At 65.2% G+C, this 113,926-nt stretch carries 99 protein-coding genes (2 of these 99 only partly in view); 60 read left to right on the plus strand and 39 right to left on the minus strand.

From position 1 onward, the window contains the following. A protein-coding gene (locus AC3WUM_RS03150) for an AMP-binding protein (RefSeq protein WP_492408644.1) crosses the window boundary here: on the minus strand, positions 1-849 show its 5' portion. It extends 708 nt beyond the left edge of the window; 849 of the gene's 1,557 nt are visible here — the first part of the coding sequence; its start codon is at positions 847-849; its stop codon lies beyond the left edge, outside the window. A 125-nt stretch (positions 850-974) separates the two neighbouring features. Here AC3WUM_RS03150 and AC3WUM_RS03155 point away from each other — a divergent pair, with 125 nt between their 5' ends. After that, on the plus strand, positions 975-2,150 hold the full coding sequence (locus AC3WUM_RS03155; RefSeq protein ID WP_492408645.1) for a thiolase C-terminal domain-containing protein: 1,176 nt from the start codon (positions 975-977) through the stop codon (positions 2,148-2,150). Positions 2,151-2,157: 7 nt separating this feature from the next. After that, positions 2,158-3,615 (plus strand): aldehyde dehydrogenase family protein, encoded by a 1,458-nt coding sequence (locus tag AC3WUM_RS03160; RefSeq protein ID WP_492408646.1) that lies wholly within the window; start codon positions 2,158-2,160, stop codon positions 3,613-3,615. A gap of 21 nt (positions 3,616-3,636) precedes the next feature. Here the strand turns inward: AC3WUM_RS03160 and AC3WUM_RS03165 are convergent, their stop codons facing one another. Then, positions 3,637-4,419: an SDR family NAD(P)-dependent oxidoreductase gene (locus tag AC3WUM_RS03165; RefSeq protein WP_492408647.1), complete on the minus strand. Its 783-nt coding sequence runs from the start codon at positions 4,417-4,419 to the stop codon at positions 3,637-3,639. Positions 4,420-4,612: 193 nt separating this feature from the next. Between AC3WUM_RS03165 and AC3WUM_RS03170 the strand changes: the two genes are divergently transcribed. Together AC3WUM_RS03170 and AC3WUM_RS03175 are read left to right on the plus strand one after the other, a co-directional pair. Next, positions 4,613-5,836 carry a cytochrome P450 gene (locus tag AC3WUM_RS03170; protein ID WP_492408648.1) on the plus strand — a complete coding sequence of 408 codons (1,224 nt, stop codon included), beginning with the start codon at positions 4,613-4,615 and terminating at the stop codon, positions 5,834-5,836. Beyond that, entirely contained in the window at positions 5,833-6,999 is a 1,167-nt protein-coding gene (locus AC3WUM_RS03175; RefSeq protein WP_492408649.1) for an epoxide hydrolase family protein, read from the plus strand. Before AC3WUM_RS03170 ends, AC3WUM_RS03175 begins: the two co-directional genes overlap by 4 nt. Before the next feature lie 301 nt (positions 7,000-7,300). Here AC3WUM_RS03175 and AC3WUM_RS03180 read toward each other — a convergent pair whose 3' ends face one another. Further along, on the minus strand, positions 7,301-9,394 hold the full coding sequence (locus tag AC3WUM_RS03180) for a 3-hydroxyacyl-CoA dehydrogenase NAD-binding domain-containing protein (RefSeq protein ID WP_492408650.1): 2,094 nt from the start codon (positions 9,392-9,394) through the stop codon (positions 7,301-7,303). A gap of 156 nt (positions 9,395-9,550) precedes the next feature. Further along, positions 9,551-9,754 carry a hypothetical protein gene (locus tag AC3WUM_RS03185; protein ID WP_492408651.1) on the minus strand — a complete coding sequence of 68 codons (204 nt, stop codon included), beginning with the start codon at positions 9,752-9,754 and terminating at the stop codon, positions 9,551-9,553. Between the two features lie 40 nt (positions 9,755-9,794). On the opposite strand from AC3WUM_RS03185, the gene AC3WUM_RS03190 reads away from it, so the two are divergent. The 11 genes from AC3WUM_RS03190 (at position 9,795) to AC3WUM_RS03240 (ending at position 22,220) form a co-directional block, all read left to right on the plus strand. Then, positions 9,795-10,946, plus strand: a complete 1,152-nt coding sequence (locus tag AC3WUM_RS03190; protein ID WP_492408652.1) for a LacI family DNA-binding transcriptional regulator — start codon at positions 9,795-9,797, stop codon at positions 10,944-10,946. Between the two features lie 17 nt (positions 10,947-10,963). After that, the gene (locus AC3WUM_RS03195) at positions 10,964-12,067 is read left to right on the plus strand and encodes an NAD(P)/FAD-dependent oxidoreductase (RefSeq protein ID WP_492408653.1); all 1,104 of its coding nucleotides are present in this window, start codon (positions 10,964-10,966) and stop codon (positions 12,065-12,067) included. 22 nt (positions 12,068-12,089) lie between these two features. Next, on the plus strand, positions 12,090-13,706 hold the full coding sequence (locus AC3WUM_RS03200) for a GMC family oxidoreductase (RefSeq protein WP_492408654.1): 1,617 nt from the start codon (positions 12,090-12,092) through the stop codon (positions 13,704-13,706). A gap of 140 nt (positions 13,707-13,846) precedes the next feature. Further along, positions 13,847-14,653 (plus strand): crotonase/enoyl-CoA hydratase family protein, encoded by an 807-nt coding sequence (locus AC3WUM_RS03205; protein WP_492408655.1) that lies wholly within the window; start codon positions 13,847-13,849, stop codon positions 14,651-14,653. Between the two features lie 24 nt (positions 14,654-14,677). After that, complete coding sequence (locus AC3WUM_RS03210; RefSeq protein ID WP_492408657.1) at positions 14,678-15,466, plus strand: enoyl-CoA hydratase; 789 nt, start codon at positions 14,678-14,680, stop codon at positions 15,464-15,466. Between the two features lie 18 nt (positions 15,467-15,484). After that, on the plus strand, positions 15,485-16,672 hold the full coding sequence (locus AC3WUM_RS03215) for an acyl-CoA dehydrogenase family protein (RefSeq protein WP_492408658.1): 1,188 nt from the start codon (positions 15,485-15,487) through the stop codon (positions 16,670-16,672). Between the two features lie 20 nt (positions 16,673-16,692). Then, positions 16,693-17,850, plus strand: coding sequence for an acyl-CoA dehydrogenase family protein (locus AC3WUM_RS03220; RefSeq protein ID WP_492408659.1), 1,158 nt, complete (start codon positions 16,693-16,695; stop codon positions 17,848-17,850). Between the two features lie 8 nt (positions 17,851-17,858). Beyond that, positions 17,859-19,046 (plus strand): acyl-CoA dehydrogenase family protein, encoded by a 1,188-nt coding sequence (locus AC3WUM_RS03225; protein WP_492408661.1) that lies wholly within the window; start codon positions 17,859-17,861, stop codon positions 19,044-19,046. A 3-nt stretch (positions 19,047-19,049) separates the two neighbouring features. Continuing rightward, the gene (locus tag AC3WUM_RS03230) at positions 19,050-20,168 is read left to right on the plus strand and encodes an acyl-CoA dehydrogenase family protein (protein WP_492408662.1); all 1,119 of its coding nucleotides are present in this window, start codon (positions 19,050-19,052) and stop codon (positions 20,166-20,168) included. An 8-nt stretch (positions 20,169-20,176) separates the two neighbouring features. Then, positions 20,177-20,971 (plus strand): enoyl-CoA hydratase/isomerase family protein, encoded by a 795-nt coding sequence (locus AC3WUM_RS03235; protein ID WP_492408663.1) that lies wholly within the window; start codon positions 20,177-20,179, stop codon positions 20,969-20,971. Positions 20,972-21,008: 37 nt separating this feature from the next. Beyond that, on the plus strand, positions 21,009-22,220 hold the full coding sequence (locus tag AC3WUM_RS03240) for a CaiB/BaiF CoA transferase family protein (protein WP_492408664.1): 1,212 nt from the start codon (positions 21,009-21,011) through the stop codon (positions 22,218-22,220). A 46-nt stretch (positions 22,221-22,266) separates the two neighbouring features. Here the strand turns inward: AC3WUM_RS03240 and AC3WUM_RS03245 are convergent, their stop codons facing one another. Further along, on the minus strand, positions 22,267-23,454 hold the full coding sequence (locus AC3WUM_RS03245; protein ID WP_492408665.1) for a citrate synthase: 1,188 nt from the start codon (positions 23,452-23,454) through the stop codon (positions 22,267-22,269). 294 nt (positions 23,455-23,748) lie between these two features. On the opposite strand from AC3WUM_RS03245, the gene AC3WUM_RS03250 reads away from it, so the two are divergent. The 6 genes from AC3WUM_RS03250 to AC3WUM_RS03275 all read left to right on the plus strand — a co-directional run bounded on the left by AC3WUM_RS03250 (position 23,749) and on the right by AC3WUM_RS03275 (position 31,640). Next, positions 23,749-26,724: a TonB-dependent receptor domain-containing protein gene (locus AC3WUM_RS03250; protein ID WP_492408666.1), complete on the plus strand. Its 2,976-nt coding sequence runs from the start codon at positions 23,749-23,751 to the stop codon at positions 26,722-26,724. Positions 26,725-26,741: 17 nt separating this feature from the next. Next, the gene (locus AC3WUM_RS03255; protein ID WP_492408667.1) at positions 26,742-27,740 is read left to right on the plus strand and encodes an amidohydrolase family protein; all 999 of its coding nucleotides are present in this window, start codon (positions 26,742-26,744) and stop codon (positions 27,738-27,740) included. Then, positions 27,737-29,092 (plus strand): CitMHS family transporter, encoded by a 1,356-nt coding sequence (locus AC3WUM_RS03260; RefSeq protein WP_492408668.1) that lies wholly within the window; start codon positions 27,737-27,739, stop codon positions 29,090-29,092. Before AC3WUM_RS03255 ends, AC3WUM_RS03260 begins: the two co-directional genes overlap by 4 nt. Then, positions 29,082-30,443, plus strand: coding sequence for an acyclic terpene utilization AtuA family protein (locus tag AC3WUM_RS03265; protein ID WP_492408669.1), 1,362 nt, complete (start codon positions 29,082-29,084; stop codon positions 30,441-30,443). Before AC3WUM_RS03260 ends, AC3WUM_RS03265 begins: the two co-directional genes overlap by 11 nt. A 24-nt stretch (positions 30,444-30,467) precedes the next feature. Continuing rightward, entirely contained in the window at positions 30,468-30,773 is a 306-nt protein-coding gene (locus AC3WUM_RS03270; protein ID WP_007183886.1) for a DUF4387 domain-containing protein, read from the plus strand. A 180-nt stretch (positions 30,774-30,953) separates the two neighbouring features. Beyond that, positions 30,954-31,640, plus strand: a complete 687-nt coding sequence (locus AC3WUM_RS03275) for a TerC family protein (protein ID WP_492408670.1) — start codon at positions 30,954-30,956, stop codon at positions 31,638-31,640. Positions 31,641-31,757: 117 nt separating this feature from the next. Here AC3WUM_RS03275 and AC3WUM_RS03280 read toward each other — a convergent pair whose 3' ends face one another. Then, positions 31,758-33,206, minus strand: a complete 1,449-nt coding sequence (locus AC3WUM_RS03280; RefSeq protein ID WP_492408671.1) for a FadR/GntR family transcriptional regulator — start codon at positions 33,204-33,206, stop codon at positions 31,758-31,760. Positions 33,207-33,399: 193 nt separating this feature from the next. Here AC3WUM_RS03280 and AC3WUM_RS03285 point away from each other — a divergent pair, with 193 nt between their 5' ends. Continuing rightward, positions 33,400-34,527 carry an amidohydrolase family protein gene (locus AC3WUM_RS03285; RefSeq protein WP_492408672.1) on the plus strand — a complete coding sequence of 376 codons (1,128 nt, stop codon included), beginning with the start codon at positions 33,400-33,402 and terminating at the stop codon, positions 34,525-34,527. 94 nt (positions 34,528-34,621) lie between these two features. Next, positions 34,622-35,650: a phytanoyl-CoA dioxygenase family protein gene (locus tag AC3WUM_RS03290; protein ID WP_492408673.1), complete on the plus strand. Its 1,029-nt coding sequence runs from the start codon at positions 34,622-34,624 to the stop codon at positions 35,648-35,650. A 432-nt stretch (positions 35,651-36,082) separates the two neighbouring features. Here the strand turns inward: AC3WUM_RS03290 and AC3WUM_RS03295 are convergent, their stop codons facing one another. From AC3WUM_RS03295 to AC3WUM_RS03315, 5 genes are all read right to left on the minus strand, one after another. Next, positions 36,083-36,532 carry an acyl-CoA thioesterase gene (locus AC3WUM_RS03295; protein ID WP_492408675.1) on the minus strand — a complete coding sequence of 150 codons (450 nt, stop codon included), beginning with the start codon at positions 36,530-36,532 and terminating at the stop codon, positions 36,083-36,085. 28 nt (positions 36,533-36,560) lie between these two features. Then, positions 36,561-37,787 (minus strand): cytochrome P450, encoded by a 1,227-nt coding sequence (locus AC3WUM_RS03300; protein WP_492408677.1) that lies wholly within the window; start codon positions 37,785-37,787, stop codon positions 36,561-36,563. Positions 37,788-37,827: 40 nt separating this feature from the next. Beyond that, positions 37,828-39,201, minus strand: coding sequence for a spinster family MFS transporter (locus tag AC3WUM_RS03305; RefSeq protein ID WP_492408679.1), 1,374 nt, complete (start codon positions 39,199-39,201; stop codon positions 37,828-37,830). Positions 39,202-39,370: 169 nt separating this feature from the next. Beyond that, a complete protein-coding gene (locus AC3WUM_RS03310; RefSeq protein WP_492408681.1) occupies positions 39,371-40,717 on the minus strand; it encodes a hypothetical protein in 1,347 nt (448 codons plus the stop codon). Positions 40,718-40,728: 11 nt separating this feature from the next. Continuing rightward, positions 40,729-41,580 carry an oxidoreductase gene (locus AC3WUM_RS03315; protein WP_492408683.1) on the minus strand — a complete coding sequence of 284 codons (852 nt, stop codon included), beginning with the start codon at positions 41,578-41,580 and terminating at the stop codon, positions 40,729-40,731. Positions 41,581-41,706: 126 nt separating this feature from the next. On the opposite strand from AC3WUM_RS03315, the gene AC3WUM_RS03320 reads away from it, so the two are divergent. Next, positions 41,707-42,726: a GlxA family transcriptional regulator gene (locus AC3WUM_RS03320; protein WP_492408685.1), complete on the plus strand. Its 1,020-nt coding sequence runs from the start codon at positions 41,707-41,709 to the stop codon at positions 42,724-42,726. Positions 42,727-42,741: 15 nt separating this feature from the next. Here the strand turns inward: AC3WUM_RS03320 and AC3WUM_RS03325 are convergent, their stop codons facing one another. Continuing rightward, entirely contained in the window at positions 42,742-43,584 is an 843-nt protein-coding gene (locus tag AC3WUM_RS03325; protein WP_492408686.1) for a helix-turn-helix transcriptional regulator, read from the minus strand. Between the two features lie 77 nt (positions 43,585-43,661). Here AC3WUM_RS03325 and AC3WUM_RS03330 point away from each other — a divergent pair, with 77 nt between their 5' ends. After that, on the plus strand, positions 43,662-44,549 hold the full coding sequence (locus tag AC3WUM_RS03330; RefSeq protein WP_492408687.1) for an SDR family oxidoreductase: 888 nt from the start codon (positions 43,662-43,664) through the stop codon (positions 44,547-44,549). A 15-nt stretch (positions 44,550-44,564) separates the two neighbouring features. Here the strand turns inward: AC3WUM_RS03330 and AC3WUM_RS03335 are convergent, their stop codons facing one another. Genes AC3WUM_RS03335 through AC3WUM_RS03355 form a run of 5 tightly spaced genes read right to left on the minus strand, consistent with a single transcriptional unit; the run spans position 44,565 to position 50,822 of the window. Then, a complete protein-coding gene (locus AC3WUM_RS03335; protein ID WP_492408688.1) occupies positions 44,565-45,998 on the minus strand; it encodes a DUF1254 domain-containing protein in 1,434 nt (477 codons plus the stop codon). A 12-nt stretch (positions 45,999-46,010) separates the two neighbouring features. Next, positions 46,011-47,291 carry a sulfotransferase family protein gene (locus AC3WUM_RS03340; RefSeq protein ID WP_492408689.1) on the minus strand — a complete coding sequence of 427 codons (1,281 nt, stop codon included), beginning with the start codon at positions 47,289-47,291 and terminating at the stop codon, positions 46,011-46,013. Positions 47,292-47,327: 36 nt separating this feature from the next. Then, on the minus strand, positions 47,328-48,617 hold the full coding sequence (locus AC3WUM_RS03345; RefSeq protein ID WP_492408690.1) for an MFS transporter: 1,290 nt from the start codon (positions 48,615-48,617) through the stop codon (positions 47,328-47,330). 29 nt (positions 48,618-48,646) lie between these two features. Beyond that, positions 48,647-49,360 carry a hypothetical protein gene (locus AC3WUM_RS03350; protein WP_492408691.1) on the minus strand — a complete coding sequence of 238 codons (714 nt, stop codon included), beginning with the start codon at positions 49,358-49,360 and terminating at the stop codon, positions 48,647-48,649. A 19-nt stretch (positions 49,361-49,379) separates the two neighbouring features. Further along, positions 49,380-50,822, minus strand: a complete 1,443-nt coding sequence (locus AC3WUM_RS03355; RefSeq protein ID WP_492408692.1) for a phenylacetate--CoA ligase family protein — start codon at positions 50,820-50,822, stop codon at positions 49,380-49,382. A gap of 187 nt (positions 50,823-51,009) precedes the next feature. Between AC3WUM_RS03355 and AC3WUM_RS03360 the strand changes: the two genes are divergently transcribed. Further along, on the plus strand, positions 51,010-52,566 hold the full coding sequence (locus AC3WUM_RS03360; RefSeq protein WP_492408693.1) for a FadR/GntR family transcriptional regulator: 1,557 nt from the start codon (positions 51,010-51,012) through the stop codon (positions 52,564-52,566). Between the two features lie 27 nt (positions 52,567-52,593). Here the strand turns inward: AC3WUM_RS03360 and AC3WUM_RS03365 are convergent, their stop codons facing one another. Next, positions 52,594-53,388 carry an SDR family NAD(P)-dependent oxidoreductase gene (locus AC3WUM_RS03365; RefSeq protein ID WP_492408694.1) on the minus strand — a complete coding sequence of 265 codons (795 nt, stop codon included), beginning with the start codon at positions 53,386-53,388 and terminating at the stop codon, positions 52,594-52,596. A 117-nt stretch (positions 53,389-53,505) separates the two neighbouring features. Here AC3WUM_RS03365 and AC3WUM_RS03370 point away from each other — a divergent pair, with 117 nt between their 5' ends. Then, complete coding sequence (locus AC3WUM_RS03370; RefSeq protein WP_492408696.1) at positions 53,506-54,294, plus strand: enoyl-CoA hydratase-related protein; 789 nt, start codon at positions 53,506-53,508, stop codon at positions 54,292-54,294. 3 nt (positions 54,295-54,297) lie between these two features. Continuing rightward, positions 54,298-55,518 (plus strand): DUF1214 domain-containing protein, encoded by a 1,221-nt coding sequence (locus AC3WUM_RS03375; protein WP_492408697.1) that lies wholly within the window; start codon positions 54,298-54,300, stop codon positions 55,516-55,518. On the opposite strand, the gene AC3WUM_RS03380 is transcribed toward AC3WUM_RS03375, so the two are convergent. The 3 genes from AC3WUM_RS03380 to AC3WUM_RS03390 all read right to left on the minus strand — a co-directional run bounded on the left by AC3WUM_RS03380 (position 55,515) and on the right by AC3WUM_RS03390 (position 57,412). Continuing rightward, on the minus strand, positions 55,515-55,994 hold the full coding sequence (locus AC3WUM_RS03380) for a hypothetical protein (RefSeq protein WP_492408698.1): 480 nt from the start codon (positions 55,992-55,994) through the stop codon (positions 55,515-55,517). The genes AC3WUM_RS03375 and AC3WUM_RS03380 overlap by 4 nt on opposite strands. Continuing rightward, positions 55,991-56,410, minus strand: coding sequence for a PaaI family thioesterase (locus AC3WUM_RS03385; RefSeq protein ID WP_492408699.1), 420 nt, complete (start codon positions 56,408-56,410; stop codon positions 55,991-55,993). Before AC3WUM_RS03385 ends, AC3WUM_RS03380 begins: the two co-directional genes overlap by 4 nt. A gap of 87 nt (positions 56,411-56,497) precedes the next feature. Then, a complete protein-coding gene (locus tag AC3WUM_RS03390; protein WP_492408700.1) occupies positions 56,498-57,412 on the minus strand; it encodes an SDR family NAD(P)-dependent oxidoreductase in 915 nt (304 codons plus the stop codon). Positions 57,413-57,562: 150 nt separating this feature from the next. On the opposite strand from AC3WUM_RS03390, the gene AC3WUM_RS03395 reads away from it, so the two are divergent. The 6 genes from AC3WUM_RS03395 to AC3WUM_RS03420 are packed head-to-tail and all read left to right on the plus strand — an operon-like array spanning position 57,563 to position 62,707. Beyond that, positions 57,563-58,393, plus strand: a complete 831-nt coding sequence (locus AC3WUM_RS03395) for an SDR family NAD(P)-dependent oxidoreductase (RefSeq protein ID WP_492408701.1) — start codon at positions 57,563-57,565, stop codon at positions 58,391-58,393. Position 58,394: 1 nt separating this feature from the next. Continuing rightward, positions 58,395-59,177, plus strand: a complete 783-nt coding sequence (locus AC3WUM_RS03400) for an SDR family NAD(P)-dependent oxidoreductase (protein WP_492408703.1) — start codon at positions 58,395-58,397, stop codon at positions 59,175-59,177. Then, the gene (locus tag AC3WUM_RS03405) at positions 59,174-59,926 is read left to right on the plus strand and encodes an SDR family NAD(P)-dependent oxidoreductase (RefSeq protein ID WP_492408704.1); all 753 of its coding nucleotides are present in this window, start codon (positions 59,174-59,176) and stop codon (positions 59,924-59,926) included. Before AC3WUM_RS03400 ends, AC3WUM_RS03405 begins: the two co-directional genes overlap by 4 nt. A 21-nt stretch (positions 59,927-59,947) precedes the next feature. Next, positions 59,948-61,114 carry a sulfotransferase family protein gene (locus tag AC3WUM_RS03410; protein ID WP_492408706.1) on the plus strand — a complete coding sequence of 389 codons (1,167 nt, stop codon included), beginning with the start codon at positions 59,948-59,950 and terminating at the stop codon, positions 61,112-61,114. Next, positions 61,111-61,890 carry an enoyl-CoA hydratase/isomerase family protein gene (locus AC3WUM_RS03415; protein WP_492408707.1) on the plus strand — a complete coding sequence of 260 codons (780 nt, stop codon included), beginning with the start codon at positions 61,111-61,113 and terminating at the stop codon, positions 61,888-61,890. The genes AC3WUM_RS03410 and AC3WUM_RS03415 overlap by 4 nt, the downstream gene beginning before the upstream one ends. Before the next feature lie 10 nt (positions 61,891-61,900). Continuing rightward, entirely contained in the window at positions 61,901-62,707 is an 807-nt protein-coding gene (locus AC3WUM_RS03420; protein ID WP_492408709.1) for an SDR family oxidoreductase, read from the plus strand. 2 nt (positions 62,708-62,709) lie between these two features. Here the strand turns inward: AC3WUM_RS03420 and AC3WUM_RS03425 are convergent, their stop codons facing one another. Genes AC3WUM_RS03425 through AC3WUM_RS03435 form a run of 3 tightly spaced genes read right to left on the minus strand, consistent with a single transcriptional unit; the run spans position 62,710 to position 65,330 of the window. Further along, positions 62,710-62,853, minus strand: coding sequence for a hypothetical protein (locus AC3WUM_RS03425; protein ID WP_492408711.1), 144 nt, complete (start codon positions 62,851-62,853; stop codon positions 62,710-62,712). Between the two features lie 47 nt (positions 62,854-62,900). Then, positions 62,901-64,127 carry a DUF1214 domain-containing protein gene (locus tag AC3WUM_RS03430; RefSeq protein WP_492408713.1) on the minus strand — a complete coding sequence of 409 codons (1,227 nt, stop codon included), beginning with the start codon at positions 64,125-64,127 and terminating at the stop codon, positions 62,901-62,903. 9 nt (positions 64,128-64,136) lie between these two features. Further along, on the minus strand, positions 64,137-65,330 hold the full coding sequence (locus AC3WUM_RS03435) for a sulfotransferase family protein (protein ID WP_492408714.1): 1,194 nt from the start codon (positions 65,328-65,330) through the stop codon (positions 64,137-64,139). A 413-nt stretch (positions 65,331-65,743) separates the two neighbouring features. Here AC3WUM_RS03435 and AC3WUM_RS03440 point away from each other — a divergent pair, with 413 nt between their 5' ends. The 8 genes from AC3WUM_RS03440 to AC3WUM_RS03475 all read left to right on the plus strand — a co-directional run bounded on the left by AC3WUM_RS03440 (position 65,744) and on the right by AC3WUM_RS03475 (position 75,130). Continuing rightward, positions 65,744-67,177, plus strand: coding sequence for an MFS transporter (locus AC3WUM_RS03440; RefSeq protein ID WP_492408715.1), 1,434 nt, complete (start codon positions 65,744-65,746; stop codon positions 67,175-67,177). A 45-nt stretch (positions 67,178-67,222) separates the two neighbouring features. Then, positions 67,223-67,990, plus strand: coding sequence for an SDR family NAD(P)-dependent oxidoreductase (locus AC3WUM_RS03445; RefSeq protein WP_492408716.1), 768 nt, complete (start codon positions 67,223-67,225; stop codon positions 67,988-67,990). 38 nt (positions 67,991-68,028) lie between these two features. Next, positions 68,029-68,736, plus strand: a complete 708-nt coding sequence (locus AC3WUM_RS03450) for an SDR family NAD(P)-dependent oxidoreductase (protein WP_492408718.1) — start codon at positions 68,029-68,031, stop codon at positions 68,734-68,736. A 37-nt stretch (positions 68,737-68,773) separates the two neighbouring features. Continuing rightward, on the plus strand, positions 68,774-70,252 hold the full coding sequence (locus tag AC3WUM_RS03455; protein ID WP_492408719.1) for a FadR/GntR family transcriptional regulator: 1,479 nt from the start codon (positions 68,774-68,776) through the stop codon (positions 70,250-70,252). Between the two features lie 162 nt (positions 70,253-70,414). Beyond that, a complete protein-coding gene (locus AC3WUM_RS03460) occupies positions 70,415-71,767 on the plus strand; it encodes a hypothetical protein (RefSeq protein ID WP_492408721.1) in 1,353 nt (450 codons plus the stop codon). 115 nt (positions 71,768-71,882) lie between these two features. After that, on the plus strand, positions 71,883-73,277 hold the full coding sequence (locus AC3WUM_RS03465; RefSeq protein WP_492408722.1) for an acyl-CoA reductase: 1,395 nt from the start codon (positions 71,883-71,885) through the stop codon (positions 73,275-73,277). A 10-nt stretch (positions 73,278-73,287) separates the two neighbouring features. Next, the gene (locus tag AC3WUM_RS03470) at positions 73,288-74,082 is read left to right on the plus strand and encodes a metalloregulator ArsR/SmtB family transcription factor (RefSeq protein ID WP_492408724.1); all 795 of its coding nucleotides are present in this window, start codon (positions 73,288-73,290) and stop codon (positions 74,080-74,082) included. A 22-nt stretch (positions 74,083-74,104) separates the two neighbouring features. Next, the gene (locus AC3WUM_RS03475; RefSeq protein ID WP_492408725.1) at positions 74,105-75,130 is read left to right on the plus strand and encodes an enoyl-CoA hydratase/isomerase family protein; all 1,026 of its coding nucleotides are present in this window, start codon (positions 74,105-74,107) and stop codon (positions 75,128-75,130) included. A gap of 28 nt (positions 75,131-75,158) precedes the next feature. Here the strand turns inward: AC3WUM_RS03475 and fgd are convergent, their stop codons facing one another. Then, on the minus strand, positions 75,159-76,166 hold the full coding sequence (fgd, locus tag AC3WUM_RS03480; RefSeq protein WP_492408727.1) for a glucose-6-phosphate dehydrogenase (coenzyme-F420): 1,008 nt from the start codon (positions 76,164-76,166) through the stop codon (positions 75,159-75,161). Positions 76,167-76,372: 206 nt separating this feature from the next. Between fgd and AC3WUM_RS03485 the strand changes: the two genes are divergently transcribed. After that, complete coding sequence (locus AC3WUM_RS03485) at positions 76,373-77,779, plus strand: nicotinate phosphoribosyltransferase (RefSeq protein WP_492408728.1); 1,407 nt, start codon at positions 76,373-76,375, stop codon at positions 77,777-77,779. Positions 77,780-77,873: 94 nt separating this feature from the next. On the opposite strand, the gene AC3WUM_RS03490 is transcribed toward AC3WUM_RS03485, so the two are convergent. After that, entirely contained in the window at positions 77,874-78,803 is a 930-nt protein-coding gene (locus AC3WUM_RS03490; RefSeq protein WP_492408729.1) for an AraC family transcriptional regulator, read from the minus strand. A 138-nt stretch (positions 78,804-78,941) separates the two neighbouring features. On the opposite strand from AC3WUM_RS03490, the gene AC3WUM_RS03495 reads away from it, so the two are divergent. Together AC3WUM_RS03495 and AC3WUM_RS03500 are read left to right on the plus strand one after the other, a co-directional pair. Beyond that, positions 78,942-79,688, plus strand: a complete 747-nt coding sequence (locus AC3WUM_RS03495) for an SDR family NAD(P)-dependent oxidoreductase (protein WP_492408730.1) — start codon at positions 78,942-78,944, stop codon at positions 79,686-79,688. A gap of 2 nt (positions 79,689-79,690) precedes the next feature. Then, the gene (locus AC3WUM_RS03500; protein ID WP_492408731.1) at positions 79,691-80,098 is read left to right on the plus strand and encodes a VOC family protein; all 408 of its coding nucleotides are present in this window, start codon (positions 79,691-79,693) and stop codon (positions 80,096-80,098) included. Here AC3WUM_RS03500 and AC3WUM_RS03505 read toward each other — a convergent pair. From AC3WUM_RS03505 to AC3WUM_RS03515, 3 genes are read right to left on the minus strand one after another with little or no spacing between them, the layout of a single operon-like run. Further along, positions 80,088-81,023 (minus strand): alpha/beta hydrolase, encoded by a 936-nt coding sequence (locus AC3WUM_RS03505; protein WP_492408732.1) that lies wholly within the window; start codon positions 81,021-81,023, stop codon positions 80,088-80,090. The two genes, AC3WUM_RS03500 and AC3WUM_RS03505, sit on opposite strands and share 11 nt — an antisense overlap. Positions 81,024-81,028: 5 nt before the next feature. Continuing rightward, positions 81,029-81,946 (minus strand): SDR family NAD(P)-dependent oxidoreductase, encoded by a 918-nt coding sequence (locus tag AC3WUM_RS03510; RefSeq protein WP_492408733.1) that lies wholly within the window; start codon positions 81,944-81,946, stop codon positions 81,029-81,031. Between the two features lie 8 nt (positions 81,947-81,954). Continuing rightward, positions 81,955-83,211, minus strand: coding sequence for a cytochrome P450 (locus AC3WUM_RS03515; RefSeq protein ID WP_492408734.1), 1,257 nt, complete (start codon positions 83,209-83,211; stop codon positions 81,955-81,957). Between the two features lie 191 nt (positions 83,212-83,402). Between AC3WUM_RS03515 and AC3WUM_RS03520 the strand changes: the two genes are divergently transcribed. Together AC3WUM_RS03520 and AC3WUM_RS03525 are read left to right on the plus strand one after the other, a co-directional pair. Continuing rightward, entirely contained in the window at positions 83,403-83,936 is a 534-nt protein-coding gene (locus AC3WUM_RS03520) for a TetR/AcrR family transcriptional regulator (RefSeq protein WP_492408735.1), read from the plus strand. A 386-nt stretch (positions 83,937-84,322) separates the two neighbouring features. Beyond that, positions 84,323-87,478, plus strand: a complete 3,156-nt coding sequence (locus tag AC3WUM_RS03525) for a multidrug efflux RND transporter permease subunit (protein WP_492408736.1) — start codon at positions 84,323-84,325, stop codon at positions 87,476-87,478. Positions 87,479-87,526: 48 nt separating this feature from the next. Here the strand turns inward: AC3WUM_RS03525 and ilvD are convergent, their stop codons facing one another. Next, entirely contained in the window at positions 87,527-89,362 is a 1,836-nt protein-coding gene (gene ilvD, locus AC3WUM_RS03530) for a dihydroxy-acid dehydratase (protein ID WP_492408737.1), read from the minus strand. A gap of 117 nt (positions 89,363-89,479) precedes the next feature. Here ilvD and AC3WUM_RS03535 point away from each other — a divergent pair, with 117 nt between their 5' ends. Further along, entirely contained in the window at positions 89,480-90,367 is an 888-nt protein-coding gene (locus AC3WUM_RS03535; RefSeq protein ID WP_492408738.1) for a LysR family transcriptional regulator, read from the plus strand. A gap of 208 nt (positions 90,368-90,575) precedes the next feature. Here the strand turns inward: AC3WUM_RS03535 and AC3WUM_RS03540 are convergent, their stop codons facing one another. Further along, entirely contained in the window at positions 90,576-92,546 is a 1,971-nt protein-coding gene (locus AC3WUM_RS03540; protein WP_492408740.1) for a pyrroloquinoline quinone-dependent dehydrogenase, read from the minus strand. Positions 92,547-92,809: 263 nt separating this feature from the next. Between AC3WUM_RS03540 and AC3WUM_RS03545 the strand changes: the two genes are divergently transcribed. Continuing rightward, entirely contained in the window at positions 92,810-93,100 is a 291-nt protein-coding gene (locus AC3WUM_RS03545; protein ID WP_492408741.1) for a hypothetical protein, read from the plus strand. A 5-nt stretch (positions 93,101-93,105) separates the two neighbouring features. Here AC3WUM_RS03545 and AC3WUM_RS03550 read toward each other — a convergent pair whose 3' ends face one another. After that, positions 93,106-93,993 carry a LysR family transcriptional regulator gene (locus AC3WUM_RS03550; RefSeq protein WP_492408742.1) on the minus strand — a complete coding sequence of 296 codons (888 nt, stop codon included), beginning with the start codon at positions 93,991-93,993 and terminating at the stop codon, positions 93,106-93,108. 116 nt (positions 93,994-94,109) lie between these two features. Between AC3WUM_RS03550 and AC3WUM_RS03555 the strand changes: the two genes are divergently transcribed. Further along, positions 94,110-94,808 carry a CoA transferase subunit A gene (locus AC3WUM_RS03555; protein WP_492408744.1) on the plus strand — a complete coding sequence of 233 codons (699 nt, stop codon included), beginning with the start codon at positions 94,110-94,112 and terminating at the stop codon, positions 94,806-94,808. Positions 94,809-94,831: 23 nt separating this feature from the next. Beyond that, positions 94,832-95,488 (plus strand): CoA transferase subunit B, encoded by a 657-nt coding sequence (locus AC3WUM_RS03560; protein WP_492408745.1) that lies wholly within the window; start codon positions 94,832-94,834, stop codon positions 95,486-95,488. 52 nt (positions 95,489-95,540) lie between these two features. On the opposite strand, the gene AC3WUM_RS03565 is transcribed toward AC3WUM_RS03560, so the two are convergent. Further along, entirely contained in the window at positions 95,541-96,185 is a 645-nt protein-coding gene (locus AC3WUM_RS03565) for a TetR/AcrR family transcriptional regulator (RefSeq protein ID WP_492408746.1), read from the minus strand. Positions 96,186-96,392: 207 nt separating this feature from the next. Between AC3WUM_RS03565 and AC3WUM_RS03570 the strand changes: the two genes are divergently transcribed. The 6 genes from AC3WUM_RS03570 to AC3WUM_RS03595 are packed head-to-tail and all read left to right on the plus strand — an operon-like array spanning position 96,393 to position 103,911. After that, on the plus strand, positions 96,393-98,828 hold the full coding sequence (locus tag AC3WUM_RS03570; protein WP_492408747.1) for a TonB-dependent receptor: 2,436 nt from the start codon (positions 96,393-96,395) through the stop codon (positions 98,826-98,828). A 28-nt stretch (positions 98,829-98,856) separates the two neighbouring features. Then, positions 98,857-100,101 carry a cytochrome P450 gene (locus AC3WUM_RS03575; RefSeq protein WP_492408748.1) on the plus strand — a complete coding sequence of 415 codons (1,245 nt, stop codon included), beginning with the start codon at positions 98,857-98,859 and terminating at the stop codon, positions 100,099-100,101. Positions 100,102-100,106: 5 nt separating this feature from the next. Then, positions 100,107-101,300 (plus strand): acyl-CoA dehydrogenase family protein, encoded by a 1,194-nt coding sequence (locus tag AC3WUM_RS03580; protein WP_492408749.1) that lies wholly within the window; start codon positions 100,107-100,109, stop codon positions 101,298-101,300. Continuing rightward, positions 101,297-102,367, plus strand: coding sequence for a phosphotransferase (locus tag AC3WUM_RS03585; protein WP_492408750.1), 1,071 nt, complete (start codon positions 101,297-101,299; stop codon positions 102,365-102,367). Before AC3WUM_RS03580 ends, AC3WUM_RS03585 begins: the two co-directional genes overlap by 4 nt. A gap of 27 nt (positions 102,368-102,394) precedes the next feature. Beyond that, the gene (locus tag AC3WUM_RS03590; protein ID WP_492408751.1) at positions 102,395-103,192 is read left to right on the plus strand and encodes an enoyl-CoA hydratase/isomerase family protein; all 798 of its coding nucleotides are present in this window, start codon (positions 102,395-102,397) and stop codon (positions 103,190-103,192) included. Next, complete coding sequence (locus AC3WUM_RS03595; protein ID WP_492408752.1) at positions 103,192-103,911, plus strand: helix-turn-helix transcriptional regulator; 720 nt, start codon at positions 103,192-103,194, stop codon at positions 103,909-103,911. The genes AC3WUM_RS03590 and AC3WUM_RS03595 overlap by 1 nt, the downstream gene beginning before the upstream one ends. Here the strand turns inward: AC3WUM_RS03595 and AC3WUM_RS03600 are convergent. Genes AC3WUM_RS03600 through AC3WUM_RS03610 form a run of 3 tightly spaced genes read right to left on the minus strand, consistent with a single transcriptional unit; the run spans position 103,893 to position 108,030 of the window. Beyond that, positions 103,893-105,410 (minus strand): acyl-CoA synthetase, encoded by a 1,518-nt coding sequence (locus AC3WUM_RS03600; protein ID WP_492408753.1) that lies wholly within the window; start codon positions 105,408-105,410, stop codon positions 103,893-103,895. The two genes, AC3WUM_RS03595 and AC3WUM_RS03600, sit on opposite strands and share 19 nt — an antisense overlap. Positions 105,411-105,442: 32 nt before the next feature. Next, positions 105,443-106,540, minus strand: a complete 1,098-nt coding sequence (locus AC3WUM_RS03605; protein ID WP_492408754.1) for an NAD(P)-dependent alcohol dehydrogenase — start codon at positions 106,538-106,540, stop codon at positions 105,443-105,445. 26 nt (positions 106,541-106,566) lie between these two features. Further along, a complete protein-coding gene (locus tag AC3WUM_RS03610) occupies positions 106,567-108,030 on the minus strand; it encodes an aldehyde dehydrogenase family protein (RefSeq protein WP_492408755.1) in 1,464 nt (487 codons plus the stop codon). Between the two features lie 165 nt (positions 108,031-108,195). Here AC3WUM_RS03610 and chrA point away from each other — a divergent pair, with 165 nt between their 5' ends. Then, positions 108,196-109,557 carry a chromate efflux transporter gene (gene chrA, locus AC3WUM_RS03615; RefSeq protein ID WP_492408756.1) on the plus strand — a complete coding sequence of 454 codons (1,362 nt, stop codon included), beginning with the start codon at positions 108,196-108,198 and terminating at the stop codon, positions 109,555-109,557. A gap of 172 nt (positions 109,558-109,729) precedes the next feature. Here chrA and AC3WUM_RS03620 read toward each other — a convergent pair whose 3' ends face one another. Then, a complete protein-coding gene (locus AC3WUM_RS03620) occupies positions 109,730-111,151 on the minus strand; it encodes a heavy metal sensor histidine kinase (RefSeq protein ID WP_492408757.1) in 1,422 nt (473 codons plus the stop codon). Beyond that, entirely contained in the window at positions 111,148-111,843 is a 696-nt protein-coding gene (locus AC3WUM_RS03625; protein ID WP_492408758.1) for a heavy metal response regulator transcription factor, read from the minus strand. Before AC3WUM_RS03625 ends, AC3WUM_RS03620 begins: the two co-directional genes overlap by 4 nt. Before the next feature lie 190 nt (positions 111,844-112,033). On the opposite strand from AC3WUM_RS03625, the gene AC3WUM_RS03630 reads away from it, so the two are divergent. Then, a complete protein-coding gene (locus AC3WUM_RS03630; protein WP_492408759.1) occupies positions 112,034-112,534 on the plus strand; it encodes a hypothetical protein in 501 nt (166 codons plus the stop codon). A gap of 30 nt (positions 112,535-112,564) precedes the next feature. Here the strand turns inward: AC3WUM_RS03630 and AC3WUM_RS03635 are convergent, their stop codons facing one another. Continuing rightward, positions 112,565-113,206, minus strand: a complete 642-nt coding sequence (locus tag AC3WUM_RS03635; protein ID WP_492408760.1) for a TetR/AcrR family transcriptional regulator — start codon at positions 113,204-113,206, stop codon at positions 112,565-112,567. Between the two features lie 47 nt (positions 113,207-113,253). On the opposite strand from AC3WUM_RS03635, the gene AC3WUM_RS03640 reads away from it, so the two are divergent. After that, positions 113,254-113,926, plus strand: the 5' portion of a protein-coding gene (locus AC3WUM_RS03640) for an oxidoreductase (protein ID WP_492408761.1). 161 nt of this gene lie beyond the right edge of the window; only the first 673 of its 834 coding nucleotides appear in the window; it begins with the start codon at positions 113,254-113,256; the stop codon falls past the right edge of the window.

Genomic DNA, 113,926 nt, shown 5'->3' on the forward strand with positions numbered 1-113,926 from the left:
GCATTTGAGATCGTAGAGACCGCCGCGATTGAGTTCGACGATTTCGTGCTGCGTCTTGCCGACGAGGAAGGCCAGCGTGCAGCGATGATTGTGAATGTGCTCGGCCACCGCGCGCGCATCGGTGCGGCGGATGAAGACGTTGGTTCCGCCGACGTGGAACACGGCGGTGCTGACCATCAGCGTGCCGATGTGGAACAGCGGACCGGAGTTCAGGAACACGGTTTCGCTGCGCAGCGCCTGGATGTCGACGAGCGAGAGGTTCTGCCAGAGCAGGGCGGTCTGGCTCATCATCGCCCCGTTCGGTCGTCCCGTGAACGCGGCCGTGTACATGATCATGCACGGCAGCGAGGGATCGCTGGTTCGGCCTTCGGCGGCCATCGCATCGAAGCGCGAGCCCGAAGCGACGTAGGCATCGTAGGAATCCGATCCGTGCGAGTCGAAGGCGACACAGGTCGCCGGCTTGAAGCGCGCGGCCTCGCGCGCGGCCAGCACGGTGGCGCCGATCTCCTGGTCCTGCCAGATCGCGACCTTGGGCTCGAGATCGTCGATCACGAAGGCGATCTCGGCCGCGGTCTGCCGCCAGTTGAGCGGGCAGAACTGGGCGCCGATGCGTGCGCAGGCGATCAGCAGCTCGAGAACCGCGTGCGTGTTCTGGCCCATCCAGAGCACGCGGTCACCGATGCCGACACCCGAAGCCTGCAGCGCGTTGCCGAGCTGGATCACGCGATCGGCGAGCTGTGGATAGGTGAAGACGCGATGTTCGAATACCGCGGCGATGCCATGGGGATGCGTGCGGCGATGCTCTTCGAGCAGGCCGTCGAGCGTAAGGGAATGCAGGACGTCGTTCATCGGAAGGACTCGGTGCGACCGCCGGCGGTTGGCATGTCGTGATTTGAATAGGATACCATTTAGACCAACAGATTCCAGAGCCTGGTCGCAGGGCCTGGCCACCCAACGATTGGAGGAGATTTCCAGTGTCCCAGGCCTATATCGCCGGCGTCGGCATGATTCCGTTCCTCAAGCCCGGCAAGAGCGAAACCTACGAGAAGATGGCCGAAGCGGCCGTGCGCGCCGCACTCGCCGACGCGGGCATCGACTATTCGCAGATTGAAGAAGCCGCCGTCGGCTACACGATGGGCGATTCCTGCAATGGCCAGGAGGCCTTGTACCGCCTCGGGCTCACGGGCATTCCGATCGTCAACGTCGAGAACGCCTGCGCGTCCGGCTCATCCTCGGTCTATCTGATGCGCCGAGCGGTCGAAAGCGGCGACGCCGACATCGCCATCGCGGTCGGTTTCGAGCAGATGCCGCAGGGCTCGCCGATGAATTCGTTTGCCGATCGTCCGATGTTCTCGAAGATCAAGGAGGCGACACGCGCGATCCAGGGCTGGGAAGAAGACACCGCGATTCCGCTGCAGGTGTTCGGCGGCGCCTACAACGAACTCAAGCGCAAGTACGGCTACAAGGACGAGACGTTTGCGATGCTCTCGGTGAAATCGCGTGCGCATGCGCAGCACAATCCGTATGCGCTTTTCCGTGAAACCACCACGGTCGAAGCGGTGCTCAACTCCAAGCCGATCTGGGGGCCGCTGACGCTGTTCCAGTGTTCGCCTTCGACCTGTGGCGCGGCGGCGGCGGTCATCGTCTCGGAGCGCGTGAAGCGTCGTCTGGGCCTCGATCGTGCGGTGCGTATCGCCGGCCAGGCGCTTGCGACCGACGTCGATGAAAGTTTCGCTTCGATGAGCATGTGCGACGTGGTCGGCGCCAAGGTCTCCGCGCGCGCTGCGGCCAAGGCTTTCGACTTGGCTTCGGTCGGGCCGGAAGATGTCGACGTGGTCGAGCTCCACGACTGCTTCACTCCAAACGAAATCGTCTGCTACGAAGCGCTGGGCTTCACCAAGCCTGGCGAATCCGAGCAGTTCATTGTCGAAAAGCAGAACACCTACGGTGGCCGCGTCGTCGTCAATCCGTCGGGCGGCCTGCTGTCGAAGGGGCATCCGATCGGAGCGACCGGCATCGCGCAGATGTGCGAACTCGTCTGGCAGCTGCGTGGCGAAGCGGGCAAGCGCCAGGTCGAGGGCGCGCGCGTCGCGATGCAGCACAATGTCGGTCTCGGCGGTGCGAGCGTCGTCACCATCCTGCGCAAGTGAGCACGACATGAGCTTCGAAATCGACTATCGAATCGGCGTCAACTGGGAGAAAGGCGAGGCCGGCGAGCCGATCGACGACTTGAACCCCGCCAATCAGAACGAAGTGCTCGCACGCTTCAGGCTTCTGAGCCGCGAGCAGCTGAGTCGGGCGATGGATGCAGCCGCCAAGGGCGCCGTGATCTGGCGCAAGACCTCGGCGATCTCGCGTGCGGGCGTGCTCAGCAAGGCCGCCTTGACGCTGCGCGCGCAGCGCGACGAGATCGCGCGTGTGATCTCGCTCGAAAACGGCAAGACGCTCGCCGAGGCGAGTGTAGAAGTCGAGAAGAGCGCGGACTTTCTCGACTTCTACGCGGCGACTGCGCGCCTGCCGCAAGGTGGACAGATCGCCGACGGCCGTGCCGGTACGCACGCGATGGCGATGGTCGAGCCGATCGGCATCGTCGTCATGATCACGCCATGGAACGATCCGATGCTGACGCCAGCGCGCAAGCTCGGCCCCGCACTGATCAGCGGAAACGCGGTGGTGCTGAAGCCGGCGCGCGAGACGCCGCTCGCGGCCTGGTATCTGGTCAAGGCGCTCGTCGATGCGGGCCTGCCCGAAGGCGTGCTCAATCTGGTCATGGCCGATCACGCGGCGCTCGACGAACTCATGCTCGGGGATGCGCGCATCGCGGCGGTGACGTTCACGGGTTCGACCGAAGTGGGTCTTGGGCTATCGCGCAAGCTCGCGGGTCGCAACGTGCGCCTGCAGGCCGAAATGGGTGGCAAGAACGCATCCGTGGTGCTCGCCGATGCCGATCTCGATCTCGCGGTGACGACGATCGTCGGTGCCGGCTTCGGGCAGGCCGGACAGCGCTGCACGGCGACGAGCCGCGTCATCGTCGAAGCGTCAGTGCACGATGCCTTCGTCGCCAAGCTCGCCGATGCGCTCAAGGCGCTCGCGCTCGGCGCCGGTACGCAGGCCGGGACCAAGATCGGTCCGGTGGTCAGCCGTCGTCATCAGAAGGAAGTGCTTTCGCACGTGCAGGGCGCGCGTGAATCGGGCGCGACGATACTCGTCGGCGGAAATGCGCCGCAGGGCGAGTCGCTGAGCCAGGGCTGTTTCGTCGAGCCGACGCTGATCACCGGTGTGACCGAGCAGATGCCGATCTGGCGCGACGAGGTGTTCGGCCCCGTCGTCGCGGTGCGTGCGGTTGCCTCGTTCGATGAGGCCATCGCCGCGGTCAACGACTCGCAGTACGGCCTGTCGGCTGCGCTGTTCACGAATTCGCTGCGTGACTCACAGCGCTTCCTCGATGAAGCCGACACCGGCCAGGTCAGCATCAATCTGCCGACTTCGGGCTGGGACGTGCATCAGCCCTTCGGTGGCTTCAAGGATTCGGGCTCGGCGTTCAAGGAGCAGGGCCTCGAGGGCCTGCGCTTCTACACGCGCACGAAGATGGCGGCGATTCGCTTCGAGTGGTGAATCGGCGGTCGATGGCGACTTTCAGCTGACCAGAAAGCCGCCATCGACCGCGAGTGTCTGTCCGGTCGTGTAAGCCCCGCCGGCACCCGCGAAGAACAGCACGGCCGCCGCGACTTCGTCGACCGTGCCCATGCGGCCGGTGATCCAGCGTTGCGGGTTCGCGGCCGGTCCGAGCACCGGAGCCGCGGTCGGGTCGCGCGGACCGTCGCTCGCGATCGGCCCGGGCAGGATCGCATTGACGGTGATGCCCTTGGCCGCGAATTCGAGCGCAGCACCCCGCGTGAGCGCATTCACGCCGGCTTTCGCCGCGCTGTAGTGCGCATTGCCGAAGGTCGCCGGATGCACGGACGCGACCGACGAAACATTGACGATGCGTCCACCTCGTCCAGTCTCGAGCATGAGGCTGACGGCCTGCTGCATGCAGACGAACAGGCTGCGTAGATTGAGTTGATGCACCGCGTTCCACTGCTCGGCGGTGATCTGCAGGAAGTCGTACTTCGGATAGCTGCCCGCGTTGTTGACGAGAATGTCGACGGTGCCGAAATGGGTGCGAGCCGCGTCGAACATCGGCCCGATCTCGCTCTCGTTCGTCAGGTCGATGATGTAGGCGCGGGCCGCACAACCGGACTCGCGCAACTTCGCGACCGCGATCTCGGCTGCCTGCGCATCGCGATCGGCGATCACGAGCTTCGCGCCGGCCAGGGCGAGCGCGCGTGCGATGCCGAAGCCCATGCGCGCGGCTCCGCCGGTCACCAGGGCGGTGCGGCCTTGCAGCCCGAAGAAGGTGTCGAGAATGGAATTCATGTGAAGACCGCCGTGGTGATCGACCGATGCGACTTAAAGCCCGTAAATGCTGGACTCCGTATCGATAGTGCACTATATAAGGAGACAAGAGAAGCGCGGCCAGAAGCAGCCGGCCGAACGCTGAAACTCACCATAAAGCGGCTGTTGAAGATCGCAGTGCATCGAAACGATGCGGCCCTACGAGGAGAGAAGCATGGCTGATTCACCTGTCGGCACGTCCGCGACCCAGGTCTTGGTTCCGCCGCACGTTCCGTCGCATCTGGTCGTCGATTTCGATTACGTCAACGATCCCTTGTTCAAGCAGGATCCGCGCGCGGCCTACATGCGTCTGCGTTCCGGGCCGGACATCGTCTACACGCCGCATCAGGGCGGACACTGGATCGCCACGCGCCGCGAGATCATGAGCGAGGTGTTTCAGGATCACGATGCGTTCACCACGTTTCCGTATGTGATTCCGCGCAGCGCGTCGAGCCCGACGCCGGTGCCGTTCACCGAAGTTCCCGCGCCCGACAGCCTCAAGTATCGTCGCCTGCTGTCTCCGCTGACGACGGCCAAGCAGGTCTCTCGCTTCGAAGACTATGCGCGTGAGCTCATGCGCGAAATCCTCGACGAGGTGCAACCCAAGGGCAGCTGCGATTTTGCGGTCGAAGTGGCTCAGAAGCTGCCGATCTTCATCATCATGCGCTGGCTCGATCTGCCGTTCGAGGATCGTTTCCTGCTCATGAGCAACGTCGACAACGTGCTCTCGCATCCCGATCCGGCCGAGCGCAGGAAGGCGCGGGAATTCACCGTGCGCTACGTGACGGACGTCGTCGCCGAGCGCCAGCGCAACCCGGGCGAAGACCTGATCAGCCAGCTCGTCAACGGCATCGTCGATGGGCGCAAGGTCACGCTCGAGGAAGGCGTGTCGATGGCGCGCAATCTCGTGCACGGCGGGCTCGATACCGTGCGCAACGCGATGTCTTTCTTCGCCTGGTATCTCGCGCAGAATCCGCAGCAGCGCAAGCTACTCGTCGAGGATCCGTCGCTGATTCCGGCGGCCGTCGAAGAACTCATGCGCGTCTACGCGATTCCGAACATCCCGCGCAGTGTCGTGCGCGACATGGAATTCCACGGTGTCTCGCTCAAGCAGGGCGATCAGATTCTGCTGCCGCTCGTGCTCGCCGGGCTCGACGACAAAGCCTACGACGATCCGCTCGCGGTCAACTTCAAGCGGCCGAACCTGCGCCACATCAGCTTCGGTCTCGGTGCGCATTCCTGCGCGGGAGCGAATCTCGCGCGCGTTGAGCTACGTGTGTTTCTCGACGAATGGATGCGCCGCATTCCGGACTTCCGGCTCGTGCCGGGAACCCAACCGACGACGGCGGGTGGCATCGTCCTGGCGGTGCGTTCGCTGCAGCTGGAGTGGAATCGATGAGCGCTGCTCTCATCGCACGGCCGCAGGCGTTTCGCGTCGCGGTCGAGCCTTCGCAGATCGACGATCTACGCACGCGGCTTGCGCGTACGCGCTGGCCCGATCAGCTGCCTGAGGCCGGTTGGGATTACGGCGTCGAGCTCGGAGCACTGCAATCGCTCTGCCGCTACTGGGAGCGCGATTACGACTGGCGCGGCTACGAATCCCGCTTCAACGCGCATCCGCAGTTCACGAGTGAATTCGAAGGCCAGCACCTGCACTTCTACCATCGGTGCTCGCCCGAGCCCGATGCGAAGCCGTTATTGCTCGTGCACGGCTGGCCGGGCTCGGTCGTCGAGTTTCACGACGTCATCGGCCCGCTCGCCGATCCGCGCGCGCACGGCGGCGATCCACGCGACGCGTTTCATGTGGTCGTGCCTTCGCTGCCGGGCTATGGCTACTCGGGTCCGACGACGCGCCGCGGCTTCGGCGCGGATGACATCGCCAAGACCTTCGACGCGATCATGCGATCGCTCGGCTACGCGCGTTATTTCGTGCAAGGCGGCGATTGGGGCACGCTGATCGGCACCTTGCTGGGCGCGAACTGTTCGGCGCGAGTCGAGGCCCTGCACCTGAACGTGGCGAGCGCCCCGCCCGCCGATCCGGCCGATCCGCGCGCCGGACTCGATGCGGCCGCGCTTGCCGACGTCGAGCACAACGCGCGCTTCTTCAAGACCGAGATGGCCTATCGCGAACTGCAGTCGACCAAGCCGAGTTCGCTCGCGGTCGGGCTCATGGATTCGCCGGCCGGGCTGGCCGGCTGGCTGCTTGAGAAGTTCCGCACCTGGAGCGACTGCGACGGCGATCCGCTGCGCGCGTTCACGATCGACAAGCTGCTCGACAATCTCTCGCTGTACTGGCTGACGGGCACGATCGCCTCGTCGATGCGGCTCTACTTCGAGGACGCGCATCCGGACCGGCGCCGCACGCAGCTGCCCTCGGTGAGCATCCCGACCGGCATGGCGCGTTTCCCGGCGGAATTCCTGCGCTTTCCGCGGGCTTGGCTGGAGCGCAAGTACAACATCGTGCACTGGAGCGAGATGAAGCGCGGCGGGCATTTCGCCGCGATGGAGCAGCCGCTGGCTTTCGTCGACGACCTGCGGCTGTTCTTTTCGCGTTTCCGCTGAGGCGAACACTCTCCGTGCGGCTGTCGCCGCCTGCACAGGGCGCTGGTTCTCCCACCAGCCCCTCTCCCGGTCCTGCGGACCACCCTCTCCCGCAGGCGGGAGAGGGGACTGCAAGGGAGCGATCGCGTTGCGCGGTTTCCGCCGATGTTCCTCTCTCCCGCTTGCGGGAGAGAGTTCCCGCGTAGCGGGGGAGAGAGGGGCTTTAGTCTTTCGATGTCGGGACGATGAATCGAACGCCGAAAGCCCCTCTCCCGCACGCAGGAGAGGGGACGCTAGTTAGCGAAATGCGCCTAAAGCCGTCTCAAAGCCCGGCCGCATCCTTCCAGCTGGTTTTACCTGCCTCGACGATCTTCTCGAGCAGTTCGGCCGGTTTCCAGAACTCGCCCTGCTCGGCGTGGTAGGCGCGAATCTTTTCGAGCACCTTGTCGAGGCCCTGCTGCTCGGCCCAGAACATCGGCCCGCCCTGATGGCGCGGGAAGCCGTAGCCGAACACGTAGGTGACGTCGATGTCCGACGCGCGGATCGCGATGCCTTCGCCGACGATCCTCGCGCCCTCGTTGACCATCACCGACAGCACGCGCCAGACGATTTCCTCGTCGCTGACCTTGCGGCGCTCGATGCCCAGATCCGCCGATACCTTGACGATGAGCGCTTCGATTTCCGGATCGGGCGTGGCACTGCGGCCGTCGTACTTGTAATAGCCGGCACCCGTCTTCTGGCCGTAGCGGCCGAGTTCGCAGATGCGATCGGCGATCGGCGAGTAGCGTTGCGTCTTGTCACGGAACTGCTCACGGTACTGGCGGATGCGCCAGCCGACGTCGAGGCCGGCCATGTCGCGCATCAGGAACAGGCCCATCGGGAAGCCGAAGCCCTGCAGCGCGGTGTCGATCTGCCACGGTGTGGCGCCTTCCTCGAGCAGGAAATCGCACTCGCGGCCGTAGGCGGCGAGGATGCGATTGCCGATGAAGCCGTCGCAGTTGCCCGCGAGCACCGGCACCTTGCCGATCTGCTTGGACACCGCCATCGTGCGGCCGATGATCTCGGGCGAGGTCTTGGCGCCGCGCACGTTCTCGACGAGCTTCATGACGTTGGCCGGCGAGAAGAAGTGCATGCCGATCACGTCCTGCGGACGCTTGGTCACGTTGGCGATCTGGTCGATGTCGAGGGTCGAGGTGTTGGTGCCGAGGATCGCGCCGGGCTTCATGACGCCGTCGAGCGTCTTGAACACGCCCTGCTTGATTTCCATGTTCTCGAACACCGCCTCCACGACGATGTCGGCGTCGCCGATGTCGGCGTAATCCGTCGTGGTGCTGATGCGCGACAGGCGCTCGTCCATCTGCGCCTGCGTGGTCGATCCGCGCGAAACCGAGGTCGCGTAGTTGCCCTTGATGCGGGCCAGGCCGGCGTCGAGCGCTTCCTGCTTGAGCTCGAGAATCTTGACCGGAATGCCGGCGTTGGCGAACGACATCGCGATGCCGCCGCCCATGGTGCCGGCGCCGATGACGGCGGCCGACTTCACGGGAGCGGGCTTCAGGTCACGCGGCACGTCCGGAATCTTGGCGGCTTCGCGCTCGGCGAAGAACATGTAGGTCAGCGCCTTGCGCTGCGGGCTCGCCTGGGTTTCGCGATAGACCTTGAACTCGAGTGCCGCGCCTTCGGCGAACGGCAGCGTGCAGGCGGCCTGCACCGCCTCGACGATCTTGTACGGAGACAGCAGGCCCTTCCACTTCTTCTCGTTCTTCTTGATCGCGTCGGCGAAGATCGCCGGATCGGTGTTCGCGACCTTGTCCTGCAGCTGGCTGGTCACGCGCAGCGGACGGCCTTCGGCGATGATCTTTTTGGCGAACGCAATCGCACCGGCCAGCAGATCGCCTTCGACGAGCTCATCGACGATGCCGAGTTCGAGCGCCTTGCTGCCGTTCACCGGCGCGCCGCTCAGGATCATGTCGAGCGCCTTGGCGCCGCCGACGAGGCGCGGCAGGCGCTGGGTGCCACCGGCGCCCGGCATGATGCCGAGCGACACCTCGGGCAGGCCGAGCCTGGCCTTGGCCAGCGCGACGCGCCAGTGCGCGGCGAGCGCGATCTCGAGGCCGCCGCCGAGCGTGTTGCCGGCCAGCGCGGCGACGATCGGTTTGGGCGAAGTCTCCATCGCGGTCAGGCCTTCGATCGTGGTCGGCGGCGGCAGCGGCTTGCCGAACTCCTTGATGTCGGCGCCGGCGACGAAGGTGTCGTTGGCTCCGATCAGCACGGCCGACTTGACCGACTCGTCGGCGGCCAGGCGGCCGACCGATTCGAGCAGCCCGACGCGAATCCCCTGGTCGATCGCGTTGACGGGCGGGTTGTTCAGGGTGATGACGGCGACGCCGTCGATGACGCGATAGTCCACGGTGGACACGAGAATCTCCTCGGGGCGGCCGCAGCGTGCCGGCGGGCGGCGTCTGCGTGGCGGTTTTCTGATGGGCTTTCGAAGCTTGAAGCGATGAAGCGCTTCTAAATGGGATACTAAAACAATCCGCCGGCTTTTCCCACTGGTGATGGACAGGGTCGTCCCTCACTCGCTGGAAAGTTTCAAACAGGATGCTAAAAAATAGGCCGCGAGGGTCGCCCGGACGATTTCGTCGATGATCGGCGCTGTAATTTGTAAACGCTTCAAGTAAGATCGCCGGACGGCACGGAAGACAGCGGCCAAGGCTGCGACCCAGAAGAGAAACCCGAAAGTCGCCGAGCCGATGAAACGATCATCAAATTCCGCCACGAATCGCTCAGGAAGGGCGGCGACAGGGACTCAAGGACATATGAAGCGCACGAAGGCATCAGGCTCGCGCACGGCAGCGGCAGCTCTGGTCCGCAAGGCCAAAGTCAAGGCGAAGGTCGAGGCGCCGGTGGAGCCGGAGATCGAAACGACCGTTCCGGACGACGAGCTCGACGAGGCCGCCGCCGGCCGTCCGCGGCTCATCGACGTCGCCCGGCTCGCGGGTGTCTCGCTCGGCAGCGCCTCGCGTGCGCTGTCGTCGCCCGACGCGGTGCGCGCCAACACCCTGCGCAAGGTGCGCGAGGCGGCCGACCGGCTCGGCTACGTGCCCGACGGCGCCGCGCGCGCGCTCGCCCTGCGCCGCAGCATGACCATCGGCGCGGTGCTGCCGACGATCAACAACCCGATCTTCTCGGACTTCGTGCAGGCCCTGCAAAAGACGCTCGGCCGAGCCGGCTATCACCTGCTGATCGCGACGCACGAATACGATCTCAAGGAAGAAGCCGCCGTGGTCGAGCGGCTCGTGCAGCGCGGTATCGACGGCATCGTGCTGATCGGTACCGATCATCCATCCGCGATCTTCCGGCGCATCGAGCAGGCGCGCCTGCCTTACGTCTGCGCCTGGTCGGTCGACGAGGCCCGCGCGCATCCTTGCGTAGGCATCAGCAACCGCCGCGCGATGCATCGAGTCGTGCGGCATCTGCTCGATCTGGGTCATCGCCAGTTCGCGATGGTGTCCGGCGATCCGGAGCACAACGAGCGCGCGCGCTCGCGCATCGAGGGCGTGATGGATGCCTTCGCGCTCGCCGACGTCGAGTTCAAGCCTGATCGCATCTATTACGGCCCGTACTCGATCGAGGCCGGGCGCGAGGCCCTGCGCAAGGCGATGGCGCTCAAGACGCGTCCGACCGCGCTGATCTGCGCCACCGACCTGCTCGCCGCCGGTGCCCTCGCCGAGGCGCGTGCGATGGGCATCCGCGTTCCCGAGCAGCTGTCGATCTCGGGCTTCGACGACATCGAGATCGCCTCGCTGCTCGACCCGCCGCTGACGACGCTGCAGGTGCGCACGAGCGAGATCGGCCGGCTGTCGGGCGAAGCGCTGCTCGCCACGATCAAGGGCAAGACATCGCCGACCGTGGAGATCGAAACCACATTGAAAGTGCGCGGCAGCACCGGCCCCGCGCCGCAACGCTGACACGACGGAGAGCGGGATTGGATTCTGTCGACTGCATCGTCATCGGCGCTGGCGTGGTGGGGCTCGCGATCGCTCGCGAGCTCGCACGGGCCGGCCACGAAACCATCATCATCGAGCGCGAAAATGCGTTCGGCACCGTCACGAGCTCTCGCAACAGCGAGGTCATCCACGCGGGCATCTACTACCCGCGCGGCTCGCTCAAGGCGCAGCTTTGCGTGCGTGGGCGCAACCAGCTCTACGACTATTGCGAGCGCTACGGCGTCGAGCATCGGCGCAGTGGCAAGCTCATCGTCGCCACGAACGAAGCGCAGCATGGCGAGCTCGAAAAGCTGCGCCAGGCCGCGATCGGCAATGGCGTCGACGACCTGCGCCTGATCGACCGCGCCGAGGCTTTGAGCCTGGAGCCGGCGCTCAACTGCACGGCCGCGCTGATCTCGCCGTCGACCGGCATCGTCGACTCGCACGGTTACATGCTCTCGCTGCTCGGCCAGGCCGAAGCGGCCGGCGCGATGCTCGCGTATCTGTCGCCCGTCACGCGCCTGGTGCCGACGGCCGAAGGCATCGAACTGCATGTCGGCGACGAGCCGGCTTTGCGTGCGCGCCACGTGATCAATTCGGCCGGGCTCGATGCGCCCGCGATCGCGAGTCGCGTCGAAGGTCTTGCGTCCGCGCACGTGCCGAAGGCCTATTACGCCAAGGGCTGCTACTTCACGCTCGGCGGTCGCGCGCCGTTCTCTCGGCTGATTTATCCGGTACCCGAGCCGGGCGGGCTCGGCGTGCACCTGACGATCGACCTCGGTGGACAGGCGCGCTTCGGCCCTGACGTGGAATGGGTTTCCGAGCCCGATTACCAGGTCGATCCGCGTCGCGCCGACCGCTTCTACGACGTGATCCGCCAGTACTGGCCGGCGCTGCAGGACGGCAGTCTCGCGCCCGGTTACGCCGGCATCCGCCCCAAGATTTCCGGTCCCGGCGAGCCCGCCGCGGACTTCCGCATCGAAGCTTCCGGCACGCATGGCGTGACCGGACTCGTCAACCTGTTCGGCATCGAATCGCCCGGACTCACGGCCTCGCTCGCGATTGCCGAAGTCGTCGCTTCGCTGGTTGAACAGGCGGGCTGAAACGCACATTGAACAGGCGCGCATGAACGACTTCGGCAGTTTCGACTACATCATCGTCGGCGCAGGTTCCGCGGGCTGCGTGCTCGCGAATCGCTTGTCCGCGGACGGCCGGCACCGCGTGCTGCTGCTGGAAGCCGGCGGCCGCGACTGGAATCCATGGATCCACGTTCCGCTCGGCTACGGCAAGCTGTTCAACGACGCCTCGGTGAACTGGCTGTATCAGACCGAACCGCAGCAGCACTTGAACGGCCGGCGCATCAGCCAGCCGCGCGGCAAGGTGCTCGGCGGATCGAGCTCGATCAACGGCCTGGTCTACATTCGCGGCCAGCGCGAGGACTTCGACGGCTGGCGCGACGAAGGCAATCCCGGCTGGGGCTACGACGACGTGCTGCCGTACTTCAAGCGCGCAGAAGACCAGCAGCGTGGGGCCGACGACTATCACGGCGTCGGCGGCCCGCAGGCGGTATCGGACCAGACCGAGCCGCACGAGCTCTGCGACGCCTTCGTCGCGGCCGGCGAGCAGGTGGGCCTGCCGTTCAATCCGGACTTCAACGGGGCGCGCCAGGAAGGTGTCGGCTACTTCCAGACCACTTCGCGTCGCGGGCGTCGTTGCAGCACCGCCACGGGTTACCTGAAGCCGGCGCGCAAGCGGCCGAACCTGCACGTCGAAACGCGGGCGATGACGACGCGGCTACTGCTCGAAGGCAAGCGCGTGGTCGGCGTGGAGTTTCGTGACCGCGGCGGCCAGCTGCGTACGGTGAAGGCGGCTCGCGAAGTGCTGTTGTCGGCCGGCGCGATCAACTCGCCGCAGTTGCTGATGCTGTCCGGAATTGGCTCTGGGCAAAACTTGAAGCGCTTCGAGTTGGAGGTTGCTCACGAATTGCCGGGTGTCGGCGAGCATCTGCAGGATCACGCGCAGGTGCGGACCACTTATCGCTGCACGCGTCCGATCACGCTCAACGACGACATGGCGAGCCTCTGGCGCCAGCTCTGGATCGGCCTGCGCTACGTGTTCCTGCGCAAGGGGCCGCTGACGGTCAGCGCGGGCTACGGTGGAGCGTTCTATCGCACGCGGCCCGAGCTCACGCGGCCCGACGTGCAGATTCACTTCATCACCTTCAGCACCAACAAGATGGGCGATGCGCTCGATCCCTGGTCGGGCTTCACCGCCTCGGTCTGCCAGCTGCGCCCCGAAAGCCGCGGCAGCCTGCGCCTCGCGTCGCCCGATCCGTACGCCGCACCGCTGATCGATCCGAATTACTTCGACACCGAGACCGATCGCCGGGCCAACGTCGACGGCCTGCGCGAGCTGCGCCGCATCATGGGCGCGCCGGCGATGGCGGCGATGATCGAATCCGAAATCGAGTCCGGCGTGAATCGCACCGACGATGCCTCGCTGCTCGAATACTGCCGCGAGCGCGCCGCCTCGATCTATCACCCGAGCTCGACCGCGCGCATGGGCAACGGCCCGCTCGACGTCGTCGATGCGCGCCTGCGCGTGCACGGCCTGGCGGGTCTGCGCGTGGTCGACGCTTCGATCATGCCGGCGGTGGTCTCGGGCAACTGCAATGCGGCCGTCGTCATGATTGCCGAGAAGGCGGCCGACATGATTCTAGAGGACGCGCATCGGCCGCTCTGAGGCACGGCATCGCCGCGAACAGGTGCCCATTCCATAACTTGAACTAAATGGGATACTATTAGTTGCATCGATAGCCGATCTGGTGATCGTGCAGCGCCGGTCGACGATGAAACCGGCGCCACCCATGCGAGGAGAATCCGATGTCCCCCCCGTTCGTGCGCTACGAAAAGAACGGCGCCACCGTGACGTTGACGATGGACCGCGCCGAGTCGCGCAATGCCATCGCCACGCATCAGGACTGCGCCGATCTGGTCGCCGCGGTTCAGCGCGCCCAGGACGATGCGAGCGTGAGCTGCGTGATCCTGACCGGCGCGGGCAGCGCGTTCTCGGCCGGCGGCAATCTCAAGGCGATGAAGGAGCGCAACGGCATCGGCCCGCTCGATGCGCCCGACGCGACGCGCGCCAACTATCGCCGCGGCGTGCAGCCGATCGCGCAGGCACTGTGGAATTGCGAAGTACCGATGATCGCGGCGATCAACGGCCACGCCATCGGCCTCGGTCTCGATCTGGCCTGCCTCTGCGATATCCGCATCGTCGCCGAAGGCGCCAAGCTCGCCTCGAGCTTCATCAAGATGGGCATCGTGCCGGGCGACGGCGGCGCCTGGATCCTGCCACGCGCGGTCGGCCTGTCGAAGGCTGCCGAAATGATTTTCACGGGCGACACCATCAGTGCGGCCGAAGCGCTCGCGCATGGCCTCGTCTCGCAGGTGCTGCCGGCCGATCAGCTGCTCGGTGCCGCCAACGCGCTCGCCGAGCGCATCGTCTGCAATCCGGCCAAGGCGCTGCGCTTGTCGAAGCGCCTGCTGCGCGAAGGCCAGCAGCAGCGTCTGTCCGACGTGCTCGAACTTTCCGCAGCCTTCCAGGCACTCGCGCACGAAACGCGCGATCACGCCGAAGCCGTCGACGCCTTTCTCGAAAAACGCTCGCCTGTCTTCACGGGCAAGTGACACCAACGTCCAGCAGGAACGAACATGACCGACAAGCTCATCATCAAGAAAGAAGGCCCGATCGGCTACATGATCTTCAACAATCCCGAGAAGCTCAACGCGATCTCGCTGGATATGTGGGAAGGCATGAGCACCGGCATGAAGCAGCTCGAAGCCGATGACGAGGTCAAGGTCATCGTCATCAAGGGCTCGGGCGAAAAGGCTTTCATCGCGGGTGCCGACGTCTCCAAGTACGAAGAAGAGCGCATGGGCGACAACGCCCAGGAGCATTACGCGCAGACCGGCTGGGAAGGCATGATGGCGGTCTACAACAGCAGCAAGACCACGATCGCCGCAATCAACGGTTACTGCTACGGCGGCGGCATTTCGGTCGCGGTCTGCTGCGACATTCGCTACGGCTCATCGACGACGCAGGTCGCGCAGCCGGCGCTGCGTTACGGCATCGGCTATCGCTACAAATCGCTGCGCCTCGTCGTCGACGTCGTCGGCGCCGCACCGACCAAGGAGCTGCTGCTCGGCGGCGCGGTCTGGAACGCCGACGAATGCTACGACCGCGGCTTCATCTCCAAGGTCGTGCCGGCCGGCGAGGAATTCGACAGCTTCATCAAGAAGACCGCGGAACGTATCGCGGTCGGCGCTCCGCTGACGGCCAAGCAGGTCAAGTTCGCGATCAACCAGATCGTGCTCGACCCGGACAAGCGCGATCTCGACAAGGCCGAGGAAATGTTCCTCGCCTGCTATGCGAGCGACGACTACAAGGAAGGCGTGCGCGCGTTCGCCGAGAAGCGCAAGCCGGTCTTCAAGGGCCGCTGAGCCAGATCGAGACTTCGCATGGACCTGCGTTTCACCGACGAAGAGAACGCCTTCCGCGCCGAAGTGCGTGCCTTCATCCGCGCCAAGCTGCCGGCCGACATTCACGCGAAGATGCTCGAGCATCGTTCGCTGAGCAAAGAAGACGTCGTCAGCTGGCAGCGCATCCTCAATGCGCGCGGCTGGGCCACACCGAGCTGGCCTAAGGCCTGGGGCGGGCCGGGTTGGGATGCGGTGCAGCGCTATATCTTCCTCGACGAACTGCACCAGGCGCCGGCACCCGAGCCCGTGAGCTTCAACGTATCGATGATCGGCCCGGTCATCGGCACTTTCGGCAGCGACGAGCAGAAGCAGCGCCTGCTGCCGCGCATCGCCAATCTCGACGACTGGTGGTGCCAGGGCTTTTCGGAACCCGGCGCGGGCTCCGATCTCGCGGCGCTGTCGACTTCGGCGGTGCGCGAGGGCGACGACTACGTCGTCAACGGAACCAAGATGTGGCAGGGCATGGGCCATCGCGCGGACTGGATGTTCACGCTCGTGCGCACCGATCCGACCGCGAAGAAGCAGGCCGGCATCACCTTCCTGCTGATCGACATGAAGTCGCCGGGCTTGTCAGTGCAGCCCATCATCACGATCGACGGACGCCACGAGGTCAATTCGGTGTTCCTCGACAACGTGCGCGTTCCGGTCGCGAATCGGGTCGGCGACGAGAACAAGGGCTGGGACATCGCCAAGTTCCTGCTCGGCAACGAGCGCACGGGCATCGCGCGCATCGGCATGTCCAAGCATCTGCTGAGGCGCGCGAAGAAGATCGCCGCCGAGACGGGTGCCGACGATGCGGATTTCAGGCTGCGCTGCGCCGAGATCGAAGTGGAACTCAAGGCGCTCGAGATCACGCAGATGCGCGTGCTCGCGGGCATGAAGGAGCACAGCGAGAAGCCCGATCCGCGTTCGTCGATCCTCAAGGTACGCGGCGTCGACCTGCGTCAGTCCGCCTCGGAACTTATGCTGCGCGCAGCCGGGCCGTATGCGCTGCCGACAGAAGGCGAGTACGACGAACCGAACCCCGATGCGCCGCTGGCCGGCAGCACCTGGGGCAGCACGATCGCGCCGGTCTACTACATCCTGCGCGCGGCCTCGATCTACGGCGGAGCGACCGAGGTGCAGAAGAACATCCTCGCCCAGTCCGTGCTCGGCCTGCCGAAATAACCAGCGCTCAAGAGTCTGCGATGGACTTCAATTTCAACGAAGAGCAGGGCCTGTTCAAGGACGCGATCGACAAGTTCGTCGCCAAGCAGTACGGCTTCGAGCAGCGTCGCAAGTATCAGGCTGAGTCCGAAGGTTTCAGTCGCGCCATCTGGGCGCAGTTCGCCGATCAGGGCTTTCTCGCGATGCCGTTCGACCCTGCTTACGGTGGGCTCGGTTACGGCGCAGTCGAGACGATGATCGTGATGGAGGCGATGGGCCGCGGGCTCGTCGTCGAGCCTTATCTGGCCAGCGTCGTGCTCTGTGGCAGTGCGCTCAGCGCGTGCGGCAATGCCTCGTTGCTCGAGTCTCACGTACCTGCCATCGCGAGCGGCGAAGCGGTGTTCGCGTTCGCCCATTCGGAGCGCCAGTCCCGCTATCGCCTGTCCGATGTCGGCCTGCGTGCGATGCGCACGAATGAAGGCTATGTGCTGAGCGGCGAGAAGACCGGCGTGCTGAACGGCAACGCGGCGGATCGTTTCATCGTCAGCGCGCGCACCTCGGGCGAGCGCCAGGATGCGCGGGGCATCAGCCTGTTCGTCGTCGATGCGCAGTCGGCTGGCCTGAAGCGTCGCAGTTATCGCACGCAGGACGGTTTGATGGCGGCTGATCTGCGGTTCGACGGCGTCTCGGTGAGTGAAGCCGATCTCGTCGGCACGCTCGATCAGGGCCTGTCGCTCGTCGAGCGCGTTTCCGATTGCGCGATCGCGGCGCTTGCCGCCGAGGGCGCCGGCATCATGCAGGCCACGCTCGATCTGACCGTCGACTATCTCAAGCAGCGCAACCAGTTCGGCGGTCCGATCGGACGCTTCCAGGCCTTGCAGCATCGCGCGGCCGAAATGCTCATCGAGCTCGAGCAGACGCGCAGCATGGCCTGCTACGCGGCGCTGATGCTCGACGAGCCCGATTGGGTCGAGCGCCGCAAGGCGCTGTCGGCGGTCAAGGCGCAGATCGGCAAGGCCGGTCGCATCGTCGGCCAGCTCGCGATCCAGTTGCACGGTGGCATCGGGGTGACCGAGGAATACGCGGTGGGCCATTACTTCCGTCGACTGTCGATGATCGAAACGAGCTTTGGTGACAGCGCCTGGCACTTGCAGCGCGTTGCCGATGCGGGCGGATTCGTTTCGGCCGAACTGACCTGAGCACGCACATGCATTTCCGACACGATCCCGAAGACGAAGGCTTTCGCGAAGAAGTGCGCGCCTTCCTGCGCGCAAAGCTTCCGGCCGACGTTGCGGAACGCAACCGACGCGGCTTTCATCCGACCAAGGAGGACGAGCTCTGGTGGACGAGCGTGCTCTACGAGCGCGGCTGGTCGGCTCCGCACTGGCCGGTCGAATACGGTGGTACCGGCTGGTCGCCGTTGCGTCGTTTCATCTTCGAAGAAGAGTGCTTTCTCGCCGGCGCTCCGCCGACCTGCGCGGCCGGTTTTTCGCTGCTCGGCCCGGTGCTCTATACCTACGGCAACGACGATCAGAAGCAGCGCTTCCTCGAGCCGACGCGGCGCGGAGACATCTTCTGGGGACAGCTGTTCTCGGAGCCGAACGCCGGCTCCGATCTCGCCTCGCTGAAAACCACCGCGGTGCTCGATGGCGACCATTACGTCGTCAACGGCCAGAAGACCTGGACTACCGAAGGCCACTACGCCGACTGGCTATTCTGTCTCGTGCGGACCGATACGGAAAGCAAGCCGCAGCGCGGCATCTCGTTCCTGATCATCGATGCGAAGGCGCCCGGCGTGACCGTGCGTCCGATCATCTCGCTCGACGAATCGCACAGCCTCAACGAGACCTTCCTCGACAATGTGCGCGTTCCGGTCGCGAATCGCATCGGTGAGGAGAACAAGGGCTGGTCGTACGCCAAGCTGCTGCTCGAGCACGAGCGCGCTTTCTCGGCCGAAGTGCCGCGCAACAAGCGGCTCATGGCCCAGCTCAAGCAGATCGCGAAGACCCAGCGCAGCGGGTCGGAACGCCTCATCGACGATCCGGTGTTCTCGGCGCGCATCGCCGAGGCCGAGATCGAACTGCGGGCGCTCGAATGGCTCACCTTGCGTGCGCTCGCCGACATGGATCACGGCGCCGATCCGACCAAGCCGGTCGGCTCGGTGCTCAAGGTTCGCGGCTCCGAGCTGATCCAGAAGCTCGGTGCGCTGATTGTCGAAGCGCTCGGCGAGCATGGACAGACCTACTATCCGGAACACGGTTTCGAGTCGCTGCCGGGCCCGATCGAGGCCCCCGGCCAGGTCGCCGATTTTCTCTATCGCCGCGCGGTCACGATCTACGGCGGCACCAATGAAATCCAGCGCAATCTGATTGCGCGCGGCCTGCTCGGACTCTGAGTCATGGACTTCACTCTCGGCGAAGAACAGACGATGTTGCAGGACAGCGTGCGCCGCTACGCGGAGCGCGACTGCGAACTCGAAACACGACGCGCGCTGATCGCCGCAGGTGGCTTCGAGGTCAAGCGCTGGAGCGCGGTCGCCGAAATGGGCTGGCTCGCGGCCGGACTGCCGGAGGAGCAGGGCGGTTTCGGCGGCGGCCTCGTCGACGAGGCCGTGCTGCTCGAAGAAATCGGCCGCGGCATCGTGCCCGAACCAGTGCTCGCCTGCGGTCTGCTGCCGGCGCGCCTGCTCGCTCGGCATGAAGACTTGCTTGCGTCGCTGCTGTCCGGCGAGGTCGTTTACGCAGTCGCGCACGGCGAAGCCGATGCGCGCGGACGCGCGCTCTGGGTCGAGACGCGCGCCGAACGCAGCGGCGCCGCGGGTTACAGGCTCGATGGCCGCAAGACGCGGGTGCTCGGCGGCTCGGCGGCACAGCGTTTCCTGGTTTCCGCCCGCTTCGATGGTGTGGCAGACGCGAGCGATGGACTCGGCCTGTTTCTGGTCGAGCGCGGTAGCGCGGGGTTGCGCGTGCATGACTATCGGCTCGTCGACGGAACGCCGGCCTGCGATCTCGAATTCGATGCGCTCGAACTCGAAAGCACGGCGCTGCTCGATAACCAGGCCGGCCCAGCGCTGATCGGCGTGCTCGAAGCCGGCGCCATCGGCGCTTGCGCCGAAATGGTTGGCGCAATGGAGCAGGCCATCTGGATCGCACGCGATTACCTGCGAACCCGCAAGCAGTTTGGCGTGGTCATCGGCAGTTTCCAGGCGCTGCAGCATCGCATGGCCGATTGCTACATGGCGCTCGAACAGGCGCGTTCGATGCTGTATCGCGCGCTGTCGTTCGTCGATGGCGATGAAAATGCGCGTGCCGTCGCGATCAGCGCCGCGAAGGCGCAGGTCGGCCGCAGCGCTCAATTCGTGGCCGCGCAAGCCGTGCAGCTGCACGGCGGCATCGGCGTGACCGACGAATACGTCATCGGCCACTACTTCAAGCGCCTGCTCGTGCTCGAAGCCGCCTACGGCAACAGCGCGTTTCATCTCGGCGTGGTCGCTCGCAGCCTGCGTGAAGCGGCCTAGGAGCTCGCATGTACGAACACTACGAAAGCCTGAAGATCGAGCGTCGCGACCACGTGCTCGTAGTGACGCTCGACAATCCGCCGACCAACGCGGCCGACCTCGGTACGCACCGCGAGCTGTCGACGATCTTTGAAGACATCGCGCGAGACGAGCAGACGCGTGTCGTCATCGTCACGGGCGCGGGCAAGCGTGCGTTCTCGGCCGGCGGTGACATCGATGTGATGCTGCAGCAGATCGCCGAGCCCGAGGGGCGCCGCGTGCAGATGGCCGAAGGTATTCGCATGCTGCACTCGCTGCTCGCGCTCGAGAAGCCACTGATCGCGCGCATCAACGGCCATGCGATCGGCTTCGGAGCGACGCTCGCGGTGTTCTCGGACATCAGCTACGCCGTCGAGACCGCGAAGATCGCCGATCCGCATGTCGGCGTCGGCCTGACGGCTGGCGACGGTGGCGCGCTGATGTGGCCTCTGCTGATCGGCTACGCGCGCGCCAAGGAATTGCTGCTGACCGGTGACGCGCTCAACGCGAAGGAGGCGGCCGCGATCGGCCTCATCACGCGCGCCTACCCGAGCATCGAAGCGCTCGACGAGGCCACCTACGCGATGGCCGACCGGCTCGCGAGCGGAGCGACCCGCGCGATCAATTCGACCAAGGCCGCGATCAATCTCGTGCTGCGCAAGCAGATCGAGTCTCTGATCGAATCGCATATCGGTTTCGAATTCATGAGCGCCTTCAGCGAGGATCATCGCGAGGCCGCGATGGCGTTCAAGGACAAGCGCAAACCGCAGTTCACCGGGCGCTGAGCAGGCACTGCTGCAACGGAATCAACACGAGGCATCCATGGCTTCCATCGCACTCAAGGGCATTCGCGTACTCGATCTTTCGCGCGTGCTCGCCGCCCCGCTCGCGACGCAGTTGCTCGCCGATCTCGGCGCCGAGGTCATCAAGGTCGAGCGTCCGGGTAGCGGCGACGAGGCACGCACCTATGGCCCTCCGTTCCTGAAGACGAGCGAAGGCGAGACCACCGACATCGCTGCGTTCTATCTGGCCTGCAACCGCAACAAGCAGTCGATCACGATCAATCACGCGGTGCCCGAAGGTCAGGCGCTGATCCGCCAGCTCGTTGCGCAATCCGACGTGCTTGTCGAGAACTTCCGCGGCGGCGTGCTGAAGAAGTACGGGCTCGATTACGCGAGCCTGCGCGAGATCAACCCGCGCCTGATCTATCTATCGGTCACCGGCTTCGGCCAGACCGGGCCTTACAGCCATCGTCCGGGTTACGACGGCATCTTCCAGGCGATGGGCGGGCTCATGAGCGTGAGCGGCCATCCGAACGAGCCGATGAAAGTCGGCATCAGCATGGTCGACATCCTCACGAGCTTCTATGGCGCGACCGCGATCCTCGCGGCTCTGCGCCATCGCGACGCGACCGGCGAAGGGCAGCATATCGACCTCGCACTGCTCGATTGCGGGCTCGCCTCGCTTTCGCATTTCGCGATGAACTACCTGGTGTCCGGCACGGTGCCGACGCGTCGCGGCAACGGGGGTTTCGGCGGCATTCCGTCGCAGGCCTTCCAGTGCAGCGACAAGCCGCTGTTCATCGTCGCCGGCAACAACGCGCAGTTCAGCGCGTTCTGTCGCGTGGCCGGACGCATGGACATCTTCGAAGATCCGCGCTTCAACTCGACGGCCGGACGCATCGCCAATCGCGAGTTGATCCTTCCGATCCTCGATGAAGTCTTCAAGACCAGGACGCGTGACGAATGGCTCGAGCTGCTCGACGAGGCCGATATTCCCGCGAGCCCGGTCAACGAGCTGCCCGACGTGTTCGACAATCCGCAGATCCAGCATCGCGGCATGCTCGCCGAAACCGAGCATGCGCTGGCCGGCGCGATCAAGATTCTGGCCAATCCGATCCAGTTCTCGGCGACGCCGATCGGCGATTACGCCGCGCCGCCGCTGATGGGCGAGCACACCGATGCAATCCTGGCCGGCAAGCTCGGCTTGCGGGCTGGCGAGCTGGCGGATTTGCGTGCGAAGGGCGTGATTTGATGGGGCAGCATGCCTGCCTTCTCGATTGGTATTGCGTTGTGTCCCTTCAATCCGGGCGTGGCAGTTGCCCCACGTAGCTTGCCTGCGGTGACCGCCGGGGCGACTGCCGCATTTCTTCCTGTGCATGCGCGATCCAGCCCAGCGCTCGGCCGATCATCCCGATGGCGAGCTCGTTGCCCCTCATTCCTAGCATGTGGCCCAGGAACAGGAGCGGAATGATGACTCCTGGCGCGCGCCCTGTCAGTTCAGTGGTCAGATTGAGCGCACGCATCAGGCGCTCGAACTCGGGCTCACCCTTGAACACTTGTTTGCTTGCGCTCATCAGGGCATCCGCGCGAGCGTCGCCTTGCTGATGGTTGGGCAAGGGCTCGAACCCGGGAATTTTCTCGGCCAACCGAATGCGGCCAATCACGGCTTCTTCGGGATGGTTTGATGAAGTGACTTCGGCGATGAATCGGCGCACGGCATCTACTCTGTTGAATCGAATCGACTGCCCGCCTCCTGCGACCATCCCCACGATCACCGCACCATAGGCCGTCACCCCCGTAATGGCCGCAGCTCTGACGGCTCGTGTCGTGTCGCAGAATTGCTGATCCGCTACGAGAATCATCGCGCGCCGTACAAGATCGGCGATCGCGTCTGATTTAGTCGTAGCCGATGCGACAACCTGGTGGATCGGATCGGCAGACGGCTCGCTCCGGTTGAACAGAAGGGCGGTCAGCCAGCGGACGGCATCGGCTCCTGCTTGTGCGAATCCTGCCGCCGAAGTGTCGAACGCCCTTGGATTGGCTCGCTCGAGCAAAGGCAGGAGAGCGAGCGCGCGGTCCATGGGAAGCGCAGACGACAGGCTCGCCAGAATTTTCTTTTGATGTGGCGCCGGCTTTGGTAGGCGACCAGAGAATATTTCGGCTGTATCCGCTTGCCATAAAAGCCCCGCAACGGATTCGAGGGATTCGGTTTCGGCAAGTCCGATCACGCTTCGCCCCCGATAGTAGGTGCCGTCTTCGGTCAGAAGAGTGATCGCGGTCTGGCGTGCCTCGGAGCCGGAATCGGTTCGTGTGCCGCCCTTCGTCGCCAGAGCGATGACGTCGGCGCGCCAGTAACGGCTGGACCGTGAATCCGGAGCCTGAAACGACCGCAGCTTCTTCCGACTCACATAAGCGTAGAGCGTTGCAGGTGACACGCCCAACATCGCAGCGGCTTCGCTGGCGGAAAGGTAAAGATCGTTGCTCATGTGGTATGGCTTTTATGTTGATTGTGTAAATCAATATTGAGTCAACGGGAGTCTATTTCAGTTTCAGGAAGAAATGAAATTCATCCGATCGGGGCAGGGGTGGACACTGTCATGCTGCAATAAGGCCAGTATTTTATTGGTATGAGCTTGTCATTGATGCTGGATGCAGGTTTGAGGTACGGCGCCGAAAATTGTCTATTGATCGTTTCTATCAAGATTGACGATGGTAAAGCGCTACATATCATCTCCTGGCGAAATTCGGCGATAGACGCCGAACGCGGGGAGAGAAAATAAATGCGTACTGCGATATCAGCTGCTGTCTATGCTTTGGGCGCTTTCACTCTGATTGCCGCCCCTGAAGGCTACACCCAGGTTCCGGATCAGACGCCGACCACCGCCGACTCCGTCGACCTGACGTCCGACGGTGAACCGGCCGGCATCGAAGAGATCGTCGTAACGGGATCGCGCATTTCGCGCCGCGATTACACGTCCGACACGCCAATCACGACGATCAGCGAGGAGTCGATTGCGTCCGCCGGTGCGCCCACATTGGAGGCGAGCCTCAATCAGCTGCCTCAGGTGGCGGCATCGGCCGGAGCACAAGCCAGTCTGTTCTCTCGCGCCGGTCAGGCCAGCATCAATCTGCGTGGCCTGGGTCAACAGCGCACCTTGGTTCTCGTCAACGGACGGCGCATGCAGCCGTCCGGAAACGACGGCAGCGTCGACTTGAATGTCATTCCGAGCTCACTGATCGAGAGTGTCGAAGTGATCACGGGCGGCGCCTCCGCCACCTATGGATCGGACGCGGTGGCGGGCGTCGTCAACCTGAAGCTGAAGAAGCACTTCAACGGAATCGAGCTCGACGTAGGGGCAGGCGAGACCGCCAAAGGTGACGGTGAAAACCAGAGCGTGTCGCTGACGATCGGTTCCGACTTCGCCGAGGATCGTGGCAACGCTTATCTGTCTCTGAGCTACGCAAATCGCGACTCGATTGCGTTTCGCGATCGCGACTATCTGCGGGGGCAGGCTTACTCGAGCAATTCACCGGGCGGGCTGATCGCGGTATCGGCTGCCAACCTTCCCACTCAGGATACCGTGAACGATGTCTTCACTCGCTATGGTGTCGCCGCGGGAACCGTGGGGCGCACCTCGGTGTTGTCGCTGAACCCTGATGGCACGCTGTTTCTGAATGCTGGCGCCGTGAACTTCAGAGGTCCGCAAAGCTCTCTTCAGAGCATCTACAACAACACCGTGTTGTCGGCGACCGGTGATTATTTTCTTGCCCAGGTACCGCTCGAGCGCCATTCGATTTTCGGCCATGCCGACTACACGCTCAACGACAAGGTCTCGGTATTCGCCGAGGGTCTTTTCACCAACTACTCGGTGACGACCCAAGCCAATCCGGTGGTGGTGGGGTCGGTTTCCAGCGCGCCCCTGAGTATTCCGGTGACCAACCCGTTCATATCGACGGATCTGGCCCAGATCCTCGCTTCTCGCCCGAATCCGAACGCTCCCTTCAACATTGCCCAGATCATTACGCCGGTGGGCAACCGCATGGAGGAGAACCAGTACAACGTTTATCAGTTGACCGTCGGGGCCGAAGGGCGTCTCAACGTACCGGAGCTGTCCTGGAACGTCTACGGTAGCTACGGGCGAACCGAACTTCTCCAGACCGAGATCAACTTCCCGAGCACGCTTGCCTTGCAACGCCTGGCGAACGCCGCAGACGGTGGGCGTAGTCTGTGTGCCGGCGGCTATGACTTCAATCGCATCGATACGCTTTCGCAGAGCTGCGTCGACTACATCCGTCGCACGGCTCGCAATACCACAGCGCTCGAACAGAAGGTCGTCGAGGCCACGGTGCAACGTCGACTTTTGACTGTGCCCGCGGGCGAAGTCCGTTTTGTCCTGGGTGCCGATTACCGTAGCAACACCTACGACTACACGCCCGACGCGCTGATCCAGACCGGTGAATTGGCGAACTATCTTCCGATCATGCCGTCGAGCGGAAAGGCGACCGTTCGCGAATTCTTCGGCGAACTTCTGATTCCGGTTCTGACGGATGTTCCGTTCGCTCAGGATGTTTCACTCGATCTGGGTTATCGCCATTCCGATTACGACACGGTCGGTGGCGTCGATACTTACCGGGCCGACGGCTATTGGAAAGTCAACGACATCATCGGTTTTCGCGGCGGTTATGCCCGGGCGGTACGGGCACCCAGTGTCGGCGATCTTTTTGCCGCTTCCGCCAATGGACTGACCGCCCTCGGCACGCCGGGCCCGATCGGATCGGGAGATCCCTGCGATGTCCGCGGCGCCTATCGCGCAGCCAGTTCTCCGAACGCCGATCAGGTTCGCGCACTCTGCCTGGAGCAGGGCGTTCCAGCCGCGGTGATCGACACCTTTACCAATACGGTCAGCCGCACGCCGTACACGACGGCCGGCAATACGGAGCTCAAGCCGGAAGTGGCCGACACCTATTCGGTCGGACTGGTGCTCAAATCGCAGTTGCAGAATGAATGGCTTTCTCGCCTCACTGCATCGGTTGACTACTACAACATCAAACTGGATGGAGCGATCGGCATGGTGACCAATACCGTTGCCGCGACACAGTGCTTCAACGCAGGGGCCAATCCCAGCTTTTCGAACAGCAACTACTACTGCGCACTGATCAGCCGCGATCCTTCAACGGGCCTGGCGGTCAACATCGGCAATCCCTTGCTGAATCTGGGCAGCTATTCGACGTCGGGCATCGACTTCCAGACGGACTGGTCTCTGCCTCTCGGGGCAGTGGGCTTGGGGGACTCTGCCGGTACGATCAGCCTCGGCGTGGTGGTCAATTACCTCGATACCTTCAAGATCCAGACCCTGCCCACCAGTCCCAAGCTGGAATATGCCGGCACCCTGGGCAATACGCAGGTCGATTTCTTCGCGACCGCCCATCCCGAATGGAAGGGTAGCGTCAATGCCGGCTGGCGGATCGGCCCCGTACAGTCCTTCCTCAAGTGGCGCTACATCGGTGAAATGGCCAATGCCAACAACGTCGGAACCGGCGGTGTCGCGCATGGCGTCCCCAGCGTGAGTTATTTCGACCTGGATTTCACCTGGGATGTAAGCGATACGCTGCAACTGCGGACGGGCGCCGTGAACATCACCGACAAGGAACCGCCGGTGCTGAACGACAGCCTCATCGGACAAGCGCGCTCCGATCTCTACACCTATGACCTGGCAGGCCGCCGGTTCTACGTGTCTCTCAAGGCGCGTTTCTAGTCTTCCGCAAGCGGTCGATGGTGACCGCCCGCCGAATCACCGCTCCTTTTCAGTCCTGGTCTCCAATGAACCTTAGTCGTCGCGCCTTCATCGAATCGCTTGGTTCCGTTGCGCTGAGCGCCGTCGCGGCACCCGTCTCTGCAGGGGAACGGACCGCGGTTCCCCATTCCGCCGGAACCGAGCGGCCGCGATCCAGGGCGCCGGCTCATGCCTGTGACGCGCATCTTCATATTGCCGACGCTCGTTTCCGGCGCGACTTTCCCCAGCGGTTCGGCGGAGCCACGTTCAACGACTATCGGAAGCTGCAGCAGCGCATCGGCGTTTCCCGCGCGGTGATCGTGCAGACCAAGATTCATGGCGTGGATCACGCATGCCTGCTCGATGCGCTGAAGCAGCTCGGACCCAATGGGCGTGGCATTGGGGTCGTGATGCCCGAGGTTGACCAGGCCGAGCTGCTTCGCCTCGATGCAGGTGGGGTTCGAGGTCTCAGGTTCAGTGTCTGGAATCCGGCCGACGCCTTCACGACGCTGGACATGGTCGAGCCGCTCGCTCGCCGTATCGCCGATCTCGGCTGGCACGTGCAGATTCATGCGATGGCAGATCAGATCGTCGATGCGGCCCCCCTGCTGAATCGGCTGCCCTGTCCGATCGTGTTCGATCACATGGGCAGGCTACCTCCAACCCAAGGGGCGGATCATCCGGCTTTCGGTGTGATCTGCAGGCTGATGGACCAGCGCAAAGCGTGGGTGAAACTGACCGGGGCCTACCTGAACACGACTCAGGGACCGCCCGATTATCCAGACGCCACGCGCATCGCCCGCGCCTTCGTGGCGCAGGCCCCGGATCGTCTCGTCTGGGGCAGCGACTGGCCGCATGCGACCGAAGCGACACCACCGGACGATGCGCGGCTTTTCGATCTCCTCGGCGTCTGGGCCGGCGACGAGGCGACACGTTCGCGCATCCTGGTCGACAATCCGGTTCGCCTCTACGGCTTCGCCCGAGCGGATGCGGCATGAGCCAGTCCCTGCTCGCCGGTCTGGGATACGGCATGGTTGCCGTGTTCATGACCTTGATCATGACCAAGCGTGCTTCTGCGGTGGTCGCGCTGATCGCGGTTCCCATCGTGTTCGCGCTGGTCTCGGGGTTTGGCGCGGATCTGGGCGGCATGATCATGAAGGGCGTGCTCGCCCTGGCACCCACGGCCGTAGTGCTGTTATTCGCTGTGCTCTACTTCGGCATCATGATCGATGCGGGGCTGTTCGACCCGATGGTCCGCGCGGTAGTTCGGGCCGTCGGCAACGATCCGCGCAGGGTTACCGTCGGTAGCGCCCTGGTGGCCTTGCTGGTTTCGCTGGATGGTGATGGCGCCACCACGGCGCTCGTGACCGTTACCGCCTTCCTGCCGATCTATCGCCGGCTCGGAATCAACCCGTTGATTCTCGGCTTGCTGCTCGGGGCCGCCAACGGACTGATCAACATCGTCCCCTGGGGAGGCCCGACGCCACGCGTGGCCGCGGCTCTCCGGGTCGACGTCAACGACATCTTTCTGCCCCTGCTCCCCGCGATCCTGATAAGCGCGGCAGGAGTTCTCGCACTGGCCTGGTATCTCGGTGCCAAAGAACGCCGTCGCCTGGGGGGCGTGGCGGAACTTGCTCCCATCGAGGGCTTCGGAGGCGCGCGCGACGAGGGAGCCGGCCTGGAACGCCCGCAATTCTTCTGGCTCAACCTGATCATCACGCTGGCGGTTCTCGCCGCTGCCGTCGCGCACATCCTGCCGTTGCCGGTTGTTTTCATGATCGGGCTCGTGATCGCCCTTGCCCTGAACTACCCGCAGGTCGGAATCCAGCGCATCCGCATCGCCGCTCACGGCGCCAACGTGCTGCCGATCATTCTTCTGGTTTTCGCCGCCGCGGTGTTCACCGGCATTCTGGACGGGACTGGAATGGTCAAGGCGATGGGCGCCAGCTTCGTCGGCGTGGTCCCGCCATCGATGGGACGTCATCTCGCCGTCATTACGGCAGTCGCCAGCGGACCGCTGACGTTCGTGATGTCCAACGATGCTTATTACTTCGGCATCGTGCCGGTGATCGCCGAGGCTGCCGCGCACTACGGCGTCAGCGCCGCCGAGATCGGGCGCGCCTGCCTGCTAGGGCAGAACTTGCATGCGTTGAGCCCGCTGGTCGCGGCCGTCTATCTGGTCGTCGGCCTGCTCGATGTCGAGATCGGAGCCATGCAGCGCTTTGCACTGAAGTGGGCGGCGGCGCTTGCAGCCTTGCTGGTCCTATCCGCCGTCGTCACCGGCGCGATCCCTTTCACCGCTTCGGGTCACCCACAGCATTCCAATCAAGGATCGTTCATTGAACACTGAAAAATCAGCTGTCGTCGTCGTGCCGGTCGGTGCATTGGGGGCCGGCATCAAGTTCGAGCATCTCGAAGCGGGTCTCGCTGCGGGTGCGCATGCCATGGCGATGGATGCGGGTTCGACCGATAGTGGTCCTGCTGCGCTCGCCACCGGCTTGTCCAAGTACAGCCGGGATGCGGTCAAAAGCGATCTGAAGTTGCTCGTCGCCGCGCAGGCCAAATGGAAGGTGCCCTTGCTGGTCGGATCCTGCGGGACATCCGGTTGCGACATGGCTGTCGATTGGACTCTAGGGATCGTGCTTGAAATCTGCGAGGAGCTGAAGCTGGCGCCGAGGATCGCAACCCTTTATTCGGAACAGCAGCGCGGTGTGATCAGCGACCGCCTGGCGCAGGGGCGGGTTCGACCGCTGGCTCCGTCCGTTGAACTCGGCGAAGCGGTGATCGAGTCCTGCGAACACATCGTCGCACTGATGGGGCCTGAGCCCTACATCGCCGCTCTGGAGGCCGGTGCCGAGATCGTGCTCGGAGGACGCACGACCGACACCGCCGTGATCGCTGCGGTGCCCATCATGCGAGGTGCGGGGGCCGGCCCCGCATGGCATGCCGGCAAGATCGCCGAGTGCGGCGGACTTTGCACGACGAACCCGTTCGAGGGTGGAGTCGTGATTCGCGTCGAACAAGATGCCTTCGAGATCGAGCCGTTGAGCGCGACGAATCGCTGCACCCCGTACAGTGTCTCGGCGCACATGCTCTACGAGAACAGCGACCCGTATCTCCTGCACGAGCCCGGCGGAGTTCTCGACGTCACGCAGGCCAGATACGAGCCCATAAATGACCGCATCGTGCGAGTCACCGGTTCCAGGTTCATCGAAAAGCCCTACACGATGAAACTGGAAGGCGCGGCCAACGGCCCGTTCCAGACCATGATGCTGATCGGAATCACAGACCCCCAGGTTCTGGCTCAGATAGACAGCTTCCTGGCCAACATGCACGCCACCTTGATCGAACGAGTGGACGCTGTTCTGGGCGAGGCCGCCGGCCAGTACGACATTTCGTTGCGCCCATACGGGTGGAATGCGGTTTCCGGACTGCCCGTGCGCGACCAATGGCCGACCCGTGAGCTTGGCCTTCTGCTGATCGCGACAGCCGGAACTCAAGAACTTGCGCTGCAAATCGCCAAGATCTGCAACCCGTATTTCTTCCACTTTCCCCTGCGGCGCGACAAGGAATTGCCGAGCTACGGTTTCACCTTCTCACCGGCGGAAATCCAATTGGGACGGAGCTACGAGTTTGTTCTGAATCACATCGTGGAAACCGTTGACGGACTCGAACTCGTACGCATGGCGTACTGGCCTTGAATGGAAAAAATGGAGCGCTCCCACATGCCCAAGCTTAATGATGTCTGCCGCTACGTGCGTTCGAAAGCAGCCGGACCATTCTGGATCACGGTCGATCTGTTCTTTGACGGCCCAGAATCCTTCGATGCCCACAAAGACAAGGCAGGCTTGACGGTCGACAGTATCGCCAAGCGGCTTCATCTGCGTCCGGAGACCGTCAAACGCATCGAGGTGCCGGAGCTGGCAGTGATCAAGTTCTCTTATCCGAGGACGCACGCTCAGGGCGGGGTGTTCGAACGAGACATGCACGGGGGACAACAGTTCGCGCCATTGCTCGATATCGATCTTTGATGTCGTCTGGCTGTCTTACGCAAACGCGGTCACACACGGGTTCGGTCGGGATCGGTGTCGACCCGGCGGCGCGGGGCAGCATATTGCACCGCTGGATATTACGGGGGCACCGGAGCCGATGGAGGCGGATTGCCCGGCAACGTGCGGTCTTCGTCGGACCAGCCTCATCGACAAGAGCCCATGGATCAATTGACTTTGAGCCCCGAACTGCTGTTGAGCATTGCGCAGATCGTCTTCATCGACATTCTGCTGGGCGGCGATAACGCTGTTGTCATTGCGCTCGCCTGCCGCAAGCTATCGCCCGAACTGCGAAACAAAGGCATTTTTTGGGGCCTTTTCGGGGCTATCGCCCTGCGCATGCTGCTGATCTTCTTCGCGCTGCAATTGCTGGCGTTGCCGTTCCTGAAGATCATCGGTTCGCTGCTGCTGTTCTGGATCGGCATCAAGCTGCTCGCGACCGACGACGAAGACGGACATACCGACATCGTGGGCCGATCCCATCTGCTCGGTGCGATTCGCACTGTGATCGTCGCAGACGCGGTCATGAGCATCGACAACGTCATCGCCATCGCTGGCGCCGCGAATGGTCACATCGGTCTGGTTGCCTTCGGTATCATCATCAGCGTTCCGATCATCGTGTGGGGCAGCAAACTTGTGCTCGCGCTGATGGATCGCTTCCCATTGGTGATGGTCTTTGGTAGCGCCTTGCTCGGCTGGGTCGGCGGAGCATTGTGGCTGGGTGATGCCTATTTGGCCCCGCGCCTCGGCGAACCGCCGCAGTGGGCCCATCTTGGCTCGGCGGCGATCGGGGCGGTGCTCGTAGTGGCCATCGGAAAACTACTCGCGCAGCATCGCGGCGGATCGTGAGGGGCAGCGCTTCGATGCGCTGGCCCTGCTCTCGTCTAGAGAATCGTCCGAGGACCCTGAATGGCTCGCGGCTGACGTCGGTGCGTCACCGAGCCGGCATCTCTCTCCCTATTCGATTCAAGACAGCGATCCGAGCTGCAGATCCAGCATCTCTTGCAGCCATTCGAAGTGCTCGCGCGCGATGCGCTGAGCCTTGGCTTCGTCGCGCCCGATTACGGCTTGCGAGAGCTTGGCATGACGCTGACGCAGCAGCTCGGCGATCGACGCGGGTACTTTCGCTTCGGGGTCCTGGGTGAGCGACAGCAGAATGCGCAGCAGCAGCGACAGCGCACGATTGCCGCATAGCGTGCTCAGGTGGCAGTGCCAGTCGACGGCCGCGGCGACCGTCTGCGAGTCGTCGGCCTGGGCGAGCCGCTTGCCGAGCCGATCGAGCCCGATCATTTCGTCCTCGGTGGCGCGCGTGATCGCGAAGCTGATCGCGCCGGCTTCGAGCACGCTGCGCATGTCGAGATAGTGCGACTGCTTGAGGTGCGCCCGACGCAGATAACGCTTGGCCGAATCGATGGTGTACGTCGCATCGGGCCGCCCGATCATGAGGCCGCCGCCGCGCCCGCGACGCGGCCGCGCGATGCCGTGCATTTCGAGCAGGCGAATCGCTTCGCGCCAGATCGAGCGGCTCACGCCGAAGCGATCCATGAGTTCGGCTTCGGCGCCGAAGCGCTCGTCGGGCCAGCCGCGCGCGGCGACGTCCTGCGCGAGCGCGAGCGCGAGGCGCTGGGCGAGCTTGTCGTCGCTGTCCGGCCTCGACGTCTTGAACCACTCGTCGACCCGCGTGCGCCGGCGACGGCTTTCGATGAACTGCGAAACCTTGATCGATCGCGCGGAGAAGGCTTCGGCGGCCTTGCGCGAGGCGGCTTCGTCGCCGCGCACGATCGCCTCGACGAGCTCGCGCAGGATGTCGTTGACCAGGTGCATCTCGCGATCGCGCAATTCGGGCGATCCGAGCTCCGACGGCAGGATGTCGAGCGTCCAGTCGCTCAGCGCGGACGAGAACAGGCTGATCACCGGGTTGGCCGCGAGTTCGGCGATCGCCGTCGGCAGCGCCAGGTGCCGGCGCGCGATTTCGCGCGGAACCGTCGATCCGCGATCGAGGTCGGCGCTCAGCTGGCGCAGGCGGGCCGCGCTGATGTCGTCCGAGCGGCGGCTCGCTTCGACGGCCGCTTCGATGTCGATGAGTGCGCGCGCCTCGACGATCTCGCTCCAGCCGATGTCGCTGAACTCCAGATGCGCGGTGATCGCGTGCACGGCGGTCTGTGAGGCGACGGCTTCGATCACGAGCCCGCCGCCGCCGCCACCACCGCCGCGGCGCATGCGTGCGACGCCGTGGCGTTCGAGCTGGCGGATGGCGTTGCGCAAGGTTTCGCGGCTCACGCCGTACTGCGCCATCAGCACCGGTTCCGTGCCGAGCGATGCCCCTGGCTGCAGCTGTTCGAGTTCGATGCGCTGCTCGATCGCAGCGACCAGCAGTTCGGCCCGCTTCGGCGGTTTTGCGGCGGCGTCGTTCAAGTGCTGTGCAGGAGGGAAGGTTGGATTTAACGAAAGTGTAGGGAAACTCACAGCCGAAAGCAGCGTGCCGGAGGCTTGACCGGACTTTTTAAATAGGACACTATCGATTCATGCAGCAACCTCGAAAGGGGCCCCACCATCGATCGAGCGCCGCAGCGAAGCGGGCCGCAAACAGGCAGGAGGAGAAGTAGACATGGGTGATTTCGTATTCAGCATGGACGCGCACGTCATCGAGCCGAAGACGCTGTTCGCCGAGCGCCTGCCGCAGGCCATGAAGGATCGCGGCCCGCGCACCGAGAAGAAGGACGGCTTCCTCAACATCATCTGCGACAACAAGATCGTCCATCGCATGAACATGGGCGACGGCTATCACGGCCAGGAACGCCACGGTGGTGTGCTGCCGGATCTCAACCCACGCTTGAAGGACATGGCGCAGGACGGTATCGACGCCGAAGTGATCTATCCGACCGCCGGTGGCGTGCCGTACCTCGTCGAAGATCCGGAGCTCAAGCTCGCTTGCGTCCAGATCTACAACGACTGGTGCCTCGAAACCTTCAAGCCGCACCCGAACCGCTTCGTGCCGACCGCGCTGCTGCCGCTGGCTCCGGGCACCGTCGCGCAGGCCGTGGCCGAGCTCGAGCGCTGCGCCAAGATGGGTTATCGCTCGGCGCTGGTGCCCTGCGTGCTGCCCGAGGGCCTCAAGTACAACAGCGCCGAACTCGACCCGCTGTGGGCCGTTGCGCAGGAAGCCGGCATTCCGATCTCCTGGCACGTCGGCACCGGTTCGTCGCCGGTCTACGAGCGCGGCCCGGGCGGCGCGGTGATCAACTACGTGGAAGTGGGCAACTCGGCGCAGCGCGCGGTGTTCCAGATGGTCTGCGGCGGCACGCTCGACCGCTTCCCGAACCTGCAGATGGTGACGGTGGAAGCCGGCGCATCGTGGCTTGCCTTCCTTTGCGAGCGCATGGACGAGGTCTACAACGCGCATCAGTTCTACGTGAAGCCCAAGCTGTCGATGATGCCGAGCGAGTTCGTGAAGCGTCAGGTCAGCTGCACCTTCCAGTTCGATCGCGCCTGCATCATGTCGCGCGCGGTCACCGGCGTGCGTCCGCTCATGTGGGCTGCGGATTATCCGCACCTCGAAGGCACTTTCCCGCATTCGAAGAAAGTCATCGACGGCATCTTCGAGGGCATCGAGATTTCGGCCGAAGACCGCGCCGCGATCCTCGGCGGCAACGCGGCGCGCCTCTACAAGGTCGACATCGCCAAGAGCAAGGCCGATTCCGCCGCGATGGCTGCGAAGTTCGCTGCCGCGGCCTGAGCCGAGTTTTCGCTGCACCGCTTCCAACATCATAGATAACGCGTCAGCGGCCGCCGTCAGCAGTGCCGGCGGAGTGTGACCGAGGAGAAGCAACATGAGTATTTCGTTCGCCGCGGCGATGCCCGCAGCCTATAGCCTCGACCTGCCGGAGCCGAGCTCCGACATCGAACAGAACAAGCGCAATCTCGACGAATACGGCCTGGCCGTGCACAAGGGCCTGTTCAATGCCGAACAGGTCGCCGCGATGCTCGCTCGCCTCAAGGAGCAGGCCGAACTCGAGGAGGAGCAGGGCGTGGCCCAGCTCAGCGATCAGAGCTCGACGAGCAAGACCTGGATCGGCCGCGCGAGCGATGGCGAGGCGCCGCCGTGCTGGCAGGGCATTCCGATGCTCGTCAACAAGGGGCGCATCTTCATCGATCTGGGCGTGATGAACCCGGTGCTGCACCAGTACGCGAATCACTGTTTCAAGAACTATCCGATGCTGCTGTCGGGCATGACCGGGCTCATCGTCAAGAAGGGCGCGACGCCGATGGTCATTCACACCGACCAGCAGTTCGTGCCGTTCCCGACGCCGACGCCGGTGTATCTGAACATGATGGTCTGCCTGACCGATTTCACCGAAGAAATGGGGGCGACGCGCGTGGTGCCGCGCAGTCACAAGTGGGGCGTGTATCCGCGCACTGCGCTGGGCCCGAACGGTACGCCGATCAATCCGGATCCGATCAACACCGTGCCGGTATGCTGCAAGGCCGGTGACGTGATCCTGTTCGAAAGCCGCACCTGGCATCAGTCCGGCGAATCGAGCTCGGACACGGTGCGTTACTCGTTCACGCTGCTCTGGAGCCAGTCGTGGATGCGCCCGATGGACGACATCGTGCAAAGCCTGCATCAGGACGTCTACGAATCGCTGCCCAAGGAAGTGCTCTCGCTGCTGGGCTTCCGTGTCGACGCCGCGGGCCGCTTCGAGCCGCGCCACCCGGGCGATCGCCAGTCGCTCAATCGCGGCATGCCGTTCGTGCCCGAGCTCACGCGCGGCGGAACCAAGAAGGCGGTTCCGTTCGGCAATCTCAAGGCCGGCCGCACCTACGGCTACGACGACGACCAGCACAAGAAGCACGTTTGATCGAAGCGGTTTCCTTCGATGTTCCTCTCTCCCGCGAGCGGGAGAGAGTCCCCGCGCAGCGGGGGAGAGAGGGGCCGTCCGAAAAGTGCGCGCACCTTCCAAGCAGCCCTCTCCCAGTCCTTCGGACCACCCTCTCCCGCAGGCGGGAGAGGGGACTGCAGGCATCGAATGTGCTCCGCGGTGTCGTAGACGTTTCTCTCTCCCGCTTGCGGGAGAGAGTCCCCGCGCAGCGGGGGAGAGAGGGGCCGCCCGAAAAGTGCGCGCACTTTCCAAGCAGCCCTCTCCCGGTCCTTCGGCTCACCCTCTCCCGCAGGCGGGAGAGGGAACTGCAGGCATCGATCATGTCCCGCGGTTTCCGTTGACGTTCCTCTCTCGCTGCAAGAAGAGGATTTCCGCGGTCGAGCGCCGCGTCGCCGGGTTGCGCGTGTATCGCTAACCGAGCGTCAGCTCCAGCATCGCCTTGCGCACCGGCTCGACGAGCGACACCGGGCGACGCGTCTGCGGATCGACGAATACGTGCACGAAGTGCGCGACCGCGGCGGGCTTGTCCTCGCCTTTCTTGAATAGGGCCACTTCATAACGCAGGCTGCTGCCGCCGACGCGTCCGATGCGCAAGCCCGCCTCGACGATCTCGGGAAACGTGATCGGCGCCGAGTAGACGCACTGGCTCTCGATCACCAGACCGATCGCGTTCCAGTGCGGGCCGCGCAGCACCTGCTTCTCGATCAGCATCGCCGTGACCACGGTATCGATGAACGAGTAGTACTGCGCGTTGTTGACGTGGCCGTACGGATCACCGTCCATCCAGCGCGTTGGAATCGAGAGCCAGTAGCGGTAGCGATCGCGCGTTTCGGCGATCTTGTCTGCGGTCTTGTCGGTCATCGGGTCTCTCTTCGATGGTGCGCGCAGTTTAATCCCAGCGCACCGGCAGCTTGGTCTTGCCCCAGTGCATCCACGATTCGAAACGCTCCGGCTCGCCGTCCAGGCGCAGCTTCGGCAGTCGCTCGATCAGCAGGCGCATCGCCACCTTGGCCTCCATGCGCGCAACCGGAGCTCCCATGCAGAAATGAACGCCGTTGCCGAACGACAGGTGCGCGCGCGCCTCGGCGAGCGGGCGATCGATACGGAAGCTCTCGGGGTCGGCGAATCGCTGTGGGTCGCGATTGGCTCCGGTGATGTTGAACATGAGCTTGGTGCGCTCGGGCAATTGCTCGCCGTGCATCGTCACCGGACACAGGCTCGTGCGGAAATGCGCGAGTACCGGCGGGTCGTAGCGCAGGCTTTCTTCGACCGCCGATTCGATCAGCGACGGATTGGCCTTGAGTTGTTCCCAGCGTTCGGGGGCTTGCAGCAATCGCCACATCAGATTGCCGATGAGTCCGGTCGTCGTTTCCTGTCCGCCGGTCAAAAAGGCCAGGCAGACGTTGAGAATCTCTTCTTCGGTCAGCGGCCGTCCCTCGACCTTGGCGACGAGCGAGCGCGAGATGTAGTCGTCGGGCAGCACGTTGCCGAGCAACAGCGGTGAAGGCTCGGCTCCGCTGGCTTCGAGCAGCTTGCGGCGCTCGGCGATGAGCCCGCGGAAATGCGGCAGGATCTGGCCCAGGATGACTTCGAACGATCCGGGCGTCGGATCGTGGAACAGCTGCAGTTGCAGTTCGTCGGCCCAGTGCTTGTAATGCAGATAGTCGCTGCGCTTCGTGCCGAGCATCACGCACATCATCTGCGCGGGCAGCGGCAGGGCGAACTCGTCGTGGAAGTCGCCTGAGTCTTTCTCCAGCATGCGATCGATCAGCTCGCCGGCGATCGTCTCGGCTTCGCGCTCGTAGCGCATGACCGCCTTCGGCAGCAGGCCCGGCTGCATCGCCGCGCGAAACGCCATGTGGAACGGCGGATCGGTCTTGAAGCCGACCTCGCTGATCGTGTCCTTGGCCGCGTTGCCGTACTTGAACGACCACACCGGATTGTCGGCGAGGATGTCGCGCTTGATCTCCTCGTAGTCGCTGGTGATATAGAACTCGTAGTGCTCGCCCTTGTAGTGATGGAAAGGGCAGCGCTCGCGCAGCTCGGAATAGGCCACGCCAGGATCCGCGAGCGTCTTCGCGCTCATCGGGTCGAAGCGATAGGGTTCGCTGCTCATGACGTCTTCCTCCAGAAGAGCGACGACCTCACCGCAGCCCTCAGACGGGCGCAGCGGCCCTCGCGAGATTATTTCGTGTCCAGCGTGCGGCGAACAGCAGATGGCCGGTCGCCCACAGGTTGCAGAGCGCGAGCGCCACCATGCCGTAGGAAAGCGCCTTGTCGCCGAACTGCGGATTCAGCCCATCGCTGAGCCAGCCGACGATCTGCGGCCCGAGCCCGTAGCCGCACATGTTGCAGAGCACTTGCAGCAGCGCCATCGTGGTGCCGCGCATGTTGGTGCGCGTGAGTTCCATCGATAGCGGATAGCCGGTCGCGACGATCATCGCGTTGGCGAAGTGCTGAATCGCGAAGCCGGCGACCGTGAGCCACAGCGAGCCTGCGAGAATGCCGTAGACCGCAGCAGGCACGGTCAGAAAGGTCGCGAGTGCGGTGAGCTTGGGCAACTGCGAGGGATCGCGTTCGCTGATGCGGCTCGCGAGCCAGCCGCCCGCGAGCGAGCCGAGCATGCCGAATGTGGCGACGCCGAAGGCCAGTGAAAAGCCAGCGGTTTTGAGGTTGACGCCGTAGCTGCGAATCATCAGCGGAGCGAGCCAGGCGCTCATGCCGGCGGTCACCGCCATCGCGATGACGATGCCGATCATCGTGTGCACCTGCGCACGCTGCGACCAGATGAAGCGCAGCGTCTGTATGAACGGAGGCGGCGGTTGCATGCCGCTGGCGCCGACGGGATCGGGGGCATCGCTGGCCCCGCGACGCGGCTCGCGTATGGTGCCGAGCAACAGCAGCACGAGCAGCAGGCCCGGAATACCGGCGACGAGAAACGCCGCCCGCCAGCCGTACTGCTGCGCGACGATGGCCGCGACCGCGAAGCCGACGATGGTGCCGATCTGCGTGCCCGTGTAGTAAATGCCCATCGCCATCGGCCGCGACTTGCGATCGAAGTAATCGGCCAGCAGCGACATGTTGGTGGGCGTCCCGCCGGATTCCGCTGCGCCGATGCCGATGCGCGCGAGCACCAGCGACAGATAGCTGTTGGCGATCCCGCAGAGCGCGGTGAGGCCGCTCCAGACGAACAGCAGCGTCGACAGCAGGCGCACGCGATGCACGCGATCGACCAGCCAGCCGAGCGGCAGGCCGGCGAGCCCGAACGCGATCGCATAGCTCAGGCCGGCGAGAAAGCCGAGCTGGCTGTCGGATAGCGCGAATTCGTGCTTGATCGGTTCCAGCAGCAGCGTGACGATCTGCCGGTCCATGTGATGCATCGCGTAGATCAGCACCAGCGTGCTGAGTACGTACCAGCGATAGCGTGACGGCGCCGCCGTCGACGCGGCGGGCGCTTGCGAGCTGTTCACCTTGAGATCCTCCGGGCCGTGGATACCGCGGGCCTGCATCTGATTATCGGGCGGTGCCATGTGGCGGCCGCTTGCGCGGGCGTCGGAAAAGCGAGCGCGCCCGTGGACCGGAGTATAGACGCTGGAAAACTTAAACTGAAAGCGCTTCAAATCAGGAAGGATTGGTGAGTTGATCGGACATGAAGTGAATTTCATGATGGAAAGTGAAACGCTTGCAGTGAAGCCGGGATCAGGCTTCGACGGCGCCGCGCAGGTAGGCGTCGATGGTGCCCGCGCAGCCGATGTGATCGTCTTCGCCGGGCGCAGCGAAGCGTGTGATCGGCTCGAGCAGCACCGGGCCGCGGCGACCGCAGGCGCAGGTCGGCGCGAAATCGATGCGCACGCGGTCGCCGCCGATCACGCCGCCCCAGCGTCCTTCGAACAGCAGGTCGACGAAAGCGAAGCGACCTTCGACGACGCCGTCGGCACGGCCGATCAACTCGTCCGCGTTCGCGTTGACGACGAGCGGGATCAGGCCGGCCGGCACGTGATAGCGCTGCGCCTCGCAGCGCGGAAGCATCAGCGCCATCTCGGTCATGCCGTAGTTCTTCGGCCGCTTGACGTTGCCGTAGAAGCGGTTGATCTGTTGTTCGTAGTCATCGGGCAGCATGATGCCCTTGAGCCCGCCGCCCGCGGCGACGAGGCTGTCGGGGTGGAACTCGCCGTCGCCGATACCCATCGAGCGCGCGGTCTGCATGATGATCCAGTGCTGGGCCCACATGCCCGAGAGGAAGATCGGCTCGTGCCGATGCGCGAGGATCTTCTCGACCATCTGGCGGAGCTTGGCCTGAGACTGCAGGTTCTTCGCCGCAGTCTCGGCTTCGAAGTTTGCGATCTCGGTCGGTGTCGCAACGCCTTCCTTCATGCGCTTGCGCAGTGTCGCGGCGCGGCTCACCTCGGAGATCCTGAGCGGCTCGTCCGAAAGAAAGTGGATGTCGCCGGGCCGACCCCAGAGCTCCGCATTCATCAGCGAGGACTGCACGCCGTAGTTCGGCCCGCCCTTCGGAAACAGCTGGAAAACGGGTCGGTCCTGCTTCGGCGTGAGCCCGAGAAAGCCACCCATGACGACCTTGAAGTACTCGCGCAACGCTTCGCGATCACGCAGGCTGCGATTGAGGAACGAACATTTTCCGGAGGTACCGCTCGTCGCCATGACCTGGTGGCCGGAGGCCCAAAGGCGATCGATCCAGTCGTCGATGCCCTTGACGTCGCGGATATCGGTATCGCGCAAATCCTCGACCGACAGCGTCTGCAGCCATTGCAGCATGCGGTCCCAGCGGCCCTGTTCGATGAAGGAGGGCGGGTAGGATTTGTACGCCGTATGCGGCAGCAGCAGCGGCAGCAAGTCGTCGAGCTTGCCGATGCGCGTGATCGCGCCGTCGTCGGCGCGGCGCTTGAGCAGCGGCAATTGCTCGATGCGCTGTTCGAACAGTTCCTGCGCTGCGAGCAGCTGCAATTCGGCGATCTCGCGCGCGTCGCGCTCGTAGTGATCGGGGGCGCTACAGAGATCGAGCAACTGGCGTCGAATGGGCGTCATGGCGGAGAGACTCAGCGAGCGAAATCGGTCGACAGCGTCAGCGCTTCCCAGCGCGTGAGCTCGGACTTGAGCGCATCGATCTTCTGATGCACGCGCGGCAGTACGTCGCTGCCGAGCACGAGGCGCAGCGGGGGTTCCGGCATTCCGGTGAGCTGGACCAGCACCTGCGCCGCCTTGGCCGGATCGCCGGGCTGCTGGTTGTGGAACTTGCCGAGCATCTCGCGCATGCGTCCGGCCGTCGCCGCGTAATCGTCGATCGCCGGCTGCGAATAAGCCGAGCTGTCGCCCGCGAACTCGGTGCGGAATCCACCCGGTTCGACGATGGTCACGCGTATGCCGAGCGGAGCCACTTCGCCGGACAGCGCTTCGGACAAGCCTTCGAGTGCGAACTTCGAGGCCGCATAGCAGCCGAGGCCCGGCGAGCCGATGCGGCCGGCCACCGAGGCGATGTTGAGGATGTGGCCCGAGCGCTGCTTGCGCATCTGCGGCAGCACCGCGCGCGTCACGCGCCAGGCGCCGAACAGATTGGTCTCGATCTGGCGGTGGAACTGAGCCTCGTCGGCTTCTTCGACCGCGCCGACGAGAGCATAGCCCGCGTTGTTGACGAGCACGTCGATGCGCCCGGTGATCGCGATCGCCTGTTCGATCGCATGCGGAACGCCTTCGGCATCGGTGACGTCGAGTCTGATCGCATGCGAGCGTCCGGGTGCGAGTGCCTTGAAGGCCTCGATCTGCTCGGGCTTGCGTGCGGTGCCGATGACGCTGGCGCCTGCATCGAGCGCTGCCTGCGCGAAGGCCTTGCCGAAACCACTCGAAATGCCGGTGATGAGCCAGGTGCGGCCCTGCTGCGATTGCGTCGTCATCGAACTCTCCTCGTTATGCGAAGAGTCTAGAAATCCGTGACCGAAGCGGCCCGTTCGAATCCGCCGGATAGCGATGACGAATCGGACATCGCTATAGTCGCTCCGTCGCCATCAATCGAGCGAGCCATGAGTCGCAGCGTCGCGATCCTGATACCGCCGCGTGCCGAGTTGTCGAGCGTCGCGCTCGCAACCGATCTACTACAGCTCGCCAATCGCTATTCCTGCGAACGCACCGGCGAGTTACGCGAGCGCCCGACGCGACAGGCGAAGGCGCCGCTGCGCACGCGCTGGCTGTCGATCGACGGAGCGCCGGTACGGCTCGCATCGGGCGCTTCGCTCGACGTCGACGGCGCGATCGGTAGCACATCAGCCGCGAGCTACGATGCCGTGCTGGTCGCCGCGTTCGAAACGCGCGCTGCCCGCGATTGGATCGTTACGCTCGATGCACTGTCGCCCGTCAGCGACTGGCTGCAGTTGCAAGCGAAGCGTGAAACCTGGATCGCAGCCTGCGGAGGCAGCATCGGCCTGCTCGCGGAAGCAGGACTGCTCGACGGAAAGCCGGCTTGCGTGCCTTGGTGGCTCGAGGCCGCGTTTCATCGTCGCTATCCGGCCGTCGCCCTGCAGCGATCGACCGCGCTCACGCAGGCGCCGGGCGTGTTGTGCGCAGGTCCGATGAGCGCCTGGCCTGCGCTCGCACTGCGCTTGCTGCGCGAGATCACATCGCCGAACACCGCCGATTGGGTCGAGAAGACCACGCTGATCGACGCGGCGGCCCCGGCGGCTCCCGAAGCCCTGCAACTGCACGGCCTCGTCGAAACCGCCTCGCTCGATCCACTCGTCGCGCGCGCCCAGTATTGGCTGCAGCAGCGCTACTCCGAGCCCGTGCGACTCGACGAGCTTGCGACGAGCCTTGCGGTGAGCGCACGCACCTTGCTGCGCCGATTCCGCCAGGCCACGGGCCTCGCCCCGCAAGCTTATCTGCAGCGCCTGCGCATGGAGTCGGCGCGCCGCATGCTCGATCGTACGACGCTGCCGGTGGAACAGATCGGCAGGCAGGTCGGTTACGACGATCCGGCCTTCTTCGCTCGGCTGTTCAAGCGCGAGAGCGGAATGACGCCGAGCGGCTGGCGCAGCAGGGCGAGCTGATGTCGCGTCCGGGCACTATCGGCTTGCGAGCAGGCGTTCGATGGCCCGCGCATCGGCCTGCGAAATCGGCGAGAACACGATCATGCTGAGTCCTTTGGAGCCGTCGACGGCGAAGGCGGAGTATTCGAGTGTCAATGCACCGAGCGTGGGATGCTGGAAGCGCTTGTGCCCGATGCCGTGTCCGCGCACCTCGTTCTCGGCCCAAAGGCGGCGGAATTCGGGGCTGGTCTGCTGCAACTCCGCGGCGAGCGCGTGTGCCTCCGCATTGCCCCCGGTCCGTGTCACGTCGACTCGAAACACACCGAGCGCGAAGCGCGCGTTCTCTTCCCAATCGAGCAGACGCGTACGTGATCTCGGATCGCAGAACAGCATTCTGAGCACGTTGCGCTCGCGCACGGGCAGGGCGGAGTAGTCGGTCAGCAATTGCGTCGCGGCTCGGTTCCAGGCGACCACGTCCCAGCACGGGGTCTTCACGATCGCCGCCGTACCGCACATGCAATCCAGCACGCGCTGCAGAGTCGGCGTGACGGCGGGTGTCGGGCCAGGCGCGACGGGCGGCGGTCTCTGCTGCGCGAGAAAGAACAGCATCTCGCGGCCGACCGCATCGAGCTCGAGCGCGCGCGCCAGACGTTCCAGCACTTCCTCGGAGGGTGATCCGCCACGGCCCTGTTCGAGCCAGGTATACCAGGTGACGCTGACGGCCGCGCGGGCCGCGACTTCCTCGCGTCGTAGACCGGGCGTGCGCCTGCGGCCCGGAGCGTTCGTCGCGGGCTGCAGGCGCGAGCGCCGGTCACGCAGGAAGCTGCCGAGCGAAGCGCTCGAATCCGTGGGTGCTTGCTTGAGGGTGTTAGTCGCCATACCGGTATACGCGCCCGGCTTTTTCCAGACCTGATCGGCCAAGAATACTGCGCCTGAATGAAACCAGGAGTTTGGGCATGAAGGTATTCGTAACCGGAGCGACGGGATTCGTCGGTAGTGCGGTGGTCGCGGAACTGCGTCATGCGGGACATGAGGTGCTCGGCCTTGCACGCAGCACGGCGACGGTCGAGGCGCTATCGGCGATCGGGGTTATGGCCCATCGCGGCGACGTGCAGGACTTGCGAAGCCTGCGGGAAGGTGTCGCGAAGGCGGACGCGGTGATCCACACCGCTTTCATTCACGACTTCACGAAATTCGCAGCCAATTGCGAGATCGACCGGCAGGCGATCGAGGCACTTGGCGCCGAGCTCGAGGGCTCCGACAGGCCGCTGATCGTGACGTCCGGAACCGGGCTGCTGGCTTCAGGACGGGTTTCGGACGAGCAGGCGAGGCCGGCCGGTGCGAATCCGCGCATCGCTTCGGAGCAGGCGGCCGACGCAGTCGCGGAGCGTGGGGTTCGTGTTTCGGTGGTGCGGTTGCCGCCGTCCGTGCACGGCGATGGCGATCACGGCTTCGTGCCGATGCTGATCGATCTCGCGCGTCGCAAAGGCGTTTCGGCTTACGTCGGCGAGGGCCTGAATCGCTGGCCCGCGGTCCATCGGCTCGACGCGGCGCGGGTTTACCGCCGGGTGCTCGAGACGGGCGCTCGCGAGTCGCGTTATCACGCGGTCGCCGAGGAAGGCATCGCGTTTCGCGAAATCGCGGAAGTGATCGGGCGCCGTCTGGGCCTGCCCGTCGTCGGCCGGTCCATCGAAGAAGCCACGGCGCATTTCGAGTGGTTCGCGCACTTTGCGATGCTCGACAGTCCGGCTTCGAGCCGGCAGACGCGCGAATGGCTCGGTTGGTCGCCGACTGGGCCGGGCTTGCTCGCCGATCTCGATCGTGCCGCTTACTTCGGCGGCTGATCGCCGCCGGTCTGCTCAGATCTTGCGCAGGCCCGGCGGCTGGTAGCGCCCATCGAGCAATTCCGGCTGCGGCCAGTAGAGCCGCGCGACGACATGGAACGGCTGCTGAGGCACCGGCAGCCAGTTGCTCTGGTGCGCACTGCCTGGCGATTCGTTCTGCACGTAGAGGGTCAGCGAGCCGTCGGGGCCGTAGCGCATCGGCATGCGGTCGCTGAGCTTGTAGCGGCCACTCGGGTGATTCACGAGCAGGCGCGTCTTGGCATCGTAGATCGTGTACGACCAGAAGCCTTTGACGGGCGGCGGGCGATCGAAATGCAGCACGTAGCGATGATTGCCGTCGAGCGTGTCGCCGTCGGCGTCGAGCGCGGCACTCATGTAGACGACCTCGGCCGACTCCGGCCCCCAGATCGCGTAGTTCGCGAGCGTGGCCCGGCGCAGGAAGGCATCGTCGCTGCCGGCGACGAGGCTGCGCGGGCCACGCAGGTCGAGCGGATAGACCCAGCCGTTGGTCGGGTCTTCGAGATGGGCGACGCGCGCATGTACGCGGGCTCGCGAGGCGTCGATGCCGGCCTGCATCGCGGCGCGCTGCGATTCGCTCAGTGCGCTCGCATCGAAGTCCGCGCCGGGCGTGATGCCGATCGCCTTGAAGCGCTGCATGAGCGCTGCCTCGCTCGGATGGATCGTGCAGAGACCGAGCACGAAGTTCAGATAGCGTACGAACTCGGGCCTGGCGCATTCGAACCAGCGCGGCGCATCGGGTTGCAGCCAGTCGATCTTCGGCGCCGGTTTCGGCGAGGCCTGCTGCAGATAAGAGGACAGCGGTTGCAGAGAGTACCGGTCCTGCAGCTGGTGCAGGGCCTCGAAGTCGTCCGGACCTTCGATGGCGATGCGCATGAAGAACTTGAGCAGCCAGGTTTCGAAGACCAGCACTTCGTCGATGCCGGCGGGTTTCTCTCCGCTCCAGCCCGGACCCGCGAACAGATAGCGACGCGCCGCGTTGCCGTGCGTACGCGTTCCGCGGTTCAGCACGTTGTGCGTGTAGAGGTCTTCCATCTGGATGTTCTGGAAGCGATGCGGCTCGAACTCGGGGCTCTCGAACACGAGCGGCTCGGCGCGTAGGTCGAGCCAGCTCGAGGAGTACACGGTATCGGTGCCGACCCACGGAATGTAGTTGTTGAAGGTGGGCGTGGCGACGCTGCGGAAATGCTTGAAGCGGTTGACCGGCTGACGCTCGGCCTCGGGCGCGAGCTCGAGCTGCTGCACCATGAAGCCGTACGCCATCAACAACGGATAGGCATACAGATAAGCCTCGGCCGTGAGCGCCTGCAGCGCCTCTCCATCGAGCGTGATCTTCTGCGGGGATGACATCGGAAACTCCTGCTGTGCTCGTGCGCGCATCGCGGGCAGGGCGGCGAGCGCCATCAGCAGCTCGCGCCTTTGGGGGTTCATCGCCTTGCTTCTTTAGTTGCGGCGCTCGGCGGGCACTTGATAGCGCTGCATGTAGAACGACAGCGCCCGGTAGCGCTCGTCGAGGTCGATGCCGAAGTCGTCGGCCGAATATTCGTGCCCGCCGTTCTTGTGACGCGGATGCGCAGCCAGATACTCGCGAATGCGCGTCTCGTCGCTGGCTGCCAGCGTCTTGCCGCAGACCGCATAAATGCGCCGGACCATCGTCAGCGGGTCGGCCATCAACTCGCGGAACTGGATGTCGACGACCGGCTGCTGCGGATTCGCCTGGCGATAGGCATTGATGCCGTTGAGCAGGCGCTCGACCGCGGACGAAATGTAGTCGCCGACGACGAGCGGATTCGGATGATCGAAGTAGTTGCGAATGCCCGTGCAGGTCAGGCTGCTCAGCGAGACCGTGGCGGTGACCGGATCGCGATGCGTCTGCACGATCACCGCATCGGGGAACACCTGCATGATCTCATCGAGATTCTCCATGTGCATCGGCGCCTTGAGCAGCCACTGTCCGCCGCCGCGCAGCCATTGCAGCGTTTGCAGCACGCGCTTGAAGTACGCGTAGCCTTGCGTGTGATCGGCGCGCTTGTAGTAGTCGACGTAGGATGGAACCGCGAACGACCACTCGAAGGCCATCGAGCAGAAACCCAGCGAGAGCAGGGCGATTTCCTCTTCGGGTTCCTCGGCCTCGATCTCGTGCATCTTCATCATCTCGGGCGCGACCTGGAACAGTCGGTCGAGAGCGGCCTGGGCTGCGGCGATGCGCGGATCGGGCTGTGCCACCGGCGCATCGGCCTGGCCAAACGGCAGCGGGAACATGAGCTCCCAGAACGGAGACCAGCGCAACGTCGAGTCGCGCGCCATCAGGCGCTGCAGGTAAGTCGTACCCGAACGCGGCAGGCCGACGATGAAGATCGGCGCGCTCACGGGCTGATCGAGGATCTGCGGATAGCGCGTCCACAAGTCCTGCAGGCGCAGGCGCGTCACGAGCAGGTTCATGAGTCGGCGATGCGCGTTCTCGCGGCCCGCGGCGTTGAGATCGACTTCGTCGCGCAGCGAGGCGCAGAGGATGCGCAAGGGCTCGGCGAACGGCTCGGGCCCGAAGTCGGCGAGGCCGGTTTCTTCGCGGGCGAGCGTCATGAGCTGCTGTGGGTCGAGCGTGTAGCGCTGCTCGGCCTCGCGCAGCGCGGCGGGATCGCTGGCCAGGCTGGCCGGATAGGCGAAGTCGCGGCCGCGCGCGGTGAGCTGTTCGGGCGGCGGGATCGGAATGTTTTTCAGCATGATGGCTCCTCCAGAGTGCTCGTTTCGCTGTGTTGTTCAAGCCCGCGCCAGGGATTCTTTGCGTCCCTTGGCCGCTGCCAGCGCGAGCGCGGCGCTGAGCATCGAGGCGATGTAAGGCAGACGCGGATCGATCTGATGCAGGCTCATCGCCGCGAGTGGGGCGATGATGTAGCCGGCGGACCACATCGCGCTGTTGAGTCCGGCGACTGCGCCTTGTTCGTCGCCGCGCACCGCATGCGAGGCGCCGGTTACGTTGCCGATGCGCAGCAGGCCGTAGCCGAAGCCGCAGAGCGCGGTCGCGATCCACACCATGGACAGCTGGTCGGCGAGCACGAGGCCGAGAAAGGCCAGAGCGTTGATGCTCGCGCCGAGCAGCTCGAGCGTGCGCGGCTCGGGCCGCAGGCTTTGCACGAACACCGTCTGCGCGAGCAGCGTCGAAACGGCCGAGAACATCAGTGCGAAGCCGACGGTGCGCGGAACCTCGGTGGTCGCGATGCCGAGGTGGTCCATCAGATAGAAGCCCAGCGTCTGCAGCAGCGAAGCCTGCGCGAAGCTGCCGCAGATCGCGATGAGCATGGAACTCCGCAGTCGTGGGTCGAGCGGGCTCAGGCGGGTGTTCGCTGGTGCGCCCGCCACCGGCCCCTCGCTGCGCAGGCAGCCGCGAACCCAGGCCCAGATCACGAGCGCGAGCGCCGCGGTGGCGAATAGCGGAGTCAGCACGCCGAGCGCGGTCAGCAGGCCGATCACGGCCGGGCCGAGCAGATTGCCGAGATTCCATGACGCCGTGAGCCGGCCGAGCGCGGTCGCGCGTTCGGCCGGCGAAACGCGGCTCACGATGTAGGCCTGCGAGGCGGGCAGCGATCCGCTCGACAAACCGCTGTAGGTCAGGCGCGAGAGCAGGATCAGCGCCCACAGCGTGCCGGCTCCGATCCAGCCCGCGTAGCCGAGCAGGGCGGCGCCCGCGAACATCAATTGCGACAGCATGAAGCCGACGATGCCGGTCAGGATCACGACGCGCCGGCCGCGACGATCGGAGTGTCGCCCCCACCACGTCGTCATGAACGACCAGGCGATCGCGGGTAGCACGTAGATGAGGCTCACCGCCTGATCGGCGATGCCGAGATCGCGCGCGACCGCGGGCAGAATCGCGAAGATCAGCGTCTGACCGACGCCGTGCGTGAGCATGATCAGCGTCAGCGCGACTGCATCGCGTCTCGGAAGGCCTTCGGCAGTCGCGGACTCACGTGGCTGCAAGGCCTCGGCCGCCAGCGTCGGCGTGTCGGCGATCAGCGGCGAGATCGTGGGCTGTTCTTGCGACTGCGTCATGGCGACGGCTGCCTTCGTGTCGACAGACCCTAGTCGAAGACCACGCGCGCTTCGCGTGTGCCGTCGCGCTCGATGCTGTCGACGCGGCCTCGCTGGCCGGTCCGCAGGCGCGAGAACGGAGACATGCGCGCACTGACCGCCGTCAGGACGAGTTCGCCGTCGAGGCTTTCGACGAGCCATTCGCTTTCGTCGTAGCGCAGGCCGCTGCCGTCGGCCGATTCGAACAGAAAGATCGGTCCGAGCAGGGCCTGCACGCGGCAGGCGATGCCGAGCGAGCGCAGCCGGGTCGCGGCCTGCGGCGTCGCCGTGAGTGCGCGCAGAGTGCCGAGCATGCCGTGCAGGTCGCGGCCGAGTTCGCCGAGCGCATCGAGCACCGGCAGGCTCATGCCCAGCACGGCACGCGGACGGAATCGGCGTAGCACCATGTCGCTGCGCGCGGTGTCGTGCGGCCCGCCTTCGGCCTCGATCCACGGAATGCCCAGGCGCATCGCCGCATTCTCGAACGGCCACCAGGCGATCTCCTCGGCGCCGTCGCCGATCAGGTGCACGAGTTCGGCGCTCGCCAGTCCGAGATCGGCGAACACGCGCTGCGCGTACGCGGTATCGGCCTCGACGTCGCGCTTGCTGAGCGGATAGGGCAGCGATCCCGCGGCGCAGGGCGCGAGTCCGACGATCCAGGGCGCATCGTCGGGGCGGGACAGGTAGCCGCTATGCAGCGTGGCTTGCGGGTTCGAAAGACTCATCGCGGATCTCGGGTCTGGCTCATTGCTTGGCGGTGCGCGGCATCTTGTTGCGCGGCCCGTATTTGCCGAGCTCGGAATAGGGCAGCAGTTCGAGTTCCGGCGTCACGCCGACCGCCGCTTTGACCGAGGCTTCGAGCTTGCGGCGAACCAGATCGAGATCGGGATTGCCGGCGTAGCCGACGCGCAGCTTGAGCTTCGGCAGATCGCGCGCAGGGCGAATCACCTGGAACAAGCCGGCCGAGCATTCCTCGACGTCTTCGACCGCGCCCCAAACGTCCATCGGCAGAATGGTGTGGCCTTCGACGACGACTTCGTCGCCAGTGCGGCCGAGCGTCCAGAAACGCGCGCCGCTGCGGCCGCAGCCGCAGGGTTCGGTGGTCAGGCGCACCATGTCGCCCGAGCGATAGCGGATCAGCGGATCGACGCCGTTGACGAGCGAGGTCACGCAGAGTTCGCCGACGCCATCGCCTTCGATGGCCTTGCCGGTCTCGGGATCGACGAGCTCGACGAGCGCGATGTCCTCATGCGCATGCACGCCGTCGTGCAGCGGGCATTCGTGCGCCACCGCGATGTCGCCGAACGCGGTCTGGTTGTAGATGCGGCCCTGCAGGTTCCAGCTTTCGAGCACGCGGCGCACGCGCGGGCCCATCGGCTCGCCCGCGAACATCACCGCCTTGTAGCTCGACAGCACTTCGGCCATGTCGATGCCGAGCTCACGCTGTGCGTTTTCGAGCGAGTTCACGAACGGATTGCTCGCGGTGAACAGCGCCACCGGACGATAGCGGCGCGATAGTTCAATGAAGGCGTAGACGTCGTCGGGCTTGTAGCTGATCAGGATCGGCGTGATGCCGAGCCGATCGAGGCAGCGGTAGACCGGCCCGCGAATGCGCATGTTGAGCATCACCACGGAATCGCCCGGACGCGCGCCCATGAGCCAGAGATCGCGGTGCGTATTGCTCCAGAACGCCGAAGGCCCGTGCGGATCGAGGCCGCAGCCGTCGGGCTCCAGGCCATCGGCCTTCCAGCGCCAGCCGAACACGGTCGGATCGCCGGTGGTTCCGGAACTCGAGGCGATGAAGCTCAGGTCGTTCGGATCGCAGCAGAGCAGGCCGCCGAACGGATCGTCGTGCTCGTCGCGCCAGGCGCGCGACTGATCCTTGTCCATGAACGGAGCGAGCCGCTTGAAATCGGCGATCGAGCGAACCTGCGCCGGCGTGACGCCGGCTGCTTCCCAGTTGCGGCGTACGAGCGGGGAGTGCCGATAGGCATGCTCGACCATCGCGAGCAGGCGGCGCTGTTGCAGCGCCTGCAGCTCGTCGCGCGGCAGGGTTTCGACGGCATCGAAAAAGCGCGGCTCGCTTGCGGACGAGGCTTCGAAGACGGTGTTGCTGGACATGAAGACGATTTCCCGATCGCCCGAATCGCCGGGCTTCTCCTCGCGAATGGTGTGGGCCCGGTTCATGGACGAGGCCGCTCGTGACGGGATTAGCATGCCACGAATAGGACACCATTTACAGCCATCCGTGAAACCGGCCTAAACTGGCCCGTCGGAAAAGCCGAACCGGGTCCGACCGACAACGCCAGGGGACCGTTTCCACATATCTATGCCCGCCAAGACCACGCGAGAAGAGCCCGCGGACACACGCGCCGTGTCCACGCGCAGACTCAAGGACAACGCCAGCCGCAAGCCGCGCAGCGGCAGCGACAAGTCGCAGGCCGATGCACGCGAGCGCAAGCTCGGCGAAAAGGTGGCGTTCGCGATCAAGCGCGACATCGCCGAGGCCGGCTGGCCGGTCGGCGAGGTACTCGGCAATCAGGTCGAGCTCATGAAGCGCTACAAGGTCAGCCGCTCGACGCTGCGCGAAGCGGTGCGCCAGGTCGAGCGTCACGGCGTGGCGCGCATGCGTCGCGGCATTGGCGGCGGCCTGGTGGTCCAGCAGCCCGCGCGTGGATCGGCGGTGCTCGCGCTCGCGAGCTATCTGGAACTCGCCGCGGTCAAGCTGCCCGAGCTGTTCGAAGCGCGCGAGCTGCTCGAAGGCCTGATGGTGGAACTCGCCTGCGAGCGCGCCACCGATGCCGATCTGGCGCGCATGCGTGCGCTCTACGACCAGCTCATGGCGGGTTCGGCGGACGATCTGGCGCAGGAGGTGAAGCATCACTTCGAGCTGCGGTCGGCGATCGCGGCGCTGCCGCGCAATCCGGCGCTCGCGCTGCTGATCGAATCGCTCTATCGCGTGACCAGCGACATGCTCACGGTCTCGGCCGACGATCCGCGACTGCCCGAACTCGCACGCGCCTCGCGCAAGGAAAAACGCCTGCTCGTCGATGCGCTGCTGGCTGGCGACGTCGTCGCCGGTCGGCTCGAGGTGCGCAGCACCATCAAGCGCAGCCGTAAGCTCGTCGAGGCCGAACTGCGCAAACATGGGCTGAGCTTCGAGCAGGCCAGTGCGGTGGACTTGAGCGCCGAGGCTGACCCTTCAGGCACCAGCGGACTCTACAAGCTCGGGCATCGGGTTTCGCTGCGCATCGCGCGCGACATCGCGGCGAGCGATGCGGTATCCGGCAGCCGGCTCGGGTCCGAGCCGGAGTTGCGCGAGCGCTACGGCGTCAGCCGTGCGGTGTTTCGCGAGGCCCTGCGCACGCTCGAACTGCATTGCATCGTGCAGCTGCGCCGCGGCTACAGCGGCGGCATGGTGATCGGCGTGCCCGACCCGAGCTATACCGCCGAGCTCGCGACGATCTACTTCCAGTACGCCCGGCTCAAGCCGCGGCACTTCTACGAAATGTGGCGCTCGCTGCAGCTGGCTTCGGCGCAGCTCGCGGCGCAGCGCATCACCGCCGCCGGCAAGCAGCGGCTCGAAGCCGTGATCGCCGCACAGAAGGCGGCGACGCACGAGCAGATTCCAGCCGTGCATGGGCGGCTGCATCTGGAGATCAGCGATCTGTCGGGCAACCGCGTGCTGGCCTTGTTCACGCGCATCATGTCGGACATCGCAGCCTACTATCCGACCGACATTCCGCCTGCCGAGACCTGGCAGGTGCTGTCGGGCAGCCATGCCGAAGTCGCGGCAGCGATCGGCAAGGGCGATGCGCCGCTTTCGCGCCGGCTGATGGCGCGGCACATGAAGCTCGTCGATGCCTGGTACGGCAACACCGAGCGCGAAGCCTGGTTGCACTCGCTCGAAAAAGCGCCCGAATCAGCCTGAGTCGGCGCGCGCTCGGGTGCCTGCGCGTCAGCCGCCGGCGAGTTCGCGCATGTCCGCGGTCGTCGGGTTCTGAACGCCGACGCCACCGTCGACCTGGAACATCTGCCCGGTGATGTAGCCCGATTCGTCGGAGGCCAGAAACACCGCGAGATTGCCGATGTCCTCGGGCAGGCCGAGGCGCGGAACCAGCGTGTGCTTCTTGAAGGTCTCGAGCACCGGCTTGGGCCAGCTCGGAGCGCGCGTGGTCATGATCAGCCCTGGCGCGATGGTGTTGCAGCGCACGCCCTGCTTGCCGTACTGCACAGCCACGCTGCGCGAGAACGCCTGCACGCCGCCCTTGGTCGCCGCATAGGCCGTCGGCCTGTCCATGCCTTGCACGGCCGCCATCGAAGTGGTGTTGATGATCGAGCCGCCGCCGCCTTCGATCATGATCGGCAGCACGCAGCGCGTCGGATACACCGCGCTCATCAGGTTGAGCCGAACCGCGCGATCCCAGTAACTCCAGTCCATTCCGGTCACGGTGGTATCACGCGCCGAATCGGTGAAACCGACGTTGTTATAGAGCACGTCGATGCGGCCATAGGTCTCGTGCGCGACCTCGACCATGGCCTCGATCGAGGCTTCGCTCGTCGCATCGAGCTGCACGGGCAGCGCGTCGCCGCCGGCCTGCTTGATCGCATCGACGACGGCCTGCGCGGCCGCGAGATCGAGATCGGCGACGACCACGCGCGCACCCTCGGCAGCCATGAGCTTGGCGCTCGCCCGGCCGATGCCGAGCGCTCCGCCGGTGACGATGCAGATCTTGTTCTGGAGCCGGTTCATTCTGTTCTCTTCCAAGGCGCACGGGTGCACGACGCGACGTGCAGCTTATAATGGTGCACTATTTAATCGCAATCGAGCCGAAAGGCATTACGCGGACAAGATCGAAGAGGAGATCGCATGTCGTCGTCATCGACATCGGGAAGCGTGACCGTCCTGCGCGAGCGGCCACACCTGGCCTGCATCGTCATCGACCGGCCCGCCGCGCGTAACGCGATCGATCCGGCGATGGCCGAGGCACTCGAAGCGGCGGCCGAAGCGGTCGAGGCCGATGCCGACATTCGAGCTGTCGTGCTCACCGGGGCCGGTGGGCTCGCGTTCTCGGCCGGAGCCGATCTGGCAACGCTTTCCGCGGGCCGCAGCGACGAACTGCTGCGACCGCGAGGCGGCTATCTGGGGCTGTCGTCATTTCCGCGCCGCAAGCCCTGGATCGCGGCGATCCGGGGCGTCGCCGCGGGCGGTGGGCTCGAGCTCGCATTGTCCTGCGATCTGATCGTCGCCGGAGAGACCGCGCGCCTGGGCTTGCCCGAAACGAGCCGCGGCACCATCGCGGGCGCCTGCGGCGTCTATCGCCTGCCCAAGCGCGTGCCGCGCGCGATCGCGATCGAATGGCTCGCGACGGCCGAGCTCATCGCGGCCAGGCGCTGCTACGAGGTCGGGCTCATCAATCGTCTCGTACCCGACGATCAGGTCGTCGACGAGGCTTACGCGCTCGCCGAGCGCATCGCGCGCAATTCGCCGATCGCGGTGCGCGAATCGCTCGCCATCGCGCGTGTCGCGGCCGAACTCGGTGAAGACGAGGCGCGGGCGATGACCGACGCCGCAGTGCTGCGCGTCAACGCCTCGCCCGACAACCGCGAAGGGCCTGCCGCTTTTCTCGAAAAGCGCATGCCGCGCTGGAGCGAGTGACGCATGGGAGCCGACAACTCAGCCGAGCAGATTGCCCGCCAGACTTTGGCCGCGGCATGGCAGTCGTTCGCGGACGAGATCGCGAGCGGCGCTTCGATCGTTTCCGCGGCGCCGTTCGCGAACAATCCGCGCGATCTCGCCGAAGGCCATCGCTATCTCGCGCGACTGATCGCGTTCGCGATCCAGGAAGAATTCGGCTTCGCCGATCCGGAGTTTCCGGCTTTCCACCGCGGGCTCGATCCGCTCGCGCCCTGGGGTGCGCCCAATCTCGACAACATCTACCTGACCGCGACGATCGATGGCCGCCACGCCTATCGCGTCTGGGCGCACGTGAGCACGATCGACGGCTTCATCCTCAATACCAACGAGGGCGTGTTTCCGATCTTTCCGGGTTTCAGGACCACAGGCGAAACGAGTTCGCGCGACCTGATCATTGGAGAAGACGGCCACTTCGAGCTGCTGCTGAGTGCCGAGCGTCCGGCTGACTGGAAAGGCAACTGGATGCGGCTCAAACCGGCCGATCTGAAGTTCAGTGTGCGCCAGTACCTGAGCGACTGGGATCGGCATCTGCCCGCCGACTTTCACATCGTCAAGCTCGGCAACGAGGGGCTGACGCCGGCTCCGTTGACGCCCGAGCGCTGCGCCAAGGCGCTCGCCGACGCGGTGCACTGGGCGAAAACGCTCGCCGCCTACTACCTCAAGCGACTTGCCAACGAACTCGTCGCGAGCCGCTACAACGAGCTGCCGACACCGCAGAAGCGCGTGCCGGGCTCCGAGTACGTGCACTACGGCGTGACATTCTTCGATGTCGCCGAAGACGAGGCGTTGCTGATCGAAATGCCGGACGAGCCCGTACCGGGGTATCAACCGTATTGGAGTTTCCAGCTCTACAACCTGTGGAACGAGTCGACCGATCCGTTTCATCGCATCACCTGCATCAACCGCAAGCAGGCGCAGATCGACGAAGACGGCGTGCTGCGCATCGTGATCGCGCAGCGCGATCCGGGTGTGCCGAACTGGCTCGATACCGACGGCCAGCGTCGCGGCTACCTGTGGTATCGCTGGATCTGGGCTGACAAGGTTCCGTCGCCGGCCGGACGTCTCGTCAAGCTCGCGGAGCTGCGCCAGCAGCTGCCGGCTTTCGTTCCGCAGGTGAGCGAGGCGCAGCGTCGCGAGCAGCGCGCGCGCCGGCGCACGCATCTGGAGACGCGTTACTTCCGCTAGTGAGTGGCTGCGTCGGTGGCCTGGCCGAAGGCCTGAGCTACCGGCTCAGCGCGAGAAGCCGCCATGAAGTAGCTTCCGCCCGCGAGCGCGAGCTTGCGGCCTTCGCGATCGAGTGCTTCGACGCTGACCGACGACAGCCGAGTGCCGAGCTTGCGCAATCGCGAGATCAGCAGCACATCGTCGGCGGGCGCGGGTTCGATCGGATCGAAGCGCAGATCGGCGATCGCCCCGCCGACTCCGTCGAGCCCGAGCAGCAGGTAGCCGAGCGCAGCGTTCATCGCGAAGGCGAGCGCTCCGTCGTCGATTCCGTCGCGGCCCTGCCCGGAGCTGAATTCCGTGCGCCAGGGCAGGCGCAGCATCAGCGTGTCCGCGGTGATCGAAAGCGCTTGCAAGCCGAGCCAGGCATTGCTCGGGCTTTGCGCGATCTGCGCATTGAGCGCCGCGCAATCGAGCCGCGGAAGCGCGTCCGTGCTCATGCCTGCGTCAGATAGACCGCGCGGCCACTCGCGAGATGCTGGCCTTGCTCGTCGCGAATCGTCACGTCGACGTTCGCGAGCGTGCGTCCGAGCTTGACTACCTGCGCCGAGACGAGCAGATCGCCGGGCTTGCCGGGACGGTGGAAATCGCAGCGCAAATCGACGGTCGGAACCGTGCGCCCGAGCTGGGTGGTGACCGCGTAGCAGCCACAGGAATTCACGAGCGCTGCGAAGATGCCGCCGTGCGCATGCCCGGTCTTCGCGGCGCCGACGAATTCCTCGCGCCAGCGCACGCGCACGACGATGCCGGCCTCGCCGATCGACTCCACCTGCTGGCCGAGCCAGGCATTGAACGGGCTCGTGGCGATGATGGCATTGAGCGCCTCGACACTCAGCGGAAGATTGTCGGCCTGCATGTCGGGTGTTCCTGGCTGGCGGTTCGTCATGTCGAGCGGGGTGGGGTATTGGCGTGGCGCCGGCTTCACCGTGCGCCACCCCGGTGTTCATGCGTTCGGCATCTCGCCTGGCCCTGGCCAGGGCTTCCACTCGGTGTAGCGCTGCAATTCCTGGGGCTGGTTCTCGACGAGCCGCGCGGTGTCGGGATTCATGAACTCGTCGTAATGCCGGGCGATGGCTTCTGGCGTGGCCTGGGCATCGAACCAGCCGCGCGTGTTGCACCAGGCCGTGCGAGAGATTCGTCCACCGCCACAGCTGAAGACTTCGCCGCTGGCCTGCAGCGACTCGGACAGCAGGAACAGGGCCGGCGCCGCGATGAGCTCGGGCGAGAAGCCCTGGTCGATCCAGTCGCGAAAAGGCCCGGGCGGAATCCGCGCGGTCATCGCGGTGCTCGCGACGGGCAGCATCGCGTTGACCTTGATGTCGAACTCGCGGCCTTCTCGCGCATTGTCCTTGGTCAGCGAGATGAGTCCGCCCTTGGACGCTGCATACGCTGCGCTGCGTCCCATGCCGAGCGCTGCATTCGAAGCGATGTTGAGAATGCGGCCGTAACGCTGGTTTCTGAGAATCGGCCAAGCGGCCTGGGTGAGCGCATACGGGCCGATCAGATTCACCCGAAGCACGCGCAGCACCTCGTGCTCGTCGACCTCGGAGAAAGCGCCGGGTGCGGACGTCCCTGCACAATTGACGAGCAGATCGAGCCGGCCGAAGGCCTGAAGCGCCTGCGCGACGATCTCGCGCGCGCCGGCGAAGTCGCCGACCGCGGTTTCATTGCCGACCGCCAGACCGCCGGCCTGGCGAATCTCGTCGACGATGGTTTGCGTATCGCGCAGATCGTTGACGAGAACGCGAGCCCCGCAGGCGGCGAGCGCCGATGCGACGGCCCGACCGATGCCGCTGGCCGCGCCGGTGACGATCGCAGCGCGATCGTCGAAATCGATGACTCCGAGGGCTGTCGTCATGTTTCGTCCGCGCCGATCTTTCGAGGCGATCGGTACGTGCCGATCATCGTGTGGCGATTTCTCCTTTCAATAGTATACCATTTAAGAAAGACCGGCGACGCATCCGCGACCGACCGAAAAAGGCGCGCAGTGCGAGCGCGAGGAGAACGAATGGCGTTCAGCGACATGGCCGACGATGCGATTCCGCGAGGACGCCTGCGCGGCAAGGTGGCGGTGATCACCGGCGCGAGCTATGGCATCGGTCGCGGACTCGCGATGCGATTCGCGAAGGAGGGCGCGCGGCTGGTGCTCTGCTCACGCACGGCTTCGCGGGCCGGCGAAATGCTCGACGCGGTGCGCGAGATCACCCCGGCCGTGCACTACGTGCCGGCCGACGTCGGCATCCGCTCCGAGATCGAACACGTGATCGCCGAAGCGGCGCGCGTCTATGGTCGAGTCGATGCCTTGGTCAACAACGCGCAGACGGTGATGCCGTGGACGCCGCTGGAGGACAAGCCCGATGACGACTGGCAGCAGACGCTGCAATCGGGCTTGCAGGCGACGCTTTGGGCCATGCGCGCCGCGTTTCCGCTCATGAAGGCGCAGGGTGGCGGACGCATCGTCAACTTCGGTTCGATCTTCGGCGTCAACGGTAGCCGCTGGGCCGCCGACTACGCGGCCTGCAAGGAAGCCATACGCGGACTCACGCGCACGGCCGCGAACGAATGGGGTCGCTACGGCATCACCGTCAACGTGGTGCTGCCGGCGGCCGAGAGCGATGCGACGAAAGCGTTCAAGCAGAACCATTCGGCCGCGTACCAGCTCATGCGCGGACGCGTGCCGCTGCATCGGCACGGCGACCCGGAGACCGACATCGGTGGTGCGATCCTCGGCCTGGTTGCGGACGAAGGGCGCTTCATCACCGGCGAGACGTTCTTTCTCGATGGCGGACTCGGCATCTCGCGGCCCGTGCAGGCGCATCAGCCGCACGTGAGGCACTGACATGGCGGGCCTGCTCGAAAACAAGGTCGCGCTCGTCGTCGGCGCCGGACGCCACCCGGGACTCGGAATCGCTCAACGCTATGCGCGCGAGGGCGCGAAGCTGCTGCTGATCGATCGCGACGCGGAGGCCTTGAAGACTTATGCCGACACTCTCGGTGCGAGCGTCTTCGTCGCCGTGCCGGGAGAGAAAAGCGCCTTGCTGAGCGCGATCGCCGAGGCGATCGCGGTGCATGGGCGCATCGACATCCTCGTCAACGCGGCGGCCGAAGCGCCGGCCTGGCAACGGCTCGAGGAGCTGTCCGATGCAGACTACGATGCCGCATTCGCGCAAGGCTTTTCGGCCGCGCGCTGGGCGATGCTCGCGGTGCAGCCCACCATGCGCGAACAGGGCGGCGGACGCATCCTCAACCTCGGTTCGATCTACGGCGAGAACGTGGCCGAATACATCGGCGCTTATGCAGCCGCAGCCGAAGCGCTGCGCGCGCTCACGCGCACGGCCGCGCAGGAGTGGGGCGCCGACGGCATTCTCGTCAACGTGCTGATGCCGACGGTCGACGACGAGCGCTTCCGGGCCTACGCACAACGGCAGGCTGAACAGGTGGAGCGCACGCTGCCGCTCGTGGCCCTGCAACGCTTCGGCGATCCGGTCGAGGATGTCGGCGGAGCCGCAGTGCTGCTCGCGGGCGAAGACGGCCGCTACATCACCGGCTACACGATTCATGCCGATGGCGGTTATCACATGGCCGGTCCGGTTTACGTTCCGGTTCTGGAGTCAGCCTCATGAGCGCCGCATTCGCACGCCGCTTCGAAAACAAGGTCGCGCTCGTCACCGGTGCCGGCGCGGGCATCGGACGCGCGGTCGCCTTGAGGCTCGTCGAAGAAGGCGCGCAGGTGTTCGCGGTGAGCCGTGGAGACAACGTCGACGAGCTCGCGGCCCTGCATCCGGAGCGCATCGTCGCGCACCGCGCCGATGTCGGCGTTCCCGAGCAGATCGAAGCGATGATCGCGGCCTGTGTCGCCCGCTGCGGGCGCATCGACGTGCTCTGCAACAATGCCGGCATTTCGCATGGCGGAACACCGCTGCACGAGATCGATCTCGAACTCTGGGATCGCATCATGGACGTGAATCTGCGTGGGGCTTTCCTCGTGCTCAAGTACGTGCTGCCGGTGATGATGCGCCAGCGCTACGGGTCCGTCGTCAACATGTCCTCGGTCGGCGGTACGCGTCCCTCCGTGGGTTCGGCGGCGTACATCGTCGGCAAGGCCGGACTCAACATGCTGACCAGGATCGCGGCGCTCGAATACGTGGGCCACGGCATCCGCATCAACGCGGTCGCACCGGGCACCATCCGCACGCCGCTGGTCGAAAAATCGGGCGCTGCCTTGATCGAATTCAAGGAATCGGTGACGCCGATGCACAGGCTCGGAACACCCGAGGAGATCGCCGCATTGACCGCCTTCCTGGCTTCGGACGAGGCCTCGTACATCACCGGGGCGATCTATGCGATCGACGGTGGACGCTGTGCCGAATAAGCGACGTATCGGGAGATCGAGATGACCCAGCAGAACCCGTCCTTCGTCTCCAGCGAAGCCGCCTTGCACGACGCGGCCGCGCAGCGCTGCGGCATGAGCGATTTCGGCTCGCAGGAATATCGGCCCGCGCTGCGTAGGCTGTTGCAGGCGCTCGATCAGGACACGCAGCTCACGGCCGAAGGCTGGCGCAAGTATTTCGATCGCATCGTGCAGGTGCTCGTGAGCCGTGCCTGGTCGCAGAAGGGTTGGGCCGAGCATCCCGAAAGCCTGTCGTACGAACTCAAGCCGCCGATCGTCATCACCGGCCTGCCGCGCACCGGCACCACCGCACTGCATCGGGTGCTCTCGATGGACCCGCAGTTCCAGGGACTCGAATACTGGCTCATCGACAACCCGATGCCGCGTCCGCCGCGTGCGGACTGGGATGCGAACCCGCTGTTCAAGCGCGCAATCGACGAACTCGAAGCGCTGTATCGCGAAGTGCCCGGCATGAAGGCCGCGCATCCGATCATCGCCGACGAGGTCTATGAATGCCTGCTGCTCACGCGCCAGGATTTCCTGTCGATCGACTGGACCACCAACGCGAACATTCCGAGCTATCAGCAGTGGTGGCTCGAGCAGGACACCGAGGCGATGTGGCGCCGCTATCGCGACAATCTCCGGCTGATCGGCCTGCATGAGCGCGACAAGACCTGGTTGCTCAAGAACCCGGCCTCGCTGTTCGGTCTCGCGGGCTTCATGAAAGTATTCCCGCAGGCGACGATCATCCAGACGCATCGCAACCCGATCACCTCGGTCGCCTCGGGCGCGAGCCTCGCGCGCATGGCGCGCATCCCATACGAAGGCGCGGGCACGAGCCGCACCGCGGCGGCGCGTCGCGAAGTGGATCTCTGGGGACGTGGTATCGAGATGGCGATGGACGTGCGTCGGCAATATCCGGACCGTTACGTCGATGTCTACTTCTCCGACTTCGCGAGCAAGCCGATGGAGACGATCGAGCGCATCTACGCCGGTTGCGGCCTCGCGCTGAGTGATACCGCGCGCGCGGCGATGCAGCGCTGGCTGACCGAGAATCCGCAGAACAAGCACGGCGAGCACAAGTATTCGCTCGAAGGAACCGGTATTTCGGAAGATGACATCCGTCGCCGCTTCGCGCCCTATATCGACTTGTACGGACTCGCCGCATGAGCCATGTGGGCTGCACGATCGCCGAGGGCGTCTGCGAGATCCGGCTCGATCGCCCGGCAAAGCTCAACGCGATCACGCCGGACATGTGGATCGAGCTCAACGCGGCGCTCGATCGCGCCGAAGCCGACGATGCGGTGCGCGTGATTCTGTTCAGTGCGGCTGGCAAGTCCTTCTGCGTCGGAGCCGATCTGAACGCATTCAGCGCCGACAACATGGGCGACGAGGTTCCTTCCGGACTCGACAATCCGGGTGGACGGCTCACCGCGCGGCTGCCGCAGATCGAGAAGCTCGTGATCGCGGCCGTGCAAGGCCATGTGATCGGCTTCGGCGTCAGCCTGGTCCTGCAGTGCGATGTCGTGCTCGCCGCAGCGACGGCGCGCTTCGCCCTGCCGTTCGTGCAGCGCGGCTTCGTGCCCGAGGGCGGCAGTTCGCTCTCGCTCGTGCAGCGTGTCGGCTATCTGCGCGCGGCGCAGATGATGCTCGCAGGCGAGGCCATCGACGCGTCCACCGCGAAGGATTGGGCGCTCGTGACGCACATCGTCGACGAGGCGGTCCTGCGCGAGCAGGCGATCGAAACGGCGCGCCGCATCGCCGGTTCGCCGCCGGGCGCCTTGCGGCGTACGCGCGAGTTGCTGCGCCGGCCTTCGAACGACATCGCAGACCAGATGCAGCGCGAGTCCGAGGCGTTCACCGCGCAGCTGCGATCGGACGAGTCCAAGGAAGCGATCGCCGCGTTTCTCGACAAGCGCAAGCCGGACTTCTCGCGCTTTCGCTGAGCTCGCACCCATGAGCGAGCAAACGAAAGGCCTTGCGCTGATCACGGGCGGAGCGAGCGGCATCGGCTACGGCATCGCCCGCGCCGCCGCACTCGACGGCCTGCGCGTGGTCATCGCGGACATCGACGTAGCGGCATTGCGGGAGTCCGCTGCGAATCTTGCAGCCGAAGGCGCCGAGGTTCTGACGCTCAAACTCGATGTCGGCAGCGAATCGGACTGGCGAAGCGCGGCGAGCTTCGTCGAATCGCACGGTAATGCCTTGCAACTGCTCGTCAACAACGCAGGCATCACTGGAACCGGACGCCACGTCGGCGAGCTGGAATCGGCCGAGTGGCGGCGCATCATCGAGATCAATCTGACCGGCCTGTTCCTCGGCACGCGGACGATGCTGCCGCTGCTGCGAAAATCCGAAGTCGGCGCGCACATCGTCAACACCGCCTCGATGGCTGCGCTACTGCCTTACGCGGGCGGTGCCGGCTATACCGCGAGCAAGGCCGGTATGCTCGCCTTCAGCGAAAGCCTGCGCCAGGAGCTCGAAGCCTCGGGCATCGGCGTGTCGGTGCTGCTGCCGGCGCAGGTCAGAACGCGCCTGTTCGATACCTCGGCCCGGCAGCTCGATCCAGACTCGGGCGATGCGATGTCGCGCCGGGCGGCTCAGGTGACGAGCCTGCAGCGCGATGGGCTCGATCCGCTCGCGGTAGGCGAGCAGGTGATGCGGGCGGTGCATGCGCGCGAGTTTTATATCTTCACGCATCCGGAGCTGAAACCGGTGATGGAAGCGCGCTTCGGCGCGATGCTCGCCGCGATGGGCGAATGACCCTAGCGCGGCCGGTCCAGCGGCGGCGCCAGATTGATGAAGCCGCCATCGACCACGAGTTGCGCGGTGATCTTCCAGCCGCCGTCCTCGCTTGGTGCGATCTGGCGCCGGTCGAGCGCGGCCTGCAAACGATTTTCGGGCGACATGGCCGTGCTCCGGTGTTCGGGCGTGGAACGCTGGCCGATATCGGCGGCTAGTAATGATACCGGCGCATGATCGCCGCGCGCCGTGCATCGACGATTCGCTTGCGCTGTTCGCGATCGAGCTTCGGCGTTGCGGCCGGCAGTTCCTGCTGCAGCTCGGCGAGCTTGACCTTGCGCACTTCGGGAACGTTGACCTTGCTGGTCTTGTACCAGCGGAACTGCGCGATGCCGTGCAGGCAGCCAATTGTATCGAGCCAGTTCGGCACGCCCGGATCCTGTGTCGACAGCACGAGCCGCGCATGACCATCTGCGTCGATGTGTGCCTGCGCGCCGTTCAGGCAGCTCTGGTGCTGCACGTAATCCGCAGTGCCGCCCCAGACGTCGCCAAGATGGATGTTCCAGTACATCGTCTGCGGAATCTCGACGTCGATGATGAGCGCCTCGTCGGCCTCGATCTCGTAGGGCAGCAGCAGATAGACCGCGACCGGATGCGAGCCGCCCTTGGTGTTGACGTTGCTCTGGTGGAATCGGTTGATGCCCGTGCGTTGCGGGTTCGTCGTGATGTGCGGCTGGAAATGCTCGACGACGAAGTTCATCAGGCGCAGGCAGCCGTCGAGACGGCGTTCGAGCTCGGCTTCGGGTAGAAAGCACGGACCGGCCGGCAGATCGTCGTAAAGCTCGATATGCAACTCGGCGCCGCGCGTATTGACCCAGTCGTAGTGTGTATCGCGGATCAGCAGCACGTTGTTGCGCGAGGTCGGATCGAGCTTGATCCAGTTCTTGCCCACTCCCGGATCGGTCGCCGACAGGATGTACTCGAAATTGCCGTCCGCATCGAGGATGCCCTCGGGCTGGTAGTTGCCGAACACGGTCGGCTCGTCGTCGCACCAATGGCTGCGATTGACCTGGATGTCGAGCCACAGCGTGTTGCCGCGATTGCCCCAGACCCGATACGTACGCGTGCCGTCGATGAAAGCCCAGCGATAGTGGAAGTCCGGGTTCGGCAGCGTCCACGTGAAGATGTTCGGCTCGAAGGTGCTGTGCACGTAGAAGGCCGGATAGGTCTGCTTGGGCGCGAAGCAGGTCGTGAACGCCGAAGCCTGCGCGTTCATGAGGAAGTAGTGCGCAGCCGCGTGCGTTTCCGGACGCCACACCATCTCGGTGGCGAAAATGCGCTGCCGCAGCGCTTCGAGTCCTTCGAGGTAGCGCTTCCAGGCCGCATCCATTGCGGGCGAGATGGCGGCGCCTTGTTGCAGTTGCGATGTCGAACTCGGCATGACGAGTTCTCAGCGCGCAGACGGCAGCCGAAAGCGCTCGTGCTCGCGCGCGTACCAGTCCAGGTAAGGCTTGAACGCGGTGTTGATCTCGTCCGCGCTGTAGCCGACGTCGTCTAGCGAATGCTTGTGCTTGCCGTGGCCGTGCGTCTTCTTGGCTTCGTTGTCCGCGTAGTGCTGCAGTCCGCGCTGGGTCGCCTCGGTGAACGGCAGATCGAAGCGCGCATAGAGGCGTCGCATGGTCTCGACCGGCTGCTCGATCAGGTCCTGGAACTCGATGTCGTAGAAGTGCCTGTCGACGGCCGGATCCTTGCGCGCCTCGACCATGCGGCGCGAGCCTTCGGCTTCGGCGGCGAGGAAGCTCGCGGCGACTTCCTTCGGATCGACCTGGTCGGACCAGAGCTTGCGCAGCTCGGTGATGTTGCTCGCGAGCGAGGACATGATCTGCGCGGGCGCGCGGTGCGTGTAGAGCAGGATCGCGTCCGGATAGGTGGCGAGCAGCTCGGGCAGGAAGTGCGAATGCTCGGGTGTCTTGAGCACCCAGCGCTCGCCCGCGTAGTTCGCCTGCAGGTTCTGCAGGAACTGCTTGTGGAAGCCGTAGACGCCGCGCCAGTCGGCGTCGTCCATCGCGTATTTCGCGAAGGTCGGAATGTTGATGTAGGCCGGGAACACCATGCAGGCGAAGGTATGCTCGAAGATGAAGCCGCATTCCTCGGGCAGTCGCGAGTCGAACGGATGCGTGGCCTGCAGGCCTTCGGATCCGAAGCCGTCGCTCATGAGCTGGTTCTGCACTTCGGCGATGCGCGGATCGGTTTCGTAGGTTTCGCGCTCCGGCGGCGGCACCGAGCGGAAGATTTCCCACATGCGCGGCACCCGATGCGCGGGATCGAACGAAAGCAGCGAGAGCAGGTTGGAGGTGCCGCTGCGCGGCAGGCCGAGGATGAAGATCGGACGCGTGATCTTCTGCTGCTCGACTTCTGGATGCCTGGCGCGCCAGTCGTAGATGCGCAGGCGATTCTGCAGCAGCCCGTCGATGCGGCTCAGCATGCGCTCGCGACCGAGATCGGACAGGCGGGCTTCGCGCTGCATGGTGTCGAGTAGCAGCTGCAAGCCGGTGCGGAAATCCTGCTCGCCCCACTGGTTCATGCCGGTGGCCTTTTCGGCGGCGGCAATGAGGTCTCGGGCGCTGACGGTACGGCTCGACATCGAATCTCTCCTCGGGCTGGTCGGATGTGCACGCTCCAGGATGGAACGCGGCTCCGACTCTCGATCGAGCATAAATGGTGCACTTAATGTCCGCAATAAGTGAAGCGTTTCAGCTGATATAGGCCTTTTTACTGCTCTGGCCTTGACAATTGGTGCACTGTTAACAATGCTGGCGGCCATAAGGAGCGGTCGCGCCGGGATGCATTGAAGTCCGGTGCCGAACCCCCGTCAGTGCCATGTGAGGAGAGCAGAATGCGTCGCTGCATCATTGAGCGGATCGCGATTCCGAGAGTCGGAATTCGGTCTGCGCCGCTCGCCGAAAACGGCGGCGAACCTTACTCGATAGCGCTCTTCGTCGCTTGTGAAAGCGCTTTCAGTTTGCCCGCCGCAGCGGCCGCAATGGAGTGCCGTTCGTGATCGCGATTCAAGCGCGCAAGCCGTGGACCTTGATCGGCCTGCTGATGTACATCGAGACGATCGCGGCCTTCGAGGTCGCGATGATCTACGGCGCCATCGGCCTGCTCTACAAGCTGTTCAGCGATCCTGTGCTCGTCGGCTGGGTCATCACGATCTACCTGCTGGTCTCGGCCTGCCTGACGCCGCTGATCGCGCGCCTCGGCGATCTCTACGGACGCAAGCTCGCGGTCAGCTGCGTGCTGGTCGTCGCGACGATCGGTTCGCTGATCAGCGCGATGAGTCCCGATCTCGTCGGCCTGCTGGTCGGCCGCGGCTTGCAGGGCTTCGCCGGCTCGCTGCTGCCGCTGTGTTTCGGCCTGCTGCGCGAGCATCTCGAGCCGTCCAAGCAGCGCATCGGCACCGGCATGATCGCGGCCACCGCCAGCATCGCCTCGGGCGTCGGCACGCTGGCCGGCGGGCTCATCGTCGACCATCTGCCCTGGCATTCGATGTTCTGGTTCGCGTCGGCCGCGTCGATCGTCGCGGTGATGCTCTCGATCTTCGCGCTGCCGCCATCGCGCCCCGGCGCGTCGCCCGACCGCAAGATCGACCTGATCGGCGGAACGCTCACGGTGCCGATGATCGCGCTGGTCATCTACTCGATCGGCCAGATCAAGTACTGGGGCCTCGATGATCTGCGCATCTGGGGCATGCTCGGCCTCGCGGCGCTGATCGGCGCTTACTGGTTCCGCCACGAATGGACGCGCAAGGAGCCGCTCATCGACGTGCGCCTGCTCGGCAATCGGCAGGTCGCGATCGCCAACGCGGTGATGATCATGGCCGCCTACGGGGTTTTCCAGGTCGGGCCCTTCATCAGCATGCTGTTGCAGCAGACGCCGAAGGCCGGCATCGGCTTCGGCTTGTCTGCGACCTTGTCGGGGGCCTTTCTCTTCGGGGCACAGGTGACGGCATTGATCGGCGGGCCGCTCGCCGGCCGTATCGCGGACAGGGCCGGGCCACGACGGGCCTTGCAAGTCGGCGCCTTCACCGCCGCGCTCGGCTGGACCGGCATGTACATTGGCCAGCACTGGCTCGAACTGCTCGTCGTCATGCTGTTCGTGCAGGGCATCGGCTCGGTGATGATTCTCGGCGCGACGCCGATGGTGCTCGCCGACGCGGTGCCGCTGGCACGCACGAGCGAAGCCAATGGCGTGACCGCGGTGCTGCGGCAGACCAATTTCGCAATCGCCACGCAGCTCTGCGCGTTTCTGCTGAGCCTGCACACGGTCGCGGTAGGCGACGCGCATTACCCGGGCTCCACGTCGGTGGGACTCACGTTCTCCCTGCTCACCGGCGCGACCGTGCTCGGATTCGTGGTTTCGCTGATGCTGCCGCGCGCCGGTCGTGCGGTCGCGCCGGCGGTGCCTGCCATTCCCGCGCGGTGTAGCTGAGCGCGGCATCGAGCGTTTGAAATCGTTGCGATAGGAAGAATCAGCGTGACTCAATTGAAAGGCAAAGTCGTGGTCGTCACCGGCGGTTCCGAAGGCATCGGCTTCGGCATCGTGCAGAAGCTGGCGATGGAAGGCGCGAGGGTGGTGTTCTGTTCGCGCTCGGCGGAAAAAGGCGCCAAGGCCCTGCAGCAGCTCGCGGAACTCGGCCTTGAAGCCGACTATCTGCAGGCCGACGTCGGGGTACGCGAGCGTGCCGAGAGCGTCGTCGCGACGACGATCGAGCGCTATGGGCGCGTCGACGGGCTCGTCAACAACGCGCAGGCCGAGTGGAAATGGGTGCCCGTCGAGAACAAGACTGAGGATGCCTACGACAAGGCGCTGTCGTCGGGCTTCCACGCCTCGCGCTGGCTCATGAACGCGGTGTTTCCGCACTTCCGCAAGCAGGGCGGCGGCCGCGTTATCAACTTCGGCTCGCGTCGCGCGGTCTACGGCGCCAAGCTCAGCGCCGAGTACAACTCGACCAAGGAAGCGATTCGCGGGCTCACGCTGTCCGCCGCGCGTGAATGGGGCCAGCACAACATCACCGTCAACGTGATCTGCCCGGCTTGCGAATCGGCCGGGACCGTCGAGTACATGAAGAACAACCCGGAAATGGCCGCACGCACGCTGCTTGCGATTCCGATGCGCCGTCTCGGCAAGGCCGTCGAAGACCTCGGCGCGCTCGTCACCGGCCTGCTGACCGAGGACGCACGCTTCATCACCGGCCAGACCTTCTTCGCTGACGGCGGCCTGCATCTCAAGCGCCCCGAGTGAGCGCTCGGGACTAACAAGACTTCGCGGAGACGGTAGCGATGGGACGTTTGAACGACAAGGTGGCGGTGATCTGTGCGAGCCACGAGGACGCACGACACGGTGTCGCGGCCGGCATCGCGCAGCGATTGCGCGACGAAGGTGCACGCGTGGCGATGCTGGCCTCGCCGTCCAGCAAGGCCGAGGCCGAAGCCGCGATCGCCGACGTGCTGGCGCGTCATGGACGCATCGACATCCTCGTCAACGGCGCGGATGAGTCCACCGACTTTTCGCCGCTGGCGAGCAAGAGTCTCGCGGTCGGCGTTTCGGCGCAGGCCGTGCTGTGGAGCCTGCAGGCCGCGTATCCGGCCTTGCGCGAGCGCGGCGGTCGCGTCGTCAACATCGTCGCGACGATGGGCGACAGCCTCAACCGCAAGATCGCCGATGAGGTCGCCGCGAGTGAAGCGATCAAATCACTCACGCGCAGCGCGGCCGAGGAATGGGGCGAGCACGGCGTGCTCGTGAACGCGCTCGCGGTTGCAGCCGATACCGCCGCGTTCCGCAGGCTGCGCGAGCAGGCGCCCGATGCGGTCGATGCGCTCGTGGCCCAGTCGCCGATGCAGCGCATGGGTGATTGCGAGGCCGACATCGGCGGCGCCGTGATGCTGCTCGTCAGCGACGCCGGCCGCTTCCTGACCGGACACGTGCTCTACGCCGACGGCGGTCAGCATCTGACGCCGACGCCGTTCGAAGCGATCGTGCCGGTTTGAGGCGCCGCATGAACGTCCTCCAGGGCGAGCGCTGACGGTGCTGCAAGCCGAAGCGGAGCTGGAGAACGCAGCGCTACGCGAGCCCAAGCTCGGCGAGATCGTCGCCTCGAAGATCAAGCAGGATATCGCCGAACTCGGCTGGCCGATCGGTTTCGTGTTCGGCAGCCAGAGCGAGCTCATGCAGCGCTACGAGGTGAGCCGCGCGACCTTGCGCGAGGCCATCCGGCAGGTCGAGCGGCACGGCATCGCGCGCATGCGAACGGGCCTGCGCGGCGGTCTCGTCGTGCAGCAGCCTGCACGCGAAGCCGCGGTGCTCGCGCTCGCCGCGTATCTCGAGCTTGCGGCCGTCAGGCTGCACGATCTGCTCGAAGCGCGCAGCGTGCTCGAGGAACTCATGATCACGCTGGCCTGCGAGCGCGGTGGTGAGCGCGAGCTGCTCGATCTGTCCGCGCTCGTGCGCGAGCTGCGTGACGCGCCCTTGACCAGCGTCGAGGCGGATATCGAGCTGAGCCTGCGATTCCGCCGGTCGCTGGTCTCGCTGTCGCGCAACCCGGCGCTCGTGCTCATGCTCGAAGCGCTCTATCGCGTGAGCAGCGATCTGCTGAGCTTGCCGGCCGATACGCCGCAACTGCCGGCGCTGATGCTCAAGGCCCGGCGCGAGAAGATCGCGCTCGCCGAAGCGGTGATCGCAGGCGATTCGGTGCAGGCCGGCCTGCGTGCCCGGGCCTCGCTCGAACGCGCGCGCAAGGCCCTGGACGAGCGCGCGATCGAGCTCGGATTCCGGGCCGACACCGCGAGCGCGCTCGAGCTGGTCGTGCAATCGCAGCGCTTCGGTGGAAGCGCACAGCTCAAGCTCGGTCATCGGACCTCGCTGCGCATCGCGCTCGACGCCCAGCGCGCAGGACCAGGCGGCAAGCTCGGCTCGGAGGCGCAGCTCTGCGAGCGCCACGGCGTGAGCCGAGCAGTGTTGCGCGAAGCTTTGCGCACGCTCGAGCCCCAGGCCATCGTGAGAGCGCAGCGCGGCGCCTACGGTGGGCTCGTCGCCTGCGCACCCGATCCCCAATACACGGTCGAGCTCACCTCGACTTATCTCGAATACGCCCGCCTGCGACCGCGGCATTTCTACGAGCTCTGGCGCGCGCTGCAGATCGCCTGCACGCCGATGGCCGCCGCACGCATCGACGACGCCGGGCGCGCACGCATGGAGCGCCTTCGCAGCCAAGAGGCGCGACCGATCTCGCCGTCACTGCGATTGCCGACGCACGGCTGGCTGCATGCCCTGATCGGCGAGCTGTCGCGCAATCCGGCGCTGGCTTTGTTCATGGGCCTGCTCGATCGCGTCGGCACGCACTACCACGCCGATCCGCCAGGTGACGAAATCTGGACGCGCATCGTCGCGAGCCATGCGGAGCTCTGCGGGCTGATCGCGGCAGGCGAGGCCGCGCTGTCGCGCCGGGCGATGCTGCGCCACCTCAAGCTGCTCGACGTTCGCGTCGAGCTGCTGCTCGAATCCTGAGCGCATGCGGGCACTCGATGTGTCAGTCGCGGCTGACGGGTTTCGCTGGACTCGCTCCGAATAAACGAAGAAATGCGGCGAACCCGCTACATCTTTGCCTAAGGTTTTGACCGTTGATTAGCGTGCATCGGCGAGAACAAGCTTGAGACATCGAGGAGACCCATGAGCAGCGCACGCCAGCAATTGCTGAACCTCATCACCGATCCGGACAGCGCCTACGATCAGCCTGCGGCCGCGCTGAGGCCCCTGCAGCTGCAGGCCGCGCAGGAGCTGTTCGAGCAGCGGGCTACGCAGATTCCGCTCGTCAAGCGGCGAGCGGACGACGCGGCGATCACGCGGATTCGCAGCTTCGACGACCTGGTTCCGCTGCTGTTCGCGCATACGGTCTACAAGTCGTATCCGGCCGCGTTCTTCGAGCAGGGCCGCTGGGACCGCATGCTGGCCTGGCTAGACACGCTATCGGTCGCCGACGTCAAGAACGTCGACGTCAGCGGCGTACGCAACGTCGACGACTGGCTCGAGCGCTTGTGGGCGGCGGGTCATGCGGTCATCGCCACGAGCGGCACCACGGGCAAGTGCTCGTTCCTGAATCACACGATGGGCGATCGCGAGATGAAGTCGCGCCACGCACGCTACTCGGTCGGCTGGCCGCTCGCGCGCGCGAATGCCGATCGTCCGGTGTTCTGGCTCGGACCGATCAAGGGACGCCAGAGCTCGGTCGAGGCGGCGATCGCGAACGCGCAGAACTGGGGACGTCCAGGCTCCACGTATGCGCTTTCGCAGGAGCCCTTGCTGATTTCCGAAGTCAGCGAAATGGCCGCCATGCGCAACAAGATGGTCAAGGGAACGGCGACGCCCGACGAGATCGCGGCCTTCGAAAGCAAGGGCGCGCAGAAGGGCGAGCGCATGCGCGCGAGCCTGCGCGAGTTCGCCGCGAAGATCTTCGAGCATCGTCACGAGCCGATCTTCCTGAGCGGCCTGTGGGCGCAACACATGCTGATCATCGAGCGCGCCCGCGAGCTCGGCATCGGCGACGGCGAATTCCATCCGCAGTCGGTGATCAGCGCGGGCGGTGGGCTCAAGGGCGTCTCGCTGCCGGACGACTATCAGCAGCGCGTCGATCGCTTCTACGGTCCGGTGCTGCGCTTCGCCGCCTACGGCATGACCGAAATGGCGCAGACGTTGCCGCGCTGCGAGGCCGGCCGCTATCACATTCCGCCCGGGCTCATCGTGCTGCCGCTCGATGCGCCGGGCGAGCAGCTCATCAAGCCCGAGCATGCGAACGGCCAGCCCGTCGAAGCCCGCTTCGCGTTTCTCGATCTGCTCTACGAAGGCCGCTGGGGCGGCCTCATCACGGGTGACAAGGTCAGCATCGATTTCGCCGATCGCTGCGCCTGCGGACGCCATGGGCCGACACTGCTCGACAACATCGCGCGCTACAGCCAGCCCGGCCAGGACGATCACATCGGCTGCGCCGGAACCATCGACGCCTACATTCGTGGAGCCGTCGCATGAAGGCCGCACTGTCCGATCCGGCTCCGCTGTTTGGCGGATCCGTCCACGGTCGCGGCAACCGCGACTGCCTACTCTTTCGCGGTCGCTCACCATCCATTCGCGGAGTGCTCCACGCATGAACGCCCCCACGCAGCTCCAATCCGTTCCGCTCTGCCACGTCGTCAAGGGGCGGACCGTCGAAGGCGCCGATCTCGAATTCGGCCCCGCGCACGCGCGCTTCACGACGCCCAGGCTCAATCTCAACGACCTGGTCTGGCCGCGCACCGAAGCCGGTCCCGCGTTCGAGACGCCGCTGTCCGAAATCATGGACGTGCTCGTCGAAACCGGCGCCTGGCTCGGCCGCGATCCGCAGGGCCTGCTCGCGCAGGCGCTCGAATACTCGATCCGCAGCAGCCCGCTGCCGGCCGCGATCCTAGAACGCTCCTACGCGGGCCTGCCGCGCCTGTTCGATCGCAAGAGCATGGAGTTTCAGGTGCAGGCCGAGCTCGGTGGCGCGGATGTGGTCGACGGCTGGCGCGAGGTGATCGACGCGCCGAGCGGGCGCAAGCATCGCGTTCGTGCGTTTCCACCGCGGCTCGTGCACGTGATCGCGGGCAACTCGCCGGGCGTGGCGGCGACCACGATCTTGCGCGGCGCGTTGATCAAGGGCCTGCACCTGATCAAGATTCCGTCGAACGATCTGTTCACGGCGACCGCGATCCTGCGTGCGCTGGCTATCGTCGCACCGAATCATCCGGTGTCGCGCTCGTTCTCGGCCGCGTACTGGCGCGGTGGCGATGCGCAGGTCGAAGGCATGCTGTTCCGTCCGCAGTTCTTCGACAAGCTCGTCGCCTGGGGCGGCGGCAGCACGATCATGAACGCGCAGAAGTACATCGGGCCGGGCTTCGAACTCGTCGCCTTCGATCCCAAGACTTCGATTTCGCTGATCGGTCGCGAGGCTTTCGAATCCGACCAAACCCTCGCCCAGGTCGCCGATCTCGCGGCGGCCGATTCGACGATGGTGGAGCAGCAGGCCTGTGTTTCGAGCCGCTTCCAGTTCGTCGAAGGCACGCAGGAGCAGATCGATCGCTACTGCGCGCTGCTGCAGCAGCGCATGGGCGTGGAGCGGCCGATGGCGACCGCCGCCGGCCGGCCGCTGCCGCAGGCGATGCGCGAGGAGATCGAAGGCCTGCGCGGCATGGAGGACTATTACCGCGTCTGGGGTGACTACAAGGGGCAGGGCGTGGTCATTCGCTCGGACGAGCCGGTGGAATTTCACCCCGATGGCCGGGTCGTCAACGTGCTGCCGGTCAGTTCGCTGGCCGAAGGCGTGCGGCATGCGAACGTCGCGACGCAAACGGTCGGCGTCTATCCGCCTGCGCGCAAGGCCGAGTTGCGCAATGCGCTCGCGGCGATGGGCGTGCAGCGCGTCGTCAATCTGGGTTCGGCCGGCGCGATCGAAGGCGGCCTGCCGCACGACGGCTTCATGCCCTTGCATCGCTTCGTGCGCTGGGTCAACGACGAAGGCTGATGCCGCTGCGATGAGCGTCGATGCCCTGCTCGCCGCGCTGGCCGACACCACGCGTCGCCGATTGTTCGAATCGCTGACCGAGCCCGCCTCGGTCAGCGAACTGGCGTCCCGGCATCCGATCACGCGCGGCGCGGTTTCGCAGCATCTCAAGGTGCTCGTCGACGCCGGGCTCGTCGAAGCGCGGCCGCAGGGCCGCATGCGCATCTACAGCCGCAGGCCGCAGTCGCTGCGCGTCCTGGCTCAATACGCGATCGCGATGGACAAGGCCTCCGAAGCCGCTCCGCCGGATGCGGTCGCCAGCGAGCTCGGAAAATGGCAGGCCGAAGCGCCGAACATCGACTACGGCGTGCTCGCCCTGATGATGTATTTCACCCAGATCGGCCATCACGTCGTCAGCTCGAGCGAAGCGGTGGCAGAGCGTGTCGGCCTGAGCTTCGCGGATGTCGCGCTGCTCGGGGCCCTGCGTCGCCTCGGCCCGCCTTACGAGAGCAGCGCGAGCCGGCTCGCGCGCACCTTCTGGATCAGCCTGCCCGGCATGACCAAGCGACTCGGACGGCTCGAAGCAGCGGGCTTTCTGATTCGCAGCGTCGATGCCGACGACCGGCGTAGTGCCCTGCTGCGACTGACCGACAAGGGCCTGAACGTATTGCGCGACCTGGTCGCCAACCAGCAGCCCGCCGAGTATCACGCGCTGCTGCAGCTGAGCGCCGCCGAGCGCGAGCAGCTGTCGAGCCTGCTGCCGCGCCTGCTCGATCTCATCGACGATCAGCATGGCCAGCGCAGGCCGGATTATCGCGTGCGCTGATGCGACACCTGGAATCTTCACGATGATTCACCTCGAACGGTTCGACGGCGCGGCCGTGCTTGAGATCGACAATCCGCCGGTCAACGCGACTTCGCAGGCGGTCCGCCAGGGCCTGCTCGATGCGCTCGCGAGCGCCATCGCGGACGACAGCCTCGGCGGCATCGTCATCATCGGCCGTCACGATCGTTTCAGTGCGGGCGGCGATGTGCGCGAGCTTGGCAACACCGCGCTCAACAAGCCGAGCCTGCGCGACAGCATCGCGCTGATCGAGCGTTCGCCCAAGCCGGTGGTGGCGGCGATGACCGGTGTCGCGCTCGGTGGTGGCCTGGAGCTCGCGCTCGGTTGCCATGCGCGCGTCGGTGCCGATCCGCTCAAGCTCGGGCTGCCCGAAGTGACGCTCGGCGTTATTCCGGGCGCGGGCGGAACCCAGCGCCTGCCGCGCATCGTCGGGGCGCGGGCCGCGCTCGACATCGCCACCACGGGCCGGCATTTCAGCGCGAACGAGGCGCATGCGCTCGGGCTGCTCGACGCGATCTGCGAGCCGGGCCGTCTGCTCGAAACCGCGCTGCGGCAACTGCCATCCGTGCGCGTGGATGCGCGAGCGCCTCGGAACGATACGGCTGTCGATCCCGAGATGTTCGCTCGCTACCGCGAATCCAAGCGTGCGCAGTGGGAGGGCCAGCTCGCGCCGTGGCTCATCGTCGATGCGATCGAATACGCCTGCACGCGACCGCCCGAAGCAGGCCTGGCGTTCGAGCGCCAAGCCTACGAGCGCTGCCAGACCAGCCCGCAGCGCGCGGCGCTGGCGTATCTGTTCTCCGCTCGCCGCCGCGCAGCCAAAGGCGGGCTTGATGCGCGTGCGCAGGCGATCGCGGAGGCTCTCGGTCGGGAGCCCGATTCACTCGCCGATGCGGGCGATCGCCTGATCACGCAGGGACTGGCGCAGCACGCCGAGGAAGTCGATGTCGTCGCCGTCGATCGGCTCGGCTTTGCGGCGCATCTCGGCGGCCCGATGTATCGGCGGGCAAACCGGCGACAAGGCGATTGAGTCTGCGCTCGGGCGCGTCGCGAATCGCTCAGCCGTAGCGCTGGCGCAGCTTCGGTGCGACGTGCTCGGAGAACAGTTTCAGGAAGCGGGCCTGATCGGGGCCCGGCGCATGAAATACCAGGTGATTGAATCCGAGCTTCACGTAAGCGCCGATCTTCTCGACCATCTCGTCGGCATCGTCGCTGACGATCCAGCGTGAGGCGGCGCGCTCGACCGGCAGGGCGTCGGCGAGCTTTTCCATTTCGAGCGGATCCTCGACGTTCATCTTCTCTTCGGGCTTGAGCGCGAGCGCGCCCCAGAAGCGCGTGTCTTCGAGCGCCTTGTCGCGGTCGGTGTCGAACGAGACCTTCATCTCGATCGTGCGATCGTAGTCCGGCCGGTCGAGACGGTCCGAGGCTTCGAGCCCGGCCTGCAGGTTCGGCAGCAGCGTGTCGGTGTACAGCTCCCACTGCTTGCCGCTCGTGCAGATGAAGCCATCGCCCTCGCTGCCCGCGAGCCTGGCCATCACCGGGCCGGCGCCGGCGATGAAGATCGGCACGGGCCGTTCGGGCTTGTCGTAGATGGTCGCGACTTCGGTCTTGTAGAACTGCCCCTCGAAACTCACGCGATCCTCGCGCCAGAGTTGCTGGATGAGCTTGACGGCCTCGCGAAAACGCGCGGTGCGCTCTTTCTGTTCGGGCCAGTGCAGGCCGGACGAGGGCACTTCGTTGAGCGACTCGCCGGTGCCGATGCCGAGCACCACGCGCTGCGGAAACAAAGCGCCGAGCGTGCCGAAAGCCTGCGCGACGATGGACGGGTGATAGCGGAAAGTCGGCGTCAGCACGCTCGTGCCCATGATCACGCGTTCGGTCCTGGCGCCGAGCGCGCCGAGCCAGGCCAGCGAAAACGGCGCATGGCCGCCGGTGTGGCGCCAGGGCTGGAAGTGATCGCTGATCCAGACCGAATCGAGCCCGACCTGCTCGGCCAGCACCCCATAGGCCAGCAATTCGTTCGGGGCGAACTGCTCCGCAGACGCCTTGTAACCAAGCTTCAACATGCCGATCGTCTCCTCGTGGCTTCTCGACTTTCTCGCGGCGAAAGCCGGGCGTCGTGGCCGCCAGCATAAATCCAAATCGAACAGAGGTGTTCAATAGCGACCTGCGCGCATCGTCCATGGCCCGGCCGCACGGCGTCGGCGTCGTGCCCGGCGCCGAACCGCGGTGGGGTAGACTCGGCAGCCCTTCATCATCCGGATGAGCGACGGTGAGCCAGCAGAATCGCAGCAGCCTCATCCTCAATACCGACAGCTACAAGCTGAGTCACTTCCTGCAGTATCCGCCGGGGACCCGGTACGTCAGCAGCTACATCGAGCCGCGCGGCGGCGCGCTCGACAGCGTGCTGTTCTTCGGCCTGCAGGCCTTCATCAAGGACGTGCTCTGCGCGCCGCTGACGCAGGAGCAGATCGACGAAGCCGAGCAGATCGCGCAGGCTCACGTCGGGGTGTTCAATCGCGCAGGCTGGCAGCGCCTGCTCGAAAAGCATCGTGGCCGGCTGCCGATCGAGATCGAAGCGCTGGCCGAAGGAACGGTGCTCGGCACGCGCATTCCGCTCGTGCAGATCCGCAACACGGATGCGGAATTCCACTGGCTCGGCGGCTATCTCGAAACCTCGCTGCTGCGCGCGGTCTGGTATCCGACGACGGTCGCGAGCCTGAGCTTCGCCTGCAAGCGGATCCTGCTGCGCTATCTGCTCGATACTGCGGAAGATCCGCACGCGGTGCTGCCGTTCCAGCTGCATGATTTCGGCGCCCGCGGCGCCACCAGCGAGGAGTCGGCCGGCCTCGGCGGCGCCGGGCATCTGCTCAATTTCCTCGGGACCGATACGCTTTCCGCGCTGCTCGTCGCCAGGCGCTGCTATCACGAGCCGATGGCGGGCTTCAGCATTCCGGCCAGCGAGCACAGCACGATGACGAGCTGGGGCCGCGCGCATGAAGTAGAGGCCTATCGCAACATGATCGAGCGCTTCGCCGGGCCGCAGAAAATCCTCGCCTTCGTCGTCGACAGCTACGATCTCTGGCATGCGGTCGATCAGCTCGTCGGCGTGGAGCTCAAGACGCTCGTCGAGAGCACCGGTGGCCGCGTGGTGATACGGCCCGACAGCGGCGATCCGATCGCGGTACTGCCCCGGCTGATCGAGCACCTGATGGCCCGCTTCGGTCATCGCGTGAATGCGAAGGGCTACCGCGTGCTGCCCGATTTCATTCGCGTGATCCAGGGCGATGGCGTCAATCTCGACAGCCTGCCGCGCATCCTCGAAGCGCTCAAGATGCGCGGCCTGTCCACCGAGAACGCCGCGTTCGGCATGGGCGGCGGCCTGCTGCAGAAGCTCGATCGCGACACGATGAAATGGGCGATGAAGGCGAGCCAGGTCGTCGTCGGCGGCGAGGTGCGCGACATCTGCAAAGACCCGGTCACCGACCCGGACAAGCGCAGCAAGCCTGGTCGCCTGGCGATCGTGCGAGAACCCGAGGGAGGCTATCTCGGGCTGCGCGTCGAGGAACTCGGCGGCCGGGAAAATCTGCTGCGTCCGGTGTTTCGCGATGGTCAGCTGCTCGTCGACGAGGACTTCGCGACGATCAGGGCGCGTGCGGCCGAGGGTTTGCGTGCTTGATGTGGATGCTGGTTTGCGGATGCATCGCCAAGTGCGTGATGCGAGGCACCGTCAACAGCGAAATGGGTCGAAGCTCGGCAAAAGCCGGCCTACGCTATCGGCGGCTACCTGAGGCATTCGCCTGCACTGCAGAGGCTGCGGTCGATGATGCAGCGGACTTGAATCGGGCCATGTCCCGAACGGGTGGCATGCCAAACAAGCGTGCATATTCGCGGCTGAACTGCGTCGTACTTTCGTAGCCGACATCGAGCGCGACGGTCGTCGCCTTCTTTCCGTCCGCGATGAGCAGCGTGCGGGCCTGCATCAAGCGAAGCCGTTTCTGATACTGGATCGGGCTCAACGCGGTCACGGCCTTGAAGTGACGATGAAAGGCAGTCGGACTCATCGCCACCCGGCTGGCCAGCTCATCGACTCGCAGTGGCTGGTCGAAGTGGGCCTTGATCCAGTGCGTGGCCTGGCTGATGCGGGCCAAGGCAGTGTCGGGCGTGGCGATATCGCGCAGCATCCAGCCGTGCGGTCCGGTCATCACGCGATAGAGGATCTCGCGTTCGTAGGCGGGCGCCAGCGCCGGGATGTCGTCCGGCTTTTCCATGAGCCGCAGCATCCTCACCCAGGCGTCCAGCAGTTCGCTGCTCACGGGCGCCACCGAAAAGCCGCTGTCGTACGGCGCTCCGCCTTTGGGCGGCGGCACCGTCGCCAGCAAGGCCATCACGCGGGCCGGCTCCAGCGTCAGGCTGATCGCCAGATAGGGATCGCCGTTCGGCGCGGCGTGCACGGCACCCGTCGCGGGCAAATCGACGCTCATCACGAAATATGTCGCCGGATCGTAATGCAGCCTGCGGTCACCGACGGTCATGGTTTTGCCGCCCTGAAGGATCAGGTTGACCATCGGCTCGTAAACCGCCGCCAGCTGATGTTCGGGAATCTCACCCTGAACCATCGCTACCCGCGGAATGCCGGTCTCGGTTCGCCGGTTCTCGGCGCGGGATGCCAGCCGCCGAAGTTCGTTGAGCATCGTTTCCATGTCCCCATTGGAAACGGCTGGCAAGCCCGGTGACAAGACAACGGGTAGGAATAGGCAAGATCGGGGCAGGATTCGGCCGGACCGCCGTGGGCCCGATCCCTAGTCTGTGCCGACATCGACACGACACAGGAGCAGCACATGCAGAAGATCGTCCTGATCACCGGCGGCAGCCGCGGCATCGGCGCCAGCACCGCCTTGCAATGCGGCCGTCGCGGCATGGGCGTCATTCTCACGTACAAGCAGCAGTCCAGCGCCGCCGATGAAGTCGTCTCCGCGATCGAAGCGCAAGGCGGAAGAGCGGTCGCACTCAAGCTGGATGTCGGCCGGACCGACTCGTTCGTGGCCTTCCGCGACCATGTACGCGGCGCGCTCGACTCCACCTGGGGCCGTGGCGATTTCGACGCCCTGGTCAACAACGCCGGCCACGGGCTGTACGCGCCGATCGGGACTGTTACCGAAGCGCAGTTCGTCGATCTGTTCAATGTGCATCTCAAGGGGCCGTTCTTCCTGACGCAGACGCTGTTGCCGCTGATGGCCGATGGCGGGCACATCGTCAACGTCACCAGCGCCACCACCCGAGTCGCCACCGCCGGTGTCGCGCCGTATGCGTCGTTCAAGGGTGGACTCGAAGTGCTGACCCGATACATGGCAAAAGAATTCGGCGAGCGACGCATTCGCGCCAATGCGGTTACGCCGGGGGCGATACGGACCGAACTCGGAGGCGGGCTCGACGCCGAGTTCGAAGCCTTGCTCGCCGCTCAAACCGCACTCGGACGAGTCGGCGAAGTAGACGATGTCGGGCGCAGCATCGCCAGCCTGTTGTCCGACGACAACGGCTGGATCAACGCGCAATCCATCGAAATCGCCGGCGGCTACGTCATCTAGCCATGCTCGACCACATCTTCCTATCGGTGAGTGACATCGATCGCTCGATCGCCTTCTACCAGCGGGCACTCGCGCCTCTGGGTATCGTCGATCGCCTCGACTACGACGGCAGCGAAGGCTCGCCGGGCCATCCCGATCTCAAAGGCTTCGGCGCTGGCGGACGGATGTTCTTCTGGCTGCGGGCCGGCAAGCCCGACGGGCGCTCGGTGCATGTGGGCTTCGTCGCGCGCAGCACGGCCGAAGTCGATGCCGCCTATGCAGCGGCGATCGCGGCTGGAGCTAGCGGCAACGGTGCGCCTGCCGCCAGGTTGCACTACGACCCGCGCTACTACGCCGCCAATGTGCTGGACCCCGATGGTTACAGCCTGGAGTTCGTGTTCAAGCCCTGGCAGCACGGAATCAGCCGCTGAACTCCGATCCAGGTCGGAAAGAGCGATGAGACCGCTGATGGTCAAGCGCCGACGCGGCGGCTTCGCACTGACGATCAAAAAAAGTGCGCGCGACGGCAGTCCGGCTGGCGACGACATCGAAGCCATGGAATGCACCGGCAACCACCTCCAGCGCGCACGGCACGCCGGCCGCCTGCAGGCGGCCGGCGTAGTCAACGCCCTCGTCGTGCAGCGGATCCAGGGTGCCGACCCCGATCCAGGCTGGCGCCAGCCCGGACAAGTCGCGATGCCTGGCCGGCACGGCGCGCGCAGGGTCTGCGCCGCGCAGGTACGCCTCCCAGCCGAGGCGGTTGGTTTTCTCGGTCCACAGCCGGTGAAGAGGGCTGGCGATGCCGGGGCGCGCGGACGAGCGGTCGTCCAGCATCGGGTAAACGAGCAACTGAAACAGGGGGACGATCTCACCGCGATCGCGCGCCAGAAGCGCCAGGGCGGCAGCCAGGCCGCCACCGGCACTGTTGCCGGCGATGATGATCCGTGCCGGGTCGACCCCGTCGAGGCGGCTCAACCACGTCAGGGCCGCATAGCAGTCTTCGAGCGCGGCGGGGTACGGATGCTCGGGCGCGAGGCGGTATTCCACGGCGACGATAGGAATTCCGAGCCGCTCGGCAAACCGATGGCACAGGAGATCGTCCTGCGCCGCCGAGCCGATGACATAGCCACCGCCGTGGATCCAAAGCATCGCGCCGCCATTGCTGCGCTGCCGGACTGGCCGTTGCACGCGCAGTCCGATTTTCTGCGGCAGCTCGATGATCTCGACTCCGGGTCTGCGCCTGCGAGCCATCCAGCGGGACAGCAGCTTCATCACCGGAAGGCTGCGACGCGTGAAGGCGTTGCGCGGCAGGCAGCGCGCGATGCGTCGAAGGTCGGGGTGGAAGTCCCTGTCCATGGCCGTCACACCGGGAAAGTGACGCCCGTCAACTGCTCGGACACCGCCCAGAGTCGGCGCTGCGTCTCCGCGTCATGAGCCTTGCGGCTGGAGGCGACGAGCTTGGGATGTCCTTTGAGTTCCATGAAGCCATCCGGTCCCCAGTACTGCCCACCTTCGACGCGCAGGTCGGTCGCCGCTCGCAGCTGCGGCAAGGCTCCCTGTGCAGGCGTCTGGCCAAACCACGGGCTGCCGAACGCAATCAGCGGCTGCAAGGGTTTCCAGGCGTTTCGCATCAACTCCGAGTTGGTGTAGCCGGGGTGCGCGCAAACCGCGATCGTGGACCGGCCTGCCGCGGCCAGGCGCCGATGCAATTCGTAGCCGAACATGAGGGTCGCAAGCTTGGACTGCGCGTAAGCGGCGGCACGGCGATAGCCGCGCTGCCACTGCAGGTCGTCGAAGTTGATCGTGCCCGCCTTGTGCGCCAGGCTGCCGACGATGACGACCCGCGAGCCCGGAACGTCCAGCAGGCGATCGAGCAGTAGCCCGGTCAAGGCGAAGTGTCCGAGGTGATTGGTGCCGAACTGAAGCTCGAAGCCTTCCGGCGTCAGTGCCTTGGGCGGAATCATGACGCCGGCGTTGTTGACCAGCAGGTCGATGCGCGAATGGTCCGCGCGGAGCGCCTCCGCAGCGGCCCGCACCGAGGCCAGGGAACCGAGGTCGAGTGCCTGGACGCGGAGATCGGCGCCTGGAGCCAAGGCGCGTATGCGCTCGGCCGCGGCTGCGCCCTTCTGCACATCGCGCACGGCGAGCACAACGCTCGCGCCCTTCCGGGCCAGCACGCGCGCGGTGTCGAAGCCGAGGCCCGTGTTGGCGCCGGTGACGATCGCAACACGCCCGGCCTGGTCCGGCACATCCGCTTCGGTCCATCGGCTGGCGTTCATCGCGGAGATCAGGCGGGTGTCACGACAAGCGGCAGGCTCTCGTGCCGCCGCACCTGCAGGCTCGTCACCCACTGCGGTGGACGCGACGAATCCAGCGCGATGTGGCGGCTGCGCTCCAGCAGAGCCCGAAGCACGATCAATCCTTCAAGCCGGGCCAGCGGTGCTCCGACACAGGTATGGATGCCGCGGCCGAAGGTCAGGTGGTTGCGCGGACGGTCCAGGTCCAGTTCGTCCGGATGGGCGAACACCTCGGGATCGCGGTTGCCCGCGCTCCAGAACATCAGCACGGTGGCTCCGCGCGGAATGTTCACGCCGCCGAGGCTGGTGTCTCGCGGTACGGATCGCAGGTGATAGCGGAACGGCGATTCCAGGCGCAGGATTTCCTCGATGAAGGCCGGGATCTGCTCGGGCTGCGCGCGCAGCGCGGCCTGCAGTTCCGGGTTTTCGGCGAGGCGGCGCACGGCATTGCCGAGCAGGCTGGTCGTCGATTCCCCGCCAGCGGCCAGCAGGATGTGGAGGATCGCGCGAGCCTCCATCGGCTTGAGCGTTCCCTCGTCGACACTGCGCTTGACGGCGGACAGGATGTCGCCGCCGTCCGGGCTGGCCTTGCCCAGTTGAGCACCGAGCCAGCGCTGGATCGAAGCACTGCGCAGCAGGATGAACATGAGCTGCAGAAGGTTCATGGTGCCATCGACCACCGACGTCGAGTCGAACGCGGCCTGCAGCAGCTTCCTGGTATCGCTCCCCTTGAATCCGACGAGCTTGCTGACGACGGTGATCGGCAGCGGATTGGCGACCAGGTCCATGAAGTCGCCGGACTTCGCCTCCAGCAGGCGACCGACGCAGGCGTCGGCCACCTGCTCGATTTCGGGGGCCATCGCGGCCATCTTCCTCGCGACCAGTTCGGGGAACACGGCCTTGCGGTGCAGGGCGTGATCGGGCGGATCGGCCGTGGCCAGGACCTGGATCGGGAAGCTGTCCCGCTTGAGGCGGGCGGGCTTTCCGCCCCAGCCGCGATACAAGATGCCGGTCAGGTTGGAAGAGAAGTCCTCGACCCGGCGCGCGGCTTCGTCGAGCAACGCGTAACGCGTCACCACGAAGATCTCCGTCTCTGGGATACGCCACACCGGAGCTGTTTCACGCAGCTGCCGGTAGAGCGGGTACGGGTTGTCCAGGAAGCCGGGATCCAGCAGGGCCTTGCCGGGAATCGCGTTCGCTACGGTGACTCCGGATACTGCACCCATCAGCTGCTCCGACTTGCCCATGCATTGGAATCCAAATTAACTGGCACCATGCTAGTAATTTGAAAAATAACTGTCAACGTGACAGTAGCGTGGGATGGAATGCCGTAAGCGGGTCTTTTTATTGGGTTTTTGCTAGGCTGAGTCCGGAAAGGGTGCCGACAGGGGCAAGACGCATGGCGGATTCGAGACGTCCTGCCGAGGAAAGCAGGGCGATGCTGATCGAGGCGGCGGCGGAGATGATCCGCACCGAGGGATACGCGGCCCTCACGGCTCGACACCTCGCGGAGAAAGTGGGGTTGAAAAGGCAGATCGTTCACTACTACTTCCGCACGACCGAAGAGCTGCTCGTGAACGTGGTGAGGCATTTCGGTGACTTCGGCCTCGCGCATTTCAAGCAGGGGCTCGGCCAGGACCCACTGCGCGCCATCTGGGAGATGCAGGTGGACTCCAGCGCGACGACCTTCGCGTTCCTGGCGATGGCGAGCCACCTGCCACTCGTACGTGCAGAGATGAAGCACTACATGGGGGAGTTCCGCAGGCTTCAGACTGAAGCGATTGCGGCGTACCTCGAGTCCCGGGGCATCCAGTCCGCGATCCCTCCCGCTGCGATCGCGATCATCATCCAGAGTGTCTCGCAGGCCTTGGGAGCGGAGTCGGCCATGGGCGCGAACCAAGGCCACGAGGAGACCCGCTCCGTCATGGAAGCCATGATCCAGAGTCTGGCTACGAATGGTCGCCTGCAGTGAATCCTGGCGCTGCAACGCGCCGACCTGGATAGCCTCTTAGCTCACAGGCACATGAATCTGCTTTGGGCTGCAAGCGTCCAGCCGAGTGGAAACCGGCCAGTCTTGCAGACTCGCCGGAGCGAGCGTGCGATGCGCTCGTGTCTCATGAGCTCGACGTAGGCCGTGATTTCGCGGCGGCGTTGATTGCGACCCGGCAAACCTGGGCACTTTGCTGTCGATTCCTGCGCATGGCAGCACCAGTGCGTCACGGACCGATGGCGCGCAAACGCCTTTGCATAGCGGCGACTCCAGCTCGCTGCGCGTGGGGGCATACTCCTGGCCCTAGAAGCGGACTTCGATCAGAGCCGCGAACAATTGATCATCGTGCGAGCAGTGGAGATTGCTTCATGAGCGAAGGCTCGGAAGTGCATTTGAGCCGTGCCCGGAGCCAGCTGAGCCGCATGGGCCTGTCGGCCTGGTTCGTCGGGCATCCGGTTGCCACCGCGCTGCTGACCTTGGGCGTCATCTTGCTCGGCGCGCTCGCGTTTCCACAGCTGCCGACGTCGCCGTTGCCCGAAGCCGATCTGCCGACGATCCAGATCAGCGCCTCGCTGCCCGGCGCGAGTCCGGAGACGATGGCGTCTGCGGTCGCCACGCCGCTCGAAGTGCAGCTCAGCTCGGTGCCCGGCGTCATCGAGATGACGTCGGCGAGTTCGCTCGGCAACACGTCCGTCAACCTGCAGTTCACGCTCGAAAAGGACATCAACGAGGCCGCGCAGGAAGTGCAGTCGGCGATCAACGCGGCCGCGGGCCGCCTGCCGGCCGATCTGCCGAATTTGCCGACCTGGCGCAAGGTCAACGCGAACGACAGCCCGGTGCTGGTGCTGCGCCTGCAGTCTCCGCTGATGACGCTGACCGAGCTTTCCGACGTCGCTGAAACGCTGATCGCCCGGCAGATCTCGCAGATCGACGGCGTCGCGCAGATCGACCTGAGCGGCCAGCGCAAGCCGGCGCTGCGCGTGCAGGCCGCACCCGAGAAGCTCGCCGCGCTCGGGCTCACGCTGGCGGATATTCGCAATGCGGTGCGCACCGCGAGCGTCAACCAGGCCAAGGGCGCGCTGTTCGGACGCGACCGCGTGTCCACGCTGCAGACCAACGACCAGATCTTCGAGCCGCGCGGCTACGAGAACCTCGTCGTCAGCTATCGCGACGGCAACCCGGTGTTTCTCGGCGACGTGGCGCGCATCAGCTTCGGGGCCGAGAACGACTACGCACAGGCCTGGCAGAACGGGGTCGCCGGCGTCGCGTTGATCGTGCGCCGGCAGCCCGGAGCGAACATCGTCGACACCGCCGAGCGCATCAAGGCGGCGATGCCGCGCTTGCGCGAGCTGCTGCCTGCGCACGTCGAGTTCGAAGTGCTCAACGACCGCACGCGCACGATCCGCGCGTCGATCCACGAAATCGAGATCACGCTGGTCGTCACCATCGCCCTCGTGGTGCTGATCATGGGCCTGTTCCTGCGGCAGGTGTCGGCGACGCTGATCGTCGCCTCGGTGCTGTGCGTTTCGCTGGTGGCGACGGCCGCGGCCATGTATGCACTCGGCTTCTCGATCAACAATCTCACGCTGGTGGCGGTGATCGTCGCGGTCGGCTTCGTGGTCGACGATGCGATCGTCATCGTCGAAAACATCCATCGGCATCTCGAAGCCGGCGAGGGCATGCGCGAAGCCGCGCTCAAGGGGGCCGCGGAAATCGGCTTCACCGTCGTCTCGATCAGCTTCTCGCTCGTCGCGGCCTTCATCCCACTGCTGTTCATGGGCGGGGTGGTCGGTCGGCTGTTTCGCGAGTTTTCGCTGACCTTGACGGCCGCGGTGCTGATCTCGGTGCTCGCCTCGCTGACGCTCGCGCCGATGCTGGCCTCGCGCTTCATGCGCGCGCCCGCACATGCGGGGCACGCGGCCGGCGGATTCTCGGATCGCCTGCTCGCGTTCTACGATCGCGGGCTGCGCTGGTCGCTGCGGCACCAGCATCTCGTGCTGGCCGGCTTCGGGCTGACGGTCGCCGCCGCCGCGCTGAGCTACGTGCTCGTGCCGAAGGGCTTCTTCCCGCTGCAGGACACCGCCTTCGTCTATGGCGTCTCGCAGGCGGCCGAGGACATTTCGTTCGAGGACATGCGCGAGAAGCACCTGCAACTCGCGAAGATCGTCGGCGCCGATCCGGCCGTGCTCGGCTACAACCAGTCGATCGGCTCGAGCTTCGGCGGCGGCTCGTTGTCGAGCGGGCGCTTCTTCATCGTGCTCAAGGATCGCAACCAGCGCGACGTGTCGGCCGAGGAATTCATCAACCGCCTGCGGCCCCGGCTCGAGGAAGTGCTCGGCATTCAGCTGTTCCTGCGCAGCGCGCAGGACATCAACCTCGGGGCGGGCTCCTCGCGAGCGCAGTACCTGTTCATGCTCAAGGGGCCCGACAGCGCACAGCTCGCGAGCTGGGCCGGCCGGCTGACCGAACGCCTGCGGGAGTTGCCGCAGCTGCGCGACGTATCGAGTGACCAGCAGCTCGGCGCTTCGATCACGCGGCTGACCATCGACCGCGTCGCCGCGGCGCGCTTCGGCATCAGTACGGAGGACATCGACCAGGCGCTCTACGATGCCTTCGGCCAGCGCCAGATCAGCGAGTACCAGACCGAAACGAATCAGTACAAGGTCGTACTCGAGATCGACGAGCATCAGCGCGGACGTCGCCAGAGCCTGGATTATTTCCATCTGCGCTCGCCGCTGAGCGGCCAGATGGTGCCGTTGTCGGCGATGGTGTCGAACGAGCCGTCCACCAATGGTCCGCTGTCGATCACGCACGACGGCATGTTTCCGTCGGTGAGCATCTCGTTCAATCTCGCCAGGGGCGTGGCGCTCGGCGATGCGGTGGCGCTCGTGACCCGGGCCGAGTCCGACATCGGCATGCCGAGCGAATACACGGGTTCGTTCCGTGGCAACGCGCAGGCGTTCAAGGATTCACTGGCCTCACAACCACTGCTGATCCTCACCGCGCTGCTCGCGGTCTACATCATCCTCGGTGTGCTCTACGAGAGCTTCGTGCATCCGCTGACGATCCTGTCGACGCTGCCCTCGGCCGGCATCGGCGCGATTCTGTTTCTGTGGGCGCTCGGCTTCGAGTTCTCGATCATGGCGATGATCGGCGTCGTGCTGCTGATCGGCATCGTCAAGAAGAACGGCATCCTGATGGTGGATTTCGCGCTCGAGGCGCAGCGCAACCAGGGCCTGTCGCCAGCCGAGGCGATTCACCAGGCCTGTCTCGTGCGCTTCCGCCCGATCATGATGACGACGCTCGCGGCGATGCTCGGCGCGGTGCCGCTGACCCTGGGCATCGGCACGGGTTCCGAGCTGCGCCAGCCGCTCGGTATCGCGGTGGTGGGCGGACTGTTGCTGAGCCAGCTGCTCACGCTGTTCACGACGCCCGTGGTTTATCTGGCGCTCGACCGGCTGTTCCATCGCCAGAGAAAAGAGCCGGCGGCCGATGCGCCGACGCCGGCCCGGCTCGCGGGATGAGCGGGCCCGCATCGGTCGCGTTCGACGCCCGATCGCAACCGCTGGCGCTCAGCCTTCGGGCAGCTCGCGCACGGCTCCGATATCCGCCCCGCCCGCGAGCAGCGCGTAAGCCTTCAGGGCGGTGCTGAGCCTGCGCGGCCTCGGCGCGGACGGACGCCAGCCGCTCGCATTGCGCCGATGGCGTCGTGCTGCAAGTTCGGCGTCGCTGAGCTCCACTCGGATGCTGCGGCCGGCGATGTCGATGCGAATGCGATCGCCGTCCTCGAGCAGTCCGATGATGCCGTGCGCAGCCGCTTCGGGCGCGATGTGGCCGATCGAAAGTCCGGCGCTCGCGCCCGAGAAACGGCCGTCGGTGATCAGCGCGCAGCGTGTCGCCAGGCCCTTGGTTTTCAGGTACGTGGTCGGATAAAGCATCTCCTGCATGCCGGGGCCGCCACGCGGGCCTTCGTAGCGAATCACCACGACGTCGCCGGCCTTGACCTGATCGCCGAGTATCGCGGCGCTCGCGGCGTCCTGGCTTTCGAAAATACGCGCCGGGCCTTCGAAGCGGAGCATCTGCGCCGGCACCGCGGCGGTCTTCACGATGCATCCCTGCGTGGCGAGATTGCCGGTCAGCACGGCAAGCCCGCCGTCATGGTTGTAGGCGTGCTCGCATGAACGGATGCAGCCCTGTTCGCGGTCGAGATCGAGCGACTCGTAGCGGCTGTTCTGCGAGAACGCCGTGCGACTCCGAACCCCGGCCGCGGCGGCCGAATAGAACTCGTGCACCGCCGTGTCCTGCGTCTGCCGGATGTCCCAGGTGTCGATCGCCACATCGAGCGAACTCGCGTACGTGGTCGCCACGCTGCCGTCGACGAGCCCGGCACGCCGGAGCTCCGCGAGGATCGCCATCACGCCGCCAGCGCGATGCACGTCTTCCATGTGATGGGCGCTCGCCGGCGCGACCTTGCAGAGCGTCGGCACCGCGCGCGAAATGCGATCGATGTCGGCGAGCGTGAAGTCGACGTCGCCTTCGCGCGCGGCGGCGAGCAGGTGCAGCACGGTATTGGTCGAGCCGCCCATCGCGATGTCGAGCGACATCGCGTTTTCGAATGCCGCCTTGGTCGCGATCTGGCGCGGCAATGTGCGCGGATCGTCGCGCTCGTAGTGACGGCGCGCGAGCTCGACGATCAGGCGCCCGGATTCGCGAAACAGCCGCTCGCGATCGGCATGCGTGGCGACGAGCGAGCCGTTGCCCGGCAAGGCGAGGCCGAGCGCTTCGAGCAGGCAGTTCATCGAGTTGGCGGTGAACATGCCCGAGCACGAACCGCAGGTCGGGCAGGCGGCCTGCTCGATCTGCTGGCGCTCGTCGTCCGCGAGTCCGGCATTCGCGCCGGCGACGATCGCATCGACGAGATCGAGGGCAATGACGCGATCGTCCAGCTTGCGCCTGCCGGCTTCCATCGGCCCGCCGGCGACGAACACGGTCGGAATGTCGAGCCGCATCGCGGCCATCAGCATGCCAGGCGTGATCTTGTCGCAATTCGAGATGCAGACGAGCGCGTCAGCCGTGTGCGCGTTGACCATGTATTCGACGCTGTCCGCGATCAGATCGCGCGAGGGCAGGCTGTAGAGCATGCCGTCGTGGCCCATCGCGATGCCGTCGTCGACCGCGATGGTGTTGAACTCGCGCGCGACGCCACCGGCTCGCGTGATTTCGCCGGCGACGAGCTGGCCGAGATCCTTCAGGTGCACATGGCCCGGAACGAACTGCGTGAACGAGTTGGCGACGGCGATGATCGGCTTGCCGAAATCGGAGTCGGTCATGCCGGTGGCTCGCCAGAGCGAGCGGGCGCCGGCCATCAACGGGCCGGCGGTGCTGGTGCGGGAACGAAGAGCGGGCATCGGAGCTTCCTGGAGCGGTGGCGGTGTGCCGATGCCGCCATCTTCGCGATGCGCCGCCATAGCGGCCAATATAATCGGCGCGTGGTCGCCATATCGATCGTAAATAGTGGGGTTTGGATGGATCTGCGGCAGATTCGCTACTTCATCGCCGTCGCCGATGCGCGCAACTTCTCGCGAGCGGCCGAGCGCTTGCATGTTTCGCAGCCGCCGCTGTCGATCCAGGTCAAGCGTCTCGAAGACGAGATCGGCGTTCGCCTGTTCGCGCGCTCGCCGCGCGGGGTCGAGCTGACGGCGGCCGGAGCGCTGTTCTACGAAGACGCGAAAGCCGCGCTCGCACGGCTCGAGGGTGCGAAGACGCGGGCGCGCCAGGCTTCGCTGGGTGAAATCGGAACGCTGTCGGTGGGATTCGTGTCGATCGTCGATTACGGCGTGCTGCCGCCGGCGCTCAAGGACTTCCGCACGCGCTATCCGCGCATCGAGGTCGAACTGCACGAGGCGACCACGGATCAGCAGGTGCAGGCGCTGCGCAGCGGTCGCTTCGATCTGGCGCTTGCGCTCGGTCCGGTGCAGGAGGCCGATCTGAAGTTCGAGCCGCTGATCGCGGAAGAGCTGCTGCTCGCGCTACCGGCGCGGCATCCGCTCGCGGGCGCGGACCGGGCGACCGATCTGCGACGCTTCGGCGAAGAGAAGTTCATTGCGCCGCCGCGCGAGCTTGCGCCGGGCCTGCACGATGCGATCGTCGCACGTTGTCGCGGCAGCGGATTCACGCCGCGCATGGGCCAGCAGGCGCGACAGATGCAGACGGTGGTGAGCCTCGTCGCCTGCGGGCTCGGCGTCGCGCTGGTGCCGGCGTCGATGCGCAACCTCAAGCGCAAGGGGCTCATCTACCGGCGGCTGCGCGGGACCGCGGAGGCGCTGCAGATCGGCTTGCTGACGCGCGCGGGCGAGGGCTCGGCGATCGTGCGGAATTTTTCGGAGGTGTTGCGGGTCAGTGCGGGCGGCTAGCCACGCCTGAGCATCCGCCAGCCCCTCTCTCCCCTCGCTGGCGCGAGGGACTCTCTCCCGCAAGCGGGAGAGAGGAACGGCGGTGAGTGCGACGCTTCGACTGCGGTGGCGGGCCAACTGCTGGTCCCCTCTCCCGCTTGCGGGAGAGGGTGGTCCGAAGGACCGGGAGAGGGCCCGTCGCCGAGCGCAAATTTCTCGGCTGGGCTCTCTACCGCTTCAGCTTGTACGCCACCACCGAATCCCCGAGCGTCGATCCGTACATGCTGTGACCGCCCGCCGCGATCACCACGTACTGCGTGCCGTTCACTTCGTAGGTCATCGGAACCGCCGTGCCGGCCGCGGGTAGATCGGCCTTCCAGAGCACCTTGCCGCTCTTGAGGTCGAAGGCGCGCAGCGAGTCGTCGAGCGTGTAGCCGATGAAGACCAGGCCGCCGGCGGTGACCAGCGGGCCGCCGGCGCCCGGCGTGCCGAAGTCGAGGTCCATCTTCCATGGCGGCTTCACCGGCAGCAGTTTTTCGATGCTGCCGAGCGGCACTTCCCAGACGATCTTCTTGTTCGCCAGATCGACCGCCGTCAGCGCAGCCCACGGCGGCGCCGAGCACGGTGACATCAGCGGCGACAGCAGCGGCTGCACCTGATAGACGTACTGCGAGCCGGTCGGGGCGAACGACATCGGGCCGCCGGTTTCGATCTTCTGCGTCTTGTCGATCTTGGCTTCGGCCGTCGGAATCAGCTTGACGATGGTCGGCACGCGATTGGACGGCACCACCATGATGCCGCTGGCCGGATCATAGGCGCCGCCGCCCCAGTTCGGACCGCCGCCGACCGAGGGCGAGAAGATCGTTCCCTTGAGGCTCGCCGGTGTGAACGCCGGGCCGTAGTTGAACTCTTCGATCTTGCGCTTGCAGAGCCACTTGTCGACGAAGGTGAAACCCCAGGCGTCGTCGGGAGAGAAGCCCTGCGGCGCGAGCGTCGGCATGCCCTTGGGGAACGGCTGGGTCTTGGACAGCACTTCGCCCTTGACCGCGTACTGCTGCGGCACCGGGCGCTCCTCGATCGGCACCAGCGGCTCGCCGGTGGCGCGGTTGAAGACGAAGATCAGGCCGGTCTTGTTGTTCTGCACGAGCGCCGGAACGCTGCTGCCGTCGGCGAGCTTCCAGTCGATCAGCAGCGGCTCGGTCGGGGTGTCGTAGTCGAACACGTTGTGATGCACGAACTGGAAGTGCCAGGCGACCTGGCCGGTGGCGGCCTTCAGCGCGACGACCGAGGACGAATAGCGGTTGTCGCCCACGCGATCGCCGCCGAAGAAGTCGCCCGACGGGCTCGTGGTCGGCAGGTAGACCATGTCGAGCGCCTCGTCGACGGCCATGCTCGACCAGACGTTGCCGCCGCCGAAGCCTTCGGCCGTGCCCTTGGCCCAGGATTTGGCGGCCGGATCGTTGGCATCGCGCGGCAGCGGATCGAACTGCCAGAGCGGCTTGCCGCTGCGCGCATCGAAGGCCAGCACGCGGCCGCTCGGCGCGTCGACGCGCTGGTTGTCCGCGACCGCCGAGCCGACGATGGCGACGCCGTTGACGATGGCCGGCTTCGAGGCGGCGACCACTTCGCCCGCGAAGATCTCGGGCTTGCTGATCTCCATCTTCACGCTGCCGCGATCGCCGAAGCCTTCGCAGGCCTTGCCGTCGCGCGCGTCGATCGCGAGCAGGCGGTAGTCGGCGGTGCCGAACAGGATGCGCGACTTGCAGTGCGCGCCTTCGGCGGCCTGCGGATCGACCCAATGGCCGACGCCGCGACACTTGCGCATGCCGACCTTGGGATCCTTGGGGTCGAATTCCCAGCGCTTCTTGCCGGTGGCGGGGTCGACCGCGAGGATGCGCCGCGTGGTCGTGCAGATGACGAGATTGCCATCGATCAGGCTGGGCTGATCTTCGAACGCGATCAGTGCATTCATCGCCTTGGGCGGCGGCACGTCGCCGGTGTGGAACTCCCAGGCGAGCTCGAGCTGGCCGACGTTGGCGGCGTTGATCTGGTTCAGCGACGAATACTTCGCGTCATGCGGAGTGGCGGGGACCGGCTCGGCGGCGATCGATGTCGCGGCCGTCACGGCGCTCAATGGAATGAACAGCGCGGCGAACAACTTGGTCAGGCGGGCGAACGCCCGTCCATGGCTGAGGCTCATCAGCATCTCCCCCAGATCGATCTGGTTCTTTATTAGTGAACACGTCTGTCCATTATAGGAGCAGTCCGGCGGCCCGCGGTAGCCGGGCTGGACGGTGCTTGCCTGGCCGGGCAAAGACTTTTGCCGGCGACGTTGCTCAGCGCCTCAGGAAGAACTCGATCGGCACCACGATTCGTGGCGGCCATCCACGGCATCGATAACCGCCGGTTATGCGCTCCACACGACTCTTCATTGGTCGAGCGGGGCACGCCTGTGTGAGCCTTGTGACGAATTCACGAATCGTCACACCGACGATCACCCTGCGGCGCTCGCTCGCCATCGGATCGAACATGAAGTCCATCATCGCGCGCATTGCCGTCTGTTCCGCCCTGGTTCCGATGGCCGCGCAGGCACACCCGGGCCACGAAGGGCTCGAAACCGATGCGAGTTCCAATGCCGTGTTCGGCATCGTCCAATTGCTCGAAGGCGGCCATCCGGTGCTTTGGCTGCTGCTGATGCTGAGCGTCGCCGCGGCGATCGGCCTCGGCATGAAAGCGCCGTCACAAACCGCCTGATGCGATCAGCGCTCGGGCTCCGCGCCGAGCGCGATGCGCATGAGTTCGTGCGCTGCCGTGGACAGTTCCGCATCGCGGCGTGTGAGCAGGCCGACGCGTCTGCGCACGATCGGGCCGGAAAGGCGCAGGCAGCGCGCACCCATGCGTCGCATCTGATCGCTGCATAGCGCGGGAACCGCGCTGACTCCGAGTCCCGAAGCCACCAGCGATCCGACCGTCGACAGCTGATGGCATTCGAGCGCCGGAGCGAAGTCCTGGCCGGCGGCGGCCAGCGACTGTTCGAGCAGATGGCGCACGGTCGACGGCCGCTGCAGGGTGATGAAGGGCTCGGCGCTGAGTGTCTTCCAGCTCACGCTCGCCTTCCGCGCGAGCGGTGAATCGGCCGCGACGACCGCGACGAAGCGGTCGTCGAACATCGAGGTGAACTCGTAGGGCTGCATCGTCTCGGGCTCGAAGCAGAAGCCGATCTCGACACGGCCGCTGGTGACGAGTTCGAGCACCTGCTCGTTGATGACGTCGTGGATCGTCACGTCGATTTGCGGATGCGCCGCGCGAAACCTCGTCAGCAGTTCCGGTAGCCGGTTGGCCGCGAACGAGGGCATGGCGGCCACCGTCACATGGCCCTGCTGCAGCGTGAAGCGCTGGCGCAGCCGATCGGTGGTGCCCTCCCATTCGGCGAGCAGGCGCAGCGCGAGCGGCAGCAGGGTCGCGCCTTCGGGCGTCAGCCGCACGCTGCGCGTGGTTCGGCTCAGCAGGCGCCCGCCGAGTGATTCTTCGAGCCCGCGTATCGCCAGGCTCAGGGCGGGCTGCGAGAGATGCAGCAATTCACCGGCGCGGGCGAAGCTCAGGGTCTGGGCGACGCAGACGAAGGCGCGGAGCTGGCGGATGGTCATTGATAAGATTCACAAAACAATTCTTCCAAAAAAGAAAATTAACAAATGAGGCTCGCCGGGCCAAACTGGTTCATATGAGTCCCGATCTTCCGGGACCGCCAGATGAAGAGGAGCCCATGGCAGGTTTCGACAAGCGGGTCGGCAGCTACGAGCAGGCGCTCGAAGGACTCAAGGACGGCATGGCCGTGCTCGCAGGCGGCTTCGGTCTCTGCGGCATTCCCGAGAACCTCATCGCGCAGATCCGCCGCATGGGCGTGAAGGACCTGACCGTGGTCTCGAACAACTGCGGCGTCGACGGCTTCGGCCTCGGCGTGCTGCTCGAGCAGCGGCAGATCAAGAAGATGATCGCGTCCTACGTCGGCGAGAACGCCGAGTTCGAGCGCCAGCTGCTCTCGGGTGAACTCGAAGTGGTGCTGACGCCCCAGGGCACGCTTGCCGAAAAGATGCGCGCGGGCGGCGCGGGCATTCCGGCCTTCTATACGGCCACCGGCTACGGAACCCAGATCGGCGAGGGCAAGGAGAGCCGCTCGTTCGGTGGCCGTCATTACATCCTCGAAGAATCGATCACGGGCGATTTCGCGATCGTCAAAGGCTGGAAGGCCGATTGGTACGGCAACGTTATCTATCGGCACACGGCGCAGAACTTCAATCCGGCGGTCGCCACCGCGGGCCGCATCACCGTGGTCGAGGTCGAGGAGATCGTGCCGCCTGGCACGCTTGATCCGGCGCAGATCCACACGCCGGGCATCTACGTCGATCGGCTCATCCAGGGCACGTTCGAAAAGCGCATCGAAAAGCGCACGGTCCGTTCCTAATCGAAGTTCACGGAGACAACATCATGGCTTTGACCCGCGAACAGATGGCCCAGCGCGTCGCCCGCGAACTGCGCGACGGCTACTACGTGAATCTCGGCATCGGCATTCCGACGCTGGTGGCGAACTACATTCCGGACGGCATCGAGGTGATGCTGCAGTCGGAGAACGGCCTGCTCGGCATGGGCCCGTTCCCGACCGAAGCCGACATCGATGCGGACCTCATCAACGCCGGCAAGCAGACGGTCACCGCGCGCATGGGCGCGTCGATCTTCTCGTCGGTCGAATCGTTCGCGATGATTCGCGGCGGTCATGTCGACCTGACCGTGCTCGGCGCTTTCGAAGTCGACGTGCACGGCAACATCGCCTCGTGGATGGTGCCCGGCAAGCTCGTCAAGGGCATGGGGGGCGCGATGGATCTGGTCGCGGGCGCCGACAACATCATCGTGACGATGACGCATGCCGGAAAGGCCGGTGATTCCAAGCTGCTGCCCGAATGCTCGCTGCCGCTGACCGGTGCCGGCTGCATCAAGCGCGTGCTGACCGATCTTGCGTATCTCGAGATCGATAACGGAGCGTTCATTCTCAAGGAGCGCGCCCCGGGCGTCAGCGTCGAGGAGATCGTCAGCAAGACGGCCGGCAAGCTGATCGTTCCGGAGCAAGTGCCCGAAATGCAGTTCTGAGTCGTATTCTTGCGCTGTAAAAAGCCGAGCTCGATGCTCGGCTTTTTCATTTCTACTGCTCGTCGGTCTTCGTCGTCGCGAGCGCATTCCAGCTGATGTGAACCCAGGCTTCGACCACGCGATCGAAACTGCGGCCCTGCAGCATCTCGGGGTGCAGAGTGGAGCAGTGATCGATCGCGAGCGTGAGGATGTCGGCGATCAGGTCGTCGGCCTCGGGATGCGCCCGCCTGGCCTGGCGCAACTGCTTTACGGCTTTGCGGCTCTGCTGGCAGAGCTCGTCGCGCATCTGGCTCGAAAGCCGCGCCACATCTTCATTGTGCAAGGCGGTCTGCGCCATCGCGGACAGAATCACGTGGTGTTCGCGATAGACGCCGATGATGCCGCGCAAGCTGCGTGTCATGTCGGCGCGCGTCGTCGTCGACGCGTCTTCGAACCAGCTGCCGGCCGCACTCACGATCTCGCGCCGTACCTGTTCGAACAGATGGGTGACGAGTTCGCCCTTGTCCCGGAAATGCTTGTAGAACGTGGCTCTTCCGATGCCCGCGGCTTCCGCGAGCCGTTCCACCGAGACACTCGAAAAACTCTCGCCCTGCAAAAGCAGCTTCTCCATGCCCTCGAGCAAGCGGCTGTCGACGCTCTGCCGCTGGCGGAATCGCGTCTTGGGCGCTTCGACGGCTTTTTTGGTGACTCGGGGCATCGGGGCAATCGGGCTCGAACCGGAACTGGAGACGTATCGTCGGTCGCCATAGGGTCAATGTGCAAGCCGAGATGACCCTGTATTGGACGTAATGTCTCTTTCTGTAGACAGTCTGTCTCTTTCTGTGTTTGAATCGTTTCACGGGGCGAAGAACCCGGAAGGCTCGGCCGCGATGCCGGGCGATTCGTTCGTAGCGAGGAGGGGACAATGAAAAAAGTGATCGGCACGAGCGTGCCGGTGGGCTTGCTGTTGCTGGCTCTCGATGCATCTGCACAGATCGAAGCACCGACCGCCGAAGCGGCTGTCGTCGAGCCCCAGGCAAACGAAGCCCCGCAGCAAGTCTCAGCACCTGCGCCCGGCGGCGCATCCGGCCTGGATACGATCGCGGTTCAAGGTCCGCAGGACGAGGCGGCTGAAGATACCCAGGAAGCCGGCGGTGGCCGTTCGCGCCTCGTCGAAGAGATCATCGTCACCGCGCAGAAGCGTGAAGAGAATCTGCAGAGCGTTCCGATCTCGATCCAGGCGTTCAGCGGAGACAATCTCGATGCGCGTGGCGTGACCGATGCGACCTCGCTCGGACGCATCACGCCGGGCCTGACGATCACGCAGGCCGTCGGCTTCACGCTGATCTATCTGCGCGGGGTCGGCTCGGACGCGTTCCTGCTCGGCGATCCGAGCGTGGCCTACTACATCGACAACATCTACTTTCCGTTCTCGCAAGGGCTCGCACAGGAATTCGGCGCGGTCGATCGCATCGAAGTGCTCAAGGGACCGCAGGGCACCTTGTTCGGACGCAACGCCGTCGGTGGCGCGGTCAACGTGCTGACCAAAGCGCCCGACTTCAGCGAGGCGCGCACGCAGATCGAGAGCGAGGTCGCGAACTACAACGTCCTCAAGACGCGCGTCAATACCAATATTCCGATCAGCGACGAGCTCGCGTTCTCGCTGTCGGCTTTCTACAACACGCAGGAGTTCTACCAGGGCGGTCGTATCAACGTCAGCGCGAACTCCGATGGCGAAAGCCTCGATCCGATCATCAGCAAGGCTGCGCGGCTCAAGCTGCGCTGGGCCCCGACAGAGGACATCGACGCCACGCTCGCAGGCCTGCTCTACCGTTCGGACGGCGCCGGTACGCTGTTCCAGACCAATGCGTTCCCGAGCCCGCTCGCGCGTACGCTCGGCGTTACGCCGCAGACGGGCTATCGCGGCGAACTCGACGAAGGCACGGATCAGTCGATCGACAATCGCGTCGTCTACGGCGACATCAAGTGGAGCCTGCCGTGGGCGAATCTGCGCCTGCTCGGCAGCGATCAGCTGATCAAGACCGCCGCGACCTACGACTACGACGGCTCGCCACGCCCGCTCGTCGGCTTCGAAGGGCCCAAGCTGTTCGCCGACGTGCAGTCGGCCGAGTTCCAGATCCTGTCGAACGACTCGAGCCCCGAATGGCTCAAGTGGATTCTCGGCAGCTACTACTTCCGCAGTGAATCCGGTTACGACGGCGGCCTGCATCAGCGCGTATCGCTCGTCAACGACCTGCGCGGCGCGCTGCTCAACTTCCTGTCGCTCGATCAGCTGCCGAGCTTTCTGCAGACCAACCTGCCGTCCGGCAACGTGGTCGTCTACGGCACGCTCGGCACCAAGTCGATCGCCTACTTTTCGCAGGTCACGGCCGACCTGACCGACTGGATGTCACTGACGCTCGGCGGACGCTATCAGGAAGAAAAGCGCTATATCGTCGAAGCCTACAACGGGCTCGAAACCCTGGATGGCGGATCGATTCCGATCTTCCCGCCCAATCCCGACTCCAACCTGCTGAGCCATACGACCAGGAGCTTCAGCCCGAAGGCCTCGATCGATTTCCATGTCTTCGACGACACGCTGCTCTACGCCTCGTACCAGGAGGCGACCAAGAGCGGAACCTACAATCCGCTCAAGCTGCTGCAGGCCGTCGACTACGTGAAGCCCGAGAAGACGCGCGCCTATGAAGTCGGGGTCAAGCGCAGCTTCTTCGATGGCCTGATGACGTTCGCAGGCGCTGGCTTCTACTACGACATCAGCAATCTGCAGGTGCAGTACGTTTCCCTGCTCAATGGCGGCGTCGTCACCTTCGAGACCGCCAAGGCCGCCGAGGTAAAGGGTGTGGACTTCGACATCAGCGCGATCCTGCTGCCCGATCTCGTCGATGACCTCGCGGTGACGTTCAGCGGCGCCTACATCAACGCCAAGTTCACGGACTTCGAGAACGGCAGCGGCTTCAGCGAGAGCACCGGCATCTTCTCGACCAACAACGACTTCACCGGAAACCGCATTTCGCGCTCGCCGAAATTCACGACCACGCTCACGCTTGCCAAGACCTGGCAGATTCCGGGTGGTCCGCTCGAAGTCGGCGGCGATTATTACTACAACAGCGGCTTCTACTTCACCGCGCAGAACTCCGATGTCGCCCGGCAGAAGAAATATGATCTGCTCGGCGTGCGCGTGAGCTATCTGTACGAGCCCTGGAACCTGCGCGCGACCGTTTACGGCAACAACATTCTCGACGAGAAGTACCAGATCGGCGTGCTGCAGGCCGACTTCGGAACCAACGTCTCGCTCGGCGCTCCGGTCACCTACGGCCTGCGCCTGGCCTGGGAATTCTGATCGGCCGCCGCCATCTGGAGAGCGCATCATGAGTCGTCGCGACAAGCTGCCGGCAGCACCATTCGAGCTCGGCGATCCCGATCTGTTCGCCAACGGATTCCCGCATGCGCTGTTCGCGGAGCTGCGCGACAAATCGCCGGTGGTCTGGAGTGAATGGTCGGGCGGGGCGGGCTTCTGGTCGCTGCTCAAGTACGAGGACATCACGCAGGCCTCGATGAACCCGAAGCTGTTCTCGTCGGCCTCGGAGAATGGCGGGCATCGGATTTTCGAGGAAGCGGCCTCGGGTGTCGCGGGCACCGGATCGGAAAGTCCGATCGGCATCCCGTTCATTTCGCGCGACCCGCCCAAGCAGGTGCAGCAGCGCACGATGGTCATGCAGGCCGTAACCTCCCCGCGGCTCGTCGAGATGGAGGCGCGCATCCGGGCTCGCATCGTCAAGCTGCTCGACGCGGTACCGAACGGCGGCGTGCTCGACGTCGTCGATCAGGTTTCGGCTCCGATTCCGATCAAGACGCTCGCCGAGCTGCTCGACATGCCCGAGGAGCGCGAGTCCAAGCTCTATGAATGGACCAATGCGCTGATCGGCGAGGACGATCCGGATTTTCGTCAGTCGCCCGAATACATGGGCCAGGTGCTCGGCGAACTCATGAGCTACACGGGCGAACTGCGCGCCTCGAGGGCGGGCAGCGATCGCAGCGACCTGATCACGCTGATCAGCCGCGAGCGCGATGGCAGCGAAGTGCCGATGCGTGATTTCTACGCCAATGTCGTGCTCGTGCTCGTCGGCGGCAACGAGACCACGCGCAATTCGATCTCGGGTGGCCTGATCGCGCTCGCGCAGAATCCCGATCAGTGGGCCGCCCTGCGCGCCGATGCGAGCCTGATCCCAGGCGCGGTCAACGAGATCGTGCGCTGGGTGTCTCCGGTCATGCACATGCGCCGCACGGCGATGGAAGACACCGAGATCCGTGGCGTGAAGATCGCCAAGGGCGACAAGCTGCTGTTCTGGTATCCGTCGGCGAACCGTGACGCCGACATCTGGACCGATGCGAACCGCTTCGACATCACGCGGCCGATCGTCAAGCATCGCGGCTTCGGCGCGGGTGCGCATGTCTGCGCCGGCAGCCGGCTCGCCGAGATGCAGATCCGCGTGTTTCTCGAGGAGCTCGTGCAGCGCTACGCGCGTTTCGAGATCGCCGGTGAAGTCGCACGCATCCGCTCGAACTTCATCGACGGCATCCGCCATTTGCCGATGCGCTTCGTGAAGGCCTGATCCGCATGCACGGCGAAACCAGCAGAACGGTGGGCGTCAGCGAGAGGGCGCAGCGCATCGGCCAGCGCGTCGAGCGCTTCGTTCGCGATGTCGTCGCGCCCTACGAGCGCGATCCGCGCCGCGACTCGCATGGGCCGACCGATGCGCTGGTGCATGAGCTGCGCGGGCTCGCGCGCGACGCCGGCGTGATGACGCCGCACGTGCTCGAAGACGGCTCGCATCTGACTCAGCGCGAAACCGCCCGCGTGCTGCGCATGAGTGGCCTGTCTCCGCTCGGTCCGCTGGCCTGCAATACCGCGGCTCCGGACGAGGGCAATATGTTGCTGCTCTCCAAGGTCGGCAGTCCGCTGATTCGCGAGCGCTTTCTGAAGCCGCTGGTTTCGGGCGCGGTGCGCTCCGCGTTCTTCATGACCGAGCCGGCCTCCGAAGGCGGCGCAGGCTCCGATCCGTCGATGATGAAGACGAGCTGTCGCCGCGACGGGGACGACTGGATCATCGACGGTCGCAAGGCCTTCATCACGGGCGCGGCGGGCGCAGGCGTCGGCATCGTGATGGCCAAGTCAGCGGACGGCGCTTGCATGTTCCTGGTCGACCTTCCGCATCCGGCGATCCGCATCGAGCGCCTGCTCGACACGATCGACGATTCGATGCCAGGCGGGCACGCGGTCGTCGCGATCGAGAACCTGCGCGTGCCGCAGGAGCAGATGCTCGGCCGCAGCGGCGAGGGCTTCGCGTATGCGCAGCTGCGTCTCGCGCCCGCGCGGCTGTCGCACTGCATGCGCTGGCTCGGAGCCTGCACGCGCGCGAACGAGATCGCGACCGACTACGCGAACCGTCGCCAGGCCTTCGGCAAGCCGCTGATCGAACACGAAGGCGTCGGCTTCATGCTCGCGGACAATCTGATCGATCTGCGCCAGGCCGAACTCATGATCGACTGGTGCGCCGACGTGCTCGATTCGGGCGCCAATGGAATCGCCGAAAGCTCGATGGCCAAGGTCGCGGTTTCCGAATCCCTCATGCGCGTGGCCGATCGCTGCGTGCAGGTCATGGGTGGAACCGGTGTCAGCGGCGACACCATCGTCGAGCAGGTGTTTCGCGAGATACGCGCGTTTCGCATCTACGACGGACCGACCGAGGTGCACAAATGGTCGCTTGCGAAGAAGATACAGCGTGATTGGCGACGTGGGAGCGCGGCATGAGCGCAGTCGGACAGCAGGCCAACGCGGGCACGACGCCCGTTCGCGAGGCGCATCGCTTCGATGAAGCGGCGCTCGCGCGCTGGCTGCAGGCGAACGTTGCGGATTACGAGGGGCCGTTGACGGTCGAGCAGTTCAAAGGCGGGCAGTCCAACCCGACCTACAAGCTCGTCACGCCCAGGCGCAGCTACGTCATGCGTCGCAAGCCCCCCGGCGAACTGGTCAAGGGCGCGCACGCGGTCGAGCGCGAGGCCAGGGTGTTGGCGGCGTTGTCGGCGACGGGCTTTCCGGTCGCCAGGGTGCATGGCCTGTGCACGGACGCCGGCGTGATCGGAACCTGGTTCTTCGTCATGGAAATGGTCGAAGGGCGCATCTTCTGGGACGCGGGCTTTCCCGAGGTCTCGAAAGCCGAAAGGCCGCGCTACTTCGACGCGATGAACGAGACGCTCGCGCAGCTGCATCGCCTCGATCACGAGGCGATCGGCCTCGCCGACTATGGCAGGCCCGGCAATTACTTCGAGCGCCAGATCGCGCGCTGGTCGCGCCAGTACCTCGACGATACCGATGCCGGCCGCGATGCCGGCATGGACAGGCTCATCGAATGGCTGCCGGCGAACATCCCGCCGGGCGACGATGAAACCCGCCTGATCCACGGCGATTTCCGCTGCGACAATATGATCTTTCATCCGACCGAGCCGCGCGTGCTTGCGGTGCTCGATTGGGAATTGTCGACGCTCGGCCATCCGTTGGCCGATTTCGCGTATCACGCGATGATGTACCGCATGCCGCCCGACATCGTCGCCGGACTCGGCGGCGCCGACGTGGAAGCGCTCGGCATTCCGTCCGAGCGCGATTACGTGGCCGCGTACTGCGCCCGGACCGGGCGTGCGGCGATGCCCGCGTACGACTTCTATCTGGCGTTCAATTTCTTCCGCATGGCCGCGATTTTCCATGGCATCAAGGGACGCGTGATTCGCGGCACCGCGGCGTCGACGCATGCGCAGGAACGGGCGCGCTGCTTTCCACGTCTCGTCGAGCTGGCCTGCAGACAGATGGACGCCTGCCGCTGAGACCGGCGGCGCACCCGGAGCGAGCCGATGTCCGCCAAACCCATCACCCTGAGAGTCGAGCAGCACGGATCGATAGCCCGCATCGTGCTCGATCGACCCGCCGCCGGAAATGCGATCGATCTCGACATGGCAGCCGCGCTGCTCGAAGCCGCGCGGCGCTGCGAGGCCGATGTCTCGATACGCTGTGTCGTGCTGACCGGTGCGGGCCGCATGTTCTGCGCGGGCGGGGATATCACGGCTTTTTCGGCAGCCGGCGAGGCCATCCCCGAGTTCCTGCGCGAGCTCGCGATAAGCTTGCACGCGGCGCTCATGCAGCTCGCAAGCATGCGCAAACCGCTGATCACCGTCGTCAACGGCCCGGCCGCCGGCGCGGGCTTGAGCCTGGCCCTCATCGGTGATCTCGTGATCGCGGCTCGCTCGGCGCATTTCAGCGCGGCTTACGGCAGCCTCGGTCTCACGCCGGACGGCGGCATGAGCTGGTGGCTGCCTCGCGTGGTGGGCCTGCGGCGTGCGCAGGAGATCATCCTGACCGGCCGGCGAGTCAGCGCCGAAGAAGCCGCAACGCTCGGACTGGCCACGCTCGTGGTCGATGACGCGGAACTGGCCGAGCGGGCGCAAGCCTATGCGCAGCGCCTCGTACAAGCGCCCACGGCCGCGATCGGCGCCGCACGGCGGCTTTTGATCGATGGAGCGAATCGCAGCCTGAGCGATCAGCTCGACGCCGAAGTCGAATCGATCGTCGCCGCCGGAGCGAGCGCCGAATGTCGCGAAGGCGTGGCGGCCTTCCTGCAGAAGCGCAAGCCCGACTTCATCGGAGGCCAGTGATGAACCTGATCGTTCGCGAAGACGTGGAGTTGCTGCGCAGCATCTCCGACGCCGCAGGTGCCAGCAGCGCGACGCTGTTTCTGTTCGATCGCGAAGCGCCGGTCGAGCGCACGCGCTTCCTGTTCAATCTGGGGCCGACGAACGAGATCAACCGGGCCTATCGCGATTCGATCTGCGCGCTCGATCCGTTCCTGCTGCTCGCCGCCGATCGGGTCGTGCAGGCGCCTGCGGATCTGCACGTTTTCGATCAGGCGGAGGTCGAAGACTGGGACCAGAGCCGGCGCACACGGCCGTACTGGGAGTTCATGCGGCGCCAGGGATACTGCGAGAGCGCCGCATCCGTGCACGAAGTGGGCGACGGTGTTTGGCTGGTGCTCGGGCTCATGCGACAGGGACGCGAACGGGCACATCTTTCGGCGCAGCCCGTGCGTGATTCGACGCGACGCCTCTTCAGGCGGACGGCTTCCGCGCTCGTGCGCTCCGCGTTCCAGCCGCAAACCAGGGCACGCCCCGGTGTGGCCTTGACCGGGCGCGAGCAGGACGTCGTCGACGCGCTGTGCTGTGGCCGCAGCAACAAGCAGATCGCGGCACAGTTGGGCCTGTCGGAATTCACCGTCGAGAATCATCTGCGCCGCATCTACCGCAAGCACGCGGTGCGCAACCGGACTTCGCTGATGGCCGTGCTCGGATCGCGATCGCCTCAAGCCGCGCTGAGCTGAGATTTGATGAGCCGCTTGAGCAGCTTGCCGTTCGGCATGCGCGGCAGCGCGTCGTCGAAGACGAAGCGGCGAGGGCACTTGAAGCCGGCGAGCTGATCGCGGCAGAACTGCGCGAGTTCCTGCTTGAGCGCTTCGCTCGCGGATGAAGGATCGCGTAGCTGCACGACCGCGACGACTTCCTCGCCGAACTCCGCGTGCGGAACGCCGACCACGGCCACGTCCATCACGCTCGGATGCGTGACGAGCAGGTTCTCGATCTCCTGCGGGTAGATGTTCACACCGCCCGAGATGATCATGAAGGCTTGGCGATCGGTCAGGAACAGATAGCCGTCCGCATCGACATAGCCGATGTCCCCGAGCGTGCTCCAGCCGTGGCGGTTGTAGGCCGAGCGCGTCTTCTCGGGATCCTTGTGATAGTGGAAGTCCGGCATGCCGGAGAAGTAGACATCGCCGATTTCACCCGCGGGCAGCTCGTTTCCGTCCGCATCGCAGATGTGCAGCTGGCCCAGCACCGCGCGGCCAACGGAGCCGGGCTTGGCGAGCCAGTCATCGGGGCCCAGCGCGGTGACGCCATTGCTCTCGCTGCCGCCGTAATACTCGTGAATGACCGCCCCCCACCAGCGCAGCATCTCGCGCTTGACCTCGGGAGGGCACGGAGCAGCCGCGTGCACGGCGATGCGCAGGCTCGTGAAATCATAGCCCTCGCGCTCCTCGGCTTGCAGCTTGAGCATGCGCACGAACATCGTCGGCACGAACTGCGCATGCGTGACCCGGTGCTCGCGAATCAACTGCAGCACGCGCACCGGATCGAACTTGCGCATCACCACCAGGGCGCCGCCGCTGCGTTGCACCGCGAGGCACCAGTTCAACGGCGCCGCGTGATACTGCGGGGCAGGCGACAGATACACGGTATCGGGACCGACGCCATAAGCCGAGCGGATATAGGCCTCGACGGGCGCCGGCGTGCCGAGCGGCGGAAACAGCATCTTGCGCTTGATGCCCTTGGGCTTTCCGGTCGTGCCCGAGGAGTAATACATGATGAGACCTTCGGTCTCGTCGAACTGCGGCTCGACCGGCATCGATCCGTGCATCGCCTCGACGATCGCCCGCCAGGCCACGTTGTCGCCGACGCTCACCCTGAGTGCGCAGCCGGTATTCGCGCAGACCTCGTCGGCCAGTGCGTCGAGCGCTTCGGAGCTCACGAGCAGCTTCGAATCGGAGTCGTCGACGATGTGGCGGACTTCGTCGCGCTTGAGGTGCCAGTTGATCGGCGTCAGGTAAAGCCCGTAGCGCAGCGCTGCCCAGACGACGACGAAATACTCGGGCCGGTTCTCCATGACGATCGAGACGACGTCGCCACGTTGCAGCCCGAGCGCTTTGAAGTGATTGGCGAGCGCGATCGAACCGCGATCGAGTGCGCGAAAGCTCAGCGCCTCGCCGTCGTCCATGACGACGGCCGGGGCATCGGGCTTCGCGAGAGCATGATCGTGAATGTGCATGGATGTGATCCGATCCGGCGCTCAGGGAATCATCAGGGAATCAGCACGGCCTTGATGCAATCGCCACGATGCTGCGCGGCCACCGCCTCGTTGATGCGTGCGAGCGGGAAGGTCTGGATCACGCGATCGAGCGGAAAGCGCTGCTCGCGATGGTGGCGGATGAGCTCCGGAATCAGCTCGTCGGGATCGCTGTCGCCTTCGAGAATCGCCTTGATCGTCCAGCCGCCGATGACGGCCGCGGTCAGGTTCAAGGAAATGCTCGTGTCGGGCGTCGCGGCAGCGACGACGCCGAGCGTGCCATGCAAGGCCAGAGCGCCCAGCGCGGTTTCGATCACGGGCTTGATGCCGGTGCTGTCGAAGGCGTAGTGAACGCCCGGCGCTACGATTTCGCGTATGCGCGCCGCGGTGTCCTCGTGGAGCGGATCGATCGCGTGCGTGGCGCCGAGTTCGAGAGCAAGCTTGCGGCGCGAAGCCTGTGGCTCGACGACGATGATGGTCTTGCAGCGCTGGATCGCAGCGCCCATCACGGCCGCGATGCCGACGGCTCCGCAACCGAAGATCGCGACCGACGAGCCTGCCTCGCAGGCCAGCGAGCGCATGATCGCGCCGGCTCCGGTCTGGAATCCGCAGCCGAGCGGGCCGAGTAGTTCGAGCGCGACCTCGTCGTCGACCTTGACCACGTTGCGCTCGTGCGCGAGCGCATGCGTCGCGAACGAAGACTGGCCGAAGAATCGCCCCGAAACCTGCTGCTCGCCGATGCGCATGCCGGTGCTTCCGTCCGCGCGAACGCCTGGAAAATTGAGCGCGACGAACGAATGGCAGTAGCTCGGTTCGCGGTGTTCGCAGCGCTCGCAACGGCCGCAGGACAGAAAGCTCAGCACCACGCGATCACCGGCCTTGACCTTGCGCACGCGCGCGCCGACGCGCTCGACGATACCCGAGGCCTCGTGCCCAAGCACGGCCGGCAGCGGCACCGGAATGTGCTGATCGCGGGCGATCAGATCGGTATGGCAGATGCCGACTCCGGCGACGCGCACGAGCACCTCGTCGTCGCGCGGGTCGTCGAGCTCGACGGGTTCGATCGTGAAGTCGGCCTTCGCGGCACGCGCGACGGCGGCGGTGATTTTCATTCTGTCTGTTCTCCTCTCGCCCCAGCTCAGTTCAGCGCGATGACGACCGACTTGGTTTCGAGATAGGCATCGAAGACCTCGGCTCCGTTCTCGCGGCCGATGCCGGATTTCTTCATGCCGCCGAACGGAAACGCCGGATCGGCCAGCAGCATGCAATTGACGAACACGGTTCCGGCTTCGAGCTGGGCCGAGGCATGATGGGCGGTGCGCAAGTCGCGCGTCCAGACATGGGCGGCGAGACCGTAGACGCTGTCGTTGGCCATCGCGATGGCTTCGTCGATCTCGTCGAACGCGGTCACCGCGAGCACCGGGCCGAACACTTCCTCGCGCGCGATCTCGGCTTCGGGCGGTACGTCGCGCAGGATCGTCGGCGCGTAATAGTGACCATGCTCGGGCATCGCGCTGCGCTGGCCGACTTCGGCGATGCCCGCGGCGCGCGCACGGCTCACTAGGCCATCGACCTTGTCGCGCTGGCGTGCGCTGATCAAGGGACCGAGTACGCTGTCGCGCGACCAGCTCGGGCCGAGCTTCAGCGTGCCGGCGACGTCGGCGAGCCCCTGGAGCACGGCTTCGTAGTGCGAGCGATGCACGTAGAGCCGCGTGCCCGCGTAGCAGACTTGGCCGGAATTGAAGAAGCAGGCCATCGCCGCTTCGGGAATCGCGCGCGCGAGATCGGCATCGGCGCAGATGATCGAAGGCGATTTGCCGCCCAGCTCGAGCGTCACGCGCTTGAGTTCAGGCACCGAGGCACGAAGGATCGCCTGTCCGGTCGCGGTCGAGCCCGTGAACGCGATCTTCGCCACGTCCGCATGCGCGACGAGCGCGGCGCCGGTGCTCGCTCCGTCGCCGAGCACCACGTTGAGCACGCCGGGCGGAAAGCCGACCTGCAGCGCGAGTTCGGCCAGGCGCAGCGCGCTCAGCGGCGTTTCGGGCGCCGGCTTGAGCACGACCGTGCAGCCGGCCGCGAGCGCCGGCGCGATCTTGAACAGGCTCAGGATCAGCGGGAAATTCCATGGCGTGATCGCGGCGACCACGCCGACCGGTTCGCGTCGCACGTAGGCGTGATGCGGAATCGTCGCTGCCGCCAGCGAGCCCGCGCGGCCGTGCAGCTTGGTCGGCCAGCCCGCATAGGTGCGCAGCCAGGCGCAGGCGCCCGGAATGTCGACCGTCTCAGTCAGCGCGATCGGGCGTCCGGTGTCGAGCGCTTCGAGCGCGGCCATGCGCGGCGCATCGGCCTCGATCGCATCGGCGAGCCGGTGCAGCAGGCACTCCCGCGCGAGCGGTGGGAGCTCGCGCCAGGACGGAGCACGGAACGCGGCCTTGGCGGCGGCGACGGCGGCATCGACTTCGGCGGCCGACCCGACCGGAATCTCGCCATAGGGCCGCGCGCTGCAGGGGTCTTCCACCGCCAGCGCGCCATCGCCGCGCATGACGACGTGACCGCCGATGCGATGCCCGAGGACGGGTCGTTCGATCTGCTCCCAACTCATGGCGCATGCTCCAGGCGACGATGTCCGGATGCTAGGAGGCCTCGGGTCGCATGACGATGGACGGAAATCCGTCATCCGCCGGCGCCTTGTGTCGTCATCGATTTGAAATCGCAGCCCCGCCACCGATGGCGTAATGTCGCGCGACAGGACCCTAGGCCCCGCACCATGTCGACTCCTTCGAGCTCGCCTGCCGGCTCCGCTCGCCTACAAACGCCCAGCTTCCGCGAAGCCTTGCTCGTCTGGCTCAAGATCGGCTGCATCAATTTCGGCGGTCCGGCCGGGCAGATCGCGCTGATGCACCGCCTCGTCGTGGAGGAGAAGCGCTGGGTCTCCGAGACGCGTTTCCTGCATGCGCTGAACTACTGCATGCTGCTGCCCGGCCCGGAGGCCCAGCAACTCGCGACCTACATCGGCTGGCTGCTGCACAGGACGGCGGGCGGGCTCGCCGCGGGCCTGCTGTTCGTGTTGCCCGGTTTTGTGCTGATGACGCTGATCGCGATCGCCTACGTGAGCTTCGGCGAGCTGGGCTGGATGCAGGGCCTGCTGCTCGGCATGCAGGCGGCGACGCTGGCGATCGTCGTCGAGGCGGTGTTCCGGGTCGGGCGCAAGGCGCTGCGGCATCGGGCCTTGTACGGCCTGGCTTTCGCAGCCTTCATCGCGATCTTCGCGTTCGGCGTCCCGTTTCCGTTGATCATCCTGGCGGCCGCCGCGCTCGGCCTGCTCGCGGTGCGCTGCGCGCCGGAAGTCGTGCTGCCTGCTAAGCGCTCCGTCGACGATGAGGACGAAGCTCTCGCCGCGCCGCAGGCTGCCGCGCCCTGGCCGCTGCGCGTGCTGCTGTCCGGGCTGCTGCTCTGGCTGTTGCCGCTCGCGCTGCTGCTGCTCGTGCTCGGCGCCCGCAGCGTCTATACGCAGGAGGCGCTGTTCTTCAGCAAGATGGCCGTCGTCACCTTCGGCGGCGCGTACGCGGTGCTGGCCTATGTGACGCAGCAGGCGGTCGAGCGCTACGGCTGGCTGCAGCCCGGCGAGATGGTGCATGGGCTCGCGCTCGCCGAAACCACGCCGGGGCCGCTGATTCTCGTGCTGACCTACGTGGGCTTTCTGGGTGCCTACCGCAACCCGGGCTCGATCGATCCACTGCTGGCCGGCGTGCTCGGCGGCAGCCTGTCGACCTGGGTGACTTTCGTGCCGTGCTTTCTGTGGATTTTCCTCGGCGCTCCGCACATCGAGCGCTTGCGCGGCAAGGTCTGGATGAACGCCGCGCTGACCGCGATCACCGCCGCCGTCGTCGGCGTGATCCTGAACCTGTCGATCTGGTTCTCGCTGCACGTGCTGTTCGGCGAGGTCGGGCGCTACGCGCAGTTCGGCCTGCAGCTGCCGGTTCCGGACGTTGCCTCGATCAAGCTGCCGGTGCTGGCCCTGAGCGCCGGCGCGATGATCGCGCTGCTCGTGCTGCGCGTGAACCTGCTGCTGACGCTGGCGGTCTGCGCGGGGATAGGCCTGGTGATCGAAGTGGGAGGCTGGAGCTGAATCTTCGTCGTGGGCAACTCGCGAAGGCCGTCGCACAGTATGTACAGCGAACGATTCGGTGAACGGGCCCGCATTTCATGAACGCTCGTTGCGGGGCGCCGCTTCCGCTTTCGCGCTTCTAAAGGTGATCAGCGTGAATCTCGTCCGCTTGCGGCATCGATGCCGGAAAAGCTCATTTCGCAGGAGGAAAGCGCAAGGTGAAGCGGATCTTTCCCGATACAGAGCAAGATGCGTGTGCCTCACCGTGATGTAGAACCATGATGGCCTTGACGATCGCCAGTCCCAAGCCGCTCGATTCCGCTGGACGGCCGCGAGCCGCATCTGCGCGATAAAAGCGATCGAAAAGACGCGCAAGCTGTTCCGCGGGAATCGGGATCCCGTCGTTCTCGACCGCGATCGTCGAGCCGCTGGGGTCTTGCTCGCCGATCAGCAGAATGGTCGAGCCTGGGGTGCTGTAGCGCAGGGCATTGACCACCAGGTTGTGAATCGCCTGCCTGCACAGCGCGGCATTCGCGAACGCTGAGCCGCTGGCCTGCACCGAGAGCCGCAGCCCACCTTCATCCGCCAGGCCTTCGAGGTACTCCGCGATGCCTTGCAACTCGTCAGTCAGCTCGATCGACTCGCGCTCTATTTCCAATCCAGCGTGATCGGCACGCGCCAGGAACAGGATGTTGTCGACGAGCAGGCGCAGCCGATTGAGCTCTTCCAGATTCGATTCCAGCAGTTGCTGGTACTCGCCCGGACTTCGAGTGCGATTGAGTGCCACCTGTGTTTGCCCTATCAGGGCGCCCAGCGGGGTGCGAATCTCATGTGCCAGATCGGCCGAGAACTGCGTCAGTCTTTCGTAGCCTGTCGCGATGCGATCGAGCATCGCATTGAACACGGCGACCATCTGCTGGAATTCGAGTGGTGCATCGTCCTGCGTCAGCCTGACGGCCAGGTTGATCGGGGTGATCAGCTCGGCCTGCGACGATATGCGTCGTAGCGGGCGAAGGCCGAGGCGAAGCACGACGTAAACCAGTATGGCCGCACTCAGCATCGCGATCGACGTACTGCGCAGCACCCGAGATCGATTGTCCGCGATCATGCTCATCTCGCTGATCAGCGGATGACCTGCAATCACTTCGACCGTGCTGCCGTCCTGCCCCAATCGCGCTTGAGCTGCGACCCATTGCATGGGAGGGCGATCAGGCTTCCGGATGCTGCGAACGTCTTGGCCTCCAATGGCTTCGCCCACCGGCACGGGCATCAAGTCGGTCGGCACTGCGACAGAGTCGGGGTTGATCTCGACGAGGGTGGTTTCGCCAGGGAGGCGCAGGACGAGTACATCGCTCGCTGATCCCCGCAGGGCCTCAAACGGAATCGATTGATTCTGCAGCTCAGTGATTGTCCATGTCTGCGTCGTGAGGCGGCGCAACTGCTCGGTGCGTGATATGAGTTGATCTCGTGCGTGACCCACGATGGCCTTCTGCGCGACGGAAAAGAAGTACGCGCCGAGCATGCCGGTGGTCACTAGTGCGATCAGCCCACACAACAACGTCACTCTGAGCGTTAGCGAGCTTGGAAGCCAGCGCAGTGTCAATCTGCGTTTCAACTCCAGTCCCCCGTCATGCCGGCGGGTGAATCGCCGAATGCATAACCGACGTTGCGCACGGTATGGATCAATGGTGTCGCAAAGGGGCGATCGATCTTCGCACGCAAACGCTTGATGGCGACGTCGACCACATTGGTGTCACTGTCGAAGTTCATGTTCCAGACTTCCGACGCGATCAACGTGCGCGACAGCGCTTCGCCTTGCCGCTTGACCAGCAGATGCAGCAGCAGAAACTCCTTGTTCGTGAGTGCGATCTCGCGGCCTTCTCGCGTGACTTTACGGCGCAGCATGTCGAGCTTCAGATCGGCGACTTCGTAGATGTCGGCATCGCGCACGGCACCACGCCGCAGCAGTGTGCGAATCCGAAGCACGAGTTCGGTGAAGGAAAACGGCTTGACGAGATAGTCGTCGGCACCGAGCTCGAGGCCGCGAATGCGATCGCTCAACTGGTCTCGCGCAGTGAGGAACAGCACGCGAACCTCGTCCTTGCCACGCAGCGACCGCATGATCTGCCAGCCGTCGATGCCGGGCAGAGTGACGTCGAGTATCACGAGGTCGTAGGTGTTTTTGAGTGCCATCTGCAGACCATCAGTGCCGCTTCTCGACAGGTCGACGGCATAGCCGCTCTCACGCAAGCCCTTCCTCAGGTAGTCGCCCGTCTTGGGATCGTCTTCGATGACAAGGATCTTCATATGAATGAATCATGCGCCATCCGATCGGCAGATGGGATGACAGCTTTGTCATTCACTTGTCACCCCGTTCTCGCGCAGATGTTTCTAAAGTGGGAGCACTTCGCCGCTACCCCGAAGACTCTCAGTGCGTTTGGCCACAGCGAGCGAAATACCCTGCTGGTCGCAGCATTTCATATAAGGACGTTCCCACATGGTTCACCCTCTTTCCGCGCTGGGCATCGCGCACACCGCTGTCAGCCTGGTCCCGTTTACAGCGGGCGTTTATGGTTTCGTCCGGTTTCGAGCAATAGAGCCGAAGACTCGCTCGGGTCGCATTTACGTTGCTGGACTGCTTCTGTCGGTGATCACGGCTTTCGGCCTTTCGAGTACGGGCGGATTCAACGCAGGGCATGCGCTCGGTATCCTGACTTTGCTCACTCTGGCGGGGGCTCTGATGGTGCCGCGCTTGTCCTGGTTCGGTCGTGCACGGCCTTACTTGGCCACCTTCGGATTCTCCTTCAGCTTCTTTCTCCTGATGGTGCCTGGTATCAGTGAGAGCTTGAGGCGCCTGCCATTGGCGCATCCGCTGGCCGATAGTCCGGAGTCTCCGATCGTGAAAATGGCCTTGTTGACTTGGGTGGTTGTCTTCGTCGTGGGGTACGCCTTGCAGATTCTTCTGCTCAGGGCTCGCGGAGCCGCAACGCGTCCATGAGTTTCCAGCGAGTGTGCTTGGCCTGGATTCTCAACGCGATGATGAGGCTGATTCGAGCCAGCCGAGCAACTCTCCTCGTGCTGCCGAATTGCAAAAGCCGAGCAGCATGGCGGCGGCGGCAGCTCGTGCTTGCCGGGCCAACTCAGCATCGCTGATCTCTCCGGCGGTCCAGAAGGACAGCACGCCACGAAATGCGATGGCGAGCAAAGCGGGAAGTGCTGCGCTGGCTTGAGCCCTCGTCGTCTTGGAGAGCCCCTCGCCTTGGTCGAGCGCTTGAGCCCAAAGCGCGGCAGATCGTCGAGCGACGACGCTGGGTTCGCCGCTTTGCGAACCGAGCACGGCCATCACGGAGCGGTTGACGACAGGCTCTTCCAACATCACGTCGACCGCGATGTCGACCGCTGCGAAAGTGCGCGCAATCGCATTGGTCGAGAGCTGCGCGGCTGCAAGCCGAACATGCATTTCGTCGATACGACGAGCGGAAAGCGCTTGCATGATCGCGGCCTTGCTGCCGAATTGATTGAATGGTGTGGCGAAGCTGACGCCTGCCTCTGCGGCGAGGTCGCGCATCGAGAATTCGGGTTTGCCGTTACGAAGGAGGCGCTCGGCTGCCTCCAGCACTCTGTCCTGGGTGGTGGCCGTCACGGGCCGGTGTGGCTTGCGTATGCTCATGTGAAATTATATCTTGATATAAATTTTATAGGCCAGTGGGGCTTGTTATGGTGCAACCGAAAACTTTTCTGATCACCGGGGTGAGCTCGGGCCTTGGCCGTGCCTTTGCTGCCGGAGCGCTCGCCGCAGGGCATCGGGTGGCTGGCACGGTCCGAAGGTCTGAGGACGCCGAATGGTTGAGCGGTTCAGAGCATGCTTTTCCGCTCGTTCTCGATGTCACCGACTATGGCGCGATACCTGACGCGGTGAAGCGTGCGGAACGCCAGCTTGGCGCGATAGATGTTCTCGTCAACAACGCCGGCTACGGTCACGAGGGCGTGATGGAGGAATCATCCTTGGACGATCTGCAGCGTCAATTCGCTGCCAATGTCTTCGGCCCGGTGGCCATGATCAAAGCGGTTCTGCCTGGCATGCGTGAACGTCGCCGTGGCCATATCGTCAACGTCACATCGATGGGCGGCTTCATCACCATGCCGGGCATTGCGTACTACTGCGGCAGCAAGTTTGCCCTCGAAGGCATCTCGGAATCCTTGGGCAAGGAGGTCGCTTCCTTCGGTATTCGCGTGACCACACTGGCGCCGGGCCAGTTCCGTACGGACTGGGCGGGGCGATCGATGGACCGCGCCAAGCGCAGCATTGTCGAGTACGACGACGTGATGGAGCCGATCCGTGCCGCGCGCCTGGCCAAGAACGGCAAGCAGCCAGGCGATCCGTCCAAGG

It is taken from the genome of Hydrocarboniphaga sp. FW305-C-57 (genome assembly GCF_058783045.1).

Excerpts from the sequence above, each read along its gene's own strand:
- AC3WUM_RS03270 (WP_007183886.1), top strand. The coding sequence starts at position 30,468 with ATGCCCAAGCTTAATGATGTCTGCCGCTACGTGCGTTCGAAAGCAGCC.
- AC3WUM_RS03560 (WP_492408745.1), top strand. The coding sequence starts at position 94,832 with ATGGCTTTGACCCGCGAACAGATGGCCCAGCGCGTCGCCCGCGAACTG.
- AC3WUM_RS03390 (WP_492408700.1), bottom strand. The coding sequence starts at position 57,412 with ATGACGACAGCCCTCGGAGTCATCGATTTCGACGATCGCGCTGCGATC.
- chrA (WP_492408756.1), top strand. The coding sequence starts at position 108,196 with ATGTCGACTCCTTCGAGCTCGCCTGCCGGCTCCGCTCGCCTACAAACG.
- AC3WUM_RS03190 (WP_492408652.1), top strand. The coding sequence starts at position 9,795 with ATGAAGCGCACGAAGGCATCAGGCTCGCGCACGGCAGCGGCAGCTCTG.
- AC3WUM_RS03425 (WP_492408711.1), bottom strand. The coding sequence starts at position 62,853 with ATGTCGCCCGAAAATCGTTTGCAGGCCGCGCTCGACCGGCGCCAGATC.
- AC3WUM_RS03330 (WP_492408687.1), top strand. The coding sequence starts at position 43,662 with ATGAAGGTATTCGTAACCGGAGCGACGGGATTCGTCGGTAGTGCGGTG.
- AC3WUM_RS03470 (WP_492408724.1), top strand. The coding sequence starts at position 73,288 with ATGAGCGTCGATGCCCTGCTCGCCGCGCTGGCCGACACCACGCGTCGC.
- AC3WUM_RS03215 (WP_492408658.1), top strand. The coding sequence starts at position 15,485 with ATGGACCTGCGTTTCACCGACGAAGAGAACGCCTTCCGCGCCGAAGTG.
- AC3WUM_RS03350 (WP_492408691.1), bottom strand. The coding sequence starts at position 49,360 with ATGAGTCTTTCGAACCCGCAAGCCACGCTGCATAGCGGCTACCTGTCC.
- AC3WUM_RS03200 (WP_492408654.1), top strand. The coding sequence starts at position 12,090 with ATGAACGACTTCGGCAGTTTCGACTACATCATCGTCGGCGCAGGTTCC.
- AC3WUM_RS03550 (WP_492408742.1), bottom strand. The coding sequence starts at position 93,993 with ATGACCATCCGCCAGCTCCGCGCCTTCGTCTGCGTCGCCCAGACCCTG.
- AC3WUM_RS03580 (WP_492408749.1), top strand. The coding sequence starts at position 100,107 with ATGCACGGCGAAACCAGCAGAACGGTGGGCGTCAGCGAGAGGGCGCAG.
- AC3WUM_RS03410 (WP_492408706.1), top strand. The coding sequence starts at position 59,948 with ATGACCCAGCAGAACCCGTCCTTCGTCTCCAGCGAAGCCGCCTTGCAC.
- AC3WUM_RS03210 (WP_492408657.1), top strand. The coding sequence starts at position 14,678 with ATGACCGACAAGCTCATCATCAAGAAAGAAGGCCCGATCGGCTACATG.
- AC3WUM_RS03295 (WP_492408675.1), bottom strand. The coding sequence starts at position 36,532 with ATGACCGACAAGACCGCAGACAAGATCGCCGAAACGCGCGATCGCTAC.
- AC3WUM_RS03450 (WP_492408718.1), top strand. The coding sequence starts at position 68,029 with ATGGGACGTTTGAACGACAAGGTGGCGGTGATCTGTGCGAGCCACGAG.
- AC3WUM_RS03300 (WP_492408677.1), bottom strand. The coding sequence starts at position 37,787 with ATGAGCAGCGAACCCTATCGCTTCGACCCGATGAGCGCGAAGACGCTC.
- AC3WUM_RS03345 (WP_492408690.1), bottom strand. The coding sequence starts at position 48,617 with ATGACGCAGTCGCAAGAACAGCCCACGATCTCGCCGCTGATCGCCGAC.
- AC3WUM_RS03320 (WP_492408685.1), top strand. The coding sequence starts at position 41,707 with ATGAGTCGCAGCGTCGCGATCCTGATACCGCCGCGTGCCGAGTTGTCG.
- AC3WUM_RS03335 (WP_492408688.1), bottom strand. The coding sequence starts at position 45,998 with ATGAACCCCCAAAGGCGCGAGCTGCTGATGGCGCTCGCCGCCCTGCCC.
- AC3WUM_RS03325 (WP_492408686.1), bottom strand. The coding sequence starts at position 43,584 with ATGGCGACTAACACCCTCAAGCAAGCACCCACGGATTCGAGCGCTTCG.
- AC3WUM_RS03250 (WP_492408666.1), top strand. The coding sequence starts at position 23,749 with ATGCGTACTGCGATATCAGCTGCTGTCTATGCTTTGGGCGCTTTCACT.
- AC3WUM_RS03205 (WP_492408655.1), top strand. The coding sequence starts at position 13,847 with ATGTCCCCCCCGTTCGTGCGCTACGAAAAGAACGGCGCCACCGTGACG.
- AC3WUM_RS03585 (WP_492408750.1), top strand. The coding sequence starts at position 101,297 with ATGAGCGCAGTCGGACAGCAGGCCAACGCGGGCACGACGCCCGTTCGC.
- AC3WUM_RS03435 (WP_492408714.1), bottom strand. The coding sequence starts at position 65,330 with ATGTCGAGCCGTACCGTCAGCGCCCGAGACCTCATTGCCGCCGCCGAA.
- AC3WUM_RS03635 (WP_492408760.1), bottom strand. The coding sequence starts at position 113,206 with ATGAGCATACGCAAGCCACACCGGCCCGTGACGGCCACCACCCAGGAC.
- AC3WUM_RS03415 (WP_492408707.1), top strand. The coding sequence starts at position 61,111 with ATGAGCCATGTGGGCTGCACGATCGCCGAGGGCGTCTGCGAGATCCGG.
- AC3WUM_RS03220 (WP_492408659.1), top strand. The coding sequence starts at position 16,693 with ATGGACTTCAATTTCAACGAAGAGCAGGGCCTGTTCAAGGACGCGATC.
- AC3WUM_RS03310 (WP_492408681.1), bottom strand. The coding sequence starts at position 40,717 with ATGACGCCCATTCGACGCCAGTTGCTCGATCTCTGTAGCGCCCCCGAT.
- AC3WUM_RS03235 (WP_492408663.1), top strand. The coding sequence starts at position 20,177 with ATGTACGAACACTACGAAAGCCTGAAGATCGAGCGTCGCGACCACGTG.
- AC3WUM_RS03165 (WP_492408647.1), bottom strand. The coding sequence starts at position 4,419 with ATGAATTCCATTCTCGACACCTTCTTCGGGCTGCAAGGCCGCACCGCC.
- AC3WUM_RS03490 (WP_492408729.1), bottom strand. The coding sequence starts at position 78,803 with ATGGAAACGATGCTCAACGAACTTCGGCGGCTGGCATCCCGCGCCGAG.
- AC3WUM_RS03365 (WP_492408694.1), bottom strand. The coding sequence starts at position 53,388 with ATGAACCGGCTCCAGAACAAGATCTGCATCGTCACCGGCGGAGCGCTC.
- AC3WUM_RS03565 (WP_492408746.1), bottom strand. The coding sequence starts at position 96,185 with ATGCCCCGAGTCACCAAAAAAGCCGTCGAAGCGCCCAAGACGCGATTC.
- AC3WUM_RS03460 (WP_492408721.1), top strand. The coding sequence starts at position 70,415 with ATGAGCAGCGCACGCCAGCAATTGCTGAACCTCATCACCGATCCGGAC.
- AC3WUM_RS03610 (WP_492408755.1), bottom strand. The coding sequence starts at position 108,030 with ATGAGTTGGGAGCAGATCGAACGACCCGTCCTCGGGCATCGCATCGGC.
- fgd (WP_492408727.1), bottom strand. The coding sequence starts at position 76,166 with ATGTTGAAGCTTGGTTACAAGGCGTCTGCGGAGCAGTTCGCCCCGAAC.
- AC3WUM_RS03605 (WP_492408754.1), bottom strand. The coding sequence starts at position 106,540 with ATGAAAATCACCGCCGCCGTCGCGCGTGCCGCGAAGGCCGACTTCACG.
- AC3WUM_RS03465 (WP_492408722.1), top strand. The coding sequence starts at position 71,883 with ATGAACGCCCCCACGCAGCTCCAATCCGTTCCGCTCTGCCACGTCGTC.
- AC3WUM_RS03595 (WP_492408752.1), top strand. The coding sequence starts at position 103,192 with ATGAACCTGATCGTTCGCGAAGACGTGGAGTTGCTGCGCAGCATCTCC.
- AC3WUM_RS03510 (WP_492408733.1), bottom strand. The coding sequence starts at position 81,946 with ATGAACGCCAGCCGATGGACCGAAGCGGATGTGCCGGACCAGGCCGGG.
- AC3WUM_RS03170 (WP_492408648.1), top strand. The coding sequence starts at position 4,613 with ATGGCTGATTCACCTGTCGGCACGTCCGCGACCCAGGTCTTGGTTCCG.
- AC3WUM_RS03495 (WP_492408730.1), top strand. The coding sequence starts at position 78,942 with ATGCAGAAGATCGTCCTGATCACCGGCGGCAGCCGCGGCATCGGCGCC.
- ilvD (WP_492408737.1), bottom strand. The coding sequence starts at position 89,362 with ATGCCCGCTCTTCGTTCCCGCACCAGCACCGCCGGCCCGTTGATGGCC.
- AC3WUM_RS03255 (WP_492408667.1), top strand. The coding sequence starts at position 26,742 with ATGGTGACCGCCCGCCGAATCACCGCTCCTTTTCAGTCCTGGTCTCCA.
- AC3WUM_RS03590 (WP_492408751.1), top strand. The coding sequence starts at position 102,395 with ATGTCCGCCAAACCCATCACCCTGAGAGTCGAGCAGCACGGATCGATA.
- AC3WUM_RS03230 (WP_492408662.1), top strand. The coding sequence starts at position 19,050 with ATGGACTTCACTCTCGGCGAAGAACAGACGATGTTGCAGGACAGCGTG.
- AC3WUM_RS03505 (WP_492408732.1), bottom strand. The coding sequence starts at position 81,023 with ATGGACAGGGACTTCCACCCCGACCTTCGACGCATCGCGCGCTGCCTG.
- AC3WUM_RS03535 (WP_492408738.1), top strand. The coding sequence starts at position 89,480 with ATGGATCTGCGGCAGATTCGCTACTTCATCGCCGTCGCCGATGCGCGC.
- AC3WUM_RS03600 (WP_492408753.1), bottom strand. The coding sequence starts at position 105,410 with ATGCACATTCACGATCATGCTCTCGCGAAGCCCGATGCCCCGGCCGTC.
- AC3WUM_RS03395 (WP_492408701.1), top strand. The coding sequence starts at position 57,563 with ATGGCGTTCAGCGACATGGCCGACGATGCGATTCCGCGAGGACGCCTG.
- AC3WUM_RS03290 (WP_492408673.1), top strand. The coding sequence starts at position 34,622 with ATGAGTATTTCGTTCGCCGCGGCGATGCCCGCAGCCTATAGCCTCGAC.
- AC3WUM_RS03405 (WP_492408704.1), top strand. The coding sequence starts at position 59,174 with ATGAGCGCCGCATTCGCACGCCGCTTCGAAAACAAGGTCGCGCTCGTC.
- AC3WUM_RS03355 (WP_492408692.1), bottom strand. The coding sequence starts at position 50,822 with ATGAACCGGGCCCACACCATTCGCGAGGAGAAGCCCGGCGATTCGGGC.
- AC3WUM_RS03630 (WP_492408759.1), top strand. The coding sequence starts at position 112,034 with ATGGTTCACCCTCTTTCCGCGCTGGGCATCGCGCACACCGCTGTCAGC.
- AC3WUM_RS03400 (WP_492408703.1), top strand. The coding sequence starts at position 58,395 with ATGGCGGGCCTGCTCGAAAACAAGGTCGCGCTCGTCGTCGGCGCCGGA.
- AC3WUM_RS03525 (WP_492408736.1), top strand. The coding sequence starts at position 84,323 with ATGAGCGAAGGCTCGGAAGTGCATTTGAGCCGTGCCCGGAGCCAGCTG.
- AC3WUM_RS03475 (WP_492408725.1), top strand. The coding sequence starts at position 74,105 with ATGATTCACCTCGAACGGTTCGACGGCGCGGCCGTGCTTGAGATCGAC.
- AC3WUM_RS03225 (WP_492408661.1), top strand. The coding sequence starts at position 17,859 with ATGCATTTCCGACACGATCCCGAAGACGAAGGCTTTCGCGAAGAAGTG.
- AC3WUM_RS03540 (WP_492408740.1), bottom strand. The coding sequence starts at position 92,546 with ATGAGCCTCAGCCATGGACGGGCGTTCGCCCGCCTGACCAAGTTGTTC.
- AC3WUM_RS03245 (WP_492408665.1), bottom strand. The coding sequence starts at position 23,454 with ATGAGCAACGATCTTTACCTTTCCGCCAGCGAAGCCGCTGCGATGTTG.
- AC3WUM_RS03160 (WP_492408646.1), top strand. The coding sequence starts at position 2,158 with ATGAGCTTCGAAATCGACTATCGAATCGGCGTCAACTGGGAGAAAGGC.
- AC3WUM_RS03380 (WP_492408698.1), bottom strand. The coding sequence starts at position 55,994 with ATGAGCACGGACGCGCTTCCGCGGCTCGATTGCGCGGCGCTCAATGCG.
- AC3WUM_RS03570 (WP_492408747.1), top strand. The coding sequence starts at position 96,393 with ATGAAAAAAGTGATCGGCACGAGCGTGCCGGTGGGCTTGCTGTTGCTG.
- AC3WUM_RS03275 (WP_492408670.1), top strand. The coding sequence starts at position 30,954 with ATGGATCAATTGACTTTGAGCCCCGAACTGCTGTTGAGCATTGCGCAG.
- AC3WUM_RS03175 (WP_492408649.1), top strand. The coding sequence starts at position 5,833 with ATGAGCGCTGCTCTCATCGCACGGCCGCAGGCGTTTCGCGTCGCGGTC.
- AC3WUM_RS03575 (WP_492408748.1), top strand. The coding sequence starts at position 98,857 with ATGAGTCGTCGCGACAAGCTGCCGGCAGCACCATTCGAGCTCGGCGAT.
- AC3WUM_RS03285 (WP_492408672.1), top strand. The coding sequence starts at position 33,400 with ATGGGTGATTTCGTATTCAGCATGGACGCGCACGTCATCGAGCCGAAG.
- AC3WUM_RS03555 (WP_492408744.1), top strand. The coding sequence starts at position 94,110 with ATGGCAGGTTTCGACAAGCGGGTCGGCAGCTACGAGCAGGCGCTCGAA.
- AC3WUM_RS03520 (WP_492408735.1), top strand. The coding sequence starts at position 83,403 with ATGCTGATCGAGGCGGCGGCGGAGATGATCCGCACCGAGGGATACGCG.
- AC3WUM_RS03625 (WP_492408758.1), bottom strand. The coding sequence starts at position 111,843 with ATGAAGATCCTTGTCATCGAAGACGATCCCAAGACGGGCGACTACCTG.
- AC3WUM_RS03315 (WP_492408683.1), bottom strand. The coding sequence starts at position 41,580 with ATGACGACGCAATCGCAGCAGGGCCGCACCTGGCTCATCACCGGCATT.
- AC3WUM_RS03240 (WP_492408664.1), top strand. The coding sequence starts at position 21,009 with ATGGCTTCCATCGCACTCAAGGGCATTCGCGTACTCGATCTTTCGCGC.
- AC3WUM_RS03515 (WP_492408734.1), bottom strand. The coding sequence starts at position 83,211 with ATGGGCAAGTCGGAGCAGCTGATGGGTGCAGTATCCGGAGTCACCGTA.
- AC3WUM_RS03260 (WP_492408668.1), top strand. The coding sequence starts at position 27,737 with ATGAGCCAGTCCCTGCTCGCCGGTCTGGGATACGGCATGGTTGCCGTG.
- AC3WUM_RS03370 (WP_492408696.1), top strand. The coding sequence starts at position 53,506 with ATGTCGTCGTCATCGACATCGGGAAGCGTGACCGTCCTGCGCGAGCGG.
- AC3WUM_RS03385 (WP_492408699.1), bottom strand. The coding sequence starts at position 56,410 with ATGCAGGCCGACAATCTTCCGCTGAGTGTCGAGGCGCTCAATGCCATC.
- AC3WUM_RS03305 (WP_492408679.1), bottom strand. The coding sequence starts at position 39,201 with ATGGCACCGCCCGATAATCAGATGCAGGCCCGCGGTATCCACGGCCCG.
- AC3WUM_RS03340 (WP_492408689.1), bottom strand. The coding sequence starts at position 47,291 with ATGCTGAAAAACATTCCGATCCCGCCGCCCGAACAGCTCACCGCGCGC.
- AC3WUM_RS03420 (WP_492408709.1), top strand. The coding sequence starts at position 61,901 with ATGAGCGAGCAAACGAAAGGCCTTGCGCTGATCACGGGCGGAGCGAGC.
- AC3WUM_RS03375 (WP_492408697.1), top strand. The coding sequence starts at position 54,298 with ATGGGAGCCGACAACTCAGCCGAGCAGATTGCCCGCCAGACTTTGGCC.
- AC3WUM_RS03500 (WP_492408731.1), top strand. The coding sequence starts at position 79,691 with ATGCTCGACCACATCTTCCTATCGGTGAGTGACATCGATCGCTCGATC.
- AC3WUM_RS03430 (WP_492408713.1), bottom strand. The coding sequence starts at position 64,127 with ATGCCGAGTTCGACATCGCAACTGCAACAAGGCGCCGCCATCTCGCCC.